Raw genomic sequence first — 112,669 nt, 5'->3', positions numbered from 1 at the left:
GCGTGGACGGCTACGGCTACGCCGGCTACCCGGTCAGCCCCAGCTACGACTCGCTGCTGGCCAAGCTGATCGCCACCGCGCCCGACTACCCGGCCGCCCTGCGCCGCGCCTACCGCGCGTTGTGCGAGTTCCGCCTGGACGGCGTGGCGAGCAACCTGCACCTGTTGCAGAACCTGTTGCGCCTGCCCGAGGTGCAGGGCAACCGGGTCAGCACCCGCTTCGTCGAGAGCCGCCTGGGCGAGCTGCTCGCGGCACAGCCCGAGGCTCACGCCCATCGCTACTTCGCCACCAGCCAGGCACAGGCCACGGCCGGCCCGCGCCCGGTCGATGCACCGCCCGGTACTCAGCCGCTGAACACGCCGAGCACCGGCGTACTGGTATGCCTGGAAGTGGCCGAGGGCGATGCGGTGGCCGCCGGGCAGACCATCGCCGTGCTGGAGGCGATGAAGATGGAATTCGAGGTGCGCGCCAGCCACGGCGGCATCGTCCGCGCCCTCGCCGCCCAGCCCGGCGATGCCCTGGCCGAGGGCCATGCGCTACTGTTCCTCGAACCGGCCGAGGTGGCCGCCGAACACGACCACAGCGAACAGAGCCTGGACCTGGCGCATATCCGCGCCGACCTGGCCGAGGTACTGGAACGCCACGAACGCCTGACCGATGCGCGCCGCCCGCAAGCAGTCGCCAAGCGGCGCAAGACCGGCCAGCGCACGGTGCGCGAGAACCTCGCCGACCTGCTGGATGACGGCAGCTTCATCGAATACGGCGCCCTGGCCCTGGCCGCGCAACGCCGTCGCCGTTCGGCCGAAGAGCTAATGGAGCTGAGCCCGGCCGACGGCCTGGTCGCCGGCATCGGCACGGTAGGCGCCGCCCAGTTCGGCAGCGAAACGGCGCGCTGCATGACCATCGCCTACGACTACACCGTATTCGCCGGCACCCAGGGCGTGATCAACCACAAGAAGACCGACCGCATGCTGCAGCTGGCCGAACAGTGGCGCCTGCCGCTGGTGCTGTTCGCCGAAGGCGGCGGCGGCCGCCCGGGCGATACCGATTTCGTCGGCGTGGCCGGGCTGGACTGCCACACCTTCGTCGGCATGGCCAGGCTCTCCGGCCTGGTGCCGCTGGTAGGCGTGGTCTCCGGGCGCTGCTTCGCCGGCAACGCCGCCCTGCTCGGTTGCTGCGACGTGATCATCGCCACGGAAAACGCCAGCATCGGCATGGCCGGCCCAGCCATGATCGAAGGCGGCGGCCTCGGCAGCTTCCGGCCCGAGGAAGTCGGCCCGGTCTCGGTGCAGGGCCCCAACGGGGTGATCGACGTGCGGGTGGCGGACGAAGCCGAGGCCGTCGCGGTGGCCAAACAGTACCTGTCCTACTTCCAGGGACCGCTGGCCGACTGGGACTGCGCCGACCAGCGCGAGCTGCGCCAGGTGATTCCCGAGAACCGCCTACGCGTGTACGACATCCGCCGGGTGATCGAGCTGCTGGCCGACCGCGACTCGGTACTGGAACTGCGCCGCCAGTTCGCCCCGGGGCTGATCACCGCCCTGATCCGCATCGAAGGCAAGCCGTTCGGCCTGATCGCCAACAACCCTGCGCACCTGGGCGGCGCCATCGATGCGGCGGCTGGCGACAAGGCCGCGCGCTTTATGCAGCTGTGCGATGCCTTCGATATCCCCCTGCTGTCGCTGTGCGACACCCCCGGCTTTATGGTCGGCCCGGAAGCGGAGAAACAGGGCACGGTACGCCATGTCGCGCGCATGTTCGTCGTCGCCGCCAGCCTCAGCGTGCCGTTCTTCACTGTGGTGCTGCGCAAGGGCTATGGCCTCGGCGCCCAGGCCATGGCCGCCGGCAGCTTCCACTCGCCGCTGTTCACCATCGCCTGGCCCAGCGGCGAATTCGGCGCCATGGGTCTGGAAGGCGCGGTGCGCCTGGGCTTTGCCAAGGAACTGGCGGCCCAGGCGGACGCCGCGGCGCAGCAGGTACTGTTCGACAAGCTGGTAGCCAAGGCCTACGAAAACGGCAAGGGCCTGAACATGGCCAGTTACCTCGAAATAGATGCCGTGATAGACCCGGCCGAGACCCGCGACTGGCTGCTGCGCGGCCTGAACGCCGCGCCGCGCCCGGCCGCGCGCACGGGCAAGAAGCGGCCCTTCGTCGATACCTGGTAGAACCTGTTCAAAGTCTGCTGCGCGTCGGCCATGCGGCGTTGAAATCGAGCTCAGAATGCTCATTTACAGCTCGTAAACTGCGCTTCTTCGCCCAATTTCGCTTTGCCTGGCTCTAGCTCGCGAGACCTTGAATAAGTTCTGAGGCGCAAAACCGGCAAGCCGCAGGTTGCATGCTAATGACATGCTGCGTGCGGCTTGCCGTGCCCTTTTCAGTTAAACTGCCGCATCTTTTGTACGCCTATAACGATCTGCCTGATGCCGACGACTTTCCACGAGATCCCCCGCGAGCGCCCCTCCACGCCGTTGCTTGACCGCGCCGATACGCCGGTCGGCCTGCGGCGCCTGGCGGAAACCGAACTGGAAACCCTGGCCAACGAGCTGCGCCAGTACCTGCTGTACAGCGTCGGCCAGACCGGCGGGCACTTCGGTGCCGGGCTCGGGGTGATCGAGCTGACCATCGCCCTGCACTACATCTTCGACACCCCGGACGACCGCCTGGTGTGGGACGTCGGCCACCAGGCCTACCCGCACAAGATTCTCACCGGCCGCCGCGAGCGCATGGCCACGCTGCGCCAGAAGGACGGCCTGGCCGCCTTCCCGCGCCGCAGCGAGAGCGAGTACGACACCTTCGGCGTCGGCCACTCCAGCACCAGCATCAGCGCTGCCTTAGGGATGGCCATCGCCGCCAGGCTGCAGGGCTCGCGGCGCAAGAGCGTGGCGGTGATCGGCGACGGCGCACTGACCGCCGGCATGGCTTTCGAGGCGCTGAATCATGCCTCCGACGTCAAGGCCAACATGCTGGTGGTGCTCAACGACAACGACATGTCGATCTCCAAGAACGTCGGCGGGCTGTCCAACTACCTGGCCAAGATCATCTCCAGCCGCACCTATTCGAGCATGCGCGAAGGCAGCAAGAAGATCCTCTCGCGCCTGCCCGGCGCCTGGGAGATCGCGCGCAAGGTCGAGGAGCACGCCAAGGGCATGCTGGTCCCCGGCACCCTGTTCGAGGAGCTGGGCTGGAACTACGTCGGCCCGATCGACGGCCACGACCTGCCCACCCTGATCGCCACCCTGCGCAATATGCGCGACCTGGACGGCCCGCAGTTCCTCCATGTGGTGACCAAGAAGGGCAAGGGCTTCGCCCCGGCCGAGGCCGACCCGATCGGCTACCACGCGATCACCAAGCTGGAGCCGATCAAGACGGCGGTCAGCGAGGAACCGAAGAAGGCCTCCGGGCCGAAGTACTCCAGCGTGTTCGGTCAGTGGCTGTGCGATATGGCCGAACAGGACGAGCGCCTGGTCGGCATCACCCCGGCGATGAAGGAAGGCTCCGACCTGGTGGCCTTCAGCGAGCGCTTCCCCGAGCGCTACTTCGACGTCGCCATCGCCGAGCAGCACGCGGTGACCCTGGCCGCCGGCATGGCCTGCGATGGCGTCAAGCCGGTGGTGGCGATCTACTCCACCTTCCTCCAGCGCGCCTACGACCAGCTGATCCACGACGTGGCCGTGCAGCACCTCGACGTGCTGTTCGCCATCGACCGCGCCGGCCTGGTCGGCGAAGACGGCCCGACCCACGCCGGCAGCTTCGACATCTCCTACCTGCGCTGCATCCCCGGCATGCTGGTGATGACCCCCAGCGACGAGAACGAACTGCGCCGCATGCTCACCACCGGCCACCTGTTCGATGGCCCGGCGGCCGTGCGCTACCCGCGCGGCAGCGGCCCGAACACGCCGATCGAGCCGACCCTGGAACCGCTGGAAATCGGCAAGGGCCTGGTCCGCCGGCGCGGGCAGAAGACCGCCCTGCTGGTATTCGGCGTGCAGCTGGCCGAGGCGCTCAAGGTCGGCGAGACGCTGGACGCGACTGTGGTCGACATGCGCTTCGTCAAACCCCTGGACGAAGCCCTGGTGCGCGAACTGGCGGCCAGCCACGAGCTGCTGGTGACCATCGAGGAGAATGCCATCATGGGCGGCGCCGGCAGCGCGGTCAGCGAGTTCCTCGCCGCCGAGAACCTGCTCAAGCCCGTGCTGCACCTGGGCCTGCCGGACAGCTATGTGGAGCACGCCAAGCCGGCGCAGATGTTGGCTGAATGCGGCCTGGACCAGGCCGGCATCGAGGCGGCCGTGCGCCAGCGCCTGGCGCAGCTGCCCACATGAATGCCGCTCATCCAGAGCCGAGCCCAACTCGCTTGTAATTCATCTAGCCGCGCACTAAGGTGCGCGTCGCTTTACTTCCGCCAAGGTGCGCCCGACTGTTGCAGTGGGCGTTAAACGGGAAGCCGGTGCGCTCGTCACGAGCCATTCCGGCGCTGCCCCCGCAACGGTAAGCCACCGCAGCCTCGCGCTGCCATGTCGATCGACACGCCACTGGGGGTTCCCCCGGGAAGGCGATCGACAGGGAAAGTTCGCTTTCAGTGGCAAGCCCGGAGACCGGCCTGGACGGATTCGACTGGTGTTGCGGAGGGCAGCACCGTCAAGCGTCGGCTTGTCGCGGCGCTTGTCCCTGCCCTCCTCGAAAGTCTGCCGACTGTTTGAGGATCGATCGATGAAACTGTCCCGCCTGGCCCTGGCCATCGCCCTGCTGCCCGCCTCCACGGCCTTCGCCGCCGAAGACCAGGAGGCCGCGCTGAAGCTGTCGGAAACCCTGATCAGCGCCAACCGCGACGTGCAGCAACGCAGCGCCAGCAGCGCCGCCAGCACGGTGTTCACCCGCGCCGACATCGAGCGCCTGCAACCCGACTCGGTGGTCGACCTGCTCCAGCGGGTTCCCGGCGTGCAGGTGACGCAGAACGGCAGCGGCAGCCTGGCCAGCCTGTATATCCGCGGCACCAAGTCGGCGCAGAGCCTGGTTCTGGTGGACGGCATGCGCATCGGCTCGGCCAGCTCCGGCGACAGCAACCTGCAGCACCTCAATATCGAGCAGATCGAGCGCATCGAAGTGCTGCGCGGGCCGCGTTCGGCCATGTACGGTGCCGATGCCATCGGCGGCGTGGTGCAGATCTTCACCCGCCGCAGCAGTGGCGAAGGGTTCAAGCCGTTCGTGCGCGTGGGCTATGGCAGCCGCGGCACCTGGCAGCGCAGCGCCGGCCTCTCCGGTGGCGATGAGGCCACCCGCTTCAGCCTGGCCGGCAGCCTCGATGAAACCAACGGCTTCGACCGCACCGGCACCTCCTACGAGGCCGACCAGGATCACGACGCCTACCGCAACAAGGCCTTCAGCCTGAGCCTCAGCCACAGCTTCAACGACAACCTGGAAGCCGGGATCAACGTCCTCGACCAGCGCGGCCGCACCGAATTCGACAACCCCTTCGGCCGCTTCGACATGACCACCTTCGAGTCGGTGGAACAGGACCCGTACAGCGACTTCACCGTCAGCAGCGTGTCCAGCTACCTCGACGCCCAGCTCAACGACGCCTGGAACAGCCGCCTGGAAGTCGGCCACAGCGAGAACCGCGAAGAGAGCCTGGACAAGCTCAGCGCCGAGCGCGGCGTATTCAACACCTACCGCGACTCGGTCAACTGGCTGAACACCCTGAGCCTGAACGACAGCCACAGCCTGATGCTCGGTGCCGACTGGTACCAAGACCAGCTCAACAGCAACACCGCCTTCGCCGAGCAGCAGCGCTGGAACCAGGCGGCCTTCATCCAGCATCGCTACGACGGCGAGCACTTCTCCACCGAACTGGGCCTGCGCCACGACAAGAACGAGCAGTTCGGCAGCGAGAACACCTGGAGCGGCGCCCTGACCCTGCCGCTGAACGAGCGCAACGACCTGATCGCCTCCTACAGCGAAGGCTTCCGCGCACCGACCTTCAACGACCTGTACTACCCGGACTACAGCAACCCGGAGCTCAAACCGGAACACTCCAAGAGCGTCGAGCTGCAATGGCGCAGCCAGCTGGCCGCCGCCACCCGCCTGGAGGCCTCGGTCTACCGCACCGACATCGAGGACGCCATCGCCAGCGACCAGGACTTCATCCCGCAGAACATCGCCAAGGCGCGCATCCACGGTTTCGAGGCCGCGCTGCAGCAGGAACTGTTCGGCTGGCAGGGGCAGCTGGGCGTGGCCTTCGTCGACCCGCGCGACCGCGACAGCGGCCACACCCTCAACCGCCGCGCGCGGCGCACCCTGAGCCTGGACCTGGATCGCCACTTCGGCGATGTCGCCGTCGGCGCCAGCTGGCAAGCCGTGAGCAGCAGCTACGACGACCCGGACAACCAGGATCGCCTGGCCGGCTACGGCCTGCTGGCCCTGCGCGGCAGCTGGCAGGCCACGCCCGAGCTGAAGCTGGAAGCCAAGCTGGACAACCTGCTGGACAAGGATTACCAGCGCGCCCTGTACGAACACGAGGGCGAGCATTACGGCTACCGCCAGGAAGGCCGCAGCGCGCTGCTCGGCTTCATCTGGACGCCGGAGCTGTAAGCCGCAGGGACCTTGGCCAAGCCGGCGCATGGCGCCGGTTCGCGGCTGAAGCCGCTCCCACACAAGAAGCGGCCGTCAGCGGCGCGAGGTCGGGCACCCCTCCTCAGCCGGCCACCGACACTGGCTAGGAGCGGCTTCAACCGCGAACCTCAGTGAGCCGTGGCCAGCAGTTCGCAAAGCCTCTCGGTAGCGCCCAGCATCTGGAAGCTGGGCCGCTCGATACCCTTGTCCGGCACCGACCAGAGCTGGTTCAGGCGCACCGCCGGCAGCTGCGGCCAGGCGCGCCAGTGTTCCAGTTCGGCCCCGCTGCCGCCCAGGATCACCTGCGGCGCCCGGGCCAGCACCGCCTCGACATTGACCTGCGGCGCCGGCAGGCGCAGGTCCTCGAACACATTGCGCGCGCCGCAGACAGCCAGGGCATCGCCGAGAATCTGCTGCGCGCCGATGGTGTACAGCGGCTGGTGCCAGACCTGGTAGAACACCGGCAGCGGCTGCTCGCGGCGATAGCGTGCGCGCAACCCGGCCATGCCGTCGCGGAACTGCTCGCGCAATTGGCGGCCACGTTCGGCACGGCCGACCCGCGCGCCGATCTCGGCGAACTGTTCGGCCAGCTGCTCCAGATTTCGGGGCTCGCCCAGATAGAACGGGATGCCGATGTCGGCCAACTGGCGGCGCTGCGCCTCGGGCAGGCTGCCGGGCGACAGCAGCAACAGATCCGGCTTGAGGCTCAGCAGGGTTTCCAGTTCGAGCGTACCGAAGCGCCCCACCGAGGCCACCCCGGCCAGTTGCGGCGGACGCTCGGCGCCATCCAGCACGCCGACCAGCAGCTCGCCGGCGCCCAGCTCCAGCATGATTTCCGACATCGAGGGCGCCAGGCTGACCACCCGCTCGGCGGCCGGCGCCGACAGGCTCGCAACCAGCAGGCAGGCGCCGAGCAGCAGGCGCATCAGCCGAGCTGGCGTGGAATGCGGTACAGGCAGAGCAGCATCACGCTGCTCAGGGCGAGGAGGAACAGCGCCACCGCATGCAGGCCGGGGAGCAGCGCCAGGGCGGCGATCCAGGCCGGCAGACCGGCGGCGAGCAGGCCCAGGCGCCGCCGGCGCGCCAGCTCGATCCAGGCGCCCGGTTCCTCGGCCAGCCCCAGCGACTTGCTGGTGGCGAGCAGGGCGCGCTTGTAGGCGGCAAACACCGGCAGGGTGATGAACATCGAGGCCATGCCGGCAATGAACAGCGGCAGTTCCAGCATCGCCAGCACCGGCGACTGGCCACGCAACACGAAGCCGAGGACGAACAGCGGCGCCAGGGTCAGGCCGAGCTGGCGCCACCATTCGATGGCCAGCCGGCGACGCACCTCGGTGCGGGTCACTCGGCTTCTTCCTGGTGCTGCAAGCCGAGCATGTGGCCGAGCTTGCCGGCCTTGGTCGTCAGGTACTTGCGGTTGTGCACGTTGAGGCCGATTTCCAGCGGGTGACGCTCGGCCACGCGCACGCCGAAGCCTTCCAGGGCCTTGACCTTGCGCGGGTTGTTGGTCATCAGGCGGATCGCGCTGATGCCCAGGTGATCGAGCATCGGCTGGCAGATCGAATAGTCGCGCTGGTCGGCGGCGAAACCCAGGCGCTCGTTGGCCTCGACCGTGTCGGCCCCGCCATCCTGCAGCTCGTAGGCGCGGATCTTGTTCAGCAGGCCGATGCCGCGACCTTCCTGACGCAGGTACAGCAACACGCCGCGACCTTCCTTGGCGATGGCGCGCAAGGCCGCTTCGAGCTGGGCGCCGCAGTCGCAACGCTGGCTGAACAGGGCGTCGCCGGTCAGGCACTCGGAGTGCAGGCGGCCCAGCACGGGAGCGCCATCGTTCACCTGGCCGAGGGTCAGGGCGACGTGTTCCTTGCCGGTCTCCTCATCGAGGAAGCCGTGCATGGTGAAAGTCGCGAAAGGCGTAGGCAGCTGGGAGGCGGCGACGAAGACAACGGACACCGGGTGCTCCTGTTGAGTGATCGGCAGAAAGGCCGGCATTGTACCAGCAGCACCCGGCTGCAGCGCAGCGTGAATTGTGCGGGATAAGGATCGGGCCGTTCGATGAATGGCCCCGGCTAACAGGCCGTCAGATCTTCGACTCCAGCTGCAGCACGCCATTTTCCTCACGCCAGCGCACCCGGCTGAGGAAGCTCATGCCCAGCAGCACTTCGGTGGGCGAGTCGCCTTCCAACACCACGGCCTCGACGCCGAGCACTTCCAGGCCACCGACCTTGACTACATCCAGCTTGATCCGCCAGCCCCTGACGTTGCCGCCGGCGGTGCTGGCCACCATCGGCCGGCCCACCACCCGGTAGTCGATGCCCAGGCGCCGCGCCTGGCCTTCGTTCATGGCCACGGTCGTGGCCCCGGTATCGACGAGGAACTGCACCGGATGGCCATTGGCCGAGCCGGCCACCCAGAAGTGGTTGCCCACCCCCTTGCTGATGCTGACCTTTTCCGCCTGCGGGGCCGTACTGCCGCCCTGGTTGTACTCGCGTGACAGGTCGTAGCTGCGCTCCACGCCATCCACGCGCAGGCGCGCGCCCTTGCTGTCGGCGCTGACCACCTGCACGCCACCGGGGCCGGTCTGGCCGACCTTCACCAGCTTGCGCTGACCGTCCACCAGCAGCACCGCGGCATTGGGGAACAGCCCCACCACCTGCACCTGGGTTTGCGCCTGCAACAGCGGGCTGATGGCCAGCAGCAGGCCGGCAGCCAGCACTTCAAGGTGACGCATCGGGTCTCTCCATGTCCTGATCGAAAGGGTAAGGCTGCCGCCAGCGGCGAAACAGCGGACGCAGGCTGCCATCGTTCACCAGCACGGCCATGCGCCGGTCGTAGAGGGCGGCCAGGGCGCGACCACGCGCAGTATCGGCAAAGCCGGGATACAGCGGCAAGCGGGTCAGCGCGCTGATGCGGAAGCGTTCCGTTTCGGCATGCCTGAGGATATCGGCCACTTCGGTACTGGCATCGATATAGAAGTCGGCATGCCCGCGTTCGAGCATGGCGAGGATATCGCCGCTACGCTGCACCTCATGGTAGCGGACGATGCCCGGCAGGTACTGCTGGTAGCCATAGCCACGCATCCAGGCCAGGCGATAGCCCCCCAGCTCCGCCAGCCGCGCCGGTGGGCGGCTGCTCAGGCCCAGGGCGACGATGCGGTCGGCATCGTAGGGCCAGCGCGGATAGTGCGTCCGCTCCTTGACCTCGTCGCGATAGGAACCCAGCCAGGCATCCGCCTCGCCGCGCTGCACCAGACCGAGCGCGCGGGTATAGGGCTCGATGCGCACGGTCATCTTCACGCCCGCCGGCTCGAATACCAGGCGCATGATCTCCCAGGCCAGGCCACTGCCGTCGGCATTGGTATGGCCCGGCCAGCGCTCGCTGACCAGCAGGATTTCCCTGGGCCGCCCCTCTGCGGCCTGCACGGCCGGCAGCCCCAGGATAATCAGCAGCCCAGCCAGCAGCCACGCACGCATGCCAGTCTCCTGCCTATGCCACGCCCCAGACGATCAGCTGCATGGTCAGCCAGGCGAACACCCCGGCCAGCACATCGTCGAGCATGATGCCCACTCCGCCATGCACATGGCGGTCGATCCAGCGGATCGGCCAGGGCTTGAGAATGTCGAAGAAGCGGAACACCAGAAAGCCCAGCAGGATCCAGTGCCAGCCCGCGGGCACCAGCCACAGGGTGATCCACATGCCGACCATCTCGTCCCAGACGATGCCTTCGTGGTCGTGCACCTTCATGTCCGTGGCGACCCGGCCGCACAGCCAGAAGCCGAACAGCATGGTCACGCCCAGCAGCAGCCAGTAGCCCCAGTCCGGCAGCAGCTGCCACAGCGGGATGAACGGGATGGCCACCAGCGAACCCCAGGTGCCGGGCGCCTTGGGCATCAGCCCGGAGCCGAAGCCGAAGGCCAGAAAATGCCAGGGATTGCGCCACACCTGCGGCGCCACGCGTACCGAATCAGTCACCCGAACTCCCGAAATGTTGATAGCCCGCCCGTGGCGGTTGGATCACGGCACCGCTGTCATCCAGCAGCGTCACTCCCGCACCGGCCAGGGCGCGACCGATCACCACGGTCGCCGGCCAGGCCGCCTGCACGGCAGCCAGATGCTCGGGCGGCAGGGTAAAGGCCAGCACGTAGTCGTCGCCACCGGCCAGAGCACAATCGGCCGCCGTCGCCCCGGCGATGGCCTGCAGGGCCGGCGACATAGGCACCCGCGCCAGCTCGATGTGCAGCGCCACGGCCGAAGCCCTGGCGATATGCCCGCAGTCGGCCAGCAGGCCATCGGACACATCCAGCGCCGCCGTGGCCTTGCCGCGCAGCAGCAGGCCGAGGCCCAGTTGCGGCTGCGGCGCCCAGTAGCGCTGCAGCAGATGCTCCGCCGCCGCGTCCGTCGCCTGGCGCTGCCCCAGCACCAGCGGCAGCGCGCCGGCGCCATCACCCAGCGCGCCACCGACACACAGCAGGTCGCCGGGGCGAGCGCCGCTACGGGTCAGCGCCCGACCGGCCGGCACCCGGCCGAACACCGTGACGGTCAGGCTCAGCGGGCCACGGGTGGTATCGCCACCGACCAGAGCCAGGCCGCAGCCCCCGGCCATCTGCGACAGGCCGCGGGCGAAGCCCTGCAGCCAGGCCTCGTCGGCCTGCGGCAGGGTGATGGCCAGGGTAAAGCCCAGGGGCGTGGCGCCCATGGCCGCCAGGTCGCTGGCCGCCACTGCCAGCGCGCGCTGGCCGAGCAGGAAGGGATCGGCGGAGGCAGGGAAATGCACACCGACCACCAGGGTATCGGTGGACACCGCCAGCTGTTCGCCGGCCGGCAGTTGCAGCAGGGCGCAGTCGTCGCCGATGCCCAGGGCCACTCCTTCGGCCGCCTGCGCACAGGGCGCGGCGGCGAAGAAGCGGCGGATCAGCTCGAATTCGCCCAAGGACTCAGCGCTTGTGGGCGCTGACTTCGGCGGCACGCAGGGTGGGCGCCAGCTTGTCCAGAACGCCGTTGACGAACTTGTGGCCGTCGGTGGCGCCGAACACCTTGGCCAGCTCGATGCCTTCGTTGATCACCACGCGGTAGGGCACGTCGAGCCGGTTGCGCAGCTCCCAGGTGGACAGGCGCAGGATGGCCAGCTCGACCGGGTCCAGCTCTTCCAGCGGGCGATCCAGGCAAGGCACGATGGCCTCGTCGATCTCGGTCTTCTGGGTGGCCACACCGACGAGAATCTCGTGGAAGTAGGCGCCGTCGACGCCGCTGAAGTCGTTGTCGACGCGGAACTGCGCTTCGATCTCGTTCAGCGACTGGCCGGCCATGTGCCACTGATACAGGGCCTGCATGCCCAGGGTACGGGCGACCCGGCGGGTAGCGATCTTGCCCTTGGCCTTGGGCTGCGGAGCGTCCTGGCTGTCGTCGTGGTTAAGGCTCACTTGGCCTCCAGCTGCGCCAGCAGACTGACCATTTCCAGAGCGGACAGGGCAGCTTCGGCGCCCTTGTTGCCGGCCTTGGTGCCGGAACGCTCGATGGCTTGCTCGATGGAGTCGACGGTCAGCACGCCGAAGGCCACCGGTACGCCGTATTCCATGGAGACCTGGGCCAGGCCCTTGGTGCACTCGCCGGCGACGTATTCGAAGTGCGGGGTGCCGCCACGGATCACGGCGCCGAGGGCGATGATCGCGGCGTATTCGCCACGCTGGGCGACTTTCTGGGTGACCAGCGGGATCTCGAAGGCACCCGGCGCGCGGATGATGGTGATGTCGCTTTCGCTCACGCCGTGGCGCACCAGGGCGTCGACTGCGCCACTGACCAGGCTTTCGACGACGAAGCTGTTGAAGCGGCCAACCACCAGGGCGTAGCGGCCTTTGGGGGCGATGAAGGTACCTTCGATGGTCTTCAGGGTCATGGGCGAGTCTCGGTCTGTATAAAGAGCCGGGACGCCGGTGGCGTCCCGTGGGTATCAAGGTAGAACGACGAAACGGGCCGGCGCAGGCTGCGCTCGGCCCGGACGGTCATTCAGCGGGCAGGTATTCTACTACTTCCAGGTCGAAACCGGATATCGCGTTGAACTTCATCGGCGAGCTGAGCAGGCGCATCTTGCGCACGCCGAGGTCACGCAAGATCTGCGAGCCGGCACCCACGGTGCTGTAGGTCGTCGGGCTGGCCGACTTGCTCTCGGCGCCCTGGGGGCGTTCGAGCTGGGCCAGCAGCTCCGGACCGTTGATCGGATTGCCCAGCAACAGCACCACGCCGCTACCGGCCTTGGCCACTTCGGCCATGGCCGCGCGCAGGCTCCAGCGCCCGGCCTGCTTGACCAGGAACAGGTCACGCAGCGGATCGGCGTTGTGCACGCGCACCAGGGTCGGCGTCTCGGCGCAGATGCTGCCCAGGGTCAGGGCCATGTGCACGCTGTCGTCCAGGGCATCGCGGTAGCTGACCAGGTTGAACTGGCCCAGCTCACTGTCGATCTTCTGCTCGCTGACGCGCTGCACGGTGCGCTCGTGGATCAGGCGGTAGTGGATCAGATCGGCGATGGTGCCGATCTTCAGGTTGTGCTGCTCGGCGAACACTTCCAGCTCGGGGCGACGGGCCATGGTGCCGTCGTCGTTCATGATCTCGCAGATCACCCCGCTCGGCTCGAAACCGGCCATGCGCGCCAGGTCGCAGGCCGCCTCGGTGTGCCCGGCACGGGCCAGCACGCCACCGGGCTGGGCCATCAGCGGGAAGATGTGGCCGGGGCTGACGATGTCGTCGGCCACGGCGCCCTTGGCCACGGCGGCCTGCACGGTACGCGCGCGGTCGGCGGCGGAGATGCCGGTGGTCACGCCCTCGGCGGCCTCGATGGAGACGGTGAACTTGGTGCCGAAGCCGGAGCCGTTGCGCGGCGCCATCAGCGGCAGCTTGAGCAGTTCGCAGCGCTCGCGGCTCATCGGCATGCAGATCAGACCACGGGCGAAGCGGGCCATGAAGTTGATATGTTCGGCCTGCACGCAGTCCGACGCGATGATGATGTCGCCTTCGTTCTCGCGGTCCTCGTCATCCATGAGGATGACCATCTTGCCGGCGCGGATGTCTTCGATCAGTTCTTCTGCGGTATTCAGAGCCATGAGGGCTGTTCCTTCAATTCATTATCGAGACGGGTTCAGGAAGCCGTGCTCGGCCAGGAAACTTTCGCTGATGCCGGAGGCACTGGGTTCGGCGGCCTTGTCGCCGAGCAGCAGGCGCTCCAGGTAGCGCGCCAGCAGGTCGACCTCCAGGTTGACCTGCCGCCCGGGGCGGTAGTCGGCCATGATGGTCTCGACCAGGGTGTGCGGCACTATGGTCAGCTCGAACTCGGCGCCATTCACCGCGTTCACCGTCAGGCTGGTGCCGTCGACGGTGATCGAGCCCTTCAGCGCGATGTACTTGGCCAGCTCGCGCGGCGCGCGGATGCGGAACTGGATGGCGCGGGCATTCTCCTCGCGGGAGACGACCTCGCCGACGCCGTCGACATGGCCGCTGACCAGATGGCCGCCAAGGCGGGTGGTCGGGGTCAGGGCCTTTTCCAGGTTGACCCTGCTGCCTGCTTTCAAGTCGATGAAGGCGCTGCGCGCCAGGGTCTCGCGGCTGACGTCGGCCCAGAAGCCGTTGCCGGGCAGCTCCACGGCAGTCAGGCAGATGCCGTTCACCGCGATGCTGTCACCCAGCTTCACATCAGCCAGGTCGAGCTTGCCGGTCTCGACATACACGCGCACGTCGCCGCCCTTGGGGCTCAGCGCCCGAATGGTGCCGATCGCTTCGATGATTCCGGTAAACATCAGACCTCCCCTACTGGCAACGCACCGCCGCCGCGCACGGGGCGGCGGGCAGAACGAAAAGCATAAGACATCACTACGCACTCCTGTTCGGAAAACAAACAGGGCGATGGGATCGATAGGGATTTCACGGGCGCAGGCCAGCCGCGCCCTCGGAGGGAATCCCGCTCTCTCTTTATCCGGACTATGACCGTCGGCCCCGGAATCACACCGGGTCTGCTGACCTTGCCGCCCGGGTCAGGGTAGGCAAGCGCTCGCGGGCTAGACACTCAGCATGTCATTACCGCCGGTGGGGAATTGCACCCCGCCCTGAGAACGTTGCAGCCACCAGGGGCTGCGCGGGACGTTTTACCACAAAAGCCCGCCAGGCTTCTACGCGGGGCGTTTGGGTACCGCGATGATCCGCCAGTCGGCGCCGACCGCGCGGATCTCGCGGATCTCCAGCTCCTGCGCCTCGGCCATGCGTGCCAGCGGCCAGTCCAGCAGCGGGCGGGCGCTGGAGCCGAGGAACTTGGGCGCGACGAACAGCTGGTACTCGTCGACCAGCCCGGCGCGGGCAAAGGCCCCGGCCAGGCGCGGCCCGGCCTCGACCAGCACTTCGTTGGCGCCGCGACTGGCCAGTTCCATGAGCAGCTTGCGCAGGTCGACATGGCCATTGCTGCCCGGCACGGCGAGCAGTTCGTGGCCGTCCTCGAGAAAGCGATCGCGGGCGGCAGCGGCGGCGCAGGTGGCCACCAGCGCCGGCCCGGCCTGATAGAAGGGCGCGGACAGCGGCACGCGCAGGCGCCCGTCGACCAGCACGCGCAACGGCGGCCGGCTGACCGCCAGGGCCGCCTGCTCGGCACCCAGACCCAGCTCATCGGGGCGCACGGTGAGGCGCGCCTGGTCGGTGAGCACGGTATCGGCGCCGGTAAGGATCACGCTGGCCCGCGCACGCAGGCGCTGCACCGCCGAGCGCGCCTCGGAGCCGGTGATCCACTGGCTCTCGCCGCTGGCCATGGCCGTGCGCCCGTCCAGGCTCATGGCCAGCTTGACCCGCACGAACGGCAGGCCCTGCTCCATGCGCTTGATGAAACCGGCATTCAGCGCCCGCGCCTCGGCCTCCAGCACGCCGCTGTGCACCGCGATGCCGGCGTGCATCAGGCGCAGCAGGCCCTGGCCGGACACCTGCGGATTGGGGTCCTGCATGGCCGCCACCACGCGCGCCACACCGGCCGCCACCAGCGCATCGGCGCAGGGTGGCGTACGCCCGTGGTGGCTGCAGGGCTCCAGGGTGACGTAGGCGGTGGCCCCCTGGGCCCGCCCGCCGGCCTGGCGCAGGGCATGCACTTCGGCATGCGGCTCGCCGGCGCGGGCGTGCCAGCCTTCGCCGACAATCTGCCCGTCACGCACGATGACGCAGCCGACGCGAGGGTTGGGATGGGTGGAATACAGGCCCTTGCGCGCCAGTTCCAGCGCACGGGCCATGAACTGCTGGTCGTTCGCGGCCGTACTCATGGCTTGGCCGGCTCGCGGGCCAGGCGCTCGATTTCCTCGCGGAACTCGTTGAGGTCCTGGAAACGCCGGTACACCGAGGCGAAGCGGATGTAGGCGACCTCATCGAGCTTCTGCAACTCGGTCATCACCAGCTCGCCGAGCACCAGCGACTTGATCTCGCGCTCGCCGGTGGCGCGCAGCTTCTGCTTGATGTGGGCGATCGCCTCTTCCAGGCGCTCGACGCTCACCGGGCGCTTCTCCAGCGCGCGCTGCATGCCGGCGCGCAGCTTGTCCTCGTCGAACGGCTGGCGGCTGCCGTCCTGCTTGATCAGGCGCGGCATCACCAGTTCGGCGGTTTCGAAGGTGGTGAAACGTTCGCCGCAGGCCAGGCACTCGCGGCGGCGGCGCACCTGTTCGCCCTCGGCGACCAGACGCGAATCGATGACCTTGGTGTCGTTGGCGGCGCAGAAGGGACAATGCATGGCGGGAAACGGCCCTGGGCAACGGGCGCCGGGGCGGCGCCTGGGAAAAAGTGGCTCATGGTAGCGCATCCCTTTGCCAAGACAAGCCAGCGCCTTTGCGGTATACAGGCGCCCGTTCAGCCCCATTCCTGCGGACTTGCCATGTCGATACGTCCCCTGCTCGTTCCCTGCGCCGCCCTGCTGCTCGCGGCCTGCGCCAGCGCGCCGGAAAAACCCGTGCCGCCGCTCGCCACCAGCGCCGTTGCCGAGGCCAAACCGGCCGCCGCGACCGAGACGCCGCTGCCCAGCCACATGCGCGAGCTGCGCGGCAGCCTGCGCACGCCGCCGGCGGGCAGCGAAGTGGAAATGGCCCTGCTGGTGATCGACGAGCGCGACCGCCCGCAACAGCTGCTCGGCAGCCTGAAACTGAGCGGCAACGGCCAGCTGCTGCCGTTCCGCCTGCCGTTCAACCCGGCGTATTTCCCCGGCGGCGCACGGGTCGAGCTGCGCGCCCGCATCAGCCAGTCCGGGCGCCTGGTCCTGCGCCTGCCGCCGCAGCGCATCAGCCAGGCGCAGAGCCAGAACCTCGGCGAGCTGCCGCTGGTCAGCGCACCATGAAGGCACCGCACGTCCTGCAGGACGCCCTGCACCAGCTGCTCGGCGATGCCCGCCTGGTGGCGCAGACCCTGCCCGGCACCGACCTCAGGCTATGGCTGATCGATGCGGCGAACATGGACCGCTGCTTCAGCCCGGAAGAAACCCGCCTGATCCTCGAAGAGCCGCCCTACTGGTGCTTCTGCTGGGCCAGCGGCCTGGCCCTGGCGCGCTGGCTGGCCGAGCGGCCCGAGTGGGTGCGCGGCAAACGGGTGCTGGATTTCGGTGCCGGCTCCGGCGTGGCCGCCATCGCCGCGGCCAAGGCCGGCGCCCTGGAAGTGGTGGCCTGCGACCTCGACCCGCTGGCCATCGAGTCGTGCCGGGCCAACGCCGAGCTGAACGGCGTCGAGCTGAGCTACTCGACGGACTTCTTCGCCGAGGCCGACCGTTTCGACCTGATCATCGTCGCCGACGTGCTCTACGACCGCGCCAACCTGCCGCTGCTCGACCACTTCCTCAGCCGCGGCCGCGAGGCGCTGGTCGCCGATTCGCGGGTCAAGGACTTCCAGCACCCGCTGTACCGGCGCCTGGGCATGCTCGAAGCCTGCACCTGGCCGGACCTGGCCGAGCCGGCCGAATTCCGCCACGTCAGCCTGTACCACGCCCGGCGCGACTAGCCGGGCGCTTGTATCCAGGCGCATGCGCCCACATCTATAGTTCCAGCACTTATAGTTCCGGCACTTTGCCTTTTCGAGAATCCCCATGAGCGACACCCCCTACATCTTCGACATTTCCGGTGCCGCCAGCTTCGAACAGCTGGTGATCGAGAACTCCTTCCACAAGCCGGTGCTGGTGGACTTCTGGGCCGAGTGGTGCGCGCCGTGCAAGGCGCTGATGCCGCTGCTGGCGAAGATCACCGAGGAGTACCGCGGCGAGCTGCTGCTGGCCAAGGTCAACTGCGACATCGAGCAGGACATAGTCGCCCGCTTCGGCATCCGCAGCCTGCCCACCGTGGTGCTGTTCAAGAACGGCCAGCCGGTCGACGGCTTCGCCGGTGCGCAGCCGGAGTCGGCGATTCGCGAGATGCTCAAACCGCATGTCGCCGAGCCGGCGCCGCAAGCCGCCGACCCCATGGAAACGGCCCAGGCGCTGTTCGCCGAAGGCCGCATCGCCGAGGCCGAGAGCCTGCTCAAGCAGGTGCTCACCGAGAACAACGAGAACGCCGCCGCGCTGATCCTCTATGCCCGCTGCCTGGCCGAGCGCGGCGAGCTGGGCGAAGCCGAGGCGGTGCTGGGCGCGGTGAAGGGCGACGAACACAAGCAGGCCCTGGCCGGTGCCAAGGCGCAGCTGACCTTCCTCCGTCAGGCCGCCGACCTGCCAGACAGCGCCGAGCTGAAGAGCCGCCTGGCCCAGGACGGCAACGACGACGAGGCCACCTACCAGCTGGCCATCCAGCAACTGGCCCGCCAGCAGTACGAGGCGGCGCTGGATGGCCTGCTCAGACTGTTCGTGCGCAACCGCAGCTATGCCGAGGGCATCACCCACAAGACCCTGCTGCAGGTGTTCGACCTGCTCGGCAACGACCACCCGCTGGTGACCCTGTACCGGCGCAAGCTGTACCAGGCCATTTATTGAGATGAGCACGCCATTCCAGTTACTGCTGCGGGTGCGCTACGGCGAGTGCGATGCCCAGCAGGTGGTGTTCAACGCGCGCTATGGCGACTACATCGACGTGGCCGCCACCGAGTTCTACCGCGCCTTGTTTGGCAGCTATCAGTACCTGCTCGACCGTGGCCTGGACAGCCAGGTGGTGCGCATGAGCACCGACTGGAGCTCGCCGGCGCGCTTCGATGACGTGCTGGTCATTCAGGTGCAGACCCTACGCCTGGGCACCACCTCGTACAGCCTGCTGGTGGAGATCATCCAGCAGGCCGAGCAGCGCCTGGTGGCACGCAGCGAAGTCACCTACGTGATGGTCGATGCGCAGACCTTCGCCAAGACCGCCATCCCCGCCGACCTGCGCGCGCAGCTTGAATGCGGCGCGCCGGGCGTGCGGGTCAACCAGGCCGGTTGATCAGCCAATCCAGCGATACAGCGGCGCTTCGGCGCCGCTTTCTATTTGCACCTGCGGGCAATGGCGCAGGCGCACCAGCAGGCGCTTGCCGGCCGCGGCACTGCCGGCCAGGGCGCTCAGTTCGGCCAGCAGCTGCGGCCCCTCCAGGCTGCCGGCGCGCTGCAGCAAGTCCTGCGCGGTCTGCCACAGGCCATCCTGGGCTTTTGCCACAGTTGCCTGCGGTGCAGGTGCCGATGCCATGACGCTGTCGCGGGGCAACAGCGCCGCCAGTTGCGCCCAGTCTTCCCGATCCATTTCCACTGTCAGGTCCACCGGCCACTCGCCGATCCGCCCCTTGATGCGCAACATGCCCCACTCCTCGTTCAACTGCCGGCATGCTGCCACGCCCGCTCCGTGCCGCCAAACCCGCTGGCCAACTCTGCTTAAAACTTGTTATAACATAACCACAACATCTTCTTGCCCGGAGTCCACCATGCGCCACTTTCTGCTCGCCCTGCCCTTCGCCCTGCTGCCGCTGGCAGCTGCAAACGCTCAAAGCCATGAGCATGGCCACGAAGAGCACGCCAGCCTGGACAAGCATGAGCACGGCCTGGCCAGCCTGAATGTGGCGCTGGACGGCAACACCCTGGAGATCCAGCTGGAGAGCCCGGCGATGAATATCGTCGGTTTCGAGCATGCCGCCAGCAGCGCGGCGGACCAGGCCAAGGTCGCCGCCGTACGCCGGCAACTGGAGCAACCGCAGGCCCTGTTCGCCCTGCCCATCGAGGCCCGCTGCGCACTCAAGGAACATGAGTTGCAGGGCGCCCTGTTCGCCGCGCACGCAGACGACGAGCAGGGGGAGAAACCGGGCCACAGCGATATCAGCGCCCACTACCGGTTCGCCTGCGCCACGCCCGCCGCCCTGCAAACCCTGGAGCTGGGCAGCTTCTTCGGCAGCTTCCCCGGCACCGAGAAGCTCGACGTCCAGCTGATCGGCCCCAGCGGCCAGCAGGGCACGACGCTCAGCCCGGGCAATTCGCGCCTGAGCTTCTGATCATCCCGGCTGAACACCACGCACAGGCCACTGGTGCGCACGGCGCACCTACACAGAGCCGTCTACACCTGCCGCGGCAAACTCCCTATGCTGTGCCCTTCGTCCGCCATTGGCCCGACCATGTCCGACCCACTGATCGAACTCACCGACCTCGGTTTCGCCTGGCCCGGCCAGGCCGAGCTGCTGGATATCCCCGCCTTCACCCTGCAACGCGGCGAGAGCCTGTTCCTCAAGGGCCCCAGCGGCAGCGGCAAGACCACCCTGCTCGGCCTGCTCGGCGGCGTGCAGCAGCCCGGTCGCGGCCAGGTGCGCCTGCTCGGCACGGATCTCGGACGCCTGTCGTCCAGCGCCCGCGACCGCTTCCGCGTCGACCACACCGGCTACATCTTCCAGCAGTTCAACCTGCTGCCCTTCCTGTCCGTCAGGGCGAACGTCGAACTGCCCTGCCGCTTCTCGCGCAGCCGGGCCCAGCGCGCCGCCCAGCGCCACGGCAGCATCGACCAGGCCGCCGCCCACCTGCTCGGCCACCTCGGGCTGCCCGCCGCACTGCTCGAACGCCGCGCCGACTCGCTGTCGATCGGCCAGCAGCAGCGCGTCGCCGCCGCCCGCGCGCTGATCGGCCAGCCGGAACTGGTGATCGCCGACGAACCGACCTCGGCGCTCGACGTTGATGCCCGCGAGGCCTTCCTCCGGCTGCTGTTCGCCGAATGCCGCGCGGCCGGCGCCAGCCTGCTGTTCGTCAGCCACGACCAGAGCCTGGCGCCGCTGTTCGACCGCAGCCTGTCACTGGCCGAGCTGAACCGCGCCGCGCGCCCGCAGGAGGCCTGACATGCATTTGATCCGCATCGCCCTGGCCAGCCTGGCCAACCGCCGCTTCACTGCCCTGCTCACGGTGTTCGCCATCGCCCTGTCGGTGTGCCTGCTGCTGGCCGTCGAGCGGGTGCGCAGCGAGGCGCGCGCCAGTTTCGCCAGCACCATCAGCGGTACCGACCTGATCGTCGGCGCCCGTTCCGGCAGCGTGAACCTGCTGCTGTACTCGGTGTTCCGCATCGGCAACGCCACCAACAACATCCGCTGGGACAGCTTCGAGACCCTGGCCAGACACCCGCAGGTGCTGTGGGCGATCCCGCTGTCGCTGGGCGACTCGCACCGCGGCTACCGGGTGATGGGCACCGATGCCGGCTACTTCGCCCATTACCACTACGGCCGCGGGCAGAGCCTGCAGCTGGCCGAGGGCAAGCCGTTCGCCGACCTGTTCGAGGTGGTGCTCGGCGCCGAAGTGGCCGAGGCGCTGGGCTACCGGCTGGGCGACAAGATCGTCCTGGCCCACGGTGTCAGCACCATCAGCCTGACCCAGCACGACGACAAGCCGTTCAGCGTGACCGGCATCCTCGCCCGCACCGGCACCCCGGTGGATCGCACCCTGCATATTTCCCTGGCCGGCATGGAGGCGCTGCATGTCGACTGGCAGAACGGCATGCCGGCGCGCGGCGCCGGCAAGGTCTCGGCCGAACAGGCGCGCCAGCTATTCGGGGCCTGCCCACAAGCGTCGCGAGCGCAGGCGATGCAAGGCGGAAGTGGGCGAGGAAGCGCAGTTTACGAGTCGGTAAATGAGCATTCCGAGCCTGCTTCCAACGCAGCAGCGTCAAGCGCAGCAGCTTGTGGGCAGGGCCTGCAGCCCAAGGCGATCACCGCCGTCTTGCTTGGCCTGAAAAGCAAGATCGCCACCTTCGCCGTGCAGCGCCAGGTCAACGAATACCGCGGCGAGCCGCTGCTGGCGATCCTGCCCGGGGTGGCCCTGCAGGAGCTGTGGAGCCTGATGGGCGTGGCCGAGAAGGCGCTGTTCGTGGTTTCGCTGTTCGTCGTGCTGACCGGGCTGATCGGCATGCTCACCGCCATCCTCACCAGCCTCAACGAGCGCCGCAGGGAGATGGCCATCCTCCGCTCGGTGGGCGCGCGGCCCTGGCATATCGCCAGCCTGCTGGTGCTGGAAGCCCTGGCCCTGGCCCTGGCCGGCGTGCTGCTCGGCCTGGCCCTGCTCTACCTGGGCATCGCCGCCAGCCAGGGCTATGTGCAGGCGCATTACGGCCTGTACCTGCCGCTGAACCTGCCCAGCGGCTATGAGTGGACGCTGCTCGGCGCTATTCTGGCCGCCGCCCTGCTGATGGGCAGCGTGCCGGCCTGGCGCGCCTATCGGCAATCCCTGGCCGATGGCCTGTCGATTCGTTTGTGAGGTGTTGGATGTCGCGTGCCCTGCTCGCCCTGCTGCTGTTCTGCGCCACGCCCCTGTGGGCGGCGGATGCCCGCGAGCTGACCTGGAGCGAACTGGTCCCGGCCGGCGCACCGGTGCAGGGGCAACCGGGTGCCCCGCTGCATGACCTGAGCCAGCTGGCCGACCAGCTCGCCGCCGAAAGCGCCCCGGCCGCCACCCAGCAGTCGCCGGCAGCGCCGGTGATCAAGGCGCTCGACGGCCAGCAGATCAAGCTGCCCGGCTACATAGTGCCGCTGGATGTGACCGAGGAGGGCCGGGTCACCGAATTCCTCTTCGTCCCCTACTTCGGCGCCTGCATCCACGTGCCGCCGCCGCCGTCGAACCAGATCGTCCACGTCACCAGCGAGCTGGGCGTGCTGATGGACGCCCTGTACCAGCCGTTCTGGATCGAGGGCCCGCTCAAGGTCGCGCAGATCAGCAGCGAGCTGGCCGAAGCCGGCTACCAGATGCAGGCCGAGAAGATCTATCCCTACGAAATGTGACGGCCTGCGGGGTGTGCCAGATTGACGCACCCCTAAAGCCCTACAACACTTCCGGCTATTGAGCTGGGTCAACAAGTGCCTCCATCGGGTTGCCTGACAATCCGCTCAGCCAACACAAATTCCCAAAACTGATTGGAGCACACCATGCGCAAGTCCCTGCTGACCGCATCCCTTCTCGCCCTCGCCGTTGCGGCGCCGATGGCCCAGGCCTTCGAGGCGGGTGACATCATCGTTCGCGCCGGTGCTGCCACCGTCGACCCGCAAGAAGACAGCAGCGAGCTGCAAGTCGGCGGCGCCGACGTCGCCGGCACCAAGGCCACCCTGGACAGCGACACCCAGCTGGGTCTGAACTTCGCCTACATGGTCACCAACAACATCGGTATCGAGTTGCTGGCCGCCACCCCGTTCAGCCACGAAGTGGGCGTGAAAGGCGTCGACGCCGCGCTGGGCACTCCTGCCGGCACCATCGATGGCAGCTTCGGCGACATCAAGCACCTGCCGCCGACCCTGAGCGCCGTGTACTACCCGCTGGACAGCAAATCCGCCTTCCAGCCCTATGTCGGCCTGGGCATCAACTACACCATCTTCTTCGACGAAGACCTGAGCAGCCGCCAGGAAAACAACGGCTTCAGCAACCTGGAGCTCGACGACTCGTGGGGCCTGGCCTACCAGGTGGGCATGGACTACATGCTGACCGACAACCTGCTGCTCAACGCCCAGGTGCGCTACATCGACATCGACACCACCGCAACCGTCGACCACAGCGCCCTCGGCGAAGTCGAAGTGGACGTCGACGTCGACCCGTTCGTGTACATGGTCGGCCTGGGCTACAAGTTCTAAACTCAGCCTAGCCGCCCAACAAAAAAGCCGCGCACTGCGCGGCTTTTTTGTGGCTATGTCCCAATCAGGTGTAGCGGCACTGCGCTGTTGTATGGGGGCGGCTTTAGCCGCGAAAGATGAGCCCGCGTCGCGGCTCGACCGCAGATAAATCCGCCTACAGGCTTGGTTGGGGCAGGCGCCCACGCTGGCTACTGCGAAGTCATTGCGGTCGAGACTTGCTCCGAGCGGCCTGTTTATCACGGCTGAATCCGCTCCCGCCAAGGCTCGACGACAGGTACAACCCGTAACGGGGACGGAGTCTTCCTAATTGGCGCGGCAATCAGCCGTGGTACTGCGCCGACAGCTCATGCACCGCCTCGAAGAAGGCCCGGGCGTGTTCCGGGTCGACTTCCGGGGTAATGCCGTGGCCGAGGTTGAACACCTGGCCGCTGCCATGGCCATAGCTGGCCAGGATGCGCGCCACTTCGGCGCGGATCGCCGCCGGGTTGGCGTACAGCACGCTCGGGTCCATGTTGCCCTGCAGGGCCACCTTGCTACCCACGCGCTGGCGGGCGCTGCCAATATCGCAGGTCCAGTCCAGGCCCAGGGCCTCGGCGCCGGTCTCGGCCATGGACTCCAGCCACAGGCCGCCGCCCTTGGTGAACAGGATCACCGGCACGCGACGGCCGTCGTGCTCGCGGATCAGGCCGTCGACGATCTTCTTCATGTAGGCCAGGGAGAACTCCTGATAAGCCGCCGCCGACAGGCTGCCGCCCCAGGAGTCGAAGATCTGCACGGCCTGGGCGCCGGCCTTGATCTGGCCGTTGAGGTAGGCGGTGACCGACAGGGCCAGCTTGTCGAGCAGGGCGTGCATGGCCTGCGGATTGTCGTAGAGCATGGCCTTGGACTTGCGGAAGTCCTTCGACGAGCCACCCTCGACCATGTAGGTGGCCAGGGTCCAGGGGCTGCCGGAGAAGCCGATCAGCGGCACGCGGCCGTTCAGCTCGCTGCGGATGGTGCGCACCGCGTCCATCACGTAGCCCAGATCCTGTTCCGGATCGGGGATCGGCAGAGCCTCGATATCGGCCAGGCTGCTGACCACCTTCTGGAAGCGCGGGCCTTCGCCGGTCTCGAAGTACAGGCCCTGGCCCATGGCGTCGGGGATGGTGAGGATGTCGGAGAACAGGATCGCTGCGTCCAGCTGCGGGTAACGGTCCAGCGGCTGGATGGTGACTTCGCAGGCCAGTTCCGGGTTCTTCATCAGGTTGACGAAGTTGCCCGCCTTGGCCCGGGTGGCACGGTACTCCGGCAGGTAACGACCGGCCTGGCGCATCATCCACACCGGGGTGACGTCGACGGGCTGCTTGAGCAGGGCGCGGAGGAAACGGTCGTTCTTCAGAGCGGACATCGGCAGGGTTCCTGGAAAATTCGGCAGGGAAACTTCACGGTGCAGAGTATGCGGATGCCGGCCAGCGGCGTCCCCCTACTTCGGGCGGGCTCCCGGGTCACAGGGGCCCGCGCACTGCGGCGCAGAAAAAGTGTGGGCATTTTCGCAGAGCGCAAAACAAAAGGCACGGCGAGTGCCGTGCCTTTTGTCTGTCGCGACGATTTGCCGCGACCCGTAGGGTGCGCCGCGCGCACCACAACGTTAGCGACGATCAGACGCCCAGGTAGTCGAGGATGCCTTCGGCGGCGTTGCGGCCTTCGAAGATCGCCGTCACCACCAGGTCGGAACCGCGGACCATGTCGCCACCGGCGAAGATCTTCGGGTTGCTGGTCTGGTGCTTGAACTGGCTCTGCTCCGGCGCCACCACGCGGCCCTGGCTGTCGGTGTCGATCTGGAAGTCGGCAAACCACGGCGCCGGGCTCGGCCGGAAACCGAAGGCGATCAGCACGGCTTCGGCCGGGATGATTTCCTCGGAACCGGGGATCGGCTCGGGGCTGCGACGGCCACGGGCGTCCGGTTCGCCGAGACGGGTCTCGACCACCTTGACGCCTTCCACCTTGTCCTCGCCGACGATGGCGATGGGCTGGCGGTTGAAGAGGAACTTCACGCCCTCTTCCTTGGCGTTCTTCACTTCCTTGCGCGAGCCCGGCATGTTCTCTTCGTCGCGGCGATAGGCGCAGGTCACGGCCTTGGCGCCCTGGCGGATGGAGGTGCGGTTGCAGTCCATCGCCGTGTCGCCGCCACCGAGCACCACCACGCGCTTGCCCTTCATATCGATAAAGTCTTCCGCACTCTTTTCAAAGCCGAGGTTGCGATTGACGTTGGCGATCAGGAAGTCCAGGGCATCGGTGACGCCCGGCAGGTCTTCACCGGGGAAGCCGCCCTTCATGTAGGTGTAGGTGCCCATGCCCATGAACACGGCATCGTACTCGGCCAGCAGCTGGTCGAGGGTGATGTCCTTGCCGATCTCGGTGCTCAGGCGGAACTCCACGCCCATGCCGGTGAAGACTTCGCGGCGGCGGCTGAGCACGCTCTTTTCCAGCTTGAACTCGGGGATGCCGAAGGTCAGCAGGCCGCCGATTTCCGGGTTCTTGTCGAACACCACCGGGGTCACGCCGTTGCGTACCAGCACGTCGGCGCAGCCGAGGCCGGCCGGGCCGGCGCCGATCACGGCGACGCGCTTGCCGGTCGGCTTGACCTTGGACATGTCCGGGCGCCAGCCCATGGCAAATGCCGTGTCGGTGATGTACTTCTCCACCGAACCGATGGTCACCGCGCCGAAGCCGTCGTTGAGGGTGCAGGCGCCCTCGCACAGGCGGTCCTGCGGGCACACGCGGCCGCAGACTTCCGGCAGGGTGTTGGTCTGGTGGCTCAGCTCGGCGGCGGCCAGGATGTTGCCTTCGGACACCAGCTTCAACCAGTTGGGAATGAAGTTGTGCACCGGGCACTTCCACTCGCAATAGGGGTTGCCGCAACCCAGGCAACGGTGTGCCTGCTCGGCGGCCTGGGCCGGCTTGAAGGCTTCGTAGATCTCCACGAATTCCTTCTTGCGCTGGCGCAGGAGCTTCTTTTTCGGATCCTTGCGCCCGACTTCGATGAACTGGAAGTCGTTGTTCAGACGTTCAGTCATTTCAAAACCTCATCAACTACTTCAGGCGCAATTACTGCGGGTTAGCACGGGTGCTGCTGAGCAGCGAGCCCAGGCTTGCCGCTTTCGGTTTGACCAGCCAGAACTTGCGCAGGTAGTCGTCCAGATTCTCCAGCAGGTTGCTGCCCCACTCGCTGCCGGTTTCCGCCACATACTCGGCCAGCACGCCCTGCAGGTGGCTGCGATAGGCTTCCATGGCTTCGTTGTTGATGCGTTGGATTTCCACCAGCTCGTGGTTGACGCGGTCGACAAAGGTGTTGTCCTGGTCGAGCACGTAGGCGAAGCCGCCGGTCATGCCGGAACCGAAGTTGACCCCGGTCTTGCCCAGCACGCAGACGAAGCCGCCGGTCATGTATTCGCAGCAATGGTCGCCGGTGCCTTCCACCACGGCGTGGGCGCCGGAGTTGCGCACGGCGAAACGCTCGCCGGCGGTGCCCACGGCGAACAGCTTGCCGCCGGTGGCGCCGTACAGGCAGGTGTTGCCGATGATCGCCGATTCCTGGGTCTTGAACGGGCTGCCGGCCGGCGGAACGATGACCAGCTTGCCGCCGGTCATGCCCTTGCCGACGTAGTCGTTGGCATCGCCCTGCAGGTACAGGTTCAGGCCGCCGGCGTTCCACACGCCGAAGCTCTGCCCGGCGGTGCCCTTGAAGCGGAAGGTGATCGGCGCGTCCTTCATGCCCTGGTTGCCGTGGGCCTTGGCGATCTCGCCGGAAATCCGCGCGCCGATCGAGCGGTCGCAGTTGCAGATATCCAGCCCGAACTCGCCGCCAGTCTTGCCGGCGATGGCGCCCTTGGCCATCTCGACCATCTTCTCGGCCAGCAGGCCCTGATCGAACGGCGGGTTGCGGTCGACTTCGCAGAACTGCGGCTTGTCGGCCGGCACGTGGTCGCTGCCGAGCAGCGGCGACAGGTCCAGGTGCTGCTGCTTGGCGGTTTCACCCGGCAGCATGTCCAGCAGGTCGGTACGCCCGATCAGCTCGCCCAGGCTGCGCACGCCCAGCTTGGCCAGCCACTCGCGGGTGTCCTCGGCGACGAAGGTGAAATAGTTCACCACCATCTCGACGGTGCCGATGAAGTGGTCCTTGCGCAGCTTGTCGTTCTGGGTTGCGACGCCGGTGGCGCAGTTGTTCAGGTGGCAGATGCGCAGGTACTTGCAGCCCAGGGCGACCATCGGCCCGGTGCCGAAGCCGAAGCTCTCGGCGCCGAGGATGGCGGCCTTGATCACGTCGAGGCCGGTCTTCAGGCCGCCGTCGGTCTGCACCCGCACCTTGCCGCGCAGGTCGTTGCCACGCAGGGTCTGATGGGTTTCGGCCAGGCCGAGTTCCCAGGGGCTGCCGGCGTACTTGATCGAGCTCAGCGGCGAAGCGCCGGTGCCGCCGTCGTAGCCAGAGATGGTGATCAGGTCAGCGTAGGCCTTGGCCACACCGGCGGCGATGGTGCCAACCCCGGCTTCCGCCACCAGCTTGACCGAGACCAGCGCCTGCGGGTTGACCTGCTTGAGGTCGAAAATCAGCTGCGAGAGGTCTTCGATCGAGTAGATGTCGTGGTGCGGCGGCGGCGAGATCAAGGTCACGCCGGGTACCGCATAGCGCAGCTTGGCGATCAGGCCGTTGACCTTGCCGCCGGGCAGCTGGCCGCCTTCACCGGGCTTGGCGCCCTGGGCGACTTTGATCTGCAGCACTTCGGCGTTGACCAGGTATTCCGGGGTCACGCCGAAACGGCCGGTGGCCACCTGCTTGATCTTCGAGCTGCGCACGGTGCCGTAGCGGGCCGGGTCTTCGCCGCCCTCGCCGGAGTTGGAGCGACCACCGATGCGGTTCATCGCCTCGGCGATGGCTTCGTGGGCTTCCGGCGACAGCGCGCCGAGGGAGATCCCGGCGGCGTCGAAGCGCTTGAAGATCGACTGCAGCGGCTCGACCTGATCGAGCGCCAGCGGCTGCTCGGCCAGCTTGACCTGCAGCAGGTCGCGTAGCATCGACACCGGGCGGGTGTCGACCAGCGCCGCGTATTCCTTGTACTTCTCGTAGTTGCCCTGTTGCACGGCGGCCTGCAGGGTGTTGACCACGTCCGGGTTGTAGGCGTGGTACTCGCCGCCGTAGACAAACTTGAGCAGGCCGCCCTGCTGGATGGCCTTGCGGTTGTTCCAGGCCTCGCCCGCCAGCAGTTTCTGCTCGGCCTCGATATCGACGAAGCGCGCACCTTTCAGGCGACTGGCCACGCCACGGAAGCTCAGCTCGACCACCTCGTCGGACAGACCCACCGCTTCGAACAGCTGCGCGCCGCGGTACGAGGCGACGGTGGAGATACCCATCTTCGACAGGATCTTCAGCAGGCCCTTGGAGATGCCCTTGCGGTAGTGCTTGAACACTTCGTCCAGATCGCCCAGCACTTCGCCGGTGCGGATCAGGTCGGCCAGCACTTCGTAGGCCAGGTACGGGTACACTGCGGAGGCGCCGAAGCCGAGCAGCACGGCGAAGTGGTGCGGGTCGCGGGCGGTGGCGGTCTCGACCAGGATGTTGCTGTCGCAACGCAGGCCGGTCTCGGTCAGGCGATGGTGCACGGCACCAACGGCCAGCGAGGCATGGGCCGGCAGCTTGCCCGGGGCAATGTGGCGGTCGGTCAGCACCAGCTGGCTCTTGCCGGCACGCACCGCTTCCTCGGCCTGGTCGGCGATGTTGCGCACCGCCGCTTCCAGGCCGACGCTCTCGTCATAGTTGAGGTCGATGACGTGGCGCTCGAAACCCGGCTCGTCGAGGGCCATCAGCGAGCGCCACTTGGCCGGGGAAATCACCGGCGACGTGAGGATCACGCGGATCGCATGCTCGGGCGACTCCTGGAAGATGTTGCGCTCGGCACCGAGGCAGATCTCCAGGGACATGACAATGGCTTCGCGCAGCGGGTCGATCGGCGGGTTGGTGACCTGGGCGAACTGCTGGCGGAAATAGTCGTAGGTCGAGCGCACGCGTTGCGACAGCACCGCCATCGGCGTGTCGTCACCCATCGAGCCGACCGCTTCCTGGCCCTGCTCGGCGAGCGGACGCAGAACCTGGTCACGCTCCTCGAAGGTGACCTGGAACATCTTCATGTATTGCTTGAGCTGGTCGGCATCGTAGCTGGCCACGCCCTGGTCGTCGGCCAGGGTCGCCTGGATGCGCACGGCATTCTGGCGCAGCCACTGCTTGTAGGGGTGGCGCGACTTCAGACGGTTGTCGATGTCGTCGGTGCTGAGCACCTGGCCGGTCTCGGTATCCACCGCGAGGATCTGCCCCGGGCCGACGCGACCCTTGGCGATCACGTCTTCCGGCTGGTAGTCCCACACGCCGATTTCCGACGCCAGGGTGATGTAGCCGTTCTTGGTGGTGACCCAGCGCGCCGGACGCAGGCCGTTGCGGTCGAGCAGGCAGACGGCATGGCGGCCGTCGGTCAGCACCACGCCGGCCGGGCCGTCCCACGGTTCCATGTGCATGGAGTTGTACTCATAGAACGCGCGCAGGTCGGCATCCATGGTTTCCATGTTCTGCCAGGCCGGCGGGATGATCATGCGCACGCCGCGGAACAGGTCGATACCGCCGGTGACCATCAGCTCCAGCATGTTGTCCATGCTCGAGGAGTCGGAGCCGACGCGATTGACCAGCGGACCGAGCTCTTCCAGATCCGGGATCAGCTCGTTGGCGAACTTGGTGCGCCGGGCCTGGGCCCAGTTGCGGTTGCCGGTGATGGTGTTGATCTCGCCGTTGTGGGCGAGGAAGCGGAACGGCTGCGCCAGCGGCCATTTCGGCAGAGTGTTGGTGGAGAAGCGCTGGTGGAAGACGCAAATGGCGGTCTGCAGGCGCTCGTCACCCAGGTCCGGGTAGAACTGCTGCAGGTCGGCCGGCATCATCAGGCCTTTGTAGATGATGGTCTTGTGCGAAAAGCTGCAGATGTAGTGGTCGGTGTCGGCGGCATTGGCCACCGAGGAGCGACGACGGGCGCTGAACAGCTTGATCGCGAAGTCCTGATCGGACAGACCTTCGCCGCCGACGAACACCTGCTCGATCTGCGGCAGACGCTCCAGGGCCAGGCGGCCGAGTACGCTGGTATCGACCGGCACCTTGCGCCAGCCAACCAGGGTCAGACCGGCAGCGAGGATCTCGCGGTTCATGTTCTCGCGCGCGGCTTCGGCCTTGGCCGGGTCCTGGTTGAAGAACACCATGCCGACGGCGTACTGCTGCGGCAGCTCGACGCCGAAATGCTGCACGGACATGGCGCGCAGGAACAGATCCGGCTTCTGGATCAGCAGACCACAACCGTCACCGGTCTTGCCGTCGGCGTTGATACCGCCGCGGTGGGTCATACAGGTCAGGGCTTCAATGGCAGTCTGCAGCAAGTTATGGCTTGCCTCGCCCTGCATATGGGCGATCAAGCCGAAGCCGCAGTTATCCTTGAACTCATCAGGATGGTACAGACCTGCTTTCATAGGGACTCTCACCAGGCTGCCTTATAGGCAAATTGCTTTCTAATTCATCGACCTACCTGCCACGCGCGCACGGGAAAACCCCGGCATGGCGCAGGCAAAGGGCAGACATTGTACATACGCACCCCCGGCGTCACAAATCTTCGTGACGGAGGGATGAACTCTTATGTCGCGCAGAAGAAAGGCAGTGACCGGTCGTTCGTGCTAGCATCGACCGGTCACCGAATCACTCGCAAATCATCACGCACTAACGGGCCTGCACGGCCTCCTGCTGGATACTGGCAAAACTGCGCGGCCAGGGCTTGCCCGCCTGCACGCTGGCCGGCAGCGACTTGATCGCCGCCTGCGCCGCCGCCCGGCTGGAAAACTTGCCGTAGGTCACCACATACAGCGGCTGGCCCTGGTGCATTTTCTTGAAGTAGCGGTACTCGGCGCCGTTCTTGCTGACAAAGGCCTGCGCACCACCCTCCGAGCGGGTACCGAGAATCTGCAGGGCAAACTGGCTGGCGGGTTGCGCGCCATACCAGCCCGCACTCGCGGAGCCTGCCTTGGCCGCGGCGACGGCAGCCGGCTTGGGCTGAGGCACGACCGGCTTGGCCACCGGCACCGGCTTCGGCGCGGCAGCAGGTGCAGGTGCAGGCGCGACAACCGGCGCAGCAGGCGCAGCGACCGGCAGCATAGGCACCGCTGCCAGCGCAACGGCAGCCGGGGGAACGCTCGGCACGGCAACCGGCGCTACCGGTTGCGCGGGCGGCAGGGCCGCCAGGTTTTCCGCCTCACCACCCTCTTCGCCTTCCGCCATCCCGGAAACCTGCGCCAGCGGCTCGCGAATGACCGGCTGGGCCTCACCCACCAGTGGCAGCGGCAGCGGCTGACTGGAGCCGGCAAACTCGATGGACGCTCCGCCCTCTGGCTTGGCTGCCGGCTCCGCTGCCGTGCCATCCGGCGCAGCCGCTACCGGCGCCACGGCCTCGGGCAGCACCTGCGCCGGCGACTCCTGCGCCAGACGCTCCTGCCGCCCCTGCATGAACCACGCGGCGCCGAGCCCGATCGCCACCACCACCAGGGCCAGCAGGTGCTTGCGCGGCAAGCCCAGCAGGCCCGCCGAACTGCTCGCGGCGTTGCGCTGAGCCAGCATCGCCTCGATCAGCACATCCCGCGCCACCTGGTTGATCCGCCCCGGCCAGCCGCCGGAAGTGAGGTAGATATCGGTCACCTGATCATCCGAGAGCAGCTCGATGCCCTGCCCCGCACCATCCAGGCGCTGAGCCAGGTATTCCCGTGTCTCGTCCTCGCTGTAGGGCTGCAGCTCAATGGCGTGAAAGCGCTCTTCGCCATCGCTCAGGGCCTCGAGCCGCGAGATCAGCGCGGTTTCAGCAAACAGGAACACATGCGGGCGCGCCTCGCCGGAACCCGCCGCCAGAGCGAACAAACCCTCCAGCGTGGCATCGGCCAACTGCTCGGCATCATCCACCAGCAGGTAGACCTCCTGGCCGGTCAGCGCCAGCTGCGCCACCTGCGCGAGAATGCTGCGCACATCGAACTGCTGCATCCCCAGGCCCTGAGCGATCTGGCGGAACAGTCCGGCCAAATCCCCGGCGCCGCGAGCCGACACCACCACGCTTTGCACCGCCTGCTTGTTGGTGCTGGCGACCAGCGCCTGGCGCAGCAGAGTCTTGCCGCTGCCGATCGGCCCACTGACCACCAGCAGCAGCTGACTGTAGCGCGCCAGGTGATGCAGCTGCCCCAGCACCGGCTTGCGCTGTGCCGGAAAAAAGCGGAAGCCCGGCACGCGCGCGGCGAAGGGGTCATGACTGAACTGGTAATGGCCGAGATAGGCCTCATCGGCATGCAAACTGGTCATGGAACTCTCGTTATGATTCAAGTCGAGCCGCCAGGGTGCGGTAATCCGCAGCCAGAGTGGCATCCAGCACTTCGCGCGGGAATTCATCGGTCACCACCGCATCGCCCATCCGGCGCAACAGCACCAGACGCAGGCGACCGTCGAGGACCTTCTTGTCCACCGCCATATGTTCGAGGAAATCATCCGCCGTCATCTCGACGGGCGGCACAACTGGCAGGCCGGCCTTGATCAGCAGGCGCAGACCGCGGTCGCGCTCGGACGCGGAAATCCAACCCAGGCGAGTAGACATCTCGAGCGCCATGGCCGTTCCCGCAGCGACCGCCTCGCCATGCAACCAGACGCCATAGCCCATGTGCGTCTCGATGGCATGCCCGAAGGTATGCCCGAGGTTGAGCGTGGCCCGCACCCCCGACTCGCGCTCATCGGCACCAACCACGCGCGCCTTGGCCGCACAGGAACGCTCGATCGCCTCGACCAAGGCCCGGCCATCCAGGGCTCGCAAGGCCTCGACATGCGCCTCGAGCCAGCCCAGAAAAGCCTCGTCGCAAATCAAGCCGTACTTGATGACCTCGGCCAGCCCGGCGGACAGCTCGCGGGCCGGCAGGGTAGCCAGCACCGAGGTGTCGATCACCACCGCCTTCGGCTGATAGAAGGCACCGACCATGTTCTTGCCCAGCGGATGGTTGATGCCGGTCTTGCCACCCACCGAAGAGTCGACCTGGGACAGCAGCGTGGTCGGCACCTGGATGAAATCGACACCGCGCTGATAGCAGGCCGCCGCAAAGCCGGCCATATCCCCGACCACGCCACCACCCAAGGCGATAACCGTGGTGCGCCGGTCATGACGCGCCTGCAGCAGGCCGTCGAAGATCAGTTGCAAGGTTTGCCAATTCTTGTGGGCTTCGCCATCCGGCAAGATGACCGAGGCCAGCTCACATCCAGCCAGGCTGGTTTCGAGCGCCTTCAGATAAAGTGGCGCCACGGTCTCATTGGTGACAATGGCAACCTGCCGGCCAGCAAGATGCTGCTTGAACAGCTCCGCACGAGCCAACAGCCCCTCACCTATGTAGATGGGATAACTGCGCTCGCCTAGATCGACTGTAAGAGTCTGCATGACGCCCCCTGAAGAAAGGGCAATAGGATAACGCAGTTAGGCCCTGGCTTTAACGGGGAGGGAGCGCATCGAGACGATCAATGATTTCCTGCACCACCATACGTGGCGGGCGCTCATCGGTCTCGATGATTACATCAGCGATCTCTCGGTACAGGGGGTCGCGAATCTGCATAAGACTTGCGAGCACCTTGGCCGGATCGGAATTGCGCAGCAGCGGGCGATTGCGGTCACGCGAGGTGCGATCCAGCTGCTGCTCTACCGATGCATGCAGGTAGATCACCCGCCCACCGGCGCGCAGCGCCTGGCGATTCTCCGGCCGCAGCACCACACCGCCGCCGGTCGCAATCACCACGCCGCTGAGCTCGCACAGTTCCGCGACCATCGACTGCTCGCGCTCACGAAAACCCTGCTCGCCCTCGACATCGAAGATCCAAGGAATGTCAGCGCCGGTGCGCTGCTCAATCTCCTTGTCGGAGTCCTTGAAGTGCAACTTCAACTCTTTTGCCAACAACCGCCCGATGGTGCTCTTACCAGCCCCCATCGGACCTACCAGGATCAAATTCCTCACAACATCAACGGCCCACGGCGATGGCTTGGTTGTTCATGATGCGCGGAGTGAGGAACACCAGCAACTCGGACTTGGAGTCCTCAACAACATCACGCCGGAATAGACGCCCAAGGAAAGGCATATCCCCCAACAACGGTACCTTATCGACCGTTTTAGACTGCGTATTGCTAAAGATGCCACCAATCACAATGGTTTCACCATCGCTGACCAACACTTTTGCATTCACTTCATTGGTCAGGATAGACGGCGTGCCATTCACCTGCTGAGTAAAGTCAGCAGTATCCTTATTGACCTTAACTTCAATGATCACTCGATTATCCGGAGTAATCTGCGGGGTAACCTCCAGCGACAAGTTGGCCTCAGCAAAGGCAGTAGTCGCCGCACCGCTCGACGATGCCTCCGGATACGGAATCTTTGCCCCTTTAAGGATCTTCGCCGTCTCCTTGTCGGAGGTTACAACCTTGGGCTGCGAAATAACTTCGCCATTCCCCGTCTTCTCCATTGCGGACAGCTCAAGATCAAGCAGCGTGTTATCGGTGATGAAACCAAGATTCAAACCCGAAGTACGACCGATCGAACCAAGGTCAACAAAATTTCCGGCCTGAACATCAAGAGGATCAGACCCCTTAACCAGGCTGTTTGTGCCACCCACAACCCAATTATTGTCCCCTATCCCCACACCACGCCACTCGACCCCCAACTCCTTATCGAAGTCAACATTGGCCTCAACAATCCGCGCCTCAATCATTACCTGGCGAACCGCTATATCAAGCTGACTCACAATTCTGCGCAACTCATCCAGACGCTCTTGAGTCAAATAAGCGATCAGACTATTGGTCCTGTCATCAAAGATGATGGAACCTCGCATATCTTTTTGCTCGCCCTCTGCGGAGTATTCTTCAAACAGCTTGGCGATGTCAGAAGCTTTCGCATAGTTCAGCTGAACGACTTCCCGACGCAGAGGCGCCAACTCTGCCAGCTGCTGCTTGGCCTCAAGCTCCTGCCGCTCGCGGGCTGCGATTTCATCAGCCGGCGCAACCAGAAGGACGTTGCCGACCTTACGCTTATCAAGCCCACGGGTTTTCAGCACGAGATCCAGAGCCTGATCCCACGGCACATTTTGCAGGCGCAAGGTTATATTGCCCTGCACGGTGTCACTGGCCACCAGATTCATGTCAGTAAAATCAGCAATAAGCTGCAGCACCGAACGCACATCAATATCTTGAAAATTGAGGGACAGCTTTTCTCCAGAGTACGCAAAACGCTCAGCCTTGCGCTTCTCGACATCCCCCTGACTCAGAGGCTTCACGCTTATGGTCAGCTTGTTATCTGCCTGAAACACCAAGTAATCATAAAAGCCGGTGGGCTCAACTGTGATGGAAGCATTAGCCCCCTGAGTAACCGAGTTGACGAACTGCACCGGGGTGGCGAAATCCTTGACATCCAGACGAGCTCGAAGAGCATCTGGCAGTTGAGTATTGGCAAAATCCAGGCGAATCTTTCCACCCTGCTCCTGAATATCCGGGCTTACCGTCGGATCCGACAACTCAATAACAATGTTGCCCTCACCCTGCTCGCCACGCTGGAAGTCGATAGCCTTGATGGCTCGCCCACCTCCCGCATAGGCCTTGGCAGGCTGGGCCATCGCGCTCGTCGCGCCTTGCGCAGCACTGGCCGCGCCATCACCAATGATCACATAGAGATTCTTACCATCGGCACGAGTGCTATACGGAACAAGAGTGGACAGATTGACAATCAGGCGCGTCCGATCCTTAGCTTCTACTACAGTCAGGCTACGAGCGTTACCAACGCCGATCTCGCGATTCTTGGTGCCAAGCTTGCTCGTAACACCGGGCAAATCCAGAGCAATCCGAGCCGGCTGCTCAATGGTGTAGCCTCTCGGGGCAATAATCGCCTCGTCGAAAGTCAGCTTCAACTCGACCTTGTCACCCGGCAGCGAAGCCACATCCAAGCCCTGCAAATTGGCAGCCAGCAAGGTTGGAGCAAACATAGCCACGACAAGCGAGATGCCAAGACGAGACAAAGTGCTATTCATCAGCTTATTCCATTCTGCAGATATGTAATTGTTTTTCATGCCTGACCCCGCCGTTAAGATCGCTCGTTGAGGGTTAGACTACGAGGACGCTCAAGCCATCCACCCTCACCATCAGGAACAATTTCGGTCACCTCAATCCGCACTTCGTCAATTGCGGTGACACGGCCATGATTGCGACCCAAGTAATCGCCCACTTTTACACGATGCACACCACCCGCACCGCGAACCAGTGCAAATGTAGCCCCCTGATTAGCCAGAGTCCCCACCATCTCGAAGGTTTCAATATTGAAGCCCTCCAAGAACTGACGAACTCTAGCCTCGTCGGGCTTGATGTCCTTGCTGCCCTTCTGCTGACTAGCCAAGTCAATTTTTACCGGAGGCTGGAACGGGTTCCTGAGCGCAGCAGCACCATAGGTAAAGGCTTCATAGGGCTGAAATTTCGGCAAAGGTTCAATTGCACCCTTGGGGCGGGCACGCTCCTGATCCATAAACGCCTGCAGGTCGGAAAAGTCATCACCACCAACACAGCCCGCCAGCGTAAAAACAACCCCCACACAGAGCAGACGAACAGCACTCATTTCTTCAGCTCCCGGTCGTTGTAGCGGTATGTCTTAGCCAGGACATTCATACGCAGCCTGGATACACCACCAGCCTCCGCAACCTTTATATCAAAGTCATGCAGCGTAACAATTCGCGGCAGACTGGCAACGCCACTGACGAAAGTAGCCAAGTCATGGTAGCCACCAACAACGGAGATCTGGATCGGCAGCTCTATATAGAACTGCTGAACAACTTCCGGCTGCAATTTGATTTCTTCAAACTCCAAACCACTACCCAGACCAGTGCGAGTAATATCCTCAAGCAGTCCCGGCACCTCAGTATCGCTAGGCAACTGACGAAGCAAAGCACCAAAGGACGCCTCCATCTCCTTCATCTGGACTTTATATGCATCCAGATTGGCAGCTTGAAAAGCCTTATTTGTAAACTGCTGCTTTAACGCCTCCTCTTCGGCACGCTGCCCGTCAAGCTGAACTTGGAGATCCTTAAGGTAAAAGTTGTAACCAAGAGCCATTGCTGCAACCAGCAACAACATGCATGCAATGACCTTTACCGCCGCCGGCCAAGACCCCAGATTATTTAGATCAAGCTCCGACAGTTCTATTTTGCGCAGGGACTCCAGAGATTCGGCAAAGCTCATTATTGTTTACCCCCTACAGTTCCCTTGCTCATATCGCCTGCCGCAGACTCCGCATCGTTACCCGGCCTCGTCTGCTGAACACTAAGCTTGAATACGTTAGCCTGCTCTACTGCACCCGCCGTCACCGCCTTGACCTCAGTCAGATTTGGCAACTCCAGCCAATCTGACGAATCCAGATTGCGCATGAGATTTGACACCCGATTGTTCGACTCGGCAGCCCCGGTGATGGCAATCGACTTGCCCTCCATCTTCAGCTCCGTGAAATACACCCCATCCGGCAGTGTACGAACGAACTGATCGAAGACCCGCCCAATGATCGGCCGGTTACCCTGCAGGTCCTGAATGATCTTCATCCGCTCGAGCAGTTGCGCTCGCCGGGTTTTCAGCTCGCTGATTTCCTTGATCCGCGCATCCAGCACGGCAATTTCCTTGCGCACGAACTCATTGCGCGCAGTCTGCTGCTCGATGGCACCGTTCAGGTATTGACCGCCGAGGAATACCAAACCGGCAGAAATCACGAGCACACCGGCAAGGGCGACCAGAAAGCGCTGCTTGCGCTCTTCGCGCAGCTGTTCGCGCCAGGGAAGAAGGTTGATCCGTGCCATCAGTCAAAACTCCTCATCGCCAGACCACAGGCAATCATCAACGAAGGCGCATCACTTGCCAGCGCACCAGCATTGACCTTGCCACCCAGCGCCATATCGGCGAACGGGTTGGCCACCAGGGTTGGAGTACCGATTTTTTGCTGGATCAGCCGATCGAGATCCGGGATGGACGCAGTCCCCCCGGCCAGAAGGATGTAATCGACATCGTTGAACTGCCCGGCCGCGAAGAAGAACTGCAGCGAGCGCGAGACCTGCTGCACCACCGCCTCCTTGAAAGGCTGCAGCACTTCGCTCTCGTAATCGTCGGGCAGACCACCCTGCTTCTTAGCCAGCCCGGCCTCTTCGACCGACAGGCCATAGCGGCGCTGGATTTCTTCGGTCAACTGGCGGCCGCCGAACATCTGCTCGCGGGTATAGATGGTACGGCCGTTATGCAGGACGCTGAGAGTCGTCATGGTCGCGCCGATGTCGACTATCGCGACCGTCAGTTCGTCGTGGCCGCCACCCAGCTGGGCAGCGAGCAGACCATAGGCGCGCTCCAGGGCGTAAGCCTCGACATCCACCACCTTGGCCGTCAGACCGGACAGCGCTAGGGCGGCTTCGCGCACCTCGACGTTCTCTTTGCGGCAGGCCGCCAGCAGCACCTCAACCCGGTCAGCGTTGCGCGCCGAAACACCCTGCACTTCGAAGTCGATGGCAACCTCTTCGAGCGGGTAAGGAATGTATTGGTCCGCCTCGATCTTCAGCTGGTTTTCCAGCTCGTCGTCGTTGAGGCCGGCCTCCATCTCGATCGTCTTGGTGATCACCGCGGAACCGGCGACTGCAACGGCAGCCGACCGCGTACCGGTCTTGGCCTTGGCCAGCACGCGCGACAGCGCCTGACCAACGCCTTCCAGCTCGGCGATGTTCTTTTCGACAACAGCATTTGGGGGGAGCGGCTCGACAGCGTAGGCCTCTACCTTGTAGCGGCTTCCCGAGCGACTCAATTCGAGGAGCTTGACCGAGGTCGAACTGATGTCGATCCCCAGAAGCGTGTTCGCTTTCTTATTGAAGAGCCCTAGCACGACCGATTTCCTATCTGCATCCGAGACTTACGGACTATTTATGTTTTTCCACATTAAATAACAGTCTTGACAGAAGCGCAAATGGCTACCCGGCAAAAAAACCGCTTATAATGTGAACAGTTTTTCTCTTTTCACACTGCCCCACGCTTAACTCATTCTTTTATCTGGAAATCCAAGAGTCCTAATGCGTCTGCTGAAGTTTTTCTGGTGGTCTTGCGTCGCCGTTTTTTGTGGGCTAGCCCTCAGTTTCAGCGGGGCCTTCCTCTACCTTAGCCCTGGCCTGCCCTCGGTCGAGTCACTGCGCAGCATCCAGCTGCAGATTCCCCTGCGCGTCTACAGCAGCGATAACAAGCTGATCGCCGAGTTTGGCGAGATGCGCCGCTCCCCCATTCGCTTCGATGACATCCCCCAGGATTTCATCCACGCCCTGCTGGCGGCAGAAGACGACAATTTCGCCAACCATTATGGCGTCGACTTTACCAGCCTGATGCGTGCTGCCACTCAGTTATTGTCGAGCGGGCACATCCAGACTGGCGGCAGCACCATCACCATGCAGGTAGCGAAGAACTTCTTCCTTACCAACGAGCGCAGCTTTTCACGCAAGATCAGCGAGATACTCCTCGCTTTGCAGATAGAGCGCGAGCTCAGCAAGAACGAAATTCTCGAGCTCTACGTCAACAAGATCTACCTGGGCAACCGTGCCTACGGCATCGAGGCCGCCGCCCAGGTCTACTATGGCAAGTCGATCCGCGACACCAGCCTGGCGCAGATGGCAATGATCGCCGGCCTACCCAAGGCCCCCTCGCGCTACAACCCACTGATCAACCCGCAACGCAGCATGGAGCGCCGCGACTGGATCCTCGGCCGCATGCTGAAACTGGGCACCATCGACCAGGCCCGCTATGACGCCGCCATCGCCGAACCGGTGGACGCGCGCCACCATGTGCAACCGCCGGAACTGAATGCGCCCTACATCGCCGAAATGGCCCGCGCCGAAATGGTCGGCCGCTATGGCAGCGACGCCTACACCGAAGGTTTCCGCGTCACCACCACCGTGCCCGCAGCGCTGCAAGAAGCCGCCAACCAGTCCCTGCATGACGGCCTGATCAGCTATGACCAGCGCCATGGCTACCGCGGCCCGGAAACCCGCCTGCCCGGCCTGACCCGCGAAGCCTGGCTGCAGGAACTGAGCAAGCAGAAAAGCATTGGCGGCCTGGAGCCGGTGATTGTCAGCCAGGTCGAGAAGAGCGGCATCCTGGTGCTCAAGCGCAATGGCGAGGAAGAGCCGGTAGCCTGGGACAGCATGAAATGGGCCCGCCCCTTCCTCAACACCAACAGCCTGGGGCCGCGACCGCAGAAGCCGGAAGACGTTGTGCAGATCGGCGACCTGGTCCGAGTCGAGCGCGAGACGAAGAACAACAGCCTGCTGTTCCGCCAGATTCCGGCCGCGCAGAGCGCCCTGGTCTCGCTGGACCCGCAGAACGGCGCGATCCGCGCCCTGGTCGGCGGCTTCTCCTTCGAGCAGAGCAACTACAACCGCGCCGCCCAGGCCAAGCGCCAGCCCGGTTCGAGTTTCAAGCCGTTCATCTATAGCGCCGCGCTGGACAGCGGCTTCACCGCCGCCAGCCTGGTCAACGATGCACCCATCGTATTCCAGGAAGCCGGCATGGATGAAGCCTGGCGACCGAAGAACGACAACAACACCTTCCTCGGCCCGATCCGCCTGCGCGAGGCCCTGTACAAGTCACGCAACCTGGTGTCGATCCGCCTGCTGCAGACCATCGGCATCGACTTCACCCTCGACTACATCAGCAACTTCGGCTTCAACAAGCAGGATCTGCCACGCAACCTGTCGCTGGCCCTCGGCACGGCCAACCTGACCCCACTGGAGATCGCCACCGGCTGGACGGCCTTCGCCAACGGCGGCTACAAGATCCAGCCGTACCTGATCGAACGCATCGACAGCCGCGAGGGCAAGCCGCTGTTCATCGCCAACCCGGCGCGCACCGCCAGCAGCGCGGCGAACCTGGAAGAACAGCAAGCCATGCCGCTCTCGCTGGAGGCGAACGCCACCCCGGTCAAGCCGGTGATTGCCGAGCAGATCATCGACGAGCGCACCGCCTACATCCTCACCAACATGCTGCAGGACGTGATCAAGCGCGGCACCGGGCGCCGCGCCCTGGCCATGGGCCGTGGCGACCTGGCGGGCAAGACCGGCACCACCAACGAGTCCAAGGACAGCTGGTTCTCCGGCTACAACGCCGATTACGTGACCACCGTGTGGTCCGGCTTCGACCAGCCGGAAAGCCTGGGCCGCCATGAGTACGGCGGCACCGTGGCCCTGCCGATCTGGATGAGCTACATGAGCGCGGCGCTCAAGGACAAGCCGGAGCACCTGCCGCCCGAGCCGGCCGGTCTGCTCACCCTGCGCGTCGATCCACTCAGCGGCCGCGCCGCCTCGCCAGGCGCCCCGGACGCCTACTTCGAGCTGTTCAAGAGCGAAGACTCGCCGCCCCCGACCAGCGAGCTGGACGGCCTGGCCATTCCCGGCAGCCCGCTGCCGCAGGATGAAGCCGCCCCCATCGACCTGTTCTGAGCACTTGCGCTCGGCCACGCCGAGCCCGAAGCGCAAACGCCACCCACAAAAAAGCCCCGCAGTTGCGGGGCTTTTTTGTGGAGTTGCGGCTTAGCCGTTGAACACGTCATCCACCGACTTCAGCGGGTAGTTCTTCGGGTAAGGCAGGGTCGCCACACCGGTCTCGATGGCCGCCTTGGCCACGGCATCGGAGATCACGGTAATCAGACGCGCATCCATCGGCTTCGGAATGATGTACTCGCGACCGAAGGACAGCGCGATGCCACCGTAGGCGTCGCAGACTTCCTGCGGCACCGGCAGCTTGGCCAGGTCGCGCAGGGCCAGCGCGGCAGCGATCTTCATCTCTTCGTTGATGCGGGTTGCACGCACGTCCAGCGCACCGCGGAAGATGAAGGGGAAGCCGAGCACGTTGTTGACCTGGTTCGGGTAGTCCGAACGGCCGGTGGCCATGATCACGTCCGGGCGCGCCTCGCGGGCCAGTTCCGGCTTGATTTCCGGATCCGGGTTGGAGCAGGCGAACACGATCGGGTTCGGCGCCATGCGCTTGAGGTCTTCCGCGCTCAGCAGGTTGGCGCCGGACAGGCCAACGAACACGTCGGCGCCGTCGAGGGCGTCGGACAGGGTGCGCTTGTCGGTCTCGTGGGCGAATACCGCCTTGTACTGGTTGAGGTCGTCGCGACCGGCATGGATCACGCCTTTGCGGTCGTTCATGAAGATGTTTTCGACCTTGGCGCCCATGCTCACCAGCAGCTTCATGCAGGAGATGGCGGCAGCACCGGCGCCGAGGCAGACGATCTTGGCCTCCGGCAGGCTCTTGCCGGCGATTTCCAGGGCATTGAGCATGCCGGCCGCGGTGACGATGGCGGTGCCGTGCTGGTCATCGTGGAACACCGGGATGTCGCACTGCTCGATCAGCGTACGCTCGATCTCGAAGCACTCCGGCGCCTTGATGTCTTCCAGGTTGATCCCGCCGAAGGTGATGGAGATACGGCGCACGGTGTCGATGAAGGCCTGCGGGCTCTCGGACTCGACTTCGATATCGAACACGTCGATGCCGGCGAAGCGCTTGAACAGCACGCCCTTGCCTTCCATCACCGGCTTGGAGGCCAGCGGGCCGAGGTTGCCCAGGCCGAGAATAGCGGTACCGTCGGAAATCACTGCCACCAGGTTGCCCTTGCCGGTATAGCGATAGGCCAGTTCGGCATCGCGGGCAATCTCGCGCACCGGCTCAGCCACACCCGGGCTGTAGGCCAGGGACAGGTCGCGGGCAGTGGCAGTGGGCTTGGTCAGTTCCACGCTCAGCTTTCCCGGACGGGGCTGGGCGTGGTACTCGAGAGCGGCAGTTTTCAAATCGGACATGTTGGCTATTCCCGCTTTTGCTGTGAAACGCAGGCGAGCGAGCATACGCAAGATGGCTGACGCCGACAAGGTCGCTCTATGCGGGCTGCGGCGCCCTAGCGCACCATCTTCAGCCAGGCCTCGGGGCGCGGCTGCCCGCTCGGGTACAGGCCATTGAGCAGGCGCAGGCGCGTCAGCGGATCGCCCTCGACACTCATCTGCCCGCTCAATGCTTCCAGCCCCTGGCCGGGCTTGAGCTGCACCAGGCGCAGACGACGCGGCTCGGTCAGCTCGCGCTCCTGCGCCTGCAGCGGACGGAAACTGCGGATCACCTCGAGGAACTGCGCATCCTGGCTTTCCAGCGAACCATGGCCCTTGACCGCAGCCACGAAGAGAAACGCCTGCTTGTCGCGCATGATCACCGCCACCCGCTTGGCCGCCGAACCCGGCACCACGCCGGTGGCGACTTCCAGCCCGGCCTGGCGGAAGCCGTCCCGCTGCACCAGCTGCTGGCGACCGGCACGGCGAGCGAGGTACTCCTGGGCCGTCGCCGGCTGCGCCAGCGGCTCGAGACTCATGACCACGAAGGCCTGCTGATCGGGGGTGTGCACGATCACCGCGTCGGCCCGGTTGATCAGCTCCCAGCCCGGAGGGAAAGCCAGGGTGAAGTCCAGCCCGCCATGGTAGAAGCGCTGCCCGCGGCGTACGCCGGCAGCGGCCGAGTCGCCGAAGGGCATGCCCTCGATATGGCGCAGATAGACATCCCGGCCGACCTCGCCCTGGCCGCTGGCCAGCGGGCTGGCGGCGGCCACCACCTGGCGCAGGCGGGTATCGTTGTCCGGGTGGGTGTCGAACAGGCCGTGGTAGCCGGACGGCGACACCTCCTGCCCCTTGGCCTGGGCCTGGTCGCGGGCGAAGTCCTCCTGGGCCTTGAGCACCTTGACCACCTCGATCATCGCCTGCGGGTCGTAGCCGCTGCGGGCCAGGTATTGCGCGCCGAGGCCGTCAGCCTCCAGCTCCATGTCACGTCCGTAGCCACTGACGAAGGCACCACCCAGGGCATTGGTCAGATCGCCCGCCACGCCGACCCCGGTGCCCACCGCCACCGCCTGGCCGAGGATGTTCCAGGCCGTGGACTGGCTCTGCTGGCGCACGCTGTGGCGAGCGGTGACGTGGCCGACTTCGTGACCGAGTACCGCCGCCAGTTCGGCCTCCGAGCCGAGGTAGGCCATCAGCCCGCGATGGATATAGATATGCCCGCCCGGCACGGCAAAGGCGTTGATGTCCGGGCTGTCAATGACCGTGAAACTGTATTGCAGCTGGCTGCGATGGCCATGCCGGGCGACCCGCTCGCCGACCTGCTGCACATAGGCCTGCAGCTTTTCATCGGGGTAGCGCGGGTACTGCTTGAGGATTTCCTGGCTGTAGCGCTGGCCCAGTTCGATCTCCTGGCGCTCGCTCATCATCACGAAATCGGTGCGCCCGGTCGCCGGATTGACGGCGCAACCGACCAGCTGCCACAGCACGACCAGCAACAACGCGCAACGCACGATCATGGCAACACCTCGAGCATGGCCGCATGGGTAAGGGGCAGCATCCAGCGCGCCTGCTGCGCATTTACGCCGCCGCGGCGCGCCCGGTCAACCACCCAGCCACGCGCCTCGACCTCGCGCCCGACCAGCCCCTGCAGCGCGGCGATATCGAAATACCCCAGAAGTTTAGGCTCTATCCGCAACACCAGCGGCCCCTGCAGCTCCAGCCACAAGCCGCCGCGATTGCGCTGCACCCGCTCGACGCGCCCACGCACCAGGGCAAAACCGCCGCGCTCGAGCGCCTGCGCCGCCACCACCGGACTGCTGCGCCACAGGCCCAGACGGCCGCTGCGGGCCTGCCGCTCGGCCTGGCGCTGGCAGTCGACCAGCCCGCTGGCCGGCTCGAACGCCACCTGATAGGCCAGCCCCTCGGCGAGCAGCTGTGCCTCCAGGTTGCGCCCGGCGCCATCGTAGACGTGCGCCAGGGTGCGCCCGTAGTGATCGTGCGCCGGCTCGCCCGGACGCAGACCGACGCGCCCGCCATTGGCCTCGACCAGCAACTGCAGGCGCCGGCGCGCTGCCTCGGCGAACGGCTGCGCGGCCTGACCGCTACGAGCCCGCTCGGGCGCATTGAGGCCGATCAGGCGCACGCTGCGGCCGTCGGCCAGGCGCAGGGTATCGCCATCCACCACCCGCTCGACCTTGAGCTGCGGCAAGGCCGACTGCAGCGGACAGAAGGCCCAGGCCGGCACCAGCAGAAACGCGGAAACGAAAAAGGCGCCCACCAGGGACGCCTTTTTCAGCAGCGCGGCACAACCCATGAGGTCGCCCGTGGCAGCTCGGATACTTACTTGGAACCGAACACGCCGAAACGCTGGTTGAAGCGATCGATACGGCCGCCGGTGTCCAGCACTTTCTGCTTACCGGTGTAGAACGGGTGGCACTCGGAGCAAACGTCCAGGCTCAGCGGCTTGCACAGAGTCGAACGGGTCTTGATCACGTTGCCGCAGCTGCAGGTTGCGCTGACTTCTTCGTACTGGGGATGGATATCGGCTTTCATCGCACTTTCCTCGGTTGGTGTGCCGCCACCAGGCTTGCTGCCGGGTACCGCACGGAAATAGGCCGCGGATCATACCAGAGCCCGCCAGCCGCGCAAGCCACCCGTCGCTCAGGGCGACGCGCGGCCGTGTTAGCATCGCCGCGTCCATTGGGAGCCTGTTGTGCCCGACACCATTCTACGCCTCGCCCTGCCCTCGCCGCTGCGCCGCCTGTTCGACTACCGCCCCCCCGCCGGCGTGCCGCGCAGCGCCCTGCAGCCGGGCATGCGCCTGCGCGTGCCATTCGGCCGGCGCGAGATGGTCGGCGTGCTGATCGAGGTGGTCGAGCACAGCGAAGTGCCCCTGGACAAGCTCAAGCCGGCCCTGCAGCTGCTCGACCGCCGCACGCCGCTGCCGACTCCGCTGTTCAGGCTGTGCCTGTGGACGGCGCAGTACTACCAGCACAGCCTCGGCGACACCCTCAGCTGGGCCCTGCCGGTGCTGCTGCGCCAGGGCGAACCGGCCGAGGCGCGCCAGGAGCGCTTCTGGCACGCCAGCGCGGGAGCCGACCTGGACGACCCGCGCCTGGCCCGCGCGCCGCGCCAGCGCGAGGCCCTGCGCACCCTGGCCCAGCACCCCCACGGCGTGGCGCACAGCCTGCTGAGCAAGCTGCAACTGAACAAGGACAGCCTCGACCTGCTGCTGGAGAAGGGCCTGGTGCAGGTCGAGATCCGCCGCAGCACCGCGCCGGTCCGTCACGGCGGCTGGCTGGCCCAGCCGGAGCTGCCGCTGAACGCCGAACAGCGCGCCGCCTTCCACAGCGTGCAGGCGGGCATGCACGGCTTCCATGCCTTCCTCCTCTACGGCGTCACCGGCAGCGGCAAGACCGAGGTCTACCTGCAACTGATCCGCCACTGCCTGGAGGCCGGCAAGCAGGCGCTGGTGCTGATCCCGGAGATCAACCTCGGCCCGCAGACCCTGGAGCGCTTCGCCCGCCGCTTCAACGCGCGCATCGCCCTGCTGCACTCCGGAGTCAACGACCGCGAGCGCCTGGACGCCTGGCTGGCGGCGCGCGACGGCGAGGCCGATATCGTCATCGGCACCCGCTCGGCGCTGTTCACCCCGTTGAAGAACCCCGGCCTGATCATCATCGACGAGGAGCACGACGCCTCCTATAAGCAGCAGGAAGGCCTGCGCTACCACGCCCGCGACCTGGCCCTGGTGCGCGCCCGCCAGGAAAACCTGCCGATCGTCCTCGGCTCGGCCACGCCCTCCCTGGAAAGCCTGCACAACGCCCACGCCGGCCGCTACGCCCTGCTCAAGCTGACCCAGCGCGCCGGCGGCGCCCAGCCGCCGCGCTTCCTGCGCCTGGACGTGAAGAGCCGGCCGCTCGACTCCGGCATTTCCGGACCGCTGCAGCAGGCCATCGGCCAGACCCTGGCGGCCGGCCAGCAGGTGCTGGTATTCCTCAACCGCCGCGGCTTCGCCCCCACCCTGCTGTGCCACGACTGCGGCTGGATCAGCCAGTGCCAGCGCTGCGACGCGCGGATGACCCTGCACCAGCGCTCCGGCGAGCTGCGCTGCCACCACTGCGGGCATGCCGAACGGCCGCCGCGACAGTGCCCGGACTGCGGCACCGTCGACCTACGTCCGGTCGGCGCCGGCACCGAGCGCGCCGAGGAGCGCCTGGGCATCCTCTTCCCGGACTTCCCGGTGCTGCGCGTCGACCGCGACAGCACCGCGCGCAAGGGCGCCATGGACCGCCTGTTCCACACCGTGCAGCGCGGCGAGCCGTGCCTGCTGGTCGGCACGCAGATGCTCGCCAAGGGCCACCACTTCCCGCGGGTGACCCTGGTGGCGATCCTCGACGCCGACGGCGGCCTGTTCTCCGCCGATTTCCGCGCCAGCGAGCGCATGGCCCAGCTGATCGTCCAGGTCGCCGGCCGCGCGGGACGGGCCGAGGAGCCGGGCAAGGTGATCATCCAGACCCACCTGGCCGACCACCCCCTGCTGGTCCAGCTCACCGAGCAGGGCTACCAGGCCTTCGCCGAGCAGGCCTTGAGCGAGCGCCGCGGCGCCGGCCTGCCGCCGTTCGCCCACCTCGCCCTGCTGCGCGCCGAGGCGCACAAGCCGGGCCAGGCCGAGGCCTTCCTTGACGAGGCCTGCAGCTACGCCGAACAGCTGCAGCAGGAACTGCAGCTGCCGGCCATCGAGCTGCTCGGCCCGGTTCCCGCACCGATGGAGCGCCGCGCCGGCCGCCACCGCGCCCAGCTCCTGCTGCAGTGCGCCAGCCGCGTGCCGCTGCACAAGCTGCTGGCGGCCTGGCTGCCGATCCTCGAAGCCATGCCGGGCGGCCGTGCCGTGCGCTGGTCGCTGGATGTCGACCCCATCGATCTGTTCTGAATCGCACCGCCGATAAGTCGCCCCTAGACGTGCACAGGCGCAATTCACGCCCGGGTTAGCACGGCGCACCCTACGCGCTCGCCTGCAACGGATGCCTGCCTCTATAATGCGCAGTTTTCGACCCGCCACGGCCGACCGAGCAGACCATGAAAGACACTATTCGCCAGCTGATCCAGCAAGCCCTGACCCGCCTCACCGCCGAGGGCGTGCTGCCCGAAGGCCTGAGCCCGGTGATCCAGGTGGAGAACACCAAGGACAAGAGCAACGGCGACTTCGCCAGCAACATCGCCATGATGCTGGCCAAGCCGGCCGGCATGAAGCCGCGCGAGCTGGCCGAGAAGCTGGTCGCCGCCCTGCCCGCCGACGCCCAGCTGAGCAAGGTGGAAATCGCCGGCCCCGGCTTCCTCAACTTCTTCCAGAACAGCGACGCCCTGGCCCAGCGCCTGGAAGCGGCCCTGGCCGACGCCCGGCTCGGCGTGCGCAAGGCCGGACCGGCGCAGCGCGTGGTGGTCGACCTGTCCGCACCGAACCTGGCCAAGGAAATGCACGTCGGCCACCTGCGCTCGACCATCATCGGTGACGGCGTGGCGCGCGTGCTGGAGTTCCTCGGCGACGAAGTGATCCGGCAGAACCACGTGGGCGACTGGGGCACCCAGTTCGGCATGCTGCTGGCCTACATGCAGGAGCAGCCGGTCGGCAGCGACGCCGGCCTGGCCGACCTGGAAGGCTTCTACCGCGCGGCGAAGAAGCGCTTCGACGAGTCGCCCGAGTTCGCCGAGCGCGCCCGCCAGCTGGTGGTCCAGCTGCAGGCCGGCGATGCCGAGTGCCTGCGCCTGTGGCATCGTTTCAACGACATTTCCCTGAGCCACTGCCAGGCCCTGTACGACCGCCTCGGCGTCAAGCTGAGCATGGCCGACGTCAAGGGCGAGAGCGCCTACAACGACGACCTGGCCAACGTGGTCGCCGACCTCAAGGCCAAGGGCCTGCTCAGCGAGAGCGAAGGCGCCCAGTGCGTGTTCATGGACGAGTTCAAGAACGCCGAAGGCAACCCGCTGCCGCTGATCGTGCAGAAGGCCGGCGGCGGCTACCTGTACGCCACCACCGACCTGGCCGCCACCCGCTACCGCGCCAATGTGCTGAAGGCCGACCGCGCCCTGTACTTCGTCGACCAGCGCCAGGCCCTGCACTTCCAGATGGTCTTCGCCTGCGCGCGCCTGGCCGGCTTCGTCCCCGCCAGCATGCAACTGGAGCACATGGGCTTCGGCACCATGAACGGCGCCGACGGCCGCCCATTCAAGACCCGCGACGGCGGCACGGTGAAGCTGGTCGACCTGATCAACGAGGCCGAGGAACGCGCCTACACCCTGGTCAAGGGCAAGAACCCCGACCTCGATGACGCCGAGCTGCGCCAGATCGCCCGCGCCGTGGGCGTCGGCGCGGTGAAATACGCCGACCTGTCCAAGCACCGCACCAGCGACTACAGCTTCAACTTCGAGCTGATGCTGAGCTTCGAGGGCAACACCGCCCCCTACCTACTGTACGCCTACACCCGCGTGGCCAGCGTGTTCCGCAAGCTGGGCAAGGATCTCAGCGAGATCGGCGGGCAGATCGCGCTGGTCGCCGAACAGGAGCAGGCCCTGGGTGGCAAGCTGGCGCAGTTCGGCGAACTGCTCAACAACGTCGCCGACAAGGGCACCCCGCACCTGCTGTGCGCCTACCTGTACGACCTGGCCGGGCTGTTCTCCAGCTTCTACGAGAACTGCCCGATCCTCAGTGCCGAGGATGAGGCCGTGCGCAACAGCCGCCTGCGCCTGGCCGCGCTGACCGGCCGCACCCTCAAGCAGGGCCTGGAACTGCTCGGCCTGGACACCCTGGAGCGCATGTAAGTGGCGGCAGCGAAGAAGAAGCCGGCACCCAAACGCGGCGCGAGCCGCTACCAGGCACCGGCGAAGAAGCCGGTACCGGGCTGGGTGTGGCTGGCCTGCGGCCTGGTGATCGGCGGCTTCATGGTGTTCCTGTTCAGCCTCGAGCCGGGCCGCGACGGCATCAAGCGCGACAAGCCCGAGCAGGCGAGCCCGCGCACGGCGCAGGCTGGCGAACCGGCCAAGGCGCCATCCGCCAAGCCGGAGGCCGCCAAGCCCAAGTACGACTTCTACACCCTGCTGCCGGAGTCGGAGGTGATAGTGCCGCCGGAGGCTCTGCCGACCGAAAAGCAAGCCGCCGAGAGCAAACCGGTCACCCCGGAGGAAGCGGCGAAGATCGATGCGGCCCGCGCCGAGGCCCTGCTCAATGGCCAGACCCCACCGCCCCCGCCGGTGGTGGCCAAGGCGCCGGCCACTACCCTGTTCTTCCTCCAGGCCGGCTCGTTCCGCAAGCAGGACGATGCCGACAAGGTGCGCGCGCAGATCATCCTGCTCGGCCAGAACGTGCAGGTGGAGTCCGGCACGGTGCGCGAGGAAACCTGGTACCGCGTGCTGGTCGGCCCCTACGCCAACCGCGAGCAACTGGCCAGCGCGCAGAAGCAGCTGGCCGGCAGCGGCTTCAGCAATCTATTGTTACAGCAACGCCAGTCGCGCTGAGAGGCAGCTCACGAGCTGCTGCGCGTCGGCCATGCTGCGTTGAAAGCAGGCTCAGGCTGCTCATTTACGGCTTGTAAACTGCGCGCCTTCGCCAACTTTCGCCTTGCCTGGCCTTAGCTCGCGATCTCATGAGCCGCCTCTGATCCGCGTTTTTTGCCCGCCCGGTTGAAAAGCCGGGCCGGCCACCCCATCTGATTCTCCATTCGGGCAACTTCGCCCCGCCGCGTGGAGACTCTCCCCTTGACCACCATCGTTTCAGTGCGCCGCAACGGCAAAGTCGTCATGGGCGGCGACGGCCAGGTATCGCTCGGCAATACCGTGATGAAAGGCAACGCCAAGAAGGTCCGCCGCCTCTATCACGGCCAGGTGCTGGCCGGCTTCGCCGGCGCCACCGCCGACGCCTTCACCCTGTTCGAGCGTTTCGAGGGCCAGCTGGAGAAACATCAGGGCCACCTGGTCCGCGCCGCCGTCGAACTGGCCAAGGACTGGCGCACCGACCGCTCGCTGAGCCGCCTGGAAGCCATGCTGGCAGTGGCCAACAAGGACGCCTCCTTGATCATCACCGGCAACGGCGACGTGGTCGAGCCCGAACACGGCCTGATCGCCATGGGCTCCGGCGGCGGCTTCGCCCAGGCCGCGGCCATGGCCCTGCTGCAGAAGACCGAACTGAGCGCCCGCGAGATCACTGAAACCGCGTTGAACATTGCCGGCTCCATCTGTGTCTTCACCAATCAGAATCTAACCATCGAGGAAGAAGACTGCGCCGAATAAGCGCGGCTTCCGGAGCCCACCCCATGCCCATGACGCCCCGCGAGATCGTTTCCGAACTCAACCGCCACATCATCGGCCAGGACGACGCCAAGCGCGCCGTGGCCATCGCCCTGCGCAACCGCTGGCGGCGCATGCAGCTGCCCGCCGAGCTGCGTCAGGAAGTCACGCCGAAGAACATCCTGATGATCGGCCCCACCGGGGTCGGCAAGACCGAGATCGCCCGCCGCCTGGCCAAGCTGGCCAATGCTCCGTTCCTCAAGGTCGAGGCGACCAAGTTCACCGAGGTCGGCTATGTCGGCCGCGACGTCGAATCGATCATCCGCGACCTGGCCGATGCCGCGCTGAAGATGCTGCGCGAGCAGGAAGTGCAGAAGATGGGCATGCGCGCCGAAGACGCCGCCGAGGAGCGCATCCTCGACGCCCTGCTGCCGCCGGCGCGCACCGGCTTCAACGAGGACCCGGCGCCGAGCCACGACTCCAACACCCGCCAGCTGTTCCGCAAGCGCCTGCGCGAGGGCCAGTTGGACGACAAGGAGATCGAGATCGAAGTGGCCGAGCAGCCGGCCGGCGTCGAGATCATGACCCCGCCGGGCATGGAGGAGATGACCAACCAGCTGCAGAGCCTGTTCTCCGGCCTGTCCAAGGGCAAGAAGAAGAGCCGCAAGCTCAAGGTCAAGGAGGCCCTCAAGCTGGTGCGCGACGAGGAAGCCGCGCGCCTGGTCAACGAGGAAGAACTCAAGGCCAAGGCCCTGGAAGCGGTGGAGCAGCACGGTATCGTGTTCATCGACGAAATCGACAAGGTGGCCAAGCGCGGCAATGTCGGCGGCGCCGATGTGTCCCGCGAAGGTGTGCAGCGCGACCTGCTGCCGCTGATCGAGGGCTGCACGGTCAACACCAAGCTGGGCATGGTCAAGACCGACCACATCCTGTTCATCGCCTCCGGCGCCTTCCACCTGTCCAAACCCAGCGACCTGGTGCCCGAGCTGCAGGGTCGCCTGCCGATCCGCGTCGAACTCAAGGCCCTGTCGCCGCAGGACTTCGAGCGCATCCTCACCGAACCGCACGCGGCGCTGACCGAGCAGTACTGCGCGCTGCTACAGACCGAAGGACTGCGGATCGAGTTCCTCCCGGACGGCATCCAGCGCATCGCCGAGATCGCCTGGCAGGTCAACGAGAAGACCGAGAACATCGGCGCGCGGCGCCTGCACACCCTGCTCGAACGCCTGCTCGAGGAAGTTTCCTTCAGCGCCGGCGACCTGGCCGCCCAGCATGACGAGCAGCCGATCCGCATCGACGCCGCCTACGTCAACAGCCACCTCGGCGAGCTGGCCCAGGACGAAGACCTGTCGCGCTATATCCTCTGATGGCCGCGGGTGGATAATGCCCTGCATTGTCCACCCGTTTCCCGGAAGCCCATCCATGCGCATGCCCAGCTCGATCAAACTGCACAAGGCCTCCAAGACCCTGGAGCTGCATTACGGCGCGCAGTGCTACAGCCTCAGCGCCGAATTCCTCCGCGTGCACTCGCCCTCGGCCGAGGTGCAGGGCCACGGCAAACCCATACTGCAAACCGGCAAGCTCGGCGTCGGCCTCAGCCGCCTGGAGCCGGCCGGCAATTACGCACTGAAACTGTGCTTCGACGACGGCCATGACAGCGGATTGTTCACCTGGGACTACCTCTATCAGCTGGCCACCCGCCACGACGAACTCTGGGCCGACTACCTCGCCGCGCTGGCCACGGCCGGAAAATCCCGCGACCCGAACGAGTCCATCGTCAAGCTGATGCTCTAGGGTCGGCCCCCTGGATCGGCCCCGCGCAATATTGTCTTAACGGTTAGGGCGCACTTTCTAAAGTGCCTGGGCATACTGCCGCGCGCAATCCCATCAGGATCGGCGAACTTGCGCAAAAGTAGAAACTCGGGTAACCAAGGACCTGGCAGGTTCCATGCATTTGGCATAGCCAGGTGTTGAGCAAGCGCGGAGAACTTCCGCAACCGGTAACCCGAGCAGTACCAGCCCCTCGCCCTGTGTCAGCGTGCAGGTATTCGTCTCAGGACAATGGAGCGTCGTAGATGAGCAACAAGAACAACGAAGATTTGAAGCAGCAGGCCTCGGAAAGCACCCTGGGCCTCAACCCGGTGATCGGCTTGCGTGGCAAGGACATTCTGACCTCTGCCCGCATGGTCCTCGCCCAAGCGCTGAAGCAACCGTTCCACAGTGCCAAACATGCCACCCATTTCGTATTCGAGCTGAAGAACGTTCTGCTCGGCCAGTCGGAACTGACCCCCGAGGAAGGCGACCGTCGTTTCGCCGACCCGGCCTGGAGTCAGAACCCGCTGTACCGCCGCTACCTGCAGACCTACCTAGCCTGGCGCAAGGAACTGCACGAGTGGATCGAGGACAGCCACCTCAGCGAGCAGGACACCAGCCGCGGCCACTTCGTCATCAACCTGATGACCGAAGCCATGGCACCGACCAACAGCATGGCCAACCCGGCCGCGGTCAAACGCTTCTTCGAAACCGGCGGCAAGAGCCTGCTCGACGGCCTCTCGCACCTGGCCAAGGACATCGTGCACAACGGCGGCATGCCCAGCCAGGTGAACATGGACGCCTTCGAGGTCGGCAAGAACCTGGCCACCACCGACGGCGCCGTGGTGTTTCGCAACGACCTGCTGGAGCTGATCCAGTACAAGCCGATCACCGAGCAGGTGCAGGAGCGTCCGCTGCTGGTGGTACCGCCGCAGATCAACAAGTACTACGTATTCGACCTGTCGCCGGAAAAGAGCGTGGCGCGCTTCCTCCTGCGCAACGGCATCCAGACCTTCGTGGTGAGCTGGCGCAACCCGACCAAGGCCCAGCGCGAGTGGGGCCTGTCGACCTACATCGAGGCGCTCAAGGAAGCCATCGAGGTGATCCTGGCGATCACCGGCAGCAAGGACGTCAACATGCTCGGCGCCTGCTCCGGCGGCCTGACCACCGCCTCCCTGCTGGGCCACTACGCCGCCCTCGGCGAGCACAAGGTGCATGCCCTGACCCTGCTGGTCAGCGTGCTGGACACCAAGCTGGACACCCAGGTCGCCCTGTTCGCCGACGAGAAGAGTCTGGAGGTGGCCAAGCGCCGCTCCTACCAGAGCGGCGTGCTGGAAGGCAGCGACATGGCCAAGGTGTTCGCCTGGATGCGCCCCAACGACCTGATCTGGAACTACTGGGTCAACAACTACCTGCTCGGCAACGAGCCGCCGGTGTTCGACATCCTCTACTGGAACAACGACACCACCCGCCTGCCGGCCGCCCTGCATGGCGAGTTCATCGAGATGTTCAAGACCAACCCACTGACCCGCGCCGGCGCGCTGGAAGTCTGCGGCACGCCGATCGACCTCAAGCAGGTCACCTGCGACTTCTTCTGCGTGGCCGGCACCACCGACCACATCACGCCGTGGGACTCCTGCTACAAGTCGGCCCACCTGTTCGGCGGCAAGTGCGAGTTCGTGCTGTCCAACAGCGGGCATATCCAGAGCATCCTCAACCCGCCGGGCAACCCCAAGGCACGCTACATGACCAACAGCGAGATGCCGCTGGACCCGCGCGCCTGGCAGGCCAGCGCCACCAAGCATGCCGACTCCTGGTGGCTGCACTGGCAGAACTGGCTGGCCGAGCGCTCGGGCAAGCTGAAGAAGTCGCCGACCAGCCTCGGCAACAAGGCCCATCCGGCCGGCGAGGCGGCCCCTGGCACCTACGTGCACGAGCGCTAGACACACGACAACAACATCACCTGTATCACTGCACCTTGCGCAGTACTGCCGACGACACCTGGAAGTGCCGTCCGCTGCCCCGGCCGGCAAGGCCGGGGCAGCGCCTGCCCACCCAGCCGGTGGGTCACTGGAGAGCCGCGCTGGATATCGGCTCGCCACGGATCAAACCATAGGGCTTAGCGCATGCCGCAACCTTTTGCATTCCGTACCATCGAACTGGACGGCCAGACCATCCGCACCGCGGTCCGCCCCGGTAACAGCAAGCTCACGCCGCTGCTGATCTTCAACGGCATCGGCGCCAACCTCGAGCTGGTGATGCCGTTCGTCCAGGCCCTCGACCCGGAACTGGAAGTGATCGCCTTCGACGTCCCTGGCGTCGGCGGCTCCTCCACCCCCAGCGCCCCGTACCGCTTCCCCGGCCTGGCCAAGCTGGCCGCGCGCATGCTCGACTATCTGGACTACGGCCAGGTCAACGCCATCGGCGTGTCCTGGGGCGGGGCGCTGGCCCAGCAGTTCGCCCACGACTACCCCGAGCGCTGCAAGAAGCTGGTGCTGGCCGCCACTTCGGCCGGCGCGGTGATGGTGCCGGGCAAGCCCAAGGTGCTCTGGCGCATGGCCAGCCCGCGCCGCTACATCCAGCCCTCCTACGGCGTGCATATCGCCCCGGACATCTACGGCGGCGCCTTCCGCCGCGATCCCAAGCTGGCCCTGGCGCACGCCAGCAAGGTGCGCTCGGGCGGCAAGATGGGCTACTACTGGCAGCTGTTCGCCGGCCTCGGCTGGACCAGCATCCACTGGCTGCATCGGATCAAGCAGCCTACGCTGGTACTGGCCGGCGACGATGACCCGCTCATCCCGCTGGTCAACATGCGCCTGCTGGCCTGGCGCATCCCCAACTCGGAGTTCCACGTCATCGACGATGGCCACCTGTTCCTGGTGACCCGCGCCGAGGCCGTGGCGCCGATCATCATGAAGTTTCTCGAGGAAGAGCGGCATCGCGCGGTGATGCACCCGCAACCCGTGCCCATTCGCGGTCACTGACCGCACAACTGTAGTGCTGCGCCGGCAGACTTGCCCTTACCCAGGGCCCTGCCGGAGTAAAAGGAATTCTTGCGCGGCAGTCTGGAATGCGTTCCGGCGCGCCTTGGTACAAGCCTTGCTGTCATCTATCCATGACGGTTTGACGATGGAGCCTGCCCCATGCCTGAAAAGACTGCCCCGGGATCCTTGCCGGTACCCGCCGACTACATGAATGCACAAAGCGCGATGATCGGCCTGCGCGGCCGCGACCTGTTCTCCACCCTGCGCACCCTGGCGTTCCAGGGCCTGCGCCAGCCGGTGCACAGTTCACGTCACCTGTTCGCCTTCGGCAAACAGCTGGGCCGGGTGATGCTGGGCGACACCCCGCACCAGCCCAACCCGCAGGACGCCCGTTTCAGCGACCCGACCTGGCGCCTCAACCCCTTCTACAAACGCAGCCTGCAGGCCTACCTGGCCTGGCAGAAGCAGCTCAAGGCATGGATCGACGAAAGCGACCTGTCGCCCGACGACCGCACCCGCGCGCACTTCCTGTTCTCCCTGCTCAACGACGCCATCGCCCCCTCCAACAGCCTGCTCAACCCACAGGCGCTCAAGGAGCTGTTCAATACCGGCGGCAGCAGCGTGTTGCGTGGCGCCCGCCACCTGTTCGACGACCTGCTGCACAACAGCGGGCTGCCCAGCCAGGTCAACAAGCAGGCCTTCGAGGTCGGCCGCAACCTGGCCACCACCGCCGGCGCCGTGGTGTTCCGCAGCGAGATGCTGGAACTGATCCAGTACAAGCCGATGAGCGAAAAGCAGTACGCCACCCCGCTGCTGATCGTCCCGCCGCAGATCAACAAGTTCTACATCTTCGACCTCAGCCCGGAGAAGAGCTTCATCCAGTACTGCCTGAAGAACGACCTGCAGACCTTCGTCATCAGCTGGCGCAACCCGGATGCGCGGCATCGCGAGTGGGGCCTGTCGAGTTACGTGCAGGCCCTCGAGGAGGCCGTCGACGTGTGTCGCGCCATCACCGGCAGCAAGGAGGTCAACCTGATGGGCGCCTGCGCCGGCGGCCTGACCATCGCCGCCCTGCAGGGCCATCTGCAGGCCAAGAAGCAGCTGCGCAAGATCGGCTGCACCACCTACCTGGTCAGCCTGCTGGACGCTCAGGTGGACAGCCCGGCAATGCTGTTCGCCGACGAGCAGACCCTCGAGTCGGCCAAGCGCCGCTCCTACCAGAGCGGCGTGCTGGACGGTCGCGACATGGCCCGGGTGTTCGCCTGGATGCGCCCCAACGACCTGATCTGGAACTACTGGGTCAACAACTACCTGCTCGGCAAGGAACCGCCGGCCTTCGACATCCTCTACTGGAACAACGACAACACCCGCCTGCCGGCCGCCCTGCACGGCGACCTGCTCGACCTGTTCAAGCACAACCCGCTGACCCGCGCCGGAGCCATGGAGATCTGCGGCACGCCGATCGACCTGAGCAAGGTCACCCTCGACAGCTTCAGCGTGGCCGGGATCAACGACCACATCACCCCCTGGGACTCGGTGTACCGCTCGGCCCTGCTGCTGGGTGGCGACAGCCGCTTCGTGCTGTCCAACAGCGGGCATATCCAGAGCATTCTCAACCCGCCGGGCAACCCCAAGGCCACCTACCTGGACAACGGCAAGCTCAGCGGCGACCACCGAGCCTGGTACTACGACGCGAAGAAGCAGGAAGGCAGCTGGTGGCCCGAATGGCTGGCCTGGACCCAGCAGCGCTCCGGCGAGCGCCGCGAGACCGTGCTGAACATCGGCAACAGCAAGTACCCGGCCATGGAGGCGGCACCCGGTACCTATGTGCACATCCGCTGAAGAGCGACTAAAACGACTGGCCGGGGCGCGCCCGGCCGGTTATGGTCAAGGCTTCCGCGGCCACAGAACACTCATGGAATGAAGACTCGCGATCGCATTCTCGAATGCGCCCTGAACCTGTTCAACCGGGAGGGCGAACCCAACGTCTCGACCCTCGAAATCGCCAATGAAATGGGCATCAGCCCGGGCAACCTGTACTACCACTTCCATGGCAAGGAACCGCTGATCCTCGAACTGTTCGAGCGCTTCCAGAACGACCTGGCGCCACTGCTCGATCCGCCCCTGGATGCCGAACTGGGCGCCGAGGATTACTGGCTGTTCCTGCACCTGATCGTCGAGCGCCTGGCGCAGTACCGTTTCCTCTTCCAGGACCTGTCCAACCTGGCCGGGCGCCTGCCCAAGCTGGGCCGCGGCATCCGCCAGTGGCTCAACCTGCTCAAGCGCACCCTGGCCACCCTGCTGGCCCGGCTCAAGGCCGAAGGCCAGCTGCAGAGCGGCACCCAGTCGCTCGGCCAGCTGGTCGAACAGATCACCCTGACCCTGCTGTTCTCCCTCGACTACCAGCGCATCGTCGGTGCCGATGGCGAAGTGCGCCTGGTGGTCTACCAGATCATGATGCTGGTCGCTCCCCACCTCACCCCGAGCTCACGCCACGCCGCCGAGCAGCTGGCGCAGCGCTACCTGGAGGCCTGAAACGCAAACGCCCGGCACTGGGCCGGGCGTTTGTGGTACTGAGCGAAAACTCAGGACGGAGTAGCAGGCGCTACCGGAGCGACTACCGGAGCGGCAGCAGGCGCGGCAGCCGGAGCAGCAGCGGCCGGTTTGGCGGCAACCGGCTTGGCGGCGGCTTTCGGTGCAGCCGGCTTCTTCGCCACGGCTGGTTTGGCCGCCGGCTTCGCAACAGGCTTGGCAGCGGCCTTGGCAACCGGCTTGGCGGCAGCTTTGGCGACCGGCTTGGCGGCAGCCTTAACCGCCGGCTTGGCAGCCGGTTTAGCGGCAGGTTTGGCGACCGACTTCACCGAAACACCGGTGAGCTTCTCGATCTGCTTGGTCAGGGTGTCGACCTTGGTCTGCAGCGCCTTCACTTCGTTGCGGCTCGGCACGCCGAGGCGGGAGATCGCACTGTTCAGACGCTTGTCGAAAGCCTCTTCCAGCTCGTTCCACTTGCCCAGGGCCTTGTCCTTGACTTCGTCGACTTTCGACTTGGCCGTGTCAACAGTCGAACCGACGGTGGTCTTCACCGCGCCCAGCTGCTTGTCGACTTCGGTCTTGGCTTGTTTCTCGGCTTTCTCGCCATCCTTGACCAGACCGTCGAACAGCTTGGTGCCGTCCTTGCTGACCTTGGAATAGGCGCCGAGACCGGCCAGCCAGATCTGCCGCGAATACTTCTCGACTTCGCCGATCCAGGAACTGGTTTCCTTCTTCGCTGCTGGCTTCTTAGCTGCCGGTTTTGCAGCGGTAGTTTTTTTAACAGCCATCCTGCTCTCCTTATTGGGTACGCGCGACACGTTCAAGCAATGCATTCAACTCGTCCAGCTTAGCAGAGAGTGCCTCAACGTCTTGCTTGGACGGAATACCCAGACGATTCAGGGCGCTGGCAACACGGTTGTCGAAGGCTTTTTCGACCTTGTCGAGCTGCACTTCGACTTTCTCTTTAACGCCGAACACGCTGCTCTTGACGCTTTCCAGCTGACTGCTGATCTGGCTGTTGGCCGCGTCGACCTGCTCGGTCACCAGCTTCTTGCCCTGTTTCTCGACGCCTTCACCGGCCTTGACCAGTTCCTTGAAGTAACCGGCGCCTTCCTGGCCGGCCTTGACGTAGGCCCCCAGGCCCGCCAGCCAGACCTTGTGGGCATAGGCCTTCACGTCGGTCAGCACGGTGGCTTTGCTTTCGACTTCGACAGCGACTTTCTTCTTAACGGCGGCTTTAGTGGCCATGGGGCACCTCACGCTCAAGTGATGGAAAGTTGGTCCTTGCGCAGGACTTGAGCTCAAGGTAGGGAGAAAAATTAGAAATCACATACTAGGTGGCGAAATAGCTGCGCCAGGTCAGCCTTCACGCCTGCAGGTGCTTGTCCAGGGTGTCTTCGATTTCGCGCTTGATGGTGCCGCCCAGGGCCGACAGCAGCAGGCCGAGGTTGAGCTTGACGCGTACCTGATCGGCACTCACTTCGATGGTGCCGTCGGCGCCACTGCGCTTGAACTCCAGGGTGTCGCCGGCCCAGCGGTATTTCACGTCGTATTCGCGCGCCAGGCGCTCGGCGAGCATCTCGGCTTTTTCGCGGGCGGCCTCGCGACCGAGGGAATGGGAACGTTCGACGGTGATACGGGCCATGCACAACTCCGACAGCGACCTGGTGTCGCACGACTATACAGCGCCGCCTGGCGCCAAGACAAAGGCCGGCCACGGGTTTAGAATGGCCGCCACTTTGATTCCGGTGACCGCGACATGAACGATCCGCGCAAGGCCCCAGAGCAGGAAAAGACCACCCACTTCGGCTTTCAGGACGTTCCGGAAAGCCAGAAGGCCGAGAAGGTCGCCGAGGTGTTCCACTCGGTAGCGGCCAAATACGACCTGATGAACGACGTGCTGTCCGGAGGCATGCACCGCCTGTGGAAGCGCTTCACCATCGAACTGTCCGGCGTACGCCCGGGCAATCGGGTGCTGGATATCGCCGGCGGCACCGGCGACCTGGCGCGCAAGTTCTCCAGCCTGGTCGGCCCGACCGGCGAAGTGGTGCTGGCCGATATCAACGAGTCGATGCTCAAGGTCGGCCGTGACCGCCTGCTCGACAAGGGCGTGGCCGGCAACGTGGTGTTCGTCCAGGCCGACGCGGAGAAGCTGCCGTTCCCGGACAACCACTTCGACGTGGTCACCATCGCCTTCGGCCTGCGCAACGTCACCCACAAGGAAGACGCCCTGCGCTCCATGCTGCGCGTGCTCAAGCCGGGCGGTCGCCTGCTGGTGCTGGAGTTCTCCAAGCCCTCCAGCCCGCTGCTGGCCAAGGCCTACGATGCCTACTCGTTCGCCTTCATGCCGCTGGCCGGCAAGCTGATCACCAACGACGCCGACAGCTACCGCTACCTGGCCGAATCGATCCGCATGCACCCGGACCAGGACACCCTCAAGGCGATGATGGCAGAGGCCGGCTTCGAGCGCGTGACCTACCACAACATGACTGGCGGCATCGTCGCCCTGCACCGCGGCATCAAGCCCTGATGTTATTGAGCGGCCTGCTGGCCGGCGTCGAGCTCGGTCTCAACCGCGTGCTGACCATGGACAGCACCGCGCTGCCGCGCCTGGCCCGGCTGGACGGCAAGGTCATCGCCATCGACTGCCAGAGCCCGGCGCTGCAGCTGTTCCTCCTGCCCAGCGGCGAGGGCCTGCAACTGGCCAGCCAGTGGAGCAGCGCCGACTGCACCCTGCGCGCCCCGGCCGCCAGCCTGCTGCGCCTGGCCCTGGCCAGGGACAAGACCAGCGTGCTGCACCGCCCGGAAGTCGAACTGGATGGCGACAGCGCCGCCCTGCTGGAACTGACCAACATCCTCCAGGACCTCGAACTGGACTGGGAATACGAGCTGTCGCGCTGGCTCGGCCCGGTCGGCAGCCAGCTGCTCAGCGGCCATCTGCGCAGCCGGGCGAACTGGGCCGGCAACAGCCTGGACAGCCTGCGCCACAACCTCGCCGACTACCTCAGTGAAGAATCGCGCCACCTGGTCGGCCAACGCGAGGCCGACGCGCGCTTCGCCGAACTCGACCAGCTCAAGCTCGCCCTCGACCGCCTCGACGCGCGTATCGAGCACCTCGCCCGCAAGGTAAAACCCTCCGAATGAAGCTGCTTGCCGCCCGCCGCCTGCTGCGCATCCTGCGCGTGGTGATTCGCTACCGCCTCGACGACCAGCTGCTGCACCTGCCGCTGCCCACCTGGATGCGCGTGCTGCGCTTCGCCCTGCCCTGGCGCTGGCTGCCGCGCCGCCCCTCAACCCTGAGCCGTGGCGAGGCCCTGCGCCTGGCCCTGCAGGACCTCGGGCCGATCTTCATCAAGTTCGGCCAGTTGCTCTCCACCCGCCGCGACCTGCTGCCGCCGGACATGGCCGACGAGCTGGCCAAGCTGCAGGACCAGGTACCGCCTTTCCCCGCCGCCGAGTCGGTGGCGCGCATCGAGCAGCAGCTCGGCGCCAGGGTCGGTGAAGTCTTCGCCCGTTTCGAGGTGGAACCGCTGGCCTCGGCCTCGGTGGCGCAAGTGCATGCCGCGCAGTTGAAAAGCGGCGAGGAAGTGGTGGTCAAGGTGATCCGCCCGGGGCTCAGGCCGATCATCCGCTCGGACCTGGCCTGGCTGTTCCTCGCCGCGCGCCTCGCCGAGAAGGCTTCGGCCGATGCCCGCCGCCTGCGCCCGGTGGAAGTGGTCAGCGATTACGAGAAGACCATCTACGACGAGCTCGACCTGCTGCGCGAGGCAGCCAACGCCAGCCAGCTGCGGCGCAACTTCGACGGCTCCGAGCTGCTCTACGTGCCGCAGGTGTACTGGGACTGGTGCCGGCCCAAGGTACTGGTGATGGAGCGCATCTACGGCGTGCCGGTGACCGACATGGCGGTGCTCGCCGACCAGCGCACCAACATGAAACTGCTGGCCGAGCGCGGCGTGGAGATCTTCTTCACCCAGGTGTTCCGCGACAGCTTCTTCCACGCCGACATGCACCCCGGCAACATCTTCGTCAGCACCCGCACGCCGTGGAGCCCGCAGTACATTGCGATCGACTGCGGCATAGTCGGCAGCCTCACCCCCGAGGATCAGGACTACCTGGCGCGCAACCTGATCGCCTTCTTCAAGCGCGACTACCGCCGCGTGGCGCAGCTGCACATCGACTCCGGCTGGGTGCCGGCCGAGACCAAGGTGAATGATTTCGAGGCGGCGATCCGCACCGTCTGCGAGCCGATCTTCGAGAAGCCGCTGAAAGACATCTCCTTCGGCCAGTTGCTGCTGCGCCTGTTCCAGACCGCGCGCCGCTTCAACATGGAAGTACAGCCGCAGCTGGTGCTGCTGCAGAAGACCCTGCTGAATATCGAAGGCCTGGGCCGCCAGCTGTACCCGGACCTGGACCTGTGGAGCACCGCCCAGCCCTTCCTCGAACGCTGGATGCGCGAACGCATCAGCCCGCTGCACCTGCTGCGCAACTTGCAGCAGCAGGCCGAGCAGGTGCCACACCTGTCGCAGATGGCCCGCGACACCCTGGAGCGCCTCAACCAGCAACCCGCTGCCGCCCCCGTGGCGGCCGCAGCGGCGCACGCCTGGCCACTGCGCCTGGTCGGTGCCGCGCTGATCGCCGGCGGCGTCAGCCAGGGCCTGAGCCTGGCCGTCGCCAGCTGGGCGGCCTGGCTCAGCCTGAGCGCCGGCCTGCTGCTGATCCTGCGCCGATAGCCAGTACCGGCCACGGCTGGCACACTAATCAAGAAGCGCCAATTGTGTGCAGCACCTGCACCAACAGCGCCCAGCATTTACCGGCTGCGCCCGACGCAGCATGAGACAAGCCCGCACGGGCGGAATAGCGATGACTGACTGGCTCGACGAAATCACCTGGAACGAAGACGGCCTGGTCCCGGCCATCGCCCAGGACTATAAGACCGGACGCGTGCTGATGATGGCCTGGATGAACCGCGAGGCCCTGGCCCTCACCGCCGCCGAGCAGCGTGCCATCTACTGGTCACGTTCGCGTGGCAAGCTGTGGCGCAAGGGCGAGGAGTCCGGCCATGTGCAGAAGCTGCATGAGCTGCGCCTGGACTGCGATGCCGACGTGATCATCCTGATGGTCGAACAGCTCGGCGGAATTGCCTGCCACACCGGGCGCGAAAGTTGCTTCTACCGGGTGTGGCAAGATGGCGCGTGGCACAGCGTCGATCCGGTACTGAAAGACCCGCACGCCATCTACCATACGGAACACAAGCATGAGTGACACCCTCACCCGCCTGGCCGAAGTGCTGGAGGCGCGCAAAGGCGCGGCGCCGGACAGCTCCTACGTGGCCAGCCTGTATCACAAGGGCCTCAACAAGATTCTGGAGAAGGTCGGCGAAGAGTCGGTCGAAACCATTCTTGCGGCCAAGGACGCAGCCATCAACGGCGATTGCAGCGACCTGATCTACGAAACCGCGGACCTCTGGTTCCACAGCCTGGTCATGCTCGCCGCCCTCGGCCAGCACCCGCAGGCCGTGCTGGACGAGCTGGACCGGCGTTTCGGCCTGTCCGGGCATGCCGAAAAAGCGGCGCGCCCCACATCCGACTGATCATTTGCGAGGACTGATTACATGGGCATTTTCGACTGGAAACACTGGGTCGTCATTCTGATCGTGGTGGTACTGGTGTTCGGCACCAAGCGCCTGAAGAACCTCGGCTCCGACCTGGGCGAGACCATCAAGGGCTTCCGCAAGGCAATGAACAGCGAAGAAGGCGACAAGCCTGCCGAACCGCAGCCGCAACCACCGGCCCCGGCCGCTGGCGAGCAGCTGCACAAGCCGCAGACCATCGACGCCCAGGCCCAGCGGGTCGAAGAGCCTGCGCGCAAGGACTGACCCCAGGCCATGTTCGATATCGGCTTTTCCGAACTGCTGCTGGTCGGCCTGGTCGCGTTGATCGTCTTCGGCCCCGAGCGCCTGCCCGCTGCCGCGCGCACGGCCGGCCTGTGGATCGGCCGGCTGAAGCGCAGCTTCAGCGCGATCAAGGCCGAGGTTGAGCGCGAGATCGGCGCCGACGAGGTACGCCGCCAGCTGCATAACGAGCAGATCCTGCAGATGGAGCGCGAGCTCAAGCAGTCGATCCTGCCGCCGGCCAGCGCCCCCGCCGCCACCGCGACCGGCGAGCCGCCAGCCGCAGCTGCGGCGAACCCCGCCAGCAGTGCCCCCGCCCAGCCTTCGGAGCCTTCGCGCCAGCCATGAGCCACAGCCAAACCGAAGCGGATGCCGAGATGCCCCTGGTGGCGCACCTCACCGAGCTGCGCACCCGCCTGCTGCGCTGCGTGATCGCGATCTTCGTGGTATTCGCCTGCCTGTTCTACTTCGCCCAGGACATCTACACCATCGTCTCGGCACCGCTGCGCGCCTACCTGCCGGAAGGCGCGACGATGATCGCCACCGGCGTCGCCTCGCCGTTTCTCACCCCGTTCAAGCTGACCGCCTGGTGCGCGCTGTTCCTCGCCGTGCCGATCATCCTGCACCAGGTCTGGGGCTTCATCGCGCCGGGGCTGTACAAGCACGAGAAACGCATCGCCATGCCCCTGCTGGTCTCCAGCATCCTGCTGTTCTACGGCGGCATGGCCTTCGCCTACTTCCTGGTATTCCCGATCATCTTCCACTTCTTCGCCAGCGTGACCCCGGAAGGGGTGGCGATGATGACCGACATCAACGAGTACCTGGACTTCGTCCTGACCCTGTTCTTCGCCTTCGGCGTGGCCTTCGAGATCCCGGTGGCGACCTTCCTGGTGCTGTGGGTCGGGGTGGTCGACATCGAGACGCTGAAGAAGAGCCGGCCCTACGTGATCGTCGGCTGCTTCGTGGTCGGCATGGTCCTCACCCCGCCGGACATCTTCTCGCAGACCCTGCTGGCCGTGCCGATGTGGATGCTGTTCGAGGTCGGCCTGCTGTTCGGCGGCCTGGTGCGCAAGCGCAGCGAACACGAGCCGGACGACGATTCCGGCGACCAGCCGCCCGCGCCGCTGCCGTGAACCTGCTGCTGCTGGAAGACGCCGACTTCGTCGCGGCGGATCGCGTCGTTCTCGCCGGTCGCCGCCTCAAGCACCTGCAGGAAGTGCACCGCGCCGCCGTCGGTGACAACCTGCGGGTCGGCCGCCTCGGCGGCCCGATGGGCAGCGGCAGCCTGCTGCAGCTGGACGAACAGCACGCCGAACTGCAGGTCAGCCTGGACCAGCCGCCGCCGGCCAAGTTGCCGCTGACCCTGCTGCTGGCCCTGCCGCGACCGAAGATGCTCAAGCGCGTGCTGCAGACGGTCAGCGCCATGGGCGTGCCGCGCCTGGTGCTGCTCAACAGCTACCGGGTGGAAAAGAGCTTCTGGCAGACCCCCTTCCTCGAACCCGATGCCATTCGCGAGCAGCTGATTCTCGGCCTGGAGCAGGCGCGTGACACGCTGCTGCCCGAAGTGATCATCGAGAAACGCTTCAAGCCCTTCGTCGAGGACCGCCTGCCGGCCATCGCCGCCGGCAGCCTGGGCCTGGTCGGCCACCCAGGCGACTTCCCCGCCTGCCCGCGCGCGGTCGAGCAGCCGGTGACCCTGGCCATCGGCCCAGAAGGCGGCTGGATCCCCTACGAAGTCGAGAAACTGCAGGAAGCCGGCTTGCAGCCGGTGCAGCTGGGCGAGCGCATCCTGCGGGTGGAGACGGCGGTACCGGCGCTGCTCGCGCGCCTGTTCTGAAGGCGTTGCTCTGCAACATCGGCAGGCTTAGGCTGACGGCATCTTCCGCCGTCGAGAAGCCGATCATGCGCCCGCTGACTATCGACCTGGACGAACTGGCCTTCGCCCTCAGCACCGAGGGCCTGGACCACTACCTGGACCTGCTCAGCGGCAAGCTGCTGCTGATCCGCGAGGAAGACCCCGATCCCGAGCTGGAGGCGCTGCTGCGCAGCGAGCCGGAGCGCTTCCTGCTGGTCGAGCCGCTTGGCTCAAGGGAAGGTTTCCGCATGATGGAGGACTTCCTCCAGACCGTGACCCGGCAGGAGGCCTACCGGGCCCTGGAACGGGCCCTCTCCGGACGCAAGCCCTTTCGCACCTTCAAGAACGTGCTGATGGACTATCCGGACCTGCTGCAGGCCTGGTACGACTTCGAGGCCGAGCGCCTGCGCGAGCTGGCGCAGGACTGGCTGCTGGACAACGAGCTGCAGCCAGTCCGGTAGGGTGCGTCGGGCCACCGCGCCATCATTGGTGCGCCTGGCGCCCCTACGACAAAGGCCCTGGCAGAACGACAAACCGCCACGGCGGTGGCGGTTTGTCGCGGCCTCAGAGCACTTGCCTGAGGAAGCTCTGCGCCCGCGCATCCTGCGGCTTGGCGAAGAACTGCGCCGGCGGCGCGTCCTCCAGCAGCTTGCCATGATCGAAGAACAGCACGCGGTCCGCCACCTCGCGGGCAAAGCCCATCTCGTGGGTGACGCAGACCATGGTCATGCCTTCCTGGGCCAGCTGCTTCATCACGTCCAGCACCTCGCCGACCATCTCCGGGTCGAGCGCCGAGGTCGGCTCGTCGAACAGCATCACCTTGGGCTCCATGCACAGGGCGCGGGCGATGGCCACCCGCTGCTGCTGGCCGCCGGACAGGCGCGAGGGGTACTCGTGGGCCTTCTGCGCGATGCCGACCTTGGCCAGCAGCGCCTGGGCCTTGGCCTCGCGCTCGGCCTTGCCGCGCTTGCGCACCACCTTCTGCGCCAGGCACAGGTTCTCCAGCACGGTCATGTGCGGGAACAGGTTGAAGTGCTGGAACACCATGCCCACCTCGCGGCGGTAGGCGTTGATGTCGGTTTTCGGGTCGGCCAGGTCGACGCCGTCGATGCTCACCGAGCCGTCGTCCAGCTCTTCCAGGCCGTTCAGGCAGCGCAGGAAGGTGGACTTGCCGGAGCCGGACGGGCCGATCACCACAACCACCTCGCCACGCTTGACCTGCGTGCTGACGTTGTCCACCGCGCGCACTTCGTGGCCGCGGGCGTCGAAGACTTTTACCAGATTGCGGACTTCAATCACTTTTCCCGAGCCTCCGCTCCAGGCGGCTGGCGATTTGCGACAGCGGCAGGTTGATGACGAGGTAGAGCGCGGCCACACAGAACCAGATCTCGAAGGTGGAGAACGAGGTGGTGATGGCTTCGCGGCCGCTCTTGGTCAGTTCGGTGATGGCGATCACCGAGACCAGCGAGGTGTCCTTGACCAGGCTGATGAACTGCCCGGCCAGTGGCGGCAGCACCCGCTTGAAGGCCTGCGGCAGGATCACGTGGCGCATCGACTGGCCGGCGGTGAGACCCAGGGAGCGGGCCGCCTCGCCCTGGCCGCGGGCCACCGACTGCACGCCGGCACGGACGATCTCGCCGACGTAGGCGCCGGTGAACAGCGCCAGCGCGGCGACCCCGGCGAACTCGCGGGACAGGTTGAGCACGGTGCCGATGAAGAAGTAGAAGATGAAGATCTGCACCAGCAGCGGCGTGCCGCGCACCAGCTCGACATAGACGGTGGACAGGTCGCGCAGGGTCGGGTTGGCGGACAGCCGGCACAGGCCGGTGACCAGGCCAAGCACCAGCGCCATCGCACCGGAGGCCACCGAGATCCACAGGGTGGTCCACAGGCCCCAGAGCAGCGGGCCGGCGGCCCAGTGGCGGGTCACGCCGATCTCGTCGCCCTCGCTGACATCGTCGCCCTCGGCCACGCGCAGGCTGTCGCTGGCGATCTCCAGCACCTGCTCGCCACCGCCCTCGGCGGTCAGGGTCACGCGGGTCAGCTCGCCGGCAGCGCTGATGGCGCTGACGCTGCCGTAGTCGGCGGCGCGCTGGGCCTCCTCGGCCTGGTAGGCGAAGTACTGCGGCACCCGGTTCCAGCGCCACTCGTAGGAGATCAGCGAAGTGGAGTACCACAGGCCCCAGGCCGTCAGGGCCAGGACCAGCCCGGTGAGGACATGCCAGGGCCAGGTACGGCGGTGTTTTCTAATCACGGGAAAGTCTCGCTCATGGCGGGGAACAAAAAGCAGGCCCGGCCTTGTGGGCCGGGCCTGTCGTCACCAGCGGGGATCGAAGTCCGCCGCGGGGCTTACTCCATCTCTTTCAGCCAGTCGTTCTTCTTGAACCACTTGCTGTGGATGCGCTCGTAGGTGCCGTCGTGCTTGATCTGGTTCATCCAGTTGTTGATCCAGTTGAGGCTGTCGTAGTCGCCCTTCTTCAGGCCGAAGGCCAGCGGCTCGAAGGTGAAGGGCTCTTCGAGGAACACCAGCTTGCCGGCACCGGCCTTGTTCACCGCCACCACGTTGTACGGAGCGTCATAGATGAAGGCGTCGGCCTTGCCGTTGACCACGTCCATCACCGCTTCCTGCTCGTTGTCGAAGCCGTGGTACTGGGCCTTGGCGATCAGCTTCTTGGCGACCATCTCGCCGGTGGTGCCGATCTTCGAGGTGATGCGGTACTTGCCGTCGTTGAGGTCCTTGTAGGACTTGATCTCGCCCTGCAGCTCCTTGCGGATCAGCAGGGTCTGGCCGACCACGATGAAGGGCTCGGAGAAGTTGATGCGCAGGTTGCGCTCCTGGGTCAGGGTCATGCCGGAACCGATCATGTCGAACTTGTCGGTCAGCAGGGCCGGGATGATGCCGTCGTAGCTGGTGGACACCAGCTCCAGCTTGACGCCCATGGCCTTGGCCATGGCCTTCAGCAGGTCGACTTCGAAGCCGATGATCTCACCGCGCTTGTTGGTCATCTCGAAGGGCATGTAGGTCGGGTCCATGCCGACGCGCAGGGTGCCGCGCTTGACTGCATCGTCGACCACGCCGGCGTGGGCCAGGCCGGTCACGGCGCAGGCGGACAGCAGCAGAGACGCGAGAAACTTCTTCATTCCTATCTCCTAAGGGGGGACAACTCGTTGTATTGGTGCGCCCCACGGACACCGGGGCATGGCGGGCAATCCTAACCGCCCGGACAGTGGATGGCGAGTCGTAAAACAGGCAGGAATCGAGCCAGGTCGCCACGGCGACGAGAGGTCAGACGTCCAGGAGAAAGGTCACCGGCCCGTCGTTGACCAGGTGTACCTGCATGTCGGCACCGAAACGCCCGCTGGCCACCTGCGGGTGCTGCTGGCGGGCCAGCTCGACCAGCTGTTCGAACAGCTCGGCACCCAGCGCCGGCGGCGCCGCGCTGGAGAAACTCGGGCGCAGGCCGCTTTTGGTATCGGCGGCCAGGGTGAACTGCGAGACCAGTAGCAGGCCGCCGCCGACATCCTTGAGCGACAGGTTCATCTTGCCCTCTGCATCGCCGAACACCCGGTAATTGAGCAGCTTGTGCAGCAGCTTGGCGACACTGGCCGGGTCGTCCTGCGGCTCGACGCCGACCAGCGCCAGCAGGCCCTGATCGATGGCGCCAACGATCTCCCCGGCCACTTCGACGCGTGCACCGCGCACGCGCTGGATCAGCGCCTTCATGCTTCTTCGAGCGGCAGGTCGAGCAGGCGCCGGGCCATCTGGTCGGCGGCGCGCACCAGGGCATCGGTGATGCCGACTTCGGCGGCGGAGTGGCCGGCGTCGCGGATGATCTGCAGCTCGCTGTTGGGCCAGGCCTGGTGCAGCGCCCAGGCGTTGTCCAGCGGGCAGATCACATCATAACGGCCGTGCACTATGACGCCCGGCAGGTGGGCGATCTTCGGCATGTCACACAGCAGCTGGTCGGGGGCGAGGAAAGCATTGTTGACGAAGTAGTGGCACTCGATGCGGGCAATCGACAGGGCCCGGTGCGGCTCGCTGAAACGATCGACCACCTGCGGATTGGGGCGCAGGGTGGCAGTGCGCCCTTCCCAGGTCGACCAGGCCTTGGCCGCATGCATCTGGGCGATCTGGTCGGGGCCGGTCAGGCGACTGTAGAAGGCCTGCATCAGCTCGCCACGCTCCTCCGGCGGGATCGGCGCCAGGTAGTCCTCCCAGTAGTCCGGGAACAGGCGGCTGGCGCCTTCCTGGTAGAACCAGTGGAAATCCTGCGGACGGCACAGGAAGATGCCGCGCAGGATCAGCCCGTGGACCCGCTCCGGGTGCGCCTGGGCGTAGGCCAGGGCCAGAGTCGAGCCCCAGGAGCCGCCGAACAGCACCCACTGCTCGATGCCCAGGTGCTCGCGGATGCGCTCCATGTCGGCCACCAGTTCCTGGGTGGTGTTGTTCTCCAGGCTGGCATGCGGAGTGGAGCGACCGCAGCCGCGCTGGTCGAAGGTGACGATGCGATACAGGTTGGGATCGAAGTAGCGGCGGCTGGCCGCATCGCAGCCGGCACCCGGGCCACCATGGATGAACACCACCGGCAGGCCATCCGGGGAACCGCTTTCGTCCACATAGAGGACGTGCGGTTCCTGCACCGCCAGCTCGTGGCGGGCAAAGGGTTTAATCTCCGGATACAAAGTCTGCATGCTGCACTCCCGAATCTGTGCGAAAGAGACTGCCCGGTGGCGGCATGGGTGCCATCCATCCCGGGCAGGCTCGGAGGTCCCTTTTGATCAGGCGCCAATCGTCTACCGTGCCGGCCATCATAACCATGAAAGCGGAGTTGAGCATGCCCAGCAGGTTATTTGCCCTGTCCTTCCTCGTCCTCCTCAGCCTGCTCGGTGGCTGCACCCAGAGCGACCCGCAGGCCGCGCTGGAAGCGGCCGTGCAGCAGCTGCAGGACAACCTGGAGGCGAAAGATACGAGCGCCGTGCTGGAGCAACTGCAGCCGCAGTTCAGCGCCCAACAGCAGTACGACCGGGCCTGGGCCCAGCGCACCATGGCCCTGCTGTTCCTGCGCCACAAGCAGGTCAAGGTGCTGGCCCTGAGCCAGAGCAGCCGCATCGACCCGACCTACAGCAGCAAGGGCCATACCCAGGCACTGGTCGCCATGACCGGCGCCGAGGGCCTGACTCCCGACAGCGCCCGGCACTACAGCGTCAGGCTGGAGTGGTGGCTGGAAGACGGCGAGTGGCGCCTGGCCAAGCTCGACTGGGAATAATGCGCACCCGGCAGGGAGCCATCAGAACAGGTAGGGCACGAACATCTTGCTGCGCGCCATATACGCCCGGTACGCGTCGCCGAAGTAGACCAGGCACTCCGCCTCGTCGCGCCGCGCCGCCAGGTACAGCAGCACGCTGGCCAGCAACGCCAGGCCGAGGGTCAGGCCATCGAGCCGCTTGCAGGCAATGCCCCAGGTCAGCAGCAGCAGCGAGCAGAACAGCGGGTGGCGGATGAAGCGGTAGATGCCGCCGGTGACCAGCTGCGAGGTGCGCTCGAAGGCATACAGCTCGTCGTCGACCCGCTGCTCGCTCGGCCGGCCGTCGCGGCGCAACTGGTAGACGCCGAGCAGCACGACCAGCAGCGAGGTGAACAGCAGCAGCCAGGACAGCTTCTGGTGCAGGGCGTAGCGGTCCTCGAACCAGACCGGCGCATTCAGCACCAGCAGCGCCAGCATCGCCTCCCAGGCGAAGAAACGGTAGAAACCGTGGGACTGCGGACGGCGCAGCACTCGCCAGGAAATCCCCACCAGGGCCGCCGAGCCCAGGGCAAATGCCAACCACTGCTGCCACATCATCGTCCCGCTCCTTTATCCGACGCCCTTCCAGGCCATACAGCCCAGGCGCTGCGCCCGCTGCAGGCCCTCTGTTACACTTCGCGACCACCTGTTTCGACCGCCCGCAATGGACCGCACCCAACTGCACGCCCTGCTGCCCCATCAAGGCCCCGCCCTCTGGCTGGACGGCCTGCTGGCGCACGACGCCCGGCGTATCGAGGGGCTCAGCGCCTGGCGCCATCTGACCGCCTTCGGCGCCGATGCCTCGCCCTGCCTGCTGTTCGAGGCGGCGGCGCAGTTATGTGCGGCGCATGGTGCCCTATACGGCGCCGATAGTGCCATCGAAATAGCCCTGGTCGGCAAGCTCTCGCAGCTGCAGCTGCACCACGAGCCGAGCAGGCGTCAGGGCGCGCTGCGCGTCGCCGCCAGCCAGGAGGCCCTGAGCCCGGCCGGCGCGCTGTACGCCTTCAGCATCCATAGCGAGGAGCGCCTGCTGCTCGACGGCCAACTGCTGCTGGTGCTGGTCCGTGCTTGAGCTGCGCGGCCTCGGCTTCCGCTACCCCGGCAGCGAGCGGGCGGCCCTGCACGGCATCGACCTGCTGCTGCAGGCCGGCCAGTGCCTGGGCCTGCTCGGCAGCAACGGCGCCGGCAAGACCACCCTGCTCTCGCTGCTCAGCGGCGTGCTGCCGCTGCAACAGGGCGAGCTGCGCTGGAGCGCCAGCCCGCGCCTGGGTCTGGTGCCGCAGCAGCTGGCCTTCTACGCCGGGCTCAAGGTGCGCGAGAACCTCGAACTGTTCGCCGACCTCTATCGCCTGCGCGGCCAGGAGCGCCGCCAGCGCCTCGACCAGTGCATCGCCACCTGCGCCCTGCAAGACCAGCTGTCACGCCGCGCCGCAGGCCTGTCCGGCGGCGAACAGCGGCGCCTGAACTTCGCCATCGGCCTGCTGCAACCGGCCGACCTGTACCTGTTCGACGAGGCCACGGTGGGCGTCGATGCAGCCAACCGCCAGCTGCTGCTCGGCGCCATCGAACAGCTCGGCGCGGCCGGCAAGACGGTGATCTACACCAGCCACTACCTGGAAGAAGTCGAACGGGTCGCCCAGCGCATCCTCCTGCTGCACGAAGGCCAGGTGCGCCTGGATCTGGACAAGCGCCAGCTGCTCGGCGACGACCACGGCCTGCTGCTGGAGTGGCCGGACGCCGCACCGGCGGGGCTGCTGGAGCTGCTCGCGCGCCTGCAGCTGACGGTCGAGGTGCTGCCCGGTGGCCTGCGCATCCCGCAGCTGGATGGCCAACAGCTGCTGCAGATCAGCCAGTTCATCGCCGCGCAAAAACAGCTGCCCAGCCTGCTGCGCTTCGGCCGGCCGTCGCTGGAGCAGCTCTACCTGCACCTCAACGGAGGCCGGCTATGAGGCTGCACGCCCTGGTGCGCAAGGAAATCCGCCTGCTGCTGCGCGACCCCCATGCCCTGGCCGTGCTGTTCATCATGCCGGCGCTGTTCCTGGTGCTGATGGCCGGCGCCATGTCCAGCTACCTGCAGGACCGCCCGCCGGCCCTGCGCCTGGTGCTCGACATCCCCAGCGCCAGCGATTCCAGCCAGTTCTTCCAGGCGGCCCTGCAGGCGCAGCTGCCCGGCAGCGAGCTGCTGACCGAGAGCAACGAGCCACTGGCCCATGTACGCCTGAGCGCCGCGTTCGCCGCCACCCTGCTGGACAGCCCGCACCAGGGCCCCGGCCTGAGTTTCCCCGCGCAGTTCGACAAGCTGGCGCGCCAGCGCCTGCACAGCGCGGTGAGCATCGCCCTCGCGCAGACCCGCCTGCAGGCCTTCCTCGCCGACAGCGGCATGCTCGACCCGGCACTGAGCCTGGACGAGCGCCTGCAGCAGGTGCAGCAACGCACCCAGAGCCGGATCGACGAGCAGGAGCAGCTGGCCAGCGGCGACCTCAGTGGCCGCGCCAATGCCAGCCAGCTGAGCGTGCCGGCCTGGCTGATCTTCGGCATGTTCTTCATCACCCTGCCGATGGCTGGCGGCTTCCAGCGCGAACAGCAGAGCGGCACCCTGCTGCGTTTCCGCTGCCTGGGGTTGAGCCTCGGCACCCTGGCCCTGAGCAAGCTGCTGCCCTACTTCGCCCTCAACCTGCTGCAGTTCGCCCTGCTGCTGGCGCTCGGCGTGTACGGCCTGCCCGCCATCGGCCTGCAGGCCCTGAGCCTGCCCGGCAGCGCTGGCGCCTATGCCCTGCTGGCCGTCAGCGTGGCCCTGGCCACCTGCAGCCTCGGCCTGCTGCTGGCCGCCCTGGCGCGCAACAGCGAGCAGGCGCTGCTGCTCGGCGGCGGGCTGAACATCCTGCTCGCCGCCATCGGCGGGATCATGGTGCCGAAGAGCGTGATGCCGGCGGCCATGGCCCAGCTGGCCGAAGTTTCCCCGATGAGCTGGGCGCTGGACGCCTTCCTCACCCTGCTGGTGGGCCACGGCTCATCGGCCGACATCGCCCCCTACTGCGCGCGCCTGCTGCTGTTTGCAGCGGTGTGCGGGCTGGCCGGGCTGCTCCTGTTCCGCCACCGAGTGCAGCAAACGCAATGGACGACCTACTAGAACAACAACTCAAGCAACTGCTGATTCGCGAGTGCGACAAGGAAGACGATATCGACTGGCAGAGCATCGCCGACGACGAGCCGCTGTTCGGCGCCAAGAGCCGCATCGCGATGGACAGCCTGGACGCCCTGCAGGTATCCCTGGCCCTGCAGCAGCACTACGGCGTGCGCATCGAAGGAGCCAAGGACGGCCGCAAGATCCTCGCCAGCATCGCCAGCATCGCCGCCTTTATTCGCAGCGGTGCGGAAGGTGGCGAGCTAGAGCCAGACCAGGCGAAAGTGGGCGAAAAAGCGCAGTTTACGAGCAGTAAATGAGCATTTTGAGCCCGCTTTCAACGCCGGATGGCCGACGCGCAGCCCCCTTCCCACCGCTGCGCAGGCAAGCAAAGTGACTCCGGTCTACCTGCAACGCGGCGTGCTGCACAGCTGCTTGGGCGAAGACCTGGCCAGCGCCGCCCGCACCCTCGGCCAGGGCACGCTGCCACAGGCCGGGCAGTTCCTCCTGCATGAGCAGCACCAGCCGCGCCCCTACCTGTACGCCGACGCCAGCGCCGACGACCTCGACCAGCGCCTCGATCGCCTGCTCGATGAGCTGCTCGGCGCCGACGCCCGGGAGCTGGACGACTGCCTGCTGATCATCACCAGCACCAGCCTGGATATCACCGAGCTGGAAAGCCGCGCCAGCGCCGAGCAGGGCTTTCGCCCGGAGCATTCGACGCCGCTCGACCTGCTGGCCGAACGACTGCGCCAGCGCCGCGGCTTTGCCGAGGCCTTCACCCTCAACACCGCCTGTACCAGCGCGGCCAACGGCCTGCTGTATGGCGCCCGCCTGTTGGTCGGCGGCGCCTATCAACGAGTGGTGGTGCTGGCCTTCGAGACACCCAGCGCCCTGGCCATGCAAGGCTTCGGCGCGCTGGAGCTGACCAGCGCCAGCGGCCGATACCGGCCGTTCCACCCCGAGCGTGACGGTCTGATCCTCGGCGAATGCTACGCCGCCGGCCTGCTCGGCCTCGAACCCGGGCCTGCGCCACTGGCGCGCCTGCTCGGCGGCTACAGCGCCTGCGACACCAGCAGCCTGACCACCACCCGCGAAGACGGCAGCCATATCGACGCGGTGATGCAGCAGGCCCTGCGCAGCGCCGGGTGCAGCGCCGCCGAGGTGGCCCTGGTCAAGCTGCACGGCACCGCCACCGGCGCCAACGACCACGCAGAAAGCAACGGCATGCGCCTTCTGTTCGGCGAGCAACTACCGACACTGTGCGTGCTCAAGCCCTGGCTCGGCCACACCCTCGGCGCCTGCGGCCTGAGTGAAACCCTGCTGCTAACCCGGCGCCTGCAACAGGGCGCTCTGCCCGGCCTGGACTATGCGGACGAGGCGCTGCTGCCCCTGCCGGGCCAGCCCCTCGATGTAGCGACGGATGCCCTGCTGCTGGCCAACTTCTTCGGTTTCGGCGGCAACAATGCCAGCCTGGTGCTGCAAGGCTGCGCCCATGGAGATCCCGCATGAAGGTGATAGCCGCCAGCGAGATCCACGGCCGCGCCGCCACCAGCGACAAGGAGCTGAAGGCCGCGCTGAGCCAGTGGCTGGACAGCCCGCCCCGGCGCATCGACCGCCTGATCTTCCAGGCCCTGCTCGGGGCTGCCGCGCTGAAGGCGCAGGTGCGCAGCGACTGCGGCCTGTACCTGGCCTCACGCCACCCGGCACGGCCGACCATGGGTGCACTGCTGGATGCCGTGTGCGTGCAGCACAAGCAGCCCAAGCCCTTCGAATTCGTCAACAGCGTGAGCAACGCCGCCGGCTTCCACGTCGCCCAGCAACTGGGCCTGGAAGGGCCGAACCTGTTTATCGGCGCCGGCCCGCGCGCCTGGACGCAGCTGCAGGCACTGGCCAGGCTGGACCTGCGGGATGGGCTGATCGGCCAGGCGCTGTTGCTGCTGGTCGAGGAAAGCGAGGACTTCCGCGTGCAGGGGGTGTTGCTGCAAGGCAATCAGCCAGGCGCACCCGCCGCGGACTTCGCCGCGCTGACAGCCGGCATCGAGGTCCAGCGCCTCGATCTGTAGGGCCGCCGCCCCTCTCCCGTAAACGGGAGAGGGGACGTTAACGCTTAGCCCTTGCGCTTGGCCCAGGCGCCCAGCTCCTGCATCAGCTCGCGTTCCTGCAGCGCGATGCCGCGCAGCATCTCGGCGAGCGGACGGAAGTCCGGCGCCTCGCCCTTGTTGCGGCTGGCGCGCACGCAGGCCGAGGCGAACTGGCGCCAGTCGTCGCCGATGGCGGTGAGCTGGGCCGAGGCCTGTTGCAGTGGGGCAGCGCCGATCAGCTCGCCGGCCTCCTGCAGGAAGCTGGCATACATGAAGCGGAAACCGGCGCCGCCGGTGCCGATCTCTTCCTGCATGCGCACGATATGGGTCAGGTACAGGCGGTTGTACTTGGCCTGCGCCGGATCAAGGTTTTCGATCTGCCTGGCCAGGTGCTGGATGCCGCGGATGCCGATCCACGGCAGCGGCATGCCGTCGAGGATGCGCGTGGTGGACAGCACGCTCTGGCGGATCAGCTTGTCCCAGTCCTGCTCCAGCGGCACCTCGTCGAGCCAGTACATCAGGCCCTTGGCCGCCAGCGCGCCCTTGGCGAAACGGGCTTTCTGCAGGTCGGCGGCGGCGCAGCGCACCGGCTCCTCGAACACCGGATCGCTGATCAGGTACTGGTCGCCGTCACGGCCGTAGGCCAGCAGGTTGTGGGCGTTGAAGTGAAAGCGCATCTCCGCCGGGAAGTACGGCAGCCAGAACACCGAGCTCTGCAGGCCGGCCAAGCGCCCGCTGTCGAGTAGCGCATCCAGCTCACGGCGGCCCTGCTCGGGGTTGCCGAAGGTGCGGCTGTGCAAGCGCGCGCCGAGGCGTTTGCTCAGGGTCTTGATCAGGTGTCTGGGCGGCATGCGGTAAGCAATCAGCGGCATGCCGCTGAGCTTGACGATCGGCAGGTAGGCGAAGGCCAGGCCCGAGGCCAGACCGAAGGCCATCGGCTCGCTCATCGGCAGGCCGGCGTGGCTCAGCAGGCTGGCCATCACCCCGCTCTCGCAGTGGGCGCTCTGGCGGTGCTGGAAATGCGGTTCGAAGCGGGTCATGCCGGGGCCTTCTGGTAAGCGATCAGTTGCGCGACGGGCAGGCCGAACGCATCGGCGTAGCGAGCCAGGATGGCGGCGCTCAGCTTTCGATAGATGGCCGGCCGAAAATGCCGGCGAATGCGCCATTGCCACAGCCCGGTGATCTGCGCCAGCGCCGGCTCGTCCAGGCGGTAGCGGTACATCAGGCATTTCAGCGGCGACAGCTCGCCGCGCTGCCAGGCCGCCTCGGCCTCGGCCTCCTGGGCCTGCAGCTCCGCCACCGCCAGCTGGGTGGCATAGGCCTCCGGCTCCCAGCCGTCGCTCTGTGCGCGCTGGTAGTGGCCGCTGGCGTCCACTGCGTAGACCAGCTTGCTGTGGCCGCCGTAGGTGGCGCTGTGGTCCTGGGGCACTTCGTCGAGTTTCATCGCTAGACCACCGTCAGGTGCATGAAGGCGCTGGAGAAACGCCCGCTTTCCGGGACATAGCAGAGCAGGCGCTGACCGCAGCGCAGGCTGCCGCCGTTGAACAGTTCTTCGAGGATGATGAAGATCGAAGCCGCGCCGGTGTTGCCCTTGCGGGTCAGGTTGGTGAACCAGCGCTCCTGCGGGATCGGCAGGTCGGCATTGGCCAGGCCGGCGGCCAGTGGTTCGCGGAAGAACTCCGAGCTGTAGTGCGGCAGGAAGTAGTCGATGTCCGCCACGCGCAGCTCGCGGCGCGCCATGATGCGCTTGAGGGTTTCTTCCACGGTGTATCTGACGATGTTGTCGTTGAGCAGTTTGACGTCCTGCTTGATCGCCATCAGCGAGCGGCGGCTGCGCTCTTCGCCGTCGAAGCGGCTCCAGCCGGTCAGCTGGCCGTCCTGCATTTCGGCGCCGGCATACATGCACGGCGGCATCTGGTCGGCGAAGGAAAGGATGTCGATCCAGTCGATGCGCAGGCTCGGCCCAGCGGCATTCGGCTGGCCCTGCAGCAGCACCGCGCCGGCGCCGTCGGAGAGCATCCAGCGCAGGAAGTCCTTCTCGAAGGCGATCTCCGGGTGGTGTTCCAGCTCCTCGACGCGGCTTTCGTATTCGGCGTTGAAGTTGCGCGCATGCATCAGGCTGGAGGCGACTTCCGAGCCACAGGCCACGGCGTTGCGACTCTCGCCGCTGGCCACGCTCAGCCAGGCGTACTTCAGCGCGGTCATGCCGCACAGGCAGATGCCGGCGGTGGACACCACCTCGCACGGCGGGTTGCCCAGCTCGCCCTGCACCATTACCGCGTGGTTGGGCATCACCTGGTCCGGCGACGAGCTGCTGGCCACCAGGCAGTCCAGCTCGGCCAGCTCGAAACCGCCACCAGTCAGGCCGCGCACGGCGGCGGCGCTGAGCTGGGCATTGCTCAGGCTCGGCTCGCCGCTGCGCGGGTCGATCACATAGTGGCGCTGCTGGATGCCGTTGCGCCGCAGCACCAGCTTGCGCGCCCGCGACAGCTTGCCGCCGACCAGGCCGAGGCGCGCTTCCATCTGCTCGTTGTCGACGGGGTCGTGGGGCAGGCAGGCGCTGATGCGGTTGATGAATACGGGTTGTACCACGGGCAATCCTCGGGTCACTTCACTCGCCGGACGGGCCGGCAAAGTAGGCCTTCTCACGCTGGATGCGCGCCTTGAACAACGGCGCCAGCAACTTCTTCAACAGGGCACTGAGCGGCACCACGGTGACGATCAGACACAGCAGGAAAACGATATAGATCACCAGCCCCAGGCCGCGCCGCACGCTCTGCTGCGGGCCGAGAGCGGCGAGCAGGCGGCTCCACAACTGGAAGCTGCGGTTGCCGACCTTCTCGCTGGCGATCAGCTTCTCGTCGATCTTCACCGCGCCCAGGCCACGCAGCATCGGCTGTTCGATCGGCAGCGCGTCACGGGTCAGGCGTTGGCTTATGGCCTCGCCGAAACGGCTGGCGGCGGCGATCTCGGCCGCGTCGATGCCGGCACGCGGCACCCAGCCGTAAGGCTTCTGCCGGCCGGTGAACAGCCACAGCGGGGTTGCCAGGAAGCTCGCCGCGGTGCCGCAGGCGTCGGTCAGGGCGATATTGTCCACCAGCCGCGCGCCCAGATCGGCGAGCCGCACCTTGACCTTCTCCTGGGCCATCAGCCACATGTTGCGGCAACCGATCAGCGTCACCACCGGGGTGCCCTGGAGCAGGCGCGCGGCCTCGGGCGAGGCGAGGAAGCTGGTCAAGGGCAACGACGGCGAGAGGAACCACACCTGGTAGGCGAGGATCACCAGGTCGTAACGTTTGCCGGCATCCACCGCCAGCGGCAGCAGTGGCTGCGGACGCTGCAACACGGTTTCCGGGAAGATGCGGAAGAAGCCGAGGAACGGCCAGGGAAAGGGAAAGGGCTGCGCCGGCTGCAGGGCGAGGAAGTCCACCTGGATATCGCTGCACGCCTGCAACGGCGCGCACACCGACTGCACCAGCCGGTCGAGCTGGCCGGTTTGCGAAAAGTGGACCACCAAAACCTGGCGCATTCGACAAAGATTCCCTGCAAAATGGCCGGATTATGCCACAGCGAATTCTTCGAACCGTAACCAGGGCCGGCTATCAAGGCCTGTTGGGCCTGCTGCTGGCCGGCGCGCCGGCCTGGGCCGGCGACATTCTGGTCAGCCTCGACGGCAAACAGGCCAAGGGGGCCGTGCACCTGGCGCTGGTCTTCGCCGACCGCCCCGCCTGGCAGGAGCCGCCGCTGCGCCTGGTCCAGGGCGAGGAGTCGCTCTTGCGCCTGCGCAACCTGCCGCCCGGGCGCTTCGCCATCCAGCTGTTCCAGGACAGCAACGGCAATGGCCGTCTCGACCTCAGCCCGCGCGGCATTCCGCTGGAGCCGGTGGGTTTCTCGGGCAACCCCGCCCTGCTCAACGGCAAGCCCAGGCCGCTGGACTGCCTGTTCGTGCATGGTGCGGCGGACAGCCGGCTGACGATCCGCCTGCAGGCACCGCGGGCCAAGCCCTAGAACCTGTTCACGACCTTTCCCGGCCACAGCACATGAGGGGTTGGGCCGCACAGGTTTGTGCCGGCCCCGCGCAGGGTGCGCCCGGGATTGTCAGCAGGCGTGAGTTACTGGCCGATCCCGGCATCCGCCACACGCCAGATCAGCTCACTGGTGTCATAGCCGCGCGCCTGGGCCTGCTCCAGCATTTCGGTGCGGGTTTCCAGGGGGATTTCCGCCTCGCGGGTCAACAGCCAGAGGTACTCGCGATTGGGGTTGCCGACCAGTGCGGTACGGTAGTCGTCATCCAGGTACAGCACCCAGTAATCGCCCTTGGCCACGCCAGGGAACAGGCGGCTGAACCAGTTATCGAAACGGACCCACAGCTTGTCGGTCTGCCCGGCCATCTGCGGGGTCGCCAGGCCTTTGGCTTCGAGCCACTCGCCGTCGAGGGTGCGGCAGCGGTTGAGCACGCCAACCGCGCCATCCTCCTGCAGCCGGTAGTGCGCCTCGGACTGCGCACAGTTGCGCTGGAAGAACATCGGCAAACGCGCCTGCTCGTACCAGGTGCCCTGGTAGCGTTGCAGGTCCACCGTTCCGGCGGTCTGCGGCGCCTCGCTGCTTGCGCCCGAGCCGGCGCAACCGGCCAGACCCAGCAGCAAGGCCGGCAGAACCAGGCGGTAGCGCAAGCGCGCCATCACTTCAGGCCCTGGCCGGAAAACATCATCACCTTGTCGCCGGCGTACTGCACGCTGATGAAGGTTTTCTCGTCACCCCAGGTGCAGCTGGTGATGCCGATGGCACCGGAGCACTCGGCCGGACTGCCGAGCAGGCTTTCCACCTCGGCCTTGGCCATGCCGGCCTTGAGCTTGGCGTAGTTTTCCTGGTTGACCTTGCTGCAGGCAGCGAGCAGGACACAGGCGGACAGCACGACGAGGGTACGCAGCGACATGAAGCAACTCCAGAGGGAAGGATGACAGGGCAAGAGCTTGGCACATGCGCGGCTCTTCTGCGGCGGTTGGACGTCAGAAGCGTGAGCCGGGTTCCGCCAGGAAGGCCAGTTCGGCAGCCGTCGAGGCGCGCGCAAGAATCGTATTGCGATGGGGAAAGCGGCCGAAGCGGGCGATCACCTGCTGGTGGCGCACGGCATAGTCGAGGTAGCCGGCGAACAGCTGGCGCTCGGCGGCCGGCACCTGCTCGCCCAGGGCGCGGAAACGTGCGACGGCCAGGTCCTGCGTGGCCAGGTCCTCGGCATGCTCCAGCACCAGATAGACGAATACCTGGCGAATCGCCGGCAACTGGCGCTCCAGGCCTTGCGCCAAGCCCCGGCGCACCAGTTGCTGGGCACGGGCATCGCCGGCAAAGGCCTGTGGCGTAGCGCGATGGATCATCCGCGGCAGCTGGTCGAGCAGCAGGATCAGGGCCAGCCAGCCCTCGGCCTGTTCGGCCCAATCCTGCAGCCCGCCGGCCTGGGCCTGAGCACTCAGCTCGCCGAAACGCTCACGCGCCTCGGCATCCTGGCTGGCCTGGTAGCCGAACCACAGCTTGCTGCGCTGGGCCGCCACCGCGCTGGCGGTCGCGGCGTCACCGAACCACCAGTCGAGCAAGGGCTGCCAGGCCGGCACGTTTCAGCCCTTATGGTAGGCCGTGACGCGCTCGACTTCTTCCTTGGAACCGAGGAACACCGCCACGCGCTGGTGCAGGGACTCCGGCTGGATGTCGAGAATGCGCTGGCTGCCGTTGGTGGCGACGCCGCCGGCCTGCTCGATCAGCATCGACATCGGGTTGGCCTCGTACATCAGGCGCAGCTTGCCCGGCTTCTCCGGCTCGCGGGCGTCGCGCGGGTACATGAACAGGCCGCCACGGGTGAGGATGCGGTGCACGTCGGCGACCATCGAGGCGATCCAGCGCATGTTGTAGTTCTTGCCCAGCGGGCCTTCCTTGCCGGCCAGCAGCTCGGAGACGTAGCGCTGCACCGGGGCTTCCCAGTGACGCTGGTTGGACATGTTGATGGCAAACTCGGCGGTGCTTTCCGGCACGCGGATGTTCTCGTGGGTCAGCACGAAGCTGCCCATCTCGCGATCCAGGGTGAAACCCATCACGCCGTCGCCGAGGGTCAGCATCAGCATGGTCTGCGGGCCGTAGATGGCGTAGCCGGCAGCGACCTGCTGGGTACCCGGCTGGAGGAAGGCCTCTTCGCCAAGATCACCGCTTTCGCCATTGCGATCCGGGCAACGCAGCACGGAGAAGATGGTGCCGACCGAGACGTTGACGTCGATGTTGCTGGAGCCGTCGAGCGGGTCGAACACCAGCAGGTAGGCGCCTTTCGGGTACTTGCCGGGGATCTGGTAGGCGTTGTCCATTTCTTCGGACGCCATGCCGGCCAGGTGGCCGCCCCATTCGTTGGCTTCGAGGAGGATCTCGTTGGAGATCACGTCGAGTTTCTTCTGCACTTCACCCTGCACGTTCTCGGTGCCCATGCTGCCGAGCACGCCGCCCAGCGCCCCCTTGGACACGGCATGGCTGATTTCCTTGCACGCGCGCGCGACGACTTCGATGAGGAAACGCAGATCGGCCGGGGTGTTGTGGCTGCGGGTCTGTTCGATCAGATAGCGGCTGAGGGTGACGCGCGACATGGGAGAGGCTCCGGGAGGGAAGTCAAAATCGCGCGCAGTTTAACCGGTCGGAGGCGGCGGCGCCTCATCTGGCTGTCGGCGGGCGACACGGGGTCGCCCGGATGCCGACTTTCAATCCGGAGCGTTTGCCGGTTTACGCAACAGGCTGAAGGCCATCCCGCCCAGCAGGGCGACCCCGGCCAGCAGCACCGCCCACAGCCCCATGCGTTTCCAGTCGGCCTGGCTCTGCGCCTGCTGCGCCACCGCCTCGACGGCGGCCGGCACGCGCTGCGGTGCCGTGGCCAGGCCGAGGCTGGCCAACCGCGCCGGCTCGTAGCCGGGAATCAGCGTGCCGAGCGGCAAGGCTGCCGACTGCGCGCCCGGCCTGCCAACGGCCAGCCGGTAGGGCGCCGAGCCGCGGGCGAGGAACACCACCTGGGTGCTGCGCAGCGCCACCTGCAGGTGTGGCGCATCCGGGCCCAGGCCACCGCCGCGCTGGTCGACCTGCAGGCGCAGCTGCTGTACCGGTGTGCCGTACAGCTCGATCTCGTCCTGGCGCACTTCCCGGCCATCCTGCGGCAGGCGATAGAGCAGGCCGCGCGCCAGCGGTTGCCATTCCAGCTTGCCGTCGCGGCGGCTGGCCAGGCTGACCGGGGCCAGGGTATTGGCCTGCGGCAGGCTGAAGCGCACCCGCTGCAGCGGCAGCGACAGCGGTAACGTCCAGCTGTACTCGCCCGGCTTGTCGCTCTGCGCCGCCAGCGGCGCCGACCAGACCAGAGGCGGCGCCTGCTCGCTGTTGCGGATGCTGATCAGGTTGGCCGCCAGCAGAGTCGGCGCCTGCTGCGGCGCCTGCCAGAGCAGGCGCAGGTAGCGCGCCTTGCGCCCGGGCAGCTCGACCTCGCGCTGGTCGATGCGCTCATTGGCGAAGCTCAGCCGCGCGATGCTGCCTTCGCCCCAGGCGCTCCAGTGCTGCAGGTCGTCGCTGGCCTCGATGGAGAAACGCTGGAAGCCGTCGCTGTCGCTGCTCCAGTCCAGCTGCAGGCGATGCAGCGGCAGGTCCACGGCGCTGGCGTCGAGCAGCCAGCCGCGACGCACCTGGGTGGCGCCGCCCGCCTCCTCCGGCGCCACTTCGACCAGGGTGCCGCTGGTGCTGCGCTGCACGCGGATGGCCGGCGCACCCGGCGCGGCGACCTCGCCCAGCAGCGGGAACCACTTCACCGCCGCCTGCTGGCGCTGCTCGCTGGACTGCGCATCGCCCAGGGTCAAGGCGTAGGCCAGGGCCTCGCCCTCGGCATTGAACACCCGCAGATCGCGCAGGTCGGCATGCCGGGCGGCAAAGTGCAGGGCCAGCGGCAGCTCCAGGCGATACCAGGGCCCCTCGCCTGCGAGGGTAAGCGGTACGCGGGTGGCGAAATCCTCCGCCTGTTCCTCGGCCACGGCCCAGGGGGCCAGCAGCAACGCCGCCAGCAGCGGACCGCAGATCGACAACTTGTTCATGCTTTCACCTGTGCGGATGCGTCATCCGCCTTGCGGGGTGGCAACGGCGCGAAATAGCCGACGACCAGCAGCAACACGCCGACGCCGATAAAGGAAACGATGCGTTCCAGGCCACCGCGGTTGCCCAGTTCGACGAAGAACAGCTTGGCCACCACCACGCCGATCAGCGCCGCCCCCACCAGCCACAGCTCGCGCCGCGCGCGCAGGTGGCCGAGGATCATCAGCGGCAGGGCGATCAGGGTCCAGACGATGGACAGCCCGGCCTGCACCAGCATCGAATCGAGCAGCAGATCGAGCTGATAGGGCACCCCGCCCCAGTGGTGGGCGGCACGGAACACCGTGGCGGTGAACAGGGCGAACAGCGAAACCCCGGCCACCAGCTGCGCGGCACGCTCCACCCGGGGCGCCGCGACGCCCAGCTGCGGCAGGCCACTGCGCAGCCACTGGTGCACGCCGAGCAGGGCGAACAGCAGGCCCAGCTCCAGCGGGTTGAGCAGCGGCAGATAGGGCAGCGGCTCGGCGCTGCCGTCGCTGGCGAGATTGGCCAGCCAGAACCAGCCGAGCAGCAGCGCGGCCAGCGGCGCCGCCGCCCACAGCCGGTACTCGCGCGGATAAGCCGCCACCGGCCACGGCCATTGCCGCGGCGCCGCCATCGCCAGGAGGAAGGCGCTCGGCAGCAGCGCCCAGCCCAGCCAGCGCCAGGCGTTGTACTGCTCGGACAACAGCATCAGCAGGTAGCGCAGCTCCAGCGCCAGCACCCCGAGGATCAGCCAGCAGCCCAGCACGTGGGCGGCACTCAGGGCGCCGCGCGGCAACAGGGCGGCCAGGCGGCGCAGCGACAGCAGGTGCACGACGCCCAGCAGCCCCCAGGCCAGCCAGCCGAAATCCGCTGCCGGGTGATAGCTGCGCTCGCCGACCTGCAGCAGGATCGCGCCGGCCACCGGCACCAGCAGGGTGCACAGCAGGGCCAGGGCACGCCAGCGCAAGCGCGCCGCCAGCCAGGCCCACAGCGCCACGCTCAGCGCCGCCGCCAGCAACAGCAGCGCGCCCTGCAGCCCAGGTGCGACGAAGCGCACGATCTCCGCCGCCAGGGCCAGCGTCCACCAGCCCGCGCCCCAGGCCAGTAGCAGCTGCGCCAGCCGTTGCAGGCTCAGGCTGCCCAGCGCGCCGGCCTGCTGGCGCAGCAGCACATGACGCAGGCGCCAGGCGCCGATCTGCGCGGCGAGGGCCAGCACCAGCGGCGTCCAGAAGCCGGCGTGGGCCAGCGGGCGCAACCCTGCGCTGGGTAGCTGGCCGAGCAGCAACGGGCTGGCCGCGAGGAAGGCGATGCCGCCGACCACCTGCAGCAGCAGGCCGAAGAGGAAACTGGCGCGCAGCTGCAGGCGCAGGCTGAGCCAGATGATCAACAGGCCGCTGCCCGCCCACACCGCACTGGCGCTGTGCCAGGGCAGGACGAACAGCACCGCCAGGTTGATGAACAGCAGGCCGACCAGCAGCACCAGCGACAGCCCACGCAGCAGGCGCCGATCGCCGCTGACCAGCTTGTCGCGCGCGGCGATCAGCATGCCGGCCACCAGCGCCAGGCCGATCAGCGAGCAGACCAGCAGGCCGCGCCAGCCGGAACCAAGCACGCCGGTCTGGCCCGCGTCCGCGCCCTGCAGCTGGCCGAGGAAAACCAGGCCGCCGAGCAGCTGCACGGCGAAGGCACTGAACAGAAAGGTCCGCGACTGCAGGCGCAGGCCGACCCACAGGGTCGCTAACCCGGCCAGCGCCCAGCTGATCGCAGTGCCCTCGGCGGCGAAGCACAGCGGCGCGATCAGATAGAGGAACAGCAACCCGCCCACCGCCAGCAGCGGCAGGCCGCGGCGCTCCCAGGCCTTGCCGGCATCCGCCGGCGCCTGGCGCAATTGCCAGAAGCTGAACAGCAGCGCCGCGCCGAGCATCAGTGCGCCCAGCGGGGCGCCGTCCAGCAGGGTGGCAGCGCCGATATCCAGCCCGCCAAGGAAGGCCAGCGCCGCCCCCGCCTGCAGCAACAGGGCGAAGGCACGCGCCAGCGGTCGCCCCTGGCGCAGGCCGAGCCAGAAGATCCCCGCGCCCTCCACCGCCCAGGCCGCCGATGTCCAGCGCGCATCCAGGCCCAGGGGAATGGCCAGGGTGGCGAAGACCACGCCGAGGGCCAGGCAGGTTTCCACCAGCAGCAGAGTGCGCCCCGGCGCGCGGCCGTTGAACGCCCGGGCCAGCAGCAGGTAGAACAGGCCCAGGCCCAGGGCGCTGAAGGCCGTGGCGAATTCGATGTGCCGCACCAGCCCGTACTGCAGGCCGAAGCCGATCAGCGGCGTGCCGAACAGCACGCTGCTGTCGACGTAGTCGGCCTTGTCCCGCGCCCAGCGCAGCAGCTCGCCACGCTCCTGCGGCGCCGCCGGCGCCTCGCGCAGCTTGCGCCGGGCGAACAGCAGGCCGATGGCCACGTACATCAGGAAGAACAGGATCAGGAACGGCTCGCTGCTCCACAGCAGTTCCGGCGTGTACGAGCGCAGGCCCCAGGCGAAGCCGATGCCGAAGGTGCCGAGGAAGCCGACCAGGTTGAGCAGGCGCCAGGCCTTGAACCAGGCGATGGCGAAAATGCCGCCGTTGAGCAGGATGAAGTAGGAGAACAGCGCCACATGGTTGCCGCTGCCGGTGGACGTCAGGATCGGCGCGGCGAAGCCGCCCAGCGCCGCGGCCACCGCCAGCCCCCGGGCGTTCTGCGCCACCGCCAGGATCGCCGAGAATACGGTGACCAGCACCAGCAGGCCGAGGGCCATCCTGGGATCGAGCAGCGGATGCAGGCGCATGGCGGCGAAGGTGGTCAGGTACAGCACGGCGACGCCGGTGCCCTGCAGGATCAGGCCGTAGCTGCCGACCCGTTCGCGCAGCCACCAGCCCAACCCCAGCAGGGCCATGGCGCTAGCGGCGACGCCGGCATAGCGCAGCTCGACCGGCACCACCATGCCTTCGGTGGCATAGCGCAGGAGGAAGGCCAGGCCGAGGAACAGCAGCACCACGCCGACCCGCAGCACGGTGTTGCCGCCCAGCAGCCAGGCCTGGGCCAGGTCGATGGCGCGTTCGATGGGCGAAGGCTCGCGGGGCGTGGCCGGACGACGTGGTTCGCTGGGACGTGGCGGTAGCTGCGGCAGGGGCACGACCGGCGCCGGAGTCGGGCGCGGCGTCTCGGCGCCAGCCTGGGGCGCGGGGCTGAGCTGCTCTGGCAGCTCCCAGACCAACTCGTCTGCGGACGCCGGCTCCGTGGCGGGCTCGACCGGTGCAACCGGCCCGGCGTCGAGCGCTGCAGCGGCGGCGGCCACCTCGGAAGCGGACTGCTCGGCGACCGGCGCGGCCGTACTCGGCGGGCCGCTCTCCAGCTTGAGCAGGCGCTCGTACAGCACCGTGGTGCCACGCTCGAAGCGCTCGGCGAAGCCTTTCAGCTCCTGGCGCAGCCGCTCGTTGTCCGCCGCCAGCTGATGCAGGCGCAGGGCCTGGCCCAGGCCCAACCCTAGCAACCCGCCGAGCAGGGCCGAAGTGATCGATTCACCAGCCAGTGCACCGAGCACCAGGCCGACCAGCATGAAAATCCATTGCATGCAGTAATTCCCGAGCCGTTTAGGCGAAATCCCTTCCCCGTGCAGCTAACCGAGGATGGCCGAGTATATCGGCGCACCGGGGGCACTACCTAAAGACGTAGGCCAACTGGTGCACAGACACAACGCGTCGCTTGCCCACATTTCACCAGACATGAAAAAGCCCCGCCGAGGCGGGGCTTCTTTCAGCGGCTCAACCGGCTCAGAACTGCGCGGCGTCCAGCAGGTACAGCGACTCACTACCGGCCTTGACCGACGCAGTCAGCGAGTGAATGCGCGGCAGCAGGCGGGCGAAGAAGAAGCGCGCGGTGCCCAGCTTGCTCACGTAGAACTCGTCGTCGCCCTGCTTGGCCAGTGCAGTGCGGGCCATCAGTGCCCACATGTAGGCGTAGGCGGTGTAGCCGAACACCTGCAGGTACTCGACCGACGCAGCGCCGATCTCGTTCGGGTTGCTCTTGGCCTGGGCAATGACCCAGGCGGTCAGCTCGTCGAGGTTGGCGATGGCAGCTTGCAGCGGCTCGGTGAACTCGCCCAGCGAAGCATCGGCGCTGCCGATGAAGGCTTTGATCTCGTCGGCGAAGTGCTTGTAGAAGCTGCCGCCGCTACCGACGATCTTGCGCCCCATCAGGTCCAGGGACTGGATGCCGTTGGTGCCTTCGTAGATCTGGGTGATGCGGCAGTCGCGGATCAGCTGCTCCTGGCCCCACTCGCGGACGAAGCCGTGGCCACCGAAGATCTGCTGGCCGTGAATGGTGGTTTCCAGGCCCATGTCGGTCAGGAAGGCCTTGGCCACCGGAGTCAGCAGGGCAACCAGTTCTTCGGCGCGCTTGCGGGTGGTGGTGTCTTCGCTGTACTTGGCGGTGTCCAGCTGCATGGCGACGTAGCTGGAGAAGGCACGCCCGCCCTCGTTCAGCGCCTTCATGGTCAGCAGCATGCGACGCACGTCCGGGTGCACGATGATCGGGTCGGCGGCCTTGTCCTTGTTCACCGGGCCGCTCGGCGCGCGGCTCTGGATGCGGTCACGGGCGTACTCGACGGCGCTCTGGTAGGAACGCTCGCCCAGGGCCAGGCCCTGGATACCAACGCCCAGACGCTCGTAGTTCATCATGGTGAACATGGCGTTGAGGCCCTTGTTCGGCTCGTCGACGATCCAGCCGGTGGCGCCGTCGAAGTTCATCACGCAGGTGGCCGAGGCCTTGATGCCCATCTTGTGCTCGATCGAGCCACAGGACACGGCGTTCTTCTCACCCAGCGAACCGTCGGCATTGACCATGACCTTGGGTACCAGGAACAGCGAGATGCCTTTCGGACCGGCCGGGGCGTCCGGTAGCTTGGCCAGCACCAGGTGGACGATGTTTTCGGTCAGGTCGTGCTCGCCACCGGTGATGAAGATCTTGGTGCCGGAAATTTTGTAGCTGCCGTCGGCCTGCGGTTCGGCCTTGGTGCGGATGATGCCCAGATCGGTACCGGCGTGCGGCTCGGTCAGGCACATGGAACCGGCCCAGACGCCGGCGTACATGTTCGGCAGGTACTGCTGTTTCAGCTCTTCACTGGCGTGGTTGAGGATCGACAGGCAGGCACCGGCGGTCAGCATCGGGTACAGGCCGAACGACAGGTTGGCCGAGTTGACCATTTCCTCGACCTGGGCGCCGATCACTTTCGGCATGCCCATGCCGCCGAACTCCGGCGAGCCGCCAACGCCAACCCAGCCGCCGTCGGCGTAGGTCTGGTAGGCCTCGGGGAAACCGGCCGGGGTCTTCACCACGCCGTTGGTCCAGGAGCAGCCTTCTTCGTCGCCACTGCGGTTCAGCGGGGCGATCACGCCACCGGTGACCTTGCCGGCTTCTTCGAGGATGGCGGCGGCGGTGTCTTCGTCGACGACTTCGGCCAGGCCTGGCAGCTGGGCCCAGAGTTTGGACACTTCGAAGACTTCATTGAGAACGAAGCGCATGTCGCGCAGGGGAGCTTTGTAATCAGCCATGGAGCAATCCTCGGAGGGGCCAACGGGGCGGTCTGCGGACCGCTTTTACGGGAAGCCTCGAGTTTATCTGAACAACAAGGAAGGGACAAAGAGTCATCACGTGACTATTTGCAAAAAACAAGTCACGCACAGATCTTGATCCGGGCCGGTGTCCGCGAGCGCTCAGCCCTCGACGGCCGCCTCCTTGAGCGCTCCCCGCCGGTTCTGCCCATGGGCCATCACGCAGTTGCGCCCGGCGCGCTTGGCGCCGTACAGCGCCTTGTCGGCCTCGCGAATCACTTCAGCGGCGCCGCGATGACGGGCTTCACGCTCGGCCACGCCGATGCTGATGGTCACCGACACGCTGCTGGCCGAGGCCGCACGCCGGCGCTGACGCCCCTGCTTGTCGTCCTGTGGCCGGCTGCGCGTGTCGCGCAGCTGCAGACTGTAGCCTTGCACCGCCTGGCGTACCGCTTCGAGGTGCGGCCGGCAGTCTTCCAGGCTCTTGCCGGGAAACACCAGGGTGAACTCCTCGCCGCCGTAGCGGTAGGCCTTGCCGCCTCCGCCGATCTTGCGCAGCTGGCTGGCCACCAGTTTGAGCACCTGGTCGCCGACATCGTGGCCATGGGTGTCGTTGAAGGCCTTGAAGTGGTCGACATCGGCCATGGCCAGCACATAGGTGCGCCCCAGGCGCTCCAGCCGGTCATTCAGCGCGCGGCGCCCGGGCAGCCCGGTCAGCTCGTCGCGAAAGGCCATCTGGTAGGCCTCGTGCGCCACCGCGGCGACCAGCATGAGCATCACCAGGCTGCTCATCACCTGCAGGGCATGGGGCTGGCTGAAGGTCTTCGGCAGCATCCACAGCAGGCCGAACAGACCGCACAGCGCGGCGGCATGCAGCGGCCTGGGCTGGCGCAGGTACTGCACCAGCAACAGCAGCACGGCCAGGGCGAACAGCGGGTAGGCCAGCTGCACCAGGCTCATCCACTGGCCATGCAGCAGCGGCCAGTGGACTTCCGCCAGCCAGCCCTGCAAGGCCTGGGGAAAGCGCTGGGCCAGGGCCACGGCCACCCCGCCCACCGCCAGCAGCACGGCGGCGCGCGCCACCAGGTCCTGCAGCAGGTGGCTGCGCTCGCGCCAGGCGGCGAACAGGCCGTAGAGCAGCGGCAGCAGCAGGCTGCACAGGTGGAACACCAGGGCGGCGTCCTCGCGCACCTTGCCGTGCTGGCGGAAATGGTCGGTCTGGGTATCCAGCAGGAAGTAGGCGAGGTAGACCACCACCAGCAGCGACAGCTCGCGCTGGCGCTTGTAGACCACGCAGAAGGTGCCGCCGAGCAGCAACAGCAAGGTCGGCAGGACATTGAACAGCGACAGGAAGAACTCGTTGAGCACCGCCAGCTGCGCCATCAGCACGCCGCCGAGCAACAGCAGCAGGGGCAGCAGGAAGTGACTGAAACGAACGGCGGCCAGACGCAACACGGCAATCTCCAGTGCCTGCGGCACTGCAACGGGATGCGCCATTGTGCCTGCGCACGAGGATTGCGGCAGCAGCCCAGCACGCATTTTGCGACGCGCGCTGAGCCCCGCAGGCGGATCGATTGCGGCGGTGGCGGTAAACGCCAGGCAAAAAAAACCGCGACCCGAGGGCCGCGGTTTTTCTGACCTGAGGTCGGAAGGGCTTAGTAGCCCAGGTCGAAGTGAGCTTCGTCCATTTCCATCAGGTTGTTGGCGCCGGACAGCATAGTAGCTGCATGGACACGGGTACGCGGCAGGATGCGTTCGAAGTAGAAGCGCGCGGTCTGCAGCTTGGCCTTGTAGAAGGCTTCGTCGGCAGTACCGGCAGCCAGTTTCTCGGCAGCCAGGCGCGCCATGTCGGCCCAGAAGTAGGCCAGGCAGGCGTAACCGGAGTACATCAGGTAGTCCACCGAAGCGGCACCGACTTCTTCGCGGTCCTTCATCGCGGCCATGCCCACTTTCATGGTCAGGTCGCCCCACTCCTTGTTCAGCTGGGCCAGCGGTGCAACCAGGCCTTTGATGGCTTCGTTGGCTTCGTTGGTCTGGCAGAACTTGTGCACGATCTTGGTGAAGCCTTTGAGGGCTTCGCCCTGGGTCATCAGCACTTTACGACCCAGCAGGTCGAGGGCCTGAACGCCGGTGGTGCCTTCGTACAGCATGGAGATACGGCTGTCGCGAACGTTCTGCTCCATGCCCCACTCGGCGATGAAGCCGTGGCCGCCATAGATCTGCACGCCGTGGTTGGCCGCTTCGAAGCCGACTTCGGTCATGAACGCCTTGGCGATCGGGGTGAGGAAGGCCAGCATCGCGTCGGCGGCTTTCTTCTCTTCTTCGTCCTGGCTGTACTTGACGATGTCGACCTGCTTGGCGGTGAAGTACACCATCGCGCGGTTGCCTTCGGCGAAGGCCTTCATGGTCAGCAGCATGCGACGCACGTCCGGGTGGACGATGATCGGGTCGGCGGCTTTTTCCGGCGCTTTCGGGCCAGTCAGGGAACGCATCTGCAGACGCTCGCGAGCGTACTTCAGGCCGCCCTGGAAGCCGATTTCGGCGTGGGCCAGACCTTGCAGAGCAGTACCCAAGCGGGCAGTGTTCATGAAGGTGAACATGCAGTTCAGGCCTTTGTTCGCCGGGCCGATCAGGTAACCGGTGGCGCCGTCGAAGTTCATCACGCAGGTGGCGTTGCCGTGGATGCCCATCTTGTGTTCGAGCGAGCCGCAGGAAACGGCGTTGCGCGAACCCACGGAACCGTCGGCGTTGACGTTGAACTTCGGCACGATGAACAGCGAGATGCCTTTGGTGCCTTGCGGCGCGTCGGGCAGGCGGGCCAGCACGATGTGGACGATGTTGTCGACCATGTCGTGTTCGCCGGCGGAGATGAAGATCTTGGTGCCGGACACCTTGTAGGAGCCGTCAGCCTGCGGCTCGGCCTTGGTGCGCAGCATGCCCAGGTCGGTACCGCAGTGCGGTTCGGTCAGGCACATGGTGCCGGTCCACTCGCCGGATACCAGCTTGGTCAGGTAGGTGTGCTTCTGCTCGTCGGTGCCGTGGGCTTCGATGGTGTTCATCGCGCCGTGGGACAGGCCGGGGTACATGCCCCAGGACCAGTTGGCTTCGCCGACCATCTCGCTCAGGGCCAGGCCCAGGGATTCCGGCAGGCCTTGGCCGCCGTGGTCGACGTTGTGCGCCAGGCTCGGCCAGCCGCCTTCGACGAACTGCTGATAGGCCTCCTTGAAGCCGGTCGGGGTCTTCACGCCTTCCGGGGACCAGGTGCAACCTTCCAGGTCACCCACGCGGTTGAGGGGGGCAATTACCTGCTCGCAGAACTTGGCGCCTTCTTCCAGAATGGCGTCAACCATGTCCGGGGTGGCGTCTTGGCAGCCAGGCAGGCTCTGATAGTGCGCTTCGTAGCCGAGCAGTTCGTCGCGAACGAAGCGGATATCACGCAAGGGGGCCTTGTACTCAGGCATAGCGGTAAACCTCTACGGTGGATTCCTTGATTTTGTTTGACCGGATCAATCACGGTCGTCTGCGGGATTTCTCCCAGAGCCCGGCAGCCATGAGCTGGCGCAGTAATCAAACAGGCGTTTGAAACATACGTTTACGCCCCACCCTTGTCAAGCACCCGCCAGCACCGTTCAGGCCAGCAGATCGACCGTCGCGACCGGCTCCTGCAAGCGGGCCAGGTTACGGTACAGCTCAAGACTAGGTGCAGATGACTGAGGTTGCTGCGTGGCTGGCGCTGCCTCGCCCTCGGCCGCTTCGGCTGCCTTGCGCTGCTCGGCACTCAGGCGGCGTTCCTCACGGGCGGCGAGCGCCTCCTCGCGGCGCATCTCGGCCAGTTCGGCACGTGCCTGGCTGGCCTGGGCCTGGGCCTGAGCCGCTACGCGGCGGTCCTGGGCGGACGGCTCGGCCGGGGCCAGGGCGGCACGCTGCACCACCTCCATCTTGCGCAGGGTGGCTTGCGGGTCGCCGGGGATCGGGCTGACGTCGATGCCCACTTCGCCACCGACCGCGTAGATCTGGCCGTCCGGGCCGCGCTTATAGGTGTAGCTCGGCGCCCCGGCGTAGGCGCCACCGACGGCGGCATGCGCCTGCTCGTGGCTGCGCACCTCGCGGTCGCGGCTGGCCAGGCTGGCGATCTGCTGCTGTTCCTGGCGCAACTGCTCGGCCTCGGCTGCCGGGCGTTCGGCAGCCAGGCCCGGGGGCTGGTCATCCTCTGCGCGCAGCGATGCCTGGCCGTCGGCGGACTGGGCGGGGGTGGCAGGCGCCTGGTTGGCGCGGATCAGGTCGGGAGAAGACGGCCCGGTGGAGTCACCGGGCAAAAGGGGCCTGGCCGGCAGGGAAGACGGCAAGGGCGCGACATGGGGCATGGCGCTGCCGATCTGCATGCAAGCCCTCCTCACTCCCGGCGCGGGGTGAGACTAGCAAGCCGTTGAAAAACCACCTGCTAAGTGCGCCGCTCAGGCGCGGGTATCGATCAGGGTGCCGAGCACTTCGTCGGCGGTTTCGACCACCCTGGCCCCCGCCTGCGCTTCGACCTTGCCCACATTCAGGGCGATCAGGTTCTCGGCCAGGTCGGCCTGGACGCTGCGCTCGCTGCCAGGCGCCGGTGCCGCCTGCTGGGCCTGGGGCAGGGTGGTGCCGGCGATGCCGGCAGCCGCCTGGTCGACCCGGCGCTGTCCCGTCTGGATGGCGCTGAGCCCGGAGCTGAAGGCGCTGGTGGAGATTTCCATACCGCAGTTCCCCTTGGGGACGGACACATGACGTCAAGTGAAGCAGAAAATGTTCACTTTCTGTACACAAAAAAGCCGCTGGCCGACCAGCTGCCTATCGCGGCAGGCCCAGCGGCGCCAGGTGCAGGTGCGCCGCCACCGCCACCGGGCTCGCCTGCGGCAGGCGCGGTACCCGCCCCAGGCACGGCGCCGGCAGGCGTTCGGCGAGGGTCGCGAGGTTCTCTTCCAGGCGCGCGGTCTGCGGGTCGAGGATATTCGCCACCCAGCCGGCCAGAACCAGGCCATCGCGCAGGATCGCCTCGGCCGTCAGCAGCGCATGGCTGATGCAGCCCAGGCGCACGCCGACCACCAGGATCACCGGCAGGCCTAGGGCAACGGGCAGGTCGGACAGGCTGGCCTGCCCCGCCAGCGGCACCCGCCAGCCCCCGGCGCCCTCGACCAGGGTAAAGTCGGCACCCTGGTCGAGAATGTGCCGCACCGGCCCGAGCAGGGCTTCGACACTCAACTCGATGCCCGCCTCGCGCGCCGCCAGGTGCGGGGCGATGGGCGGAGCGAAGGCCAGCGGATTGACCTCGGCATAACTCAGCGCCAGGGTGCATTCGCCGAGCAAGGCCAGCGCATCGCTGTTGCGCAGGCCTGCGGCCGTCGCCTCGCAGCCAGAGGCCACCGGCTTGGCTGCCGCCGTGCTCAGGCCCGCCAGGCGCGCCGCATGCAGCAGGCCGGCGGCGATGGTGGTCTTGCCGGCGTCGGTATCGGTACCGGTGACGAAAAATGCCATGCCCATCTCAGGCCTCCTTGCGCAGCACGCCATAGACCACCTGGTAGGTGGCCGGCAGGCCCTGCGCCTGGCGAAAGCCTTCGTAGGCCGCGACCAGCGCGCGAATCCGCGCCCGCCCGGTCAGGCCGCCGGGGCGCCCGGGGTTGAGGTTGTGCGCACCGAGCGCCTTGAGTTCGTCGGTCAGCTGGCGCAGATCACCGAAATGCAGGCAGTGTGGCTGACGCTCCAGGCTCAGCAGGTGCAGGCCGCTGGCCGCGCACAGCTGCTGATACTCGGCGAAACGGCGGAAGTGGTTGACGTGGACGAAGCCGTCCACCGCCTGCCAGCTGTCGCGCAGCTCCTGCAGAGTGCCGACGCACAGGCTGGTGAAGGCCAGCACGCCGCCGGGCCGCAGCGCCCGGTGCGCCTCGGCCAGCACCGCGGCGAAATCCGCGCACCACTGCACGGCCAGGCTGGAATAGATCAGGTCTAGGCTGCTGTCGCGCAGTGGCAGGCGCTCGGCATCGCCAACGATGTAGCGCTGCGCGCCGCCGAGCGGACGGGCATGGCGCAGCATGCCTTCGGCCAGATCCACGGCCACCCCGTCGGCCGCCGGGAAGCGCGCCGCCAGCACCCGGCTGAAATGCCCGGTACCGCTGCCCAGGTCGAGCCAGCGCTGCGGCGCCAGCTGCACGGGCAGACGCGCCAGCAGCTCGATGCCGACCGCGCGCTGCAGGGCGGCGACGCTGTCGTAACTCTCTGCCGCGCGGGAGAAGGAGGCGGCGACCCGGCGCTTGTCCGGCAGGCCGCTCTGTTCGTGCCAGTCAGTCATCGCCGGCCTCGCTGAGGAACGCCAGGATCGCCGCCGCCACCTCATGGGGCCGCTCCAGCACGAAGGCATGGCTGACGTCCTCGATCAGGCCGACCTCGATATCCGGCTGCAGCGCCAGCAGCTCGCCGGCCACCTCGGCCGGCACCAGGGCATCGGCGCCGGCCAGGAGGTGCAGCTGCGGCCCGGCGAAACGCTGCAGGGCGCTGCGCCCGTCGAAACTGCCGAGCACCTCGAGGCCGGCCAGCAGCACCTCGGGCGCCAGCTGCGGCGCCGCGGCCTGCAGCTGGCGGGCCAGGTCGCGGGCGGTGGCGGCGCCCTGGCTGCAGAGCAGGCTGAAGCGCTTGCGGGTGGCGCGCGGGTCCTGCCGGCAGGCGTCGACGAAGGCGTTGAAGGTCGCCTCGGGCATGCCGTGCGGCCAGTCGGCGCCGGCGACGAAACAGGGGTTGCTGGCCAGGGTCAGCAGGCCGCGGCAACGCTCGCCACGCAGCGCCGCCAGTTCGCTAGCGAGCATGCCGCCCAGCGACCAGCCGCCCAGCCAGGTGTGCTCGGGCAGGCGCTCGTCCAGCTCCAGCAGCCAGTCGCGCGGCTCGCCGCTGGTCAGCTCGGGCAGCGGCTCGATGGCCACCCGCAGTTGCGGGGCCAGGCCGCGCAGGGCCTCGACCAGCACTTCCAGGGGCAGGCTGCCGAGGCCCCAGCCGGGCAGCAGGATCAGTTGTTCACGCATGGTCTTTTACCTGCGGCCAGCATTCGGCCAGGGCTTGGAGCAGTTGTTCCAGCTGCGCCTCGCTGTGCGCCGCCGAGAGGGTCACCCGCAGCCGCGCGCTGCCGGCCGGCACGGTGGGCGGGCGGATGGCGCCGACCAGCAGGCCGCGCTCTTTCAACAGGGCCGAGAGTTGCAGCGCGCGCGCGCTGTCGCCGACCAGGATCGGCTGGATCGGCGTCGGGCTGTCCATCAGGCGCAGGCCGATCTCGGCGGCGCCGGCGCGGAAACGCGCGATCAGCTTATTCAGGTGCTCGCGACGCCAGCCCTCGGTGCGCAACAGTTCGAGGCTCTTCAGCGTGGCGCAGGCCACCGCCGGCGGCTGGCTGGTGGTGTAGATATAGGGGCGGGCGAACTGGATCAGGGTTTCGATCAGTTCCTCGCTGCCGGCAACGAAGGCGCCGGCGGTGCCGAAGGCCTTGCCCAGGGTGCCGACCAGCACCTGCACATCGTCCAGACCCAGGCCGAAGTGCTCGACAATGCCGCCGCCGGTGGCGCCCAGCGGGCCGAAGCCGTGGGCGTCATCGACCATCACCCAGGCCTGCTTCTGCTTCGCCGCGGCGCACAGCGCCGGCAGGTCGGCCAGGTCGCCGTCCATGCTGAACACCCCGTCGGTCACCACCAGGGTGTTGCCCGTGGCCTTCTCCAGGCGGCTGGCCAGGCTGGCTGCATCGTTGTGCAGATAACGCGAGAAGCGCGCCCCGGAGAGCAGCCCGGCATCCAGCAGGGAGGCGTGGTTGATGCGGTCTTCCAGCACCGTGTCGCCCTGCCCGACCAGCGCAGTCACGGCCGCCAGGTTGGCCATGTAACCGGTGGAAAACAGCAGTGCCCGCGGCCGTCCGGTGAACTCGGCCAGGGCCTCCTCCAGCTCATGGTGCGGGGTGCTGTGGCCGATCACCAGGTGCGAGGCGCCGCCACCGACGCCCCATTGCTCGGCGCCGGCGCGCATAGCCGCGATCACATCCGGGTGATTGGCCAGGCCCAGGTAGTCGTTGGAACAGAAGGCCAGCAGCTGGCGGCCGTCGACCCGCACCAGCGGGCCTTGCGGGCTGTCCAGCAAGGGCCGCTGACGGAACAGATGGGCGGCTTGGCGCTCGGCGAGGCGAGCGGCGAGATCGAAAGACATGCGCAATACCCGGTAGGCGCCCGCTTGCTGGCGATCCGTCGACTCGACCAATCGCCGGCAAGCGGGCGCCTACACAAAAAGAATCAGGCCGAAGTGGCGTCGTAGAACAGCTTGGAATCGCGCTGCTCGACCAGGGCCTGCTCGATGGCGGCCTGGTGCACTTCGTCGGCGTGCTCCTCGCGCTCCTCGGGCTTGATGCCAAGGCGCTTGAACAGCTGCATGTCCTTGTCGGCCTGCGGGTTCTTGGTGGTCAGCAGCTTCTCGCCGTAGAAGATCGAGTTGGCGCCGGCCATGAAGGCCAGGGCCTGCATCTGCTCGTTCATCGCCTCGCGCCCGGCGGACAGGCGCACATGGGATTTCGGCATCATGATCCGCGCCACGGCGAGCATGCGGATGAAGTCGAACGGGTCGACGTCCTGCTCCTCGGCCAGCGGCGTGCCCTTGACCTTGACCAGCATGTTGATCGGCACGCTTTCCGGGTGTTCCGGCAGGTTGGCCAGCTGGATCAGCAGGCCCGCGCGGTCGTCCAGCGACTCGCCCATGCCGAGGATGCCGCCGGAGCAGATCTTCATCCCCGCCTCGCGCACGTAGGCCAGGGTCTGCAGGCGCTCGGAGTAGGTGCGGGTGGTGATGATATTGCCGTAGAACTCCGGCGAGGTGTCCAGGTTGTGGTTGTAGTAGTCGAGGCCGGCCTCGGCCAGGGCGCGGGTCTGCTCCTGGTCGAGCTTGCCCAGGGTCATGCAGGTTTCCAGGCCGAGCTTCTTCACGCCCTCGACCATCTTCAGCACGTAGGGCATGTCCTTGGCCGACGGGTGCTTCCACGCCGCGCCCATGCAGAAGCGGGTGGAGCCGATGGCCTTGGCCTCGGCGGCGGCCTCCAGCACCTTCTGCACTTCCATCAGCTTTTCCTTGTCCAGGCCGGTGTTGTAGTGGCCGGACTGCGGGCAGTACTTGCAGTCTTCCGGGCAGGCGCCGGTCTTGATCGACAGCAGGGTCGAGACCTGCACGCGGTTAGGGTCGAAATGCGCGCGGTGCACGGTCTGGGCCTGGAACAGCAGGTCGTTGAACGGCTGCTGGAACAGTGCCTTGACCTCGGCGAGGCTCCAGTCGTGGCGGGTGACGGAAGAAATGCTGGCACTCATCGGGGGTATTCCTTATTCGTTGGCTGCTAGGCTGGTCGCAACACGGCTGTTCGGCATCGTCAGGGAAGGACCATGCGCTGTCAACCACACCAGGATAACCAGGTTTACATCTGGACAAAAAACAAACAAATCTGCCTGCTCTGCGACGAAACGGCCGACACCCAGCACAGCCTGTGCAGCGCCTGCGAGGGCGAGCTGCCCTGGCTCGGCGGGCACTGCCAGGTCTGCGCCCTGCCGCTGCCGGCCGCCGGGCTGGTCTGCGGCGAATGCCTCAAGCGCCCGCCGCCCTTCGCCCGGGTCGAGGCGCCATGGCGCTACGCCTTCCCGGTCGACAGCCTGATCACCCGCTTCAAGCACCAGGCACAGTGGCCCATGGGACGCCTGCTGGCCGGCCTGCTGTCACATCATCTGCTGCATGCCTATGGCGAAGGCCTGCCGCGCCCCGACCTGCTGCTGCCGGTGCCGCTGGGGCGCAAGCGCCTGCGCCAACGTGGCTTCAACCAGGCCGGGATGCTCGCCGGCTGGTTGGGCGCAGAACTGCGCCTGCCGGTGCAGAACCACTGGCTACTGCGCCCGCTGGAAGGTGCGCACCAGCAGGAGCTGGACGCCGCCGCGCGCAAGCGCAACCTGCGCCGGGCTTTTGCGCTGCATGCCAGCGCCGAGCTGACGGGGCGGCATATCGCCCTGGTCGACGACGTGCTGACCACCGGCGCCACCGCCGCCGCCATCGCCCGCCTGCTGCGCCAGGCCGGCGCGGCGCGGGTGGACATCTACTGCCTGGCGCGCACGCCCAAGCCCGGCGACTGACCCGCCCGGCGCCGGCTTGCCGATAGCCGGCCGTAGCGGTTGTCCGCTACTCTCGGCCTCCTCATTCACTGGCCCGGATCAGCCGCATGCGCCTGCCGCTCGTCTTCCCGCTCCTTGCCCTGCTCGCCAGCACCAGCCTGGCGGCGGCCGAACCCGTGCGCATCGCCGTGGCCGCCAACCTGCTGCCGGTGATGGAACGAATCGCCGCGCAATACCAGCAACAGGGCGGCAACCCGGTGCAGGTGATCGGCGGCTCCAGCGGGGCCTTCTTCGAACAGATCCGCCGCGGCGCGCCCTTCGACCTGTTCTATTCGGCCGATGCCGAGCGCCCGGAGCAGCTGGCCGCCGCAGGCACCGGCAGCGCCGTGCGCACCTATGCCTGCGGCCGCCTGGCACTCTGGACGCCCAAGAGCACGCCCAAACTGGACGCCCTGCCCGCCGGCAAGATCGCCCTCGCCCAACCGGCCACCGCGCCCTACGGCAAGGCCGCGCAGCAGGCCCTGCAGCGCAGCGGCCAGTGGTCGCAGCTGCAGGCGCGGCTGGTCTACGGCCAGGACATCGGCCAGGCCTTCCAGTTCGTCGACAGCGGGCACGCCCCCGGCGGCTTCGTCGCCCTCAGCCAGCTGACCGCGGCCGGGATTCCGGCCGCCCAGTACCGCCTGGTCGACGCCGCCCTCTACGAGCCGCTGGTACAGAAGCGGGTACTGCTGGCCAGGGGCGAGCGCCAGGCGAACGCCGAGGCCTTCCTGGCGTTCTTCGACGCCCACCACGCCACCCTGAAATCCGCGGGCTACGCCCTGCCCGGCGAGGCCGACTGTGCTGCTGAGTGACAACGACTGGCAGGCCCTGGCGATCACCCTGCGCCTGGCCGCGGTGTCCACCGCCCTGCTGCTGCTGATCGGCGTGCCGCTGGCGGCCTGGCGCGTGCGCCGGCAAACACGCCTGCGCCAGGTGCTGGACGCCGTGCTGGCCTTGCCACTGGTACTGCCACCGACCGTGCTGGGCTTCTACCTGCTGGTGCTGTTCGCCCCGCAGACCCAGCTCGGCGCCGGCTGGCAGTGGCTCACCGGGCACGGCCTGGCCTTCAGCTTCAGCGGCCTGGTGCTGGGCTCGGTGATCTACTCGCTGCCCTTCGTGGTGCAGCCGCTGACCGTGGCCTTCCGCGAGATCCCGGCGAGCCTGCTGGAGGCCGCCGCCAGCCTCGGCGCCAATCGCTGGGAGCGCCTGCGCTGGGTGATCATGCCGCTGCTGCGCCGCGGCCTGCTGGTCGCCGCGACGCTCGGCTTCGCCCACACCCTCGGCGAATTCGGCGTGGTGATGATGCTCGGCGGCAGCATCCCCGGCGAAACCCAGGTGGTCTCCATCGCCCTGTTCCAGCACGTCGAAGCGCTGCGCTACGGCGAGGCCCACCGCCTGGCCGCCTGCCTGCTGGGGCTGTCGTTCCTCCTGTTGCTGCTGGTCTACGGCCTCGGCGACCCACGGCGCAGTGCGGCGCTGCGCACCTGAACCGTTCCCGGCCAATAGGGCTAGACTAGGCGCCCACCGAACGGAGCCGCCCATGTCCCATCCCTTTGCCACCCTCACCCCCGACCTGGTGCTGGATGCCGTGGAGAGCCTCGGCTACCTCAGCGACGCCCGCGTGCTGGCGCTGAACAGCTACGAGAACCGCGTCTACCAGGTCGGCATCGAGGACGACACGCCGCTGATCGCCAAGTTCTACCGGCCGGGGCGCTGGAGCGATGCGGCGATCCGCGAGGAGCATGCCTTCAGCGCCGAGCTGGCCGACTGCGAGGTCCCGGTGGTGGCGCCCCTGGTGCAGGGCGGCGAAACCCTGTTCGAGCACGCCGGCTTTCGCTTCGCCCTGTTCCCGCGCCGCGGCGGCCGCGCCCCGGAGCCGGGCAACCTGGACCAGCTGTATCGCCTCGGCCAGCTGCTCGGGCGCCTGCACGCGGTAGGCGCCAGCCGCCCGTTCGCCCACCGCGAGGCGCTCGGCGTGCAGAACTTCGGCCACGACTCGCTGGCCACCCTGCTCGACGGCAACTTCATCCCGCGCAGCCTGCTGCCGGCCTACGAGTCGGTGGCACGCGACCTGCTCAAGCGCCTCGACCAGCTGTTCGCCAGCGTGCGCCATACGCCGATCCGCCTGCACGGCGACTGCCACCCGGGCAACCTGCTGTGCCGCGACGACAGCTTCCATATCGTCGACCTCGACGACTGCCGCATGGGCCCGGCCGTGCAGGACATCTGGATGATGCTCGCCGGCGAACGCCACGAGCGCCTCGGCCAGTTGGCCGAACTGGTCGACGGCTACAACGAGTTCCACGACTTCGCCAGCCGCGAGCTGCCGCTGATCGAAGGCCTGCGCGCCCTGCGCCTGATGCACCACAGCGCCTGGATCGCCCGGCGCTGGGACGACCCGGCCTTCCCCCGGGCCTTCCCCTGGTTCGCCAACGAGCGCTACTGGGGCGAGCAGATCCTCATGCTGCGCGAACAGCTGGCGGCACTCGATGAAGAGCCGTTGCGGTTGTTCTGAGCCGCAAGGCAGACTGACAAGGATTTCAGCCGCCCGACAAGGACTCGTCCATGGCCCGCCACGCTTTACTGCTCTCCTGTTTGCTCCCGCTGGTTGCCGATGCCGCCAGCTTCGACTGTGCGCAAGCGAGTCATCCCGTGGAACGAGCCATCTGTGCCGACCCGGCGCTATCGAAGATGGACGAACAGCTGGCCACTACCTTCCGCCGAGCCCGTCAGCTCAGCATCGAGGGGGACAACCAGCTGCTGGAGGAACAACGCAGCTGGCTGCGGGAAACCCGCCAGACCTGCACCGCCCAGGCAGACATCGCAGCCTGTGCCCGTAATCGCTATGACTGGCGCCTGGAAGAGCTGGCCTCGTTACCCCACGCCATCGAGAATTTTCCGGAAACAGCTGCGCTACAGCTGAACGAGGCCTCGGCACATTTCGACTTTTCCCTCGCCCTGGACGCACCCTGCGCCGCCGCAATCTGCGAAGGAAGCGGCCGACTTGCCGTGCTGGCAAAGGGTTCAAGCAAACCGTTACAGGTCATCGCTTTGCCTGGCGTATTCCTCTCGCGCCGTGCCGATGGCCAGCCGCTGGTCAATTCGGCACAGCTGTACGCCTATCAGGGCGTTATCAATGTCGGCGACTTCAACTTCGATGGCGCCGAAGACTTTGCCGTGCAGAACGGCAATCGCGGTTCCTATGGCGGGCCCAGCTACGATGTATTCCTCTACGAGCCTCGGGTCAGAGCCTTCCGCTATTCCCGTGCACTGAGCGCGCTGATCGAGTCGACGCTCGGTTTCTTCGGCGTAGATGAACAGGCCCAGCGGCTGGAAACTTTCGCCAAGAGCGGTTGCTGCTGGCATCAGAGACAGCGCTACCAAGTGGCACACAACCAACCTGTCCCGGTTTGGCGCATCACCGAGGACGCTAGCAGTGTTCACAATGAATTCGTGCACATAGATACCGAAGAGCTAATTGACGGCAAATGGCAGATCACCGAGACGAAGAATATCCCTCAAAAGGAATACTTCGCGGAGCCCTGAGCGTAAAGAAAGCCTGACGGGAATCGCTGCAGCGACAGCTCGAAAAAAGCTGAACGACCAGACAAGCTAGTCCTTCAGCACTAGAATCGCCGGTTTAGTTAGCTGCCTAACCAAGGATTTCCCATGGCCACCGCCAACCCGCGGCGCGGGTATCTGCTGGGCATCATCGCCTACACCATCTGGGGCCTGTTCCCGCTGTACTTCAAGGCCATCGAGGCCGTCCCGGCCATGGAAATCATCGCCCACCGGGCCATCTGGTCGGCCCTGTTCGGCGCCGTGCTGTTGCTGCTGTGGAAGCATCCAGGCTGGCTGCGCGAACTGCGCGCCAACCCCAGGCGCCTGGGCGTGCTGGCTCTCAGCGGCCTGCTGATCGCCAGCAACTGGCTGGTCTACGTGTGGGCGGTGAACAACGGGCGCATGCTCGAAGCCAGCCTGGGCTACTACATCAACCCGCTGATCAACGTGCTGCTCGGCATGCTGCTGCTCGGCGAACGCCTGCGCCGCCTGCAGTGGCTGGCCGTGGGCCTGGCCGCGCTGGGCGTGCTGCAGCAGCTGTGGCAGGTCGGCAGCCTGCCCTGGGTGTCGCTGGTGCTGGCACTGACCTTCGGCTTCTACGGCCTGATCCGCAAGCAGGCGCCGGTCGCCGCCCTGCCCGGCCTGGTGGTGGAAACCTGGCTGCTGCTGCCGCTGGCCCTCGGCTGGCTGCTCTGGCACCCCTCGGCGATGAGCACCCAGGCGGCGTTCTGGACCGCCAGCGAGGCGCTGTGGCTGATCGCGGCCGGGCCGATCACCCTGGTGCCGCTGCTGTGCTTCAACGCCGCCGCGCGGCACCTGCCCTACACCACCCTGGGTTTCCTGCAGTACCTGGCGCCGACCCTGGTGATGCTGCAGGCGATCTTCCTGTTCGGCGAGCACTTCGAGCCGAGCAAGCTGCTGGCCTTCATCTGCATCTGGGCCGGCCTGGCCCTGTACAGCCTGGACATCTGGCTGAACCTGCGCCGCCGCCAGGCGGCCTGAGCTTCGCCGCAGCCGTAGGGGACGGCCGAAGCCGGCCGGTGGACAAACCCTGCAGCTGTACAGAAATCGACCAGCCCGCCACAGGCCGCGCCACGCCTGGCGCGCAGCCGCCCATCCCGAGCTTATCCACAGAAGCATCCCCGGCGTTTGTGCACAAGCCGTTGAATCTGCTCGTTTTTCAACCGATCCCCGGCAGCCCTGGCGAGACTAGGGCGGGCAAGGCGACTCCCCAGCTTATCCACAGCTCTTTCCCCACGGATCGGGGATATCCACCGCCCCGCCAGCCGCAGCCCCGGCCAGCCCAGTCGAGCGGACGCGCGCGGACATGGCCATCAAGCCCCCTGCACAGAAATCAACCAGCGGCCGCCAGGTCATGCCAGCCGGGGCCTGGCGGCAGCTGCCCCGAGCTTATCCACAGAAGCATCCCCGACCTTTGTGCACAAGGCGCGGCGCCCTGGTTGTTTTCTGAGCACAACCGGCCAGGCCAGGCTGGCCGTGGCCTGGCGCACTGGCCTCCCAGCTTGTACACAGAATCATCCACGGCTTTCGGGGATATCCGCCGCCTGGCAGGTGCCTGTGCCGGCTGCCCGCGCGCCAGCCGGCGCTTGCGCAGAAATCAGCCAATCGGCGCCAGGCCACGGTGCTCCTGGCCTGGCGCCAGGCATCCCGAGCTTATCCACAGAAGCATCCCCGCGCTTTGTGCACAACCGGCGAAAACTGTCGGTTTTTTAGCCAACCAAGCAAAAGCCCCGGGGCACTAGCCAGTGCGCCGGGGCTCCCCAGTTTATCCACAGCACCATCCCCGTGATCCGGGGATATCAGGTCTCGGTGCGCAGGTTCAGCTCCACCATCAGGTCGTCGGCGAGGTTTTCCAGCTTGTCGCGCAACAGGTCGAGGGACAGCGTCAGCGGCACCGCCAACAGCGCTTCGGCGTGGAACAGCGGCTCGCTGCTCATCGGCGCCGGCTTGACCTCGGTGGTCAGGCTTTCCAGGTTGACGCCCTGCTCGGCGAGCAGGCGGGTGATGTCGCGGACGATGCCGGGGCGATCATTGCCGACCAGATCGAGCAGGATCGGCTTCCAGGTGCAGGACGGCTCGATGCCGCTTTCCGCCAGCAGCACGCGAATGCCGTAGGTGCCGAGGCCCTGCAGGCCCTCGACCAGTTCGTCATAGCCTTCCGCCGGCACGGCCACCCGCAGGATCCCGGCGAACTGCCCGGCCATGCGCGACATGCGGCTCTCCAGCCAGTTGCCGCCGTGGGCGGCGATGCACTGGGCGATGCGTTCGACCAGGCCCGGCTGGTCCGGGGCGATTACGGTGAGTACCAGATGATCCATGGCAAGCCTCTTCGTCATTGTCTGGGATATAGCTCAAACACCCTGGCCAGGCAGGCCCAGCCAGTAGGTATAGAACAGCTCGTCGCGCACGTAGCCGAGTTTCTCGTAGAGCGCCTGGCCGGCCAGGTTGGTTTTCGCCGTTTCCAGTTGCAGGCCGCAGGCTCCGTTCGCCTCGGCGTGGGCCCGGGCGGCCTGCATCAACGCCTCGGCCACGCCCCGGCGGCGCGCCTGCGGGGCCACGTAGAGATCGCTGAGCAGCCAGGCCGGCGCCATGCTCAGCGAGGCGAACAGCGGATAGAGCTGGACGAAACCCTGCGCCGCGCCCTGCTCGTCGCGGGCGATGAACAGCGTCGAGTCGCCCTGCTGCAGGCGCCCGCCGAGAAACTTGGCGATCTCGCCCGGCGCCCGCGGCACCTGGTAGAACTGCAGATAGGCGCCGAACAGGCCGACCAGCTCATCCAGATCATTGACTCCAGCACGCACGACAGTCATCGGCCTCTCCCCTCCTTGATTGATGTCCGCAGTATAGACGCGGGCCGCAGCCGCCCGGCAGGCGCTGACAGGCTGTGACTGATTTTTTCCCGCGAGTCATGTAGTATCCGCCAACTCTTACTACATGGCCGTCCGGCCCGGATTTAGAGCTGTCTGGAATCAAGTGAGGCAAGCAATGACTGAGCGCGTTCAAGTCGGTGGCCTGCAGGTCGCCAAAGCCCTTTACGACTTCATCAACCATGAAGCCATTCCCGGTACCGGCATCGCTGCCGACACGTTCTGGGCGGGTGCCGAAGCCGTGATCAACGATCTGGCCCCGAAAAACCGCGCCCTGCTGGCCAAGCGTGACGACTTCCAGGCCAAGATCGACGCCTGGCACCAGGGCCGTGCCGGCCAGGCGCATGACGCCGCCGCGTACAAGGCCTTCCTCCAGGAAATCGGCTACCTGCTGCCGGAGCCGGCTGACTTCCAGGCCACCACGCAGAACGTCGACGAAGAAATCGCCCGCCTGGCCGGCCCGCAGCTGGTGGTACCGGTGATGAACGCGCGTTTCGCCCTGAACGCCTCCAACGCCCGCTGGGGCTCGCTGTACGACGCGCTGTACGGCACCGACGTGATCAGCGAAGAAAACGGCGCCGAGAAAGGCAAGGGCTACAACAAGGTCCGTGGCGACAAGGTCATCGCCTTCGCCCGCGCCTTCCTCGATGAAGCCGCCCCGCTGGAAGGCGCTTCCCACGTCGACGCCACCGCCTACACCGTGAGCAACGGCCAACTGGCCGTGAGCCTGAAAAACGGCAGCAGCACCGGCCTGAAGAACGCCGCCCAGTTCATCGCCTTCCAGGGCGAAGCGAGCGCGCCGAAAGCCGTGCTGCTCAAGCACAACGGCCTGCACTTCGAGATCCAGATCGACGCCAACAGCCCGGTCGGCCAGACCGATGCCGCCGGCGTCAAGGACGTGCTGATGGAAGCCGCCCTGACCACCATCATGGACTGCGAAGACTCGGTCGCCGCCGTCGATGCCGATGACAAGGTCATCGTCTACCGCAACTGGCTGGGCCTGATGAAGGGCGACCTGGCCGAAGAAGTCAGCAAGGGCGGCCAGACCTTCACCCGCACCATGAACCCGGACCGCGTCTACACCAAGGCCGACGGCTCCGAGCTGACCCTGCACGGCCGCAGCCTGCTGTTCGTGCGCAACGTCGGTCACCTGATGACCAACCCGGCGATCCTCGATGCCCAGGGCAACGAGATTCCGGAAGGCATCCAGGACGCCCTGTTCACCAGCCTGATCGCCGTGCACAACCTGAACGGCAACACCAGCCGCAAGAACACCCGCACCGGCAGCGTGTACATCGTTAAGCCGAAAATGCACGGCCCGGAAGAAGTCGCCTTCACCACCGAGATTTTCGGTCGCGTCGAAGACGTCCTCGGCCTGCCGCGCAACACCCTGAAAGTCGGCATCATGGACGAAGAGCGCCGCACCACCGTCAACCTCAAGGCGTGCATCAAGGCCGCCAGCGAGCGCGTGGTGTTCATCAACACCGGCTTCCTCGACCGTACCGGTGACGAAATCCACACCTCCATGGAGGCCGGCGCCGTCGTGCGCAAGGCCGCCATGAAGAGCGAGAAGTGGATCGCCGCCTATGAGAACTGGAACGTCGACATCGGCCTGGAAACCGGCCTGCAAGGTCGCGCCCAGATCGGCAAAGGCATGTGGGCCATGCCCGACCTGATGGCCGGCATGCTCGAGCAGAAGATCGCCCACCCGCTGGCCGGTGCCAACACCGCCTGGGTACCGTCGCCGACCGCCGCCGCGCTGCACGCCCTGCACTACCACAAGGTCGACGTGTTCGCCCGCCAGGCCGAACTGGCCAAGCGCGAGCGCGCCTCCATCGACGACATCCTGAGCATCCCGCTGGCCAAGGACACCAACTGGTCTGCCGAGGAAATCCAGAACGAACTGGACAACAACTCCCAGGGCATCCTCGGTTACGTGGTGCGCTGGATCGACCAGGGCGTCGGCTGCTCCAAGGTGCCGGACATCAACGACGTCGGCCTGATGGAAGACCGCGCCACCCTGCGCATCTCCAGCCAGCTGCTGGCCAACTGGCTGCGCCACGGCATCGTCACTGAAGAGCAGATCGTCGCCAGCCTCAAGCGCATGGCCCCGGTGGTTGACCGGCAGAACGCCGCCGACCCGCTGTACCGCCCACTGGCGCCGAACTTCGACAGCAACATCGCCTTCCAGGCTGCCCTGGAACTGGTGGTCGAAGGCACCAAGCAGCCGAACGGCTACACCGAGCCGGTGCTGCACCGCCGCCGCCGCGAGTTCAAGGCCGCCAACGGCCTGTAATTCGCCGCAGCAGTGAAAGAACCGCCCTCCGGGGCGGTTTTTTTATCGGCGCAGGAACTGCGGCAGCGAACCACTCCCAACGTCCCGCGGCGGACAGCACTGCCTCACGCCCCGGCGCGCAGCTCCGCCACCAGCACGGCCAGCAGCTCGGCCGCCGGCAGTTCGCGGGCCAGCGGCGCGCCCTGGCCGGCCCACTGGGCGGCGAAGTCGTGGCAGCCCTGGGCTGCGGCGACGGCCTGCAGCGCCTTGGTCGCGTCGTAGGTGTAGGGGTAGCCGGGCAAGGCCGGCGCACCGGCGCCACCGACCTCGCTGAAGATGCGGTTGGGCAGGCCGCGCGCCGGGCGCCCGGACATGGCCGTGGTGATCTGCGTGCGGTAGGCCCGCTCGCCCTTCAGCGCCGCGCGGTAGGCGGCGTTGGCCGCGGACTCCGGGCACAGGATGAAGGCCGTGCCCATCTGCACCGCCGTGGCGCCGAGGGCCAGGGCGGCCCGGATCCCGGCGCCGTCCATGATGCCGCCGGCGGCGATCACCGGCAGCGCAGCCTGCTGCACCAGCAGGCGCACCAGGGCCAGGGTGCCGAGGCCCGGGTCGCCCTGCTCCGGCAGGAACAGGCCGCGGTGGCCGCCGGCCTCGACGCCCTGCGCCACCAGCCCGTCGACCCCCGCCGCCTGCGCCAGCTCGGCCTCGGCCAGGCTGGTGACGCAGGCCAGCACGCGAATCCCGGCCTGCTGCAAGGCGGCGATCCAGGCCGCCTCGGGCAGGCCGAAGTGAAAGCTGACCAGCGCCGGGCGCTCCTCCAGCAGCATGGCCTGCATGGCCGGATCGGCGACGAAGCTTGGGTAGATGTCGCGCAATTCGCCCGGCGGCGTGGCGCCGAATTCGGCGAAGAAGGGCCGCAGGTGCTCCAGCCAGCGGGCCTGCGCCGCCGGGCTGCTGGCCATCGGCCGGTGGCAGAACAGGTTGACGTTGAACGATTTGGCAGTCAGCGCGCGGACCGCGGCGATCTGCGCGCGGGCCTGTTCCACCGTGCTGGCCGCCACGCTGATCGAGCCCAGTCCGCCGCCATTCGACACGGCGGCCGCCAGTTGCGGGGTGGACACGCCCAGCATCGGCGCCTGGATGATCGGCTGCTCGATACCGAGCCACTGGGTGACGGACTGTTGCATGGGCTTGCTCCCTGGCGGCGGAGGCCGCGGCGGCCTCCAGGCTTGACCATCAAATCTCTAAAAGAGATGCTTGATAAAACATTATTCTTTTTTAGAGATTAATAGAAGCCCATGGATCTCTCGACGCTGAGCATCTTCCGCACGGTCGCCCTGGAGCAGAGCATCACCCGCGCCGCCCAGCGCCTGCAGCGCGTGCAGTCCAACGTGACCACGCGCATCCGCCAGCTGGAGGACGACCTCGGCGTGGCGCTGTTCCTGCGCGAAGGCAAGCGCATGACCCTGACCGAGCAGGGCCATGCGTTTCTCGCCTACGCCGAGCAGCTGCTGGCCCTGGCCGACGAAGCCCGCCAGGCCATGCACCCGCAGCAGCCGAGCGGCAGCCTGCGCCTGGGCAGCATGGAAAGCAGCGCGGCCAGCCGCCTGCCGGCCCCGCTGGCGCAGTTCCACCGCGAGTACCCGCAGGTCAGCCTGGAAGTCAGCACCGCGGCCAGCCAGCCGCTGCTCGACGGGGTGCTGGCGCGGCGCCTGGATTGCGCGCTGATCGCCCAGCCGCGCACCTTCGCCGCCGGGCAGTGGCACGCCGAGGCGCTGCCCGCCGGGCTGGAGGCCGAGGCGGTGTTTGCCGAGGAGCTGCTGCTGGTGCTGCCGGTCGCCCAGCCGCCCGTGCGCGGCCCGCAGGATGTGCGCCTGCGCACCCTGGCCGGCTTCGGCCTGGGCTGCAGCTACCGGCAGATCGCCCAGAGCTGGCTGAACAGCGCCGGGCCGGCCGTGCGCGTGCAGGAAGTCGGCTCCTACCACGCGATTCTCGCCTGCGTGGCCGCCGGCGCCTGCGTCGGCGTCCTGCCGCGCTCGCTGCTCGAACTGCTGCGCGAGCCGCCGGCGCTGCAGTGCGTGCCGCTGCTGAGCCTGGACACCCTGCTGGTCTGGCGCAGCGGCTACCGCAGCGCCGCCTTCGAGCACTGGCGCCGCCTGCTGCACAGCGCCCGGGCATGAGCCGCGCCGCGCTGGCCGCCGCCCTCGGCCTGGGCGCCACCCTGTGCCTGCTCGTCGCGCAGGGCCGAGGCCGGGTGCTGGAAGAACCCGCCTGAGGCGCCGCGGCGACCGGCCCACGCCGTTCGGCGCTTCGGTCGCCCCTGCGACCTAGGTCCAATTGGCGGCGCGCCCCGCATGGTCGATGATGCTTGCATCACCGCCACCAGGGCAGCCCGCATGCAGTCCAAGGAAAGCAGCGCCGCCGGCAAGACCGCCGTGCTGCAGAACATCCACGGCACCATGGAGTTCCTGCGCAAGTACCCGCCGTTCAACCAGATGGACAGCGCCCAGCTGGCCTACCTGGTCGAGCACTGCCAGCTGCGCTTCTACGGCGCCGGCGAGAGCATCATCAAGCCGGCCGACGGCCCGGTGCAGCACTTCTACATCGTCAAGCAGGGCCTGGTGGTCGGCGAGCGCCCGCAC

The 112,669-nt window shown here is 66.7% G+C and carries 111 protein-coding genes and 2 riboswitches (2 of these 113 cut by a window edge); of the genes, 50 read left to right on the top strand and 61 right to left on the bottom strand.

Annotation, left to right across the window (positions count from 1 at the left end; translation table 11 throughout):
- From GV001_RS03860 to GV001_RS03850, 3 genes are all read left to right on the top strand, one after another.
- Positions 1-2,165 carry the 3' portion of a carboxyl transferase domain-containing protein gene (locus tag GV001_RS03860; RefSeq protein WP_160078315.1) on the top strand. 1,108 nt of this gene lie to the left of the window's left edge, so 2,165 of the gene's 3,273 nt are visible here — the last part of the coding sequence; its start codon lies off the left edge, out of view; the stop codon is at positions 2,163-2,165.
- A gap of 255 nt (positions 2,166-2,420) precedes the next feature.
- Positions 2,421-4,322, top strand: a complete 1,902-nt coding sequence (dxs, locus tag GV001_RS03855) for a 1-deoxy-D-xylulose-5-phosphate synthase (protein ID WP_160078313.1) — start codon at positions 2,421-2,423, stop codon at positions 4,320-4,322.
- A gap of 66 nt (positions 4,323-4,388) precedes the next feature.
- Positions 4,389-4,619: riboswitch (cobalamin riboswitch) on the top strand.
- Positions 4,620-4,710: 91 nt separating this feature from the next.
- The gene (locus GV001_RS03850) at positions 4,711-6,588 is read left to right on the top strand and encodes a TonB-dependent receptor domain-containing protein (RefSeq protein ID WP_160078311.1); all 1,878 of its coding nucleotides are present in this window, start codon (positions 4,711-4,713) and stop codon (positions 6,586-6,588) included.
- Positions 6,589-6,737: 149 nt separating this feature from the next.
- Here the strand turns inward: GV001_RS03850 and GV001_RS03845 are convergent, their stop codons facing one another.
- The 13 genes from GV001_RS03845 to nrdR all read right to left on the bottom strand — a co-directional run bounded on the left by GV001_RS03845 (position 6,738) and on the right by nrdR (position 16,348).
- A complete protein-coding gene (locus GV001_RS03845) occupies positions 6,738-7,538 on the bottom strand; it encodes a helical backbone metal receptor (RefSeq protein WP_160083145.1) in 801 nt (266 codons plus the stop codon).
- Complete coding sequence (locus GV001_RS03840; protein WP_160078309.1) at positions 7,535-7,954, bottom strand: MFS transporter; 420 nt, start codon at positions 7,952-7,954, stop codon at positions 7,535-7,537. Before GV001_RS03840 ends, GV001_RS03845 begins: the two co-directional genes overlap by 4 nt.
- Positions 7,951-8,562 carry a GTP cyclohydrolase II gene (gene ribA / locus GV001_RS03835; protein ID WP_160078307.1) on the bottom strand — a complete coding sequence of 204 codons (612 nt, stop codon included), beginning with the start codon at positions 8,560-8,562 and terminating at the stop codon, positions 7,951-7,953. Before ribA ends, GV001_RS03840 begins: the two co-directional genes overlap by 4 nt.
- 127 nt (positions 8,563-8,689) lie before the next feature.
- Entirely contained in the window at positions 8,690-9,340 is a 651-nt protein-coding gene (locus GV001_RS03830) for a TIGR02281 family clan AA aspartic protease (protein ID WP_160078305.1), read from the bottom strand.
- Complete coding sequence (locus GV001_RS03825; RefSeq protein ID WP_160078303.1) at positions 9,327-10,082, bottom strand: ABC transporter substrate-binding protein; 756 nt, start codon at positions 10,080-10,082, stop codon at positions 9,327-9,329. The genes GV001_RS03830 and GV001_RS03825 overlap by 14 nt, the downstream gene beginning before the upstream one ends.
- 13 nt (positions 10,083-10,095) lie before the next feature.
- Positions 10,096-10,581 (bottom strand): phosphatidylglycerophosphatase A, encoded by a 486-nt coding sequence (locus GV001_RS03820; RefSeq protein ID WP_160078301.1) that lies wholly within the window; start codon positions 10,579-10,581, stop codon positions 10,096-10,098.
- Positions 10,574-11,539 carry a thiamine-phosphate kinase gene (gene thiL, locus GV001_RS03815; protein WP_160078299.1) on the bottom strand — a complete coding sequence of 322 codons (966 nt, stop codon included), beginning with the start codon at positions 11,537-11,539 and terminating at the stop codon, positions 10,574-10,576. The genes GV001_RS03820 and thiL overlap by 8 nt, the downstream gene beginning before the upstream one ends.
- 4 nt (positions 11,540-11,543) lie before the next feature.
- On the bottom strand, positions 11,544-12,029 hold the full coding sequence (gene nusB, locus GV001_RS03810) for a transcription antitermination factor NusB (RefSeq protein ID WP_160078297.1): 486 nt from the start codon (positions 12,027-12,029) through the stop codon (positions 11,544-11,546).
- Positions 12,026-12,502 carry a 6,7-dimethyl-8-ribityllumazine synthase gene (gene ribE, locus GV001_RS03805; protein WP_160078295.1) on the bottom strand — a complete coding sequence of 159 codons (477 nt, stop codon included), beginning with the start codon at positions 12,500-12,502 and terminating at the stop codon, positions 12,026-12,028. Before ribE ends, nusB begins: the two co-directional genes overlap by 4 nt.
- A gap of 106 nt (positions 12,503-12,608) precedes the next feature.
- On the bottom strand, positions 12,609-13,703 hold the full coding sequence (ribBA, locus tag GV001_RS03800; protein ID WP_160078293.1) for a bifunctional 3,4-dihydroxy-2-butanone-4-phosphate synthase/GTP cyclohydrolase II: 1,095 nt from the start codon (positions 13,701-13,703) through the stop codon (positions 12,609-12,611).
- Positions 13,704-13,724: 21 nt separating this feature from the next.
- The gene (locus GV001_RS03795) at positions 13,725-14,393 is read right to left on the bottom strand and encodes a riboflavin synthase (RefSeq protein WP_160078291.1); all 669 of its coding nucleotides are present in this window, start codon (positions 14,391-14,393) and stop codon (positions 13,725-13,727) included.
- A gap of 159 nt (positions 14,394-14,552) precedes the next feature.
- Positions 14,553-14,711: riboswitch (FMN riboswitch) on the bottom strand.
- 51 nt (positions 14,712-14,762) lie between these two features.
- Positions 14,763-15,887 (bottom strand): bifunctional diaminohydroxyphosphoribosylaminopyrimidine deaminase/5-amino-6-(5-phosphoribosylamino)uracil reductase RibD, encoded by a 1,125-nt coding sequence (ribD, locus tag GV001_RS03790; protein WP_160078289.1) that lies wholly within the window; start codon positions 15,885-15,887, stop codon positions 14,763-14,765.
- Positions 15,884-16,348, bottom strand: a complete 465-nt coding sequence (nrdR, locus tag GV001_RS03785) for a transcriptional regulator NrdR (protein ID WP_160078287.1) — start codon at positions 16,346-16,348, stop codon at positions 15,884-15,886. The genes ribD and nrdR overlap by 4 nt, the downstream gene beginning before the upstream one ends.
- 141 nt (positions 16,349-16,489) lie before the next feature.
- Here nrdR and GV001_RS03780 point away from each other — a divergent pair, with 141 nt between their 5' ends.
- From GV001_RS03780 to GV001_RS03765, 4 genes are all read left to right on the top strand, one after another.
- The gene (locus GV001_RS03780) at positions 16,490-16,945 is read left to right on the top strand and encodes a YbaY family lipoprotein (RefSeq protein ID WP_160078285.1); all 456 of its coding nucleotides are present in this window, start codon (positions 16,490-16,492) and stop codon (positions 16,943-16,945) included.
- A complete protein-coding gene (locus GV001_RS03775) occupies positions 16,942-17,598 on the top strand; it encodes a methyltransferase (protein WP_160078283.1) in 657 nt (218 codons plus the stop codon). The genes GV001_RS03780 and GV001_RS03775 overlap by 4 nt, the downstream gene beginning before the upstream one ends.
- Positions 17,599-17,683: 85 nt before the next feature.
- Positions 17,684-18,556 (top strand): thioredoxin, encoded by an 873-nt coding sequence (gene trxA / locus GV001_RS03770; protein WP_160078281.1) that lies wholly within the window; start codon positions 17,684-17,686, stop codon positions 18,554-18,556.
- A gap of 1 nt (position 18,557) precedes the next feature.
- Complete coding sequence (locus GV001_RS03765; RefSeq protein ID WP_160078279.1) at positions 18,558-18,995, top strand: thioesterase family protein; 438 nt, start codon at positions 18,558-18,560, stop codon at positions 18,993-18,995.
- Here GV001_RS03765 and GV001_RS03760 read toward each other — a convergent pair whose 3' ends face one another.
- Positions 18,996-19,343 (bottom strand): hypothetical protein, encoded by a 348-nt coding sequence (locus GV001_RS03760; protein WP_160078277.1) that lies wholly within the window; start codon positions 19,341-19,343, stop codon positions 18,996-18,998. It lies immediately after the preceding gene.
- Positions 19,344-19,467: 124 nt separating this feature from the next.
- Between GV001_RS03760 and GV001_RS03755 the strand changes: the two genes are divergently transcribed.
- From GV001_RS03755 to GV001_RS03735, 5 genes are all read left to right on the top strand, one after another.
- The gene (locus tag GV001_RS03755; protein WP_160078275.1) at positions 19,468-20,028 is read left to right on the top strand and encodes a DUF2796 domain-containing protein; all 561 of its coding nucleotides are present in this window, start codon (positions 19,468-19,470) and stop codon (positions 20,026-20,028) included.
- A 120-nt stretch (positions 20,029-20,148) separates the two neighbouring features.
- Positions 20,149-20,856, top strand: a complete 708-nt coding sequence (locus tag GV001_RS03750; protein ID WP_160078273.1) for an ABC transporter ATP-binding protein — start codon at positions 20,149-20,151, stop codon at positions 20,854-20,856.
- A 1-nt stretch (position 20,857) separates the two neighbouring features.
- The gene (locus GV001_RS03745) at positions 20,858-22,261 is read left to right on the top strand and encodes an FtsX-like permease family protein (RefSeq protein ID WP_160078271.1); all 1,404 of its coding nucleotides are present in this window, start codon (positions 20,858-20,860) and stop codon (positions 22,259-22,261) included.
- Between the two features lie 8 nt (positions 22,262-22,269).
- Complete coding sequence (locus GV001_RS03740; protein ID WP_160078269.1) at positions 22,270-22,782, top strand: DUF3299 domain-containing protein; 513 nt, start codon at positions 22,270-22,272, stop codon at positions 22,780-22,782.
- A gap of 144 nt (positions 22,783-22,926) precedes the next feature.
- On the top strand, positions 22,927-23,622 hold the full coding sequence (locus tag GV001_RS03735; protein WP_160078267.1) for an OmpW family protein: 696 nt from the start codon (positions 22,927-22,929) through the stop codon (positions 23,620-23,622).
- Between the two features lie 319 nt (positions 23,623-23,941).
- On the opposite strand, the gene hemE is transcribed toward GV001_RS03735, so the two are convergent.
- From hemE to GV001_RS03680, 11 genes are all read right to left on the bottom strand, one after another.
- Positions 23,942-25,009, bottom strand: coding sequence for a uroporphyrinogen decarboxylase (gene hemE, locus GV001_RS03730; protein ID WP_160078265.1), 1,068 nt, complete (start codon positions 25,007-25,009; stop codon positions 23,942-23,944).
- A gap of 250 nt (positions 25,010-25,259) precedes the next feature.
- Complete coding sequence (locus GV001_RS03725) at positions 25,260-26,678, bottom strand: FAD-dependent oxidoreductase (RefSeq protein WP_160078263.1); 1,419 nt, start codon at positions 26,676-26,678, stop codon at positions 25,260-25,262.
- A gap of 31 nt (positions 26,679-26,709) precedes the next feature.
- The gene (gene gltB, locus GV001_RS03720; protein ID WP_160078261.1) at positions 26,710-31,155 is read right to left on the bottom strand and encodes a glutamate synthase large subunit; all 4,446 of its coding nucleotides are present in this window, start codon (positions 31,153-31,155) and stop codon (positions 26,710-26,712) included.
- Positions 31,156-31,399: 244 nt separating this feature from the next.
- Positions 31,400-33,016 (bottom strand): AAA family ATPase, encoded by a 1,617-nt coding sequence (locus GV001_RS03715; protein WP_160078259.1) that lies wholly within the window; start codon positions 33,014-33,016, stop codon positions 31,400-31,402.
- A gap of 10 nt (positions 33,017-33,026) precedes the next feature.
- Complete coding sequence (gene aroB / locus GV001_RS03710) at positions 33,027-34,130, bottom strand: 3-dehydroquinate synthase (RefSeq protein WP_160078257.1); 1,104 nt, start codon at positions 34,128-34,130, stop codon at positions 33,027-33,029.
- A gap of 49 nt (positions 34,131-34,179) precedes the next feature.
- Positions 34,180-34,698, bottom strand: coding sequence for a shikimate kinase AroK (gene aroK / locus GV001_RS03705; protein WP_160078255.1), 519 nt, complete (start codon positions 34,696-34,698; stop codon positions 34,180-34,182).
- Positions 34,699-34,702: 4 nt separating this feature from the next.
- Positions 34,703-36,754, bottom strand: a complete 2,052-nt coding sequence (gene pilQ / locus GV001_RS03700; protein ID WP_160083143.1) for a type IV pilus secretin PilQ — start codon at positions 36,752-36,754, stop codon at positions 34,703-34,705.
- Between the two features lie 53 nt (positions 36,755-36,807).
- Positions 36,808-37,332 carry a type 4a pilus biogenesis lipoprotein PilP gene (gene pilP, locus GV001_RS03695; protein WP_160078253.1) on the bottom strand — a complete coding sequence of 175 codons (525 nt, stop codon included), beginning with the start codon at positions 37,330-37,332 and terminating at the stop codon, positions 36,808-36,810.
- Entirely contained in the window at positions 37,329-37,952 is a 624-nt protein-coding gene (gene pilO, locus GV001_RS03690; RefSeq protein WP_160078251.1) for a type 4a pilus biogenesis protein PilO, read from the bottom strand. The genes pilP and pilO overlap by 4 nt, the downstream gene beginning before the upstream one ends.
- Positions 37,952-38,557, bottom strand: a complete 606-nt coding sequence (locus tag GV001_RS03685) for a PilN domain-containing protein (protein WP_160078249.1) — start codon at positions 38,555-38,557, stop codon at positions 37,952-37,954. Before GV001_RS03685 ends, pilO begins: the two co-directional genes overlap by 1 nt.
- Complete coding sequence (locus tag GV001_RS03680; RefSeq protein WP_160078247.1) at positions 38,557-39,621, bottom strand: pilus assembly protein PilM; 1,065 nt, start codon at positions 39,619-39,621, stop codon at positions 38,557-38,559. The genes GV001_RS03685 and GV001_RS03680 overlap by 1 nt, the downstream gene beginning before the upstream one ends.
- 184 nt (positions 39,622-39,805) lie before the next feature.
- Here GV001_RS03680 and GV001_RS03675 point away from each other — a divergent pair, with 184 nt between their 5' ends.
- A complete protein-coding gene (locus tag GV001_RS03675) occupies positions 39,806-42,217 on the top strand; it encodes a penicillin-binding protein 1A (RefSeq protein ID WP_160078245.1) in 2,412 nt (803 codons plus the stop codon).
- 90 nt (positions 42,218-42,307) lie between these two features.
- Here GV001_RS03675 and GV001_RS03670 read toward each other — a convergent pair whose 3' ends face one another.
- From GV001_RS03670 to rpmE, 4 genes are all read right to left on the bottom strand, one after another.
- Positions 42,308-43,576 carry a malic enzyme-like NAD(P)-binding protein gene (locus GV001_RS03670; RefSeq protein WP_160078243.1) on the bottom strand — a complete coding sequence of 423 codons (1,269 nt, stop codon included), beginning with the start codon at positions 43,574-43,576 and terminating at the stop codon, positions 42,308-42,310.
- A gap of 95 nt (positions 43,577-43,671) precedes the next feature.
- Positions 43,672-45,111 (bottom strand): M48 family metalloprotease, encoded by a 1,440-nt coding sequence (locus GV001_RS03665; RefSeq protein ID WP_160078241.1) that lies wholly within the window; start codon positions 45,109-45,111, stop codon positions 43,672-43,674.
- Positions 45,108-45,908 carry a thermonuclease family protein gene (locus GV001_RS03660; RefSeq protein WP_160078239.1) on the bottom strand — a complete coding sequence of 267 codons (801 nt, stop codon included), beginning with the start codon at positions 45,906-45,908 and terminating at the stop codon, positions 45,108-45,110. The genes GV001_RS03665 and GV001_RS03660 overlap by 4 nt, the downstream gene beginning before the upstream one ends.
- Before the next feature lie 26 nt (positions 45,909-45,934).
- Entirely contained in the window at positions 45,935-46,147 is a 213-nt protein-coding gene (gene rpmE / locus GV001_RS03655) for a 50S ribosomal protein L31 (protein ID WP_160078237.1), read from the bottom strand.
- 160 nt (positions 46,148-46,307) lie between these two features.
- Between rpmE and GV001_RS03650 the strand changes: the two genes are divergently transcribed.
- From GV001_RS03650 to GV001_RS03605, 10 genes are all read left to right on the top strand, one after another.
- On the top strand, positions 46,308-48,527 hold the full coding sequence (locus tag GV001_RS03650; RefSeq protein WP_160078235.1) for a primosomal protein N': 2,220 nt from the start codon (positions 46,308-46,310) through the stop codon (positions 48,525-48,527).
- Positions 48,528-48,673: 146 nt separating this feature from the next.
- Positions 48,674-50,413 (top strand): arginine--tRNA ligase, encoded by a 1,740-nt coding sequence (argS, locus tag GV001_RS03645; RefSeq protein ID WP_160078233.1) that lies wholly within the window; start codon positions 48,674-48,676, stop codon positions 50,411-50,413.
- Positions 50,414-51,106 carry an SPOR domain-containing protein gene (locus GV001_RS03640; protein ID WP_160078231.1) on the top strand — a complete coding sequence of 231 codons (693 nt, stop codon included), beginning with the start codon at positions 50,414-50,416 and terminating at the stop codon, positions 51,104-51,106.
- 240 nt (positions 51,107-51,346) lie between these two features.
- A complete protein-coding gene (gene hslV, locus GV001_RS03635) occupies positions 51,347-51,877 on the top strand; it encodes an ATP-dependent protease subunit HslV (protein WP_068824557.1) in 531 nt (176 codons plus the stop codon).
- 23 nt (positions 51,878-51,900) lie between these two features.
- Complete coding sequence (hslU, locus tag GV001_RS03630) at positions 51,901-53,241, top strand: ATP-dependent protease ATPase subunit HslU (RefSeq protein ID WP_160078229.1); 1,341 nt, start codon at positions 51,901-51,903, stop codon at positions 53,239-53,241.
- 55 nt (positions 53,242-53,296) lie between these two features.
- Positions 53,297-53,668 (top strand): gamma-butyrobetaine hydroxylase-like domain-containing protein, encoded by a 372-nt coding sequence (locus GV001_RS03625; protein WP_160078227.1) that lies wholly within the window; start codon positions 53,297-53,299, stop codon positions 53,666-53,668.
- A 281-nt stretch (positions 53,669-53,949) separates the two neighbouring features.
- A complete protein-coding gene (gene phaC, locus GV001_RS03620; protein ID WP_160078225.1) occupies positions 53,950-55,629 on the top strand; it encodes a class II poly(R)-hydroxyalkanoic acid synthase in 1,680 nt (559 codons plus the stop codon).
- Between the two features lie 183 nt (positions 55,630-55,812).
- Entirely contained in the window at positions 55,813-56,670 is an 858-nt protein-coding gene (gene phaZ, locus GV001_RS03615) for a poly(3-hydroxyalkanoate) depolymerase (RefSeq protein ID WP_160078223.1), read from the top strand.
- Between the two features lie 159 nt (positions 56,671-56,829).
- The gene (gene phaC, locus GV001_RS03610) at positions 56,830-58,512 is read left to right on the top strand and encodes a class II poly(R)-hydroxyalkanoic acid synthase (protein WP_160078221.1); all 1,683 of its coding nucleotides are present in this window, start codon (positions 56,830-56,832) and stop codon (positions 58,510-58,512) included.
- A gap of 78 nt (positions 58,513-58,590) precedes the next feature.
- Positions 58,591-59,205, top strand: a complete 615-nt coding sequence (locus tag GV001_RS03605; protein ID WP_160078219.1) for a TetR/AcrR family transcriptional regulator — start codon at positions 58,591-58,593, stop codon at positions 59,203-59,205.
- Positions 59,206-59,255: 50 nt separating this feature from the next.
- On the opposite strand, the gene GV001_RS03600 is transcribed toward GV001_RS03605, so the two are convergent.
- The 3 genes from GV001_RS03600 to GV001_RS03590 all read right to left on the bottom strand — a co-directional run bounded on the left by GV001_RS03600 (position 59,256) and on the right by GV001_RS03590 (position 60,847).
- The gene (locus GV001_RS03600; RefSeq protein ID WP_160078217.1) at positions 59,256-59,990 is read right to left on the bottom strand and encodes a phasin family protein; all 735 of its coding nucleotides are present in this window, start codon (positions 59,988-59,990) and stop codon (positions 59,256-59,258) included.
- Positions 59,991-60,000: 10 nt separating this feature from the next.
- Complete coding sequence (locus GV001_RS03595; protein WP_160078215.1) at positions 60,001-60,450, bottom strand: phasin family protein; 450 nt, start codon at positions 60,448-60,450, stop codon at positions 60,001-60,003.
- 118 nt (positions 60,451-60,568) lie between these two features.
- Positions 60,569-60,847 (bottom strand): polyhydroxyalkanoic acid system family protein, encoded by a 279-nt coding sequence (locus GV001_RS03590; RefSeq protein ID WP_160078213.1) that lies wholly within the window; start codon positions 60,845-60,847, stop codon positions 60,569-60,571.
- Positions 60,848-60,961: 114 nt separating this feature from the next.
- On the opposite strand from GV001_RS03590, the gene ubiE reads away from it, so the two are divergent.
- The 10 genes from ubiE (at position 60,962) to GV001_RS03540 (ending at position 67,408) form a co-directional block, all read left to right on the top strand.
- Complete coding sequence (gene ubiE, locus GV001_RS03585; RefSeq protein WP_160078211.1) at positions 60,962-61,732, top strand: bifunctional demethylmenaquinone methyltransferase/2-methoxy-6-polyprenyl-1,4-benzoquinol methylase UbiE; 771 nt, start codon at positions 60,962-60,964, stop codon at positions 61,730-61,732.
- On the top strand, positions 61,732-62,346 hold the full coding sequence (locus GV001_RS03580) for an SCP2 domain-containing protein (RefSeq protein ID WP_160078209.1): 615 nt from the start codon (positions 61,732-61,734) through the stop codon (positions 62,344-62,346). Before ubiE ends, GV001_RS03580 begins: the two co-directional genes overlap by 1 nt.
- Positions 62,343-63,932 carry a ubiquinone biosynthesis regulatory protein kinase UbiB gene (gene ubiB, locus GV001_RS03575; protein ID WP_160078207.1) on the top strand — a complete coding sequence of 530 codons (1,590 nt, stop codon included), beginning with the start codon at positions 62,343-62,345 and terminating at the stop codon, positions 63,930-63,932. Before GV001_RS03580 ends, ubiB begins: the two co-directional genes overlap by 4 nt.
- A gap of 130 nt (positions 63,933-64,062) precedes the next feature.
- The gene (gene hisI, locus GV001_RS03570; protein WP_160078205.1) at positions 64,063-64,464 is read left to right on the top strand and encodes a phosphoribosyl-AMP cyclohydrolase; all 402 of its coding nucleotides are present in this window, start codon (positions 64,063-64,065) and stop codon (positions 64,462-64,464) included.
- Positions 64,457-64,792, top strand: coding sequence for a phosphoribosyl-ATP diphosphatase (locus GV001_RS03565; RefSeq protein ID WP_160078203.1), 336 nt, complete (start codon positions 64,457-64,459; stop codon positions 64,790-64,792). Before hisI ends, GV001_RS03565 begins: the two co-directional genes overlap by 8 nt.
- Before the next feature lie 21 nt (positions 64,793-64,813).
- Positions 64,814-65,077 (top strand): twin-arginine translocase TatA/TatE family subunit, encoded by a 264-nt coding sequence (locus GV001_RS03560; RefSeq protein ID WP_160078201.1) that lies wholly within the window; start codon positions 64,814-64,816, stop codon positions 65,075-65,077.
- A 9-nt stretch (positions 65,078-65,086) separates the two neighbouring features.
- The gene (tatB, locus tag GV001_RS03555) at positions 65,087-65,440 is read left to right on the top strand and encodes a Sec-independent protein translocase protein TatB (RefSeq protein WP_160078199.1); all 354 of its coding nucleotides are present in this window, start codon (positions 65,087-65,089) and stop codon (positions 65,438-65,440) included.
- Positions 65,437-66,225: a twin-arginine translocase subunit TatC gene (gene tatC, locus GV001_RS03550; RefSeq protein WP_160078197.1), complete on the top strand. Its 789-nt coding sequence runs from the start codon at positions 65,437-65,439 to the stop codon at positions 66,223-66,225. The genes tatB and tatC overlap by 4 nt, the downstream gene beginning before the upstream one ends.
- Positions 66,222-66,929: a 16S rRNA (uracil(1498)-N(3))-methyltransferase gene (locus GV001_RS03545; protein ID WP_160078195.1), complete on the top strand. Its 708-nt coding sequence runs from the start codon at positions 66,222-66,224 to the stop codon at positions 66,927-66,929. Before tatC ends, GV001_RS03545 begins: the two co-directional genes overlap by 4 nt.
- A gap of 65 nt (positions 66,930-66,994) precedes the next feature.
- Positions 66,995-67,408: a UPF0158 family protein gene (locus GV001_RS03540; protein ID WP_160078193.1), complete on the top strand. Its 414-nt coding sequence runs from the start codon at positions 66,995-66,997 to the stop codon at positions 67,406-67,408.
- A 103-nt stretch (positions 67,409-67,511) separates the two neighbouring features.
- Here the strand turns inward: GV001_RS03540 and GV001_RS03535 are convergent, their stop codons facing one another.
- The 5 genes from GV001_RS03535 to pip all read right to left on the bottom strand — a co-directional run bounded on the left by GV001_RS03535 (position 67,512) and on the right by pip (position 71,639).
- A complete protein-coding gene (locus tag GV001_RS03535) occupies positions 67,512-68,246 on the bottom strand; it encodes an amino acid ABC transporter ATP-binding protein (RefSeq protein ID WP_160078191.1) in 735 nt (244 codons plus the stop codon).
- Entirely contained in the window at positions 68,239-69,201 is a 963-nt protein-coding gene (locus GV001_RS03530) for an amino acid ABC transporter permease (protein WP_160078189.1), read from the bottom strand. The genes GV001_RS03535 and GV001_RS03530 overlap by 8 nt, the downstream gene beginning before the upstream one ends.
- A gap of 95 nt (positions 69,202-69,296) precedes the next feature.
- Positions 69,297-70,088, bottom strand: coding sequence for a transporter substrate-binding domain-containing protein (locus GV001_RS03525; protein WP_160078187.1), 792 nt, complete (start codon positions 70,086-70,088; stop codon positions 69,297-69,299).
- A gap of 145 nt (positions 70,089-70,233) precedes the next feature.
- Positions 70,234-70,671 (bottom strand): D-aminoacyl-tRNA deacylase, encoded by a 438-nt coding sequence (gene dtd, locus GV001_RS03520; RefSeq protein WP_160078185.1) that lies wholly within the window; start codon positions 70,669-70,671, stop codon positions 70,234-70,236.
- Entirely contained in the window at positions 70,668-71,639 is a 972-nt protein-coding gene (gene pip, locus GV001_RS03515; RefSeq protein ID WP_160078183.1) for a prolyl aminopeptidase, read from the bottom strand. Before pip ends, dtd begins: the two co-directional genes overlap by 4 nt.
- A 143-nt stretch (positions 71,640-71,782) precedes the next feature.
- Between pip and GV001_RS03510 the strand changes: the two genes are divergently transcribed.
- A complete protein-coding gene (locus GV001_RS03510) occupies positions 71,783-72,214 on the top strand; it encodes a hypothetical protein (RefSeq protein ID WP_160078181.1) in 432 nt (143 codons plus the stop codon).
- 21 nt (positions 72,215-72,235) lie between these two features.
- Here GV001_RS03510 and GV001_RS03505 read toward each other — a convergent pair whose 3' ends face one another.
- Positions 72,236-72,790 carry an isoprenylcysteine carboxylmethyltransferase family protein gene (locus GV001_RS03505; RefSeq protein ID WP_160078179.1) on the bottom strand — a complete coding sequence of 185 codons (555 nt, stop codon included), beginning with the start codon at positions 72,788-72,790 and terminating at the stop codon, positions 72,236-72,238.
- A gap of 106 nt (positions 72,791-72,896) precedes the next feature.
- Here GV001_RS03505 and GV001_RS03500 point away from each other — a divergent pair, with 106 nt between their 5' ends.
- From GV001_RS03500 to GV001_RS03475, 6 genes are all read left to right on the top strand, one after another.
- Positions 72,897-73,304: a beta-hydroxyacyl-ACP dehydratase gene (locus GV001_RS03500; protein ID WP_160078177.1), complete on the top strand. Its 408-nt coding sequence runs from the start codon at positions 72,897-72,899 to the stop codon at positions 73,302-73,304.
- Positions 73,297-74,181: an ABC transporter ATP-binding protein gene (locus tag GV001_RS03495; RefSeq protein WP_160078175.1), complete on the top strand. Its 885-nt coding sequence runs from the start codon at positions 73,297-73,299 to the stop codon at positions 74,179-74,181. Before GV001_RS03500 ends, GV001_RS03495 begins: the two co-directional genes overlap by 8 nt.
- The gene (locus tag GV001_RS03490; protein WP_160078173.1) at positions 74,178-75,362 is read left to right on the top strand and encodes an ABC transporter permease; all 1,185 of its coding nucleotides are present in this window, start codon (positions 74,178-74,180) and stop codon (positions 75,360-75,362) included. Before GV001_RS03495 ends, GV001_RS03490 begins: the two co-directional genes overlap by 4 nt.
- Complete coding sequence (locus tag GV001_RS03485; protein WP_256664855.1) at positions 75,347-75,676, top strand: acyl carrier protein; 330 nt, start codon at positions 75,347-75,349, stop codon at positions 75,674-75,676. Before GV001_RS03490 ends, GV001_RS03485 begins: the two co-directional genes overlap by 16 nt.
- A 73-nt stretch (positions 75,677-75,749) precedes the next feature.
- The gene (locus GV001_RS03480) at positions 75,750-76,868 is read left to right on the top strand and encodes a beta-ketoacyl synthase N-terminal-like domain-containing protein (RefSeq protein WP_160078171.1); all 1,119 of its coding nucleotides are present in this window, start codon (positions 75,750-75,752) and stop codon (positions 76,866-76,868) included.
- The gene (locus tag GV001_RS03475) at positions 76,865-77,422 is read left to right on the top strand and encodes a hypothetical protein (RefSeq protein WP_160078169.1); all 558 of its coding nucleotides are present in this window, start codon (positions 76,865-76,867) and stop codon (positions 77,420-77,422) included. The genes GV001_RS03480 and GV001_RS03475 overlap by 4 nt, the downstream gene beginning before the upstream one ends.
- 44 nt (positions 77,423-77,466) lie before the next feature.
- Here GV001_RS03475 and GV001_RS03470 read toward each other — a convergent pair whose 3' ends face one another.
- The 4 genes from GV001_RS03470 to GV001_RS03455 are packed head-to-tail and all read right to left on the bottom strand — an operon-like array spanning position 77,467 to position 80,969.
- Positions 77,467-78,480, bottom strand: coding sequence for a BtrH N-terminal domain-containing protein (locus GV001_RS03470; protein ID WP_160078167.1), 1,014 nt, complete (start codon positions 78,478-78,480; stop codon positions 77,467-77,469).
- Positions 78,477-78,884, bottom strand: coding sequence for a hypothetical protein (locus GV001_RS03465; protein WP_160078165.1), 408 nt, complete (start codon positions 78,882-78,884; stop codon positions 78,477-78,479). Before GV001_RS03465 ends, GV001_RS03470 begins: the two co-directional genes overlap by 4 nt.
- A 2-nt stretch (positions 78,885-78,886) precedes the next feature.
- Positions 78,887-80,032: a beta-ketoacyl-ACP synthase III gene (locus GV001_RS03460; protein WP_160078163.1), complete on the bottom strand. Its 1,146-nt coding sequence runs from the start codon at positions 80,030-80,032 to the stop codon at positions 78,887-78,889.
- Positions 80,033-80,051: 19 nt separating this feature from the next.
- Positions 80,052-80,969 carry a dialkylrecorsinol condensing enzyme gene (locus tag GV001_RS03455; protein ID WP_160078161.1) on the bottom strand — a complete coding sequence of 306 codons (918 nt, stop codon included), beginning with the start codon at positions 80,967-80,969 and terminating at the stop codon, positions 80,052-80,054.
- A gap of 83 nt (positions 80,970-81,052) precedes the next feature.
- On the opposite strand from GV001_RS03455, the gene GV001_RS03450 reads away from it, so the two are divergent.
- On the top strand, positions 81,053-81,448 hold the full coding sequence (locus GV001_RS03450) for a DUF2141 domain-containing protein (protein WP_256664854.1): 396 nt from the start codon (positions 81,053-81,055) through the stop codon (positions 81,446-81,448).
- A 104-nt stretch (positions 81,449-81,552) separates the two neighbouring features.
- Here the strand turns inward: GV001_RS03450 and GV001_RS03445 are convergent, their stop codons facing one another.
- The 16 genes from GV001_RS03445 to bioB form a co-directional block, all read right to left on the bottom strand.
- Positions 81,553-82,122, bottom strand: a complete 570-nt coding sequence (locus GV001_RS03445) for a lipocalin family protein (RefSeq protein ID WP_160078157.1) — start codon at positions 82,120-82,122, stop codon at positions 81,553-81,555.
- Positions 82,122-82,376: an outer membrane protein assembly factor BamE gene (gene bamE / locus GV001_RS03440; protein WP_160078155.1), complete on the bottom strand. Its 255-nt coding sequence runs from the start codon at positions 82,374-82,376 to the stop codon at positions 82,122-82,124. Before bamE ends, GV001_RS03445 begins: the two co-directional genes overlap by 1 nt.
- A 73-nt stretch (positions 82,377-82,449) precedes the next feature.
- Positions 82,450-83,049, bottom strand: coding sequence for a DUF924 family protein (locus GV001_RS03435; protein ID WP_160078153.1), 600 nt, complete (start codon positions 83,047-83,049; stop codon positions 82,450-82,452).
- A 3-nt stretch (positions 83,050-83,052) separates the two neighbouring features.
- On the bottom strand, positions 83,053-84,060 hold the full coding sequence (locus tag GV001_RS03430; RefSeq protein ID WP_160078151.1) for a class 1 fructose-bisphosphatase: 1,008 nt from the start codon (positions 84,058-84,060) through the stop codon (positions 83,053-83,055).
- Between the two features lie 111 nt (positions 84,061-84,171).
- A complete protein-coding gene (locus tag GV001_RS03425; protein WP_160078149.1) occupies positions 84,172-85,536 on the bottom strand; it encodes a DUF3999 domain-containing protein in 1,365 nt (454 codons plus the stop codon).
- The gene (locus GV001_RS03420) at positions 85,533-89,156 is read right to left on the bottom strand and encodes a DUF2339 domain-containing protein (RefSeq protein WP_160078147.1); all 3,624 of its coding nucleotides are present in this window, start codon (positions 89,154-89,156) and stop codon (positions 85,533-85,535) included. The genes GV001_RS03425 and GV001_RS03420 overlap by 4 nt, the downstream gene beginning before the upstream one ends.
- 199 nt (positions 89,157-89,355) lie before the next feature.
- Complete coding sequence (locus GV001_RS03415; RefSeq protein WP_160078145.1) at positions 89,356-91,134, bottom strand: acyl-CoA dehydrogenase C-terminal domain-containing protein; 1,779 nt, start codon at positions 91,132-91,134, stop codon at positions 89,356-89,358.
- Positions 91,135-91,296: 162 nt separating this feature from the next.
- On the bottom strand, positions 91,297-92,631 hold the full coding sequence (locus tag GV001_RS03410) for a diguanylate cyclase (RefSeq protein WP_372238504.1): 1,335 nt from the start codon (positions 92,629-92,631) through the stop codon (positions 91,297-91,299).
- A gap of 158 nt (positions 92,632-92,789) precedes the next feature.
- Positions 92,790-94,595, bottom strand: coding sequence for a phenylacyl-CoA dehydrogenase (locus tag GV001_RS03405; protein WP_160078143.1), 1,806 nt, complete (start codon positions 94,593-94,595; stop codon positions 92,790-92,792).
- Positions 94,596-94,763: 168 nt separating this feature from the next.
- The gene (locus GV001_RS03400; RefSeq protein ID WP_160078141.1) at positions 94,764-95,516 is read right to left on the bottom strand and encodes a putative metalloprotease CJM1_0395 family protein; all 753 of its coding nucleotides are present in this window, start codon (positions 95,514-95,516) and stop codon (positions 94,764-94,766) included.
- Between the two features lie 72 nt (positions 95,517-95,588).
- Entirely contained in the window at positions 95,589-95,861 is a 273-nt protein-coding gene (locus tag GV001_RS03395; RefSeq protein WP_160078139.1) for a hypothetical protein, read from the bottom strand.
- A 94-nt stretch (positions 95,862-95,955) separates the two neighbouring features.
- Positions 95,956-96,645: a dethiobiotin synthase gene (bioD, locus tag GV001_RS03390; RefSeq protein WP_160078137.1), complete on the bottom strand. Its 690-nt coding sequence runs from the start codon at positions 96,643-96,645 to the stop codon at positions 95,956-95,958.
- 1 nt (position 96,646) lies between these two features.
- Positions 96,647-97,450, bottom strand: a complete 804-nt coding sequence (gene bioC / locus GV001_RS03385; RefSeq protein WP_160078135.1) for a malonyl-ACP O-methyltransferase BioC — start codon at positions 97,448-97,450, stop codon at positions 96,647-96,649.
- Positions 97,443-98,174, bottom strand: a complete 732-nt coding sequence (locus tag GV001_RS03380; protein WP_160078133.1) for an alpha/beta fold hydrolase — start codon at positions 98,172-98,174, stop codon at positions 97,443-97,445. Before GV001_RS03380 ends, bioC begins: the two co-directional genes overlap by 8 nt.
- Positions 98,167-99,336 carry an 8-amino-7-oxononanoate synthase gene (gene bioF, locus GV001_RS03375; protein WP_160078131.1) on the bottom strand — a complete coding sequence of 390 codons (1,170 nt, stop codon included), beginning with the start codon at positions 99,334-99,336 and terminating at the stop codon, positions 98,167-98,169. Before bioF ends, GV001_RS03380 begins: the two co-directional genes overlap by 8 nt.
- Positions 99,337-99,419: 83 nt before the next feature.
- Positions 99,420-100,478: a biotin synthase BioB gene (bioB, locus tag GV001_RS03370; protein ID WP_160078129.1), complete on the bottom strand. Its 1,059-nt coding sequence runs from the start codon at positions 100,476-100,478 to the stop codon at positions 99,420-99,422.
- Positions 100,479-100,550: 72 nt separating this feature from the next.
- On the opposite strand from bioB, the gene GV001_RS03365 reads away from it, so the two are divergent.
- The 6 genes from GV001_RS03365 (at position 100,551) to rarD (ending at position 105,866) form a co-directional block, all read left to right on the top strand.
- Entirely contained in the window at positions 100,551-101,285 is a 735-nt protein-coding gene (locus tag GV001_RS03365; RefSeq protein WP_160078127.1) for a ComF family protein, read from the top strand.
- Between the two features lie 86 nt (positions 101,286-101,371).
- Positions 101,372-102,115 carry a molybdate ABC transporter substrate-binding protein gene (gene modA / locus GV001_RS03360; RefSeq protein WP_160078125.1) on the top strand — a complete coding sequence of 248 codons (744 nt, stop codon included), beginning with the start codon at positions 101,372-101,374 and terminating at the stop codon, positions 102,113-102,115.
- Positions 102,102-102,791, top strand: coding sequence for a molybdate ABC transporter permease subunit (gene modB / locus GV001_RS03355; RefSeq protein WP_160078123.1), 690 nt, complete (start codon positions 102,102-102,104; stop codon positions 102,789-102,791). Before modA ends, modB begins: the two co-directional genes overlap by 14 nt.
- Positions 102,792-102,843: 52 nt before the next feature.
- Positions 102,844-103,818 (top strand): serine/threonine protein kinase, encoded by a 975-nt coding sequence (locus tag GV001_RS03350; protein WP_160078121.1) that lies wholly within the window; start codon positions 102,844-102,846, stop codon positions 103,816-103,818.
- A 50-nt stretch (positions 103,819-103,868) separates the two neighbouring features.
- The gene (locus tag GV001_RS03345; RefSeq protein WP_160078119.1) at positions 103,869-104,849 is read left to right on the top strand and encodes a lysozyme inhibitor LprI family protein; all 981 of its coding nucleotides are present in this window, start codon (positions 103,869-103,871) and stop codon (positions 104,847-104,849) included.
- 123 nt (positions 104,850-104,972) lie between these two features.
- The gene (gene rarD / locus GV001_RS03340) at positions 104,973-105,866 is read left to right on the top strand and encodes an EamA family transporter RarD (protein WP_160078117.1); all 894 of its coding nucleotides are present in this window, start codon (positions 104,973-104,975) and stop codon (positions 105,864-105,866) included.
- 818 nt (positions 105,867-106,684) lie between these two features.
- On the opposite strand, the gene GV001_RS03335 is transcribed toward rarD, so the two are convergent.
- Together GV001_RS03335 and GV001_RS03330 are read right to left on the bottom strand one after the other, a co-directional pair.
- Positions 106,685-107,203, bottom strand: coding sequence for a glycine cleavage system protein R (locus GV001_RS03335; RefSeq protein WP_160078115.1), 519 nt, complete (start codon positions 107,201-107,203; stop codon positions 106,685-106,687).
- A gap of 33 nt (positions 107,204-107,236) precedes the next feature.
- Positions 107,237-107,695, bottom strand: a complete 459-nt coding sequence (locus tag GV001_RS03330) for an N-acetyltransferase (RefSeq protein ID WP_160078113.1) — start codon at positions 107,693-107,695, stop codon at positions 107,237-107,239.
- A gap of 175 nt (positions 107,696-107,870) precedes the next feature.
- Here GV001_RS03330 and GV001_RS03325 point away from each other — a divergent pair, with 175 nt between their 5' ends.
- Positions 107,871-110,048, top strand: a complete 2,178-nt coding sequence (locus GV001_RS03325) for a malate synthase G (RefSeq protein WP_160078111.1) — start codon at positions 107,871-107,873, stop codon at positions 110,046-110,048.
- Between the two features lie 104 nt (positions 110,049-110,152).
- On the opposite strand, the gene GV001_RS03320 is transcribed toward GV001_RS03325, so the two are convergent.
- Positions 110,153-111,214 (bottom strand): nitronate monooxygenase family protein, encoded by a 1,062-nt coding sequence (locus GV001_RS03320; RefSeq protein WP_160078109.1) that lies wholly within the window; start codon positions 111,212-111,214, stop codon positions 110,153-110,155.
- 111 nt (positions 111,215-111,325) lie between these two features.
- On the opposite strand from GV001_RS03320, the gene GV001_RS03315 reads away from it, so the two are divergent.
- Positions 111,326-112,207, top strand: a complete 882-nt coding sequence (locus GV001_RS03315) for a LysR substrate-binding domain-containing protein (RefSeq protein WP_160078107.1) — start codon at positions 111,326-111,328, stop codon at positions 112,205-112,207.
- 216 nt (positions 112,208-112,423) lie between these two features.
- On the top strand, positions 112,424-112,669 hold the 5' end (the start) of the coding sequence (locus GV001_RS03310) for a DUF294 nucleotidyltransferase-like domain-containing protein (protein ID WP_160078105.1). It continues 1,683 nt past the right edge of the window; only the first 246 of its 1,929 coding nucleotides appear in the window; its start codon is at positions 112,424-112,426; the stop codon falls past the right edge of the window.

Source organism: Pseudomonas sp. 8AS (assembly GCF_902506505.1).
Classification (GTDB): Bacteria; Pseudomonadota; Gammaproteobacteria; order Pseudomonadales; family Pseudomonadaceae; genus Aquipseudomonas.
This window is presented reverse-complemented; position numbering and strand designations above follow the sequence as displayed.

Bases quoted from the DNA above. Each gene is read 5' to 3' on its own strand.
- pilP (WP_160078253.1), bottom strand. From the start codon at position 37,332: ATGAGTGCTGTTCGTCTGCTCTGTGTGGGGGTTGTTTTTACGCTGGCG.
- GV001_RS03780 (WP_160078285.1), top strand. From the start codon at position 16,490: ATGTCGATACGTCCCCTGCTCGTTCCCTGCGCCGCCCTGCTGCTCGCG.
- GV001_RS03475 (WP_160078169.1), top strand. From the start codon at position 76,865: ATGAAGGTGATAGCCGCCAGCGAGATCCACGGCCGCGCCGCCACCAGC.
- GV001_RS03420 (WP_160078147.1), bottom strand. From the start codon at position 89,156: ATGCAATGGATTTTCATGCTGGTCGGCCTGGTGCTCGGTGCACTGGCT.
- GV001_RS03350 (WP_160078121.1), top strand. From the start codon at position 102,844: ATGTCCCATCCCTTTGCCACCCTCACCCCCGACCTGGTGCTGGATGCC.
- phaC (WP_160078225.1), top strand. From the start codon at position 53,950: ATGAGCAACAAGAACAACGAAGATTTGAAGCAGCAGGCCTCGGAAAGC.
- tatC (WP_160078197.1), top strand. From the start codon at position 65,437: ATGAGCCACAGCCAAACCGAAGCGGATGCCGAGATGCCCCTGGTGGCG.
- GV001_RS03465 (WP_160078165.1), bottom strand. From the start codon at position 78,884: ATGAAACTCGACGAAGTGCCCCAGGACCACAGCGCCACCTACGGCGGC.
- GV001_RS03750 (WP_160078273.1), top strand. From the start codon at position 20,149: ATGTCCGACCCACTGATCGAACTCACCGACCTCGGTTTCGCCTGGCCC.
- GV001_RS03595 (WP_160078215.1), bottom strand. From the start codon at position 60,450: ATGGCCACTAAAGCCGCCGTTAAGAAGAAAGTCGCTGTCGAAGTCGAA.
- GV001_RS03605 (WP_160078219.1), top strand. From the start codon at position 58,591: ATGAAGACTCGCGATCGCATTCTCGAATGCGCCCTGAACCTGTTCAAC.
- bioB (WP_160078129.1), bottom strand. From the start codon at position 100,478: ATGAGTGCCAGCATTTCTTCCGTCACCCGCCACGACTGGAGCCTCGCC.
- pip (WP_160078183.1), bottom strand. From the start codon at position 71,639: ATGCAGACTTTGTATCCGGAGATTAAACCCTTTGCCCGCCACGAGCTG.
- GV001_RS03380 (WP_160078133.1), bottom strand. From the start codon at position 98,174: ATGCGTGAACAACTGATCCTGCTGCCCGGCTGGGGCCTCGGCAGCCTG.
- GV001_RS03395 (WP_160078139.1), bottom strand. From the start codon at position 95,861: ATGGAAATCTCCACCAGCGCCTTCAGCTCCGGGCTCAGCGCCATCCAG.
- pilO (WP_160078251.1), bottom strand. From the start codon at position 37,952: ATGAGCTTTGCCGAATCTCTGGAGTCCCTGCGCAAAATAGAACTGTCG.
- hisI (WP_160078205.1), top strand. From the start codon at position 64,063: ATGACTGACTGGCTCGACGAAATCACCTGGAACGAAGACGGCCTGGTC.
- ubiE (WP_160078211.1), top strand. From the start codon at position 60,962: ATGAACGATCCGCGCAAGGCCCCAGAGCAGGAAAAGACCACCCACTTC.
- phaC (WP_160078221.1), top strand. From the start codon at position 56,830: ATGCCTGAAAAGACTGCCCCGGGATCCTTGCCGGTACCCGCCGACTAC.
- GV001_RS03485 (WP_256664855.1), top strand. From the start codon at position 75,347: ATGGACGACCTACTAGAACAACAACTCAAGCAACTGCTGATTCGCGAG.
- trxA (WP_160078281.1), top strand. From the start codon at position 17,684: ATGAGCGACACCCCCTACATCTTCGACATTTCCGGTGCCGCCAGCTTC.
- GV001_RS03470 (WP_160078167.1), bottom strand. From the start codon at position 78,480: ATGACCCGCTTCGAACCGCATTTCCAGCACCGCCAGAGCGCCCACTGC.
- GV001_RS03455 (WP_160078161.1), bottom strand. From the start codon at position 80,969: ATGCGCCAGGTTTTGGTGGTCCACTTTTCGCAAACCGGCCAGCTCGAC.
- nrdR (WP_160078287.1), bottom strand. From the start codon at position 16,348: ATGCATTGTCCCTTCTGCGCCGCCAACGACACCAAGGTCATCGATTCG.
- GV001_RS03590 (WP_160078213.1), bottom strand. From the start codon at position 60,847: ATGGCCCGTATCACCGTCGAACGTTCCCATTCCCTCGGTCGCGAGGCC.
- bioC (WP_160078135.1), bottom strand. From the start codon at position 97,450: ATGACTGACTGGCACGAACAGAGCGGCCTGCCGGACAAGCGCCGGGTC.
- argS (WP_160078233.1), top strand. From the start codon at position 48,674: ATGAAAGACACTATTCGCCAGCTGATCCAGCAAGCCCTGACCCGCCTC.
- GV001_RS03410 (WP_372238504.1), bottom strand. From the start codon at position 92,631: ATGGCGCATCCCGTTGCAGTGCCGCAGGCACTGGAGATTGCCGTGTTG.
- GV001_RS03735 (WP_160078267.1), top strand. From the start codon at position 22,927: ATGCGCAAGTCCCTGCTGACCGCATCCCTTCTCGCCCTCGCCGTTGCG.
- GV001_RS03490 (WP_160078173.1), top strand. From the start codon at position 74,178: ATGAGGCTGCACGCCCTGGTGCGCAAGGAAATCCGCCTGCTGCTGCGC.
- GV001_RS03625 (WP_160078227.1), top strand. From the start codon at position 53,297: ATGCGCATGCCCAGCTCGATCAAACTGCACAAGGCCTCCAAGACCCTG.
- pilQ (WP_160083143.1), bottom strand. From the start codon at position 36,754: ATGAATAGCACTTTGTCTCGTCTTGGCATCTCGCTTGTCGTGGCTATG.
- tatB (WP_160078199.1), top strand. From the start codon at position 65,087: ATGTTCGATATCGGCTTTTCCGAACTGCTGCTGGTCGGCCTGGTCGCG.
- ribE (WP_160078295.1), bottom strand. From the start codon at position 12,502: ATGACCCTGAAGACCATCGAAGGTACCTTCATCGCCCCCAAAGGCCGC.
- dtd (WP_160078185.1), bottom strand. From the start codon at position 70,671: ATGAAGGCGCTGATCCAGCGCGTGCGCGGTGCACGCGTCGAAGTGGCC.
- GV001_RS03330 (WP_160078113.1), bottom strand. From the start codon at position 107,695: ATGACTGTCGTGCGTGCTGGAGTCAATGATCTGGATGAGCTGGTCGGC.
- GV001_RS03365 (WP_160078127.1), top strand. From the start codon at position 100,551: ATGCGCTGTCAACCACACCAGGATAACCAGGTTTACATCTGGACAAAA.
- ribBA (WP_160078293.1), bottom strand. From the start codon at position 13,703: ATGGCTCTGAATACCGCAGAAGAACTGATCGAAGACATCCGCGCCGGC.
- GV001_RS03715 (WP_160078259.1), bottom strand. From the start codon at position 33,016: ATGACCAGTTTGCATGCCGATGAGGCCTATCTCGGCCATTACCAGTTC.
- dxs (WP_160078313.1), top strand. From the start codon at position 2,421: ATGCCGACGACTTTCCACGAGATCCCCCGCGAGCGCCCCTCCACGCCG.
- GV001_RS03425 (WP_160078149.1), bottom strand. From the start codon at position 85,536: ATGAACAAGTTGTCGATCTGCGGTCCGCTGCTGGCGGCGTTGCTGCTG.
- aroB (WP_160078257.1), bottom strand. From the start codon at position 34,130: ATGCAGACTCTTACAGTCGATCTAGGCGAGCGCAGTTATCCCATCTAC.
- gltB (WP_160078261.1), bottom strand. From the start codon at position 31,155: ATGAAAGCAGGTCTGTACCATCCTGATGAGTTCAAGGATAACTGCGGC.
- GV001_RS03525 (WP_160078187.1), bottom strand. From the start codon at position 70,088: ATGAAGAAGTTTCTCGCGTCTCTGCTGCTGTCCGCCTGCGCCGTGACC.
- GV001_RS03665 (WP_160078241.1), bottom strand. From the start codon at position 45,111: ATGATCGTGCGTTGCGCGTTGTTGCTGGTCGTGCTGTGGCAGCTGGTC.
- GV001_RS03795 (WP_160078291.1), bottom strand. From the start codon at position 14,393: ATGTTTACCGGAATCATCGAAGCGATCGGCACCATTCGGGCGCTGAGC.
- GV001_RS03850 (WP_160078311.1), top strand. From the start codon at position 4,711: ATGAAACTGTCCCGCCTGGCCCTGGCCATCGCCCTGCTGCCCGCCTCC.
- GV001_RS03325 (WP_160078111.1), top strand. From the start codon at position 107,871: ATGACTGAGCGCGTTCAAGTCGGTGGCCTGCAGGTCGCCAAAGCCCTT.
- GV001_RS03405 (WP_160078143.1), bottom strand. From the start codon at position 94,595: ATGCCTGAGTACAAGGCCCCCTTGCGTGATATCCGCTTCGTTCGCGAC.
- GV001_RS03660 (WP_160078239.1), bottom strand. From the start codon at position 45,908: ATGGGTTGTGCCGCGCTGCTGAAAAAGGCGTCCCTGGTGGGCGCCTTT.
- ribD (WP_160078289.1), bottom strand. From the start codon at position 15,887: ATGAGTACGGCCGCGAACGACCAGCAGTTCATGGCCCGTGCGCTGGAA.
- GV001_RS03560 (WP_160078201.1), top strand. From the start codon at position 64,814: ATGGGCATTTTCGACTGGAAACACTGGGTCGTCATTCTGATCGTGGTG.
- GV001_RS03540 (WP_160078193.1), top strand. From the start codon at position 66,995: ATGCGCCCGCTGACTATCGACCTGGACGAACTGGCCTTCGCCCTCAGC.
- GV001_RS03345 (WP_160078119.1), top strand. From the start codon at position 103,869: ATGGCCCGCCACGCTTTACTGCTCTCCTGTTTGCTCCCGCTGGTTGCC.
- GV001_RS03600 (WP_160078217.1), bottom strand. From the start codon at position 59,990: ATGGCTGTTAAAAAAACTACCGCTGCAAAACCGGCAGCTAAGAAGCCA.
- GV001_RS03725 (WP_160078263.1), bottom strand. From the start codon at position 26,678: ATGACTGAACGTCTGAACAACGACTTCCAGTTCATCGAAGTCGGGCGC.
- hslU (WP_160078229.1), top strand. From the start codon at position 51,901: ATGCCCATGACGCCCCGCGAGATCGTTTCCGAACTCAACCGCCACATC.
- phaZ (WP_160078223.1), top strand. From the start codon at position 55,813: ATGCCGCAACCTTTTGCATTCCGTACCATCGAACTGGACGGCCAGACC.
- GV001_RS03500 (WP_160078177.1), top strand. From the start codon at position 72,897: ATGGACCGCACCCAACTGCACGCCCTGCTGCCCCATCAAGGCCCCGCC.
- GV001_RS03760 (WP_160078277.1), bottom strand. From the start codon at position 19,343: ATGTTGCGCATCAAGGGGCGGATCGGCGAGTGGCCGGTGGACCTGACA.
- GV001_RS03825 (WP_160078303.1), bottom strand. From the start codon at position 10,082: ATGCGTGCGTGGCTGCTGGCTGGGCTGCTGATTATCCTGGGGCTGCCG.
- GV001_RS03685 (WP_160078249.1), bottom strand. From the start codon at position 38,557: ATGGCACGGATCAACCTTCTTCCCTGGCGCGAACAGCTGCGCGAAGAG.
- GV001_RS03565 (WP_160078203.1), top strand. From the start codon at position 64,457: ATGAGTGACACCCTCACCCGCCTGGCCGAAGTGCTGGAGGCGCGCAAA.
- GV001_RS03830 (WP_160078305.1), bottom strand. From the start codon at position 9,340: ATGCGTCACCTTGAAGTGCTGGCTGCCGGCCTGCTGCTGGCCATCAGC.
- GV001_RS03755 (WP_160078275.1), top strand. From the start codon at position 19,468: ATGCGCCACTTTCTGCTCGCCCTGCCCTTCGCCCTGCTGCCGCTGGCA.
- modA (WP_160078125.1), top strand. From the start codon at position 101,372: ATGCGCCTGCCGCTCGTCTTCCCGCTCCTTGCCCTGCTCGCCAGCACC.
- bioF (WP_160078131.1), bottom strand. From the start codon at position 99,336: ATGTCTTTCGATCTCGCCGCTCGCCTCGCCGAGCGCCAAGCCGCCCAT.
- GV001_RS03740 (WP_160078269.1), top strand. From the start codon at position 22,270: ATGTCGCGTGCCCTGCTCGCCCTGCTGCTGTTCTGCGCCACGCCCCTG.
- GV001_RS03320 (WP_160078109.1), bottom strand. From the start codon at position 111,214: ATGCAACAGTCCGTCACCCAGTGGCTCGGTATCGAGCAGCCGATCATC.
- GV001_RS03430 (WP_160078151.1), bottom strand. From the start codon at position 84,060: ATGTCGCGCGTCACCCTCAGCCGCTATCTGATCGAACAGACCCGCAGC.
- GV001_RS03670 (WP_160078243.1), bottom strand. From the start codon at position 43,576: ATGTCCGATTTGAAAACTGCCGCTCTCGAGTACCACGCCCAGCCCCGT.
- GV001_RS03505 (WP_160078179.1), bottom strand. From the start codon at position 72,790: ATGATGTGGCAGCAGTGGTTGGCATTTGCCCTGGGCTCGGCGGCCCTG.
- GV001_RS03445 (WP_160078157.1), bottom strand. From the start codon at position 82,122: ATGGCGCGCTTGCGCTACCGCCTGGTTCTGCCGGCCTTGCTGCTGGGT.
- GV001_RS03415 (WP_160078145.1), bottom strand. From the start codon at position 91,134: ATGGCTGATTACAAAGCTCCCCTGCGCGACATGCGCTTCGTTCTCAAT.
- GV001_RS03400 (WP_160078141.1), bottom strand. From the start codon at position 95,516: ATGCAGATCGGCAGCGCCATGCCCCATGTCGCGCCCTTGCCGTCTTCC.
- GV001_RS03335 (WP_160078115.1), bottom strand. From the start codon at position 107,203: ATGGATCATCTGGTACTCACCGTAATCGCCCCGGACCAGCCGGGCCTG.
- GV001_RS03315 (WP_160078107.1), top strand. From the start codon at position 111,326: ATGGATCTCTCGACGCTGAGCATCTTCCGCACGGTCGCCCTGGAGCAG.
- GV001_RS03745 (WP_160078271.1), top strand. From the start codon at position 20,858: ATGCATTTGATCCGCATCGCCCTGGCCAGCCTGGCCAACCGCCGCTTC.
- hemE (WP_160078265.1), bottom strand. From the start codon at position 25,009: ATGTCCGCTCTGAAGAACGACCGTTTCCTCCGCGCCCTGCTCAAGCAG.
- bioD (WP_160078137.1), bottom strand. From the start codon at position 96,645: ATGGGCATGGCATTTTTCGTCACCGGTACCGATACCGACGCCGGCAAG.
- ubiB (WP_160078207.1), top strand. From the start codon at position 62,343: ATGAAGCTGCTTGCCGCCCGCCGCCTGCTGCGCATCCTGCGCGTGGTG.
- GV001_RS03510 (WP_160078181.1), top strand. From the start codon at position 71,783: ATGCCCAGCAGGTTATTTGCCCTGTCCTTCCTCGTCCTCCTCAGCCTG.
- GV001_RS03675 (WP_160078245.1), top strand. From the start codon at position 39,806: ATGCGTCTGCTGAAGTTTTTCTGGTGGTCTTGCGTCGCCGTTTTTTGT.
- rpmE (WP_160078237.1), bottom strand. From the start codon at position 46,147: ATGAAAGCCGATATCCATCCCCAGTACGAAGAAGTCAGCGCAACCTGC.
- GV001_RS03775 (WP_160078283.1), top strand. From the start codon at position 16,942: ATGAAGGCACCGCACGTCCTGCAGGACGCCCTGCACCAGCTGCTCGGC.
- GV001_RS03765 (WP_160078279.1), top strand. From the start codon at position 18,558: ATGAGCACGCCATTCCAGTTACTGCTGCGGGTGCGCTACGGCGAGTGC.
- rarD (WP_160078117.1), top strand. From the start codon at position 104,973: ATGGCCACCGCCAACCCGCGGCGCGGGTATCTGCTGGGCATCATCGCC.
- bamE (WP_160078155.1), bottom strand. From the start codon at position 82,376: ATGTCGCTGCGTACCCTCGTCGTGCTGTCCGCCTGTGTCCTGCTCGCT.
- GV001_RS03580 (WP_160078209.1), top strand. From the start codon at position 61,732: ATGTTATTGAGCGGCCTGCTGGCCGGCGTCGAGCTCGGTCTCAACCGC.